The organism is Novosphingobium cyanobacteriorum, from assembly GCF_029436685.1.
GTDB classification, from domain to species: domain Bacteria; phylum Pseudomonadota; class Alphaproteobacteria; order Sphingomonadales; family Sphingomonadaceae; genus Novosphingobium; species Novosphingobium cyanobacteriorum.
The window spans coordinates 171,116-286,458 of sequence record NZ_JAROCY010000003.1 but is presented as its reverse complement, the minus strand read 5'-3'; the positions used below and the strand labels follow the sequence as shown (position 1 = coordinate 286,458).

The window sequence follows — 115,343 nt, the reverse complement described above, 5'->3', positions numbered from 1 at the left end:
AGATGGTGGGCAAGGACGTGGTGCGCTTCACCATGCTGACCCGCAAGCCCGATGCGCAGATGGACTTCGACTTCGACAAGGTGGTCGAAGCATCGAAGGACAATCCGGTGTTCTATGTGCAGTATTGCCATGCGCGGGTGTGCTCCACGCTGCGCAAGGCAGCGGCGGAGGGCTTTGCGCCGTCGGATGCCGACCTTGGCCTGCTGGGCGCGGAAGAGCTGGACCTCATCCGCTTGGCCGCGCAGTTCCCCCGCGTGGTGGAAGGCGCGGCGGTGGCGCGCGAGCCACACCGCATCGCGTTTTTCCTCCACGATCTGGCGGCCGCCTTCCACGCATACTGGAACGTGGGGAATGACCGGCCGGACAAGCGCTTCATTGTGGCACAAGACTCCGCTTTGACCGCAGCCCGGCTTTTCCTTGCCGCGCAAATCGGGCAAGTGGTGCGTAACGGCCTCGCGCTCCTGGGCGTCGAGGCGGCCGAAGAACTCTAAGGGGTCGGGACAAGAGGCATGATCAACGGGGGCGAGCGCAACGAGTGGGATGACCAGCCCGAGGGCGAGGGCGCACCGGCCGAAACGCCGGGCCTTGCGCTGGGCGAGGAAGAGCGCCTGCCGTGGCTGGAAAGCGCCGACGATGTCGATCTGGACGAGCCTGCGGGCGAGGGCGGGCGGCTGATCGGGTTCGCGATCGTGGCTCTGCTTGCGCTGGTTGCCATTGTGGGCGGCATCTACTGGGTTTCCCATCGCACGAGCGCCCCGGCAGCGGCGGACGGCAGCCTGATCGAGGCGAGCAAGGAGCCCTACAAGATCGCGCCCAAGGATCCGGGGGGCAAGACCTTTCAGGGGACGGGCGATTCCAGCTTCAAGGTGAGCGAGGGCGAACACCCGCAGGCGCAGATCGCCGGAGGCACCAGCACCAGCACGAGCGCACCCGCTGCGACCCCTTCGGCAAAGCCGAGCGCTGCCGCCTCTGCCGCGGCCGCACCGGCATCAGGTGGCGTGGGCGTGCAGATCGGTGCGTTTTCCAGCAATGCCGCGGCCGAAACGGCATGGAGCAAGCTTTCCGGCGCGCATGAGGCTCTGAAGGGCCTTTCGCACCGCGTGGTGGAAGGCAAGGCGGACATCGGCACCGTCTATCGCCTGCAGGCCGTGGCGGCCGATGCCTCTGCCGCCAGTGCCCTCTGTTCCACCCTGCAGGCTGCCGGCCTGAAGTGCCAGGTGAAGCGCTGAACCTTATCGCGCGGGTGTCGCCGCCGGTGGCACCCCGTGGAAGGCCCGCAGCAGGGGGAAGACGTCCTCCAGCGGCTTTTCATCGGGCAGGACATAGACATAGCCGCCCTTTTTCGCGAAGCGCGGGACCACGCCGGTCTGATAGAAGGCCTTGGGCACGTTGATGCAGCCATAGGTGACGCGGTTGTCGTCGATCTCGGGCGAGAGCATGCGCTTGCGCCGATCGGCCATGGTGGCGGGCGGGATGGTGTGGAGCGCGACGGACGTGGCATAGTCCACCCACAGCACCTTGACCCTGCCGGCAGCCTTGCCGAAGCGCGCATAGTAGCGGCCCGCAGGCGTGGTCTTTTCGGCCGGGCCGATCTTTTCCAGTGACTTTGCACCGATGCCGGGGGTGGCTTCGTCACCCAGGGCGAGGCCGACCAGCGCGGGGCCATCGGCAATGCGCGCGCCAGTGCCATCAAACAGGAAGACGGCGGCGGAGGGCTTGTCCACGATCACGTAGGCCAGGCCGCGATTGTCGCCGGTGGCATTAACCCATGCGGATACACGCGCGGCGGCGGCGGAGAGATCTCGCGGCGGCTCTGGCGTGGCCTTGGCCAGGGCTGCGGGCTTTCGTGCGGACTTGGTCGCAGGCGCCTTTGCCGGAGTGGCGGCGTGGGCCGCCGGGGGCATGGTGAGCAAGGCAAGAGCGGGCAGGATGCGGATCATCTGGCGGTTGTGCCCCTGAGCAAATGAATGGCGGCTAAATACGTGCGGATGGCAGCGCGGCAGCCCATCGTTGTCCATATGCCGCATCGCAAGGACTCGCGGGACGAGTCGTTGAATCACACGTGAAGGGGCCGGCGCCGTAGCGTCGACCCCCCGCGCGCAGCGCATGCTGCGGCAATCAGTTGCGGGCGCGCTTGGTCTGCGCTGCCGTCATCTGCTGCTGCATCGTATCGACGCGGCCATTCAGCTGGTCGATGCGCTGGCCGTTCTGCTGCGCCTGTCCGGCGGCAGCCTGCGCCGCCTGAGCCGCCTGCTGGGCGGTGGCGTCGGTGGTCTGCAGCCGCGATTCGAGGCCATCGATGCGCTGGTTAACCGTGGCGATCTGTTCGCGCACGAAACCCTTGGTGGCGCAGCCGCCAAGGCCGAGCGAACCGACGAGCACGATCAGGGCAGGGGCAATTTTGGTCATGGACGGCGACATGCATTTTTCTCCGTTATGGTTGGCAACGCGCGAAACCCCTGTCGCCGCGCGCCGTTCCACACAGGCAGATGCAATTGCAGTTCTTTGTGACCAGCCGTTGCCGTGGCGGGATGGCCGGATGGTTAACGCCGGGTCGGATGGCGCCGGCTTCGCAACGTTATAGCCAGCGAGCGATCAAGGGATCGCGGGTCGTGGCTCCTTGCGGAAGGCACTGGGCGCGGTCCTGCCGTGGTGTTTCATCACAGTTCCACCACGTGCCTTCGGCGCCACTCTTGCTGTCATGCACATAGACGAAGGCGAGGGTCGCAGCTTCGGGATCATGCTTGCCCAAAACCACGCAACGCGGCTTGTCCTTGCACAGGGCGAAGGCGCGGACGGCATAGGAGCCGGGCATGGCCTTTGGATCGAGCGCGAGATCGAACCTGTCAGTCGATTGTGGCGCATTGGCATTGCCTGAGCCAGCATTCGAGCTGGCGGGGTAATGCGAAACGAGCTGCTGAACCTGCGGGTCAGCGGCTGCGGGGGCACCGGCAAGATCGATATCGCCATCGAGACCATTGGTATCGAATGCGAGCAGGGCGTTGCCATGTGCGGGCGAGATGGCGGCCATGAGCGGAACGAACGGTTCCGGCCCGCCCGAGGGAATGCGTGCCATCACGCCCGGCCCGCCCCAGTACCCCGGCCATGAATAGAAGATGTGGGCACCAACCTGAGCCAGCTTCACGAGGGAATCGCGCCAATAGGGCACCACGTAATCCGCGTGGTAGTGCGTGGCGAGGCCGACCGAGGGATCGACCGATCCCGCCAGCGCGGCCAAGGCGATGGAACGGGCGCGCGTCCATGCCACGGTGGACGGCTTGCGCAGCACCATCGCGCCATCGCAGGTGAAAGTGAACTGGCACCCGGTCTTGCGTTCCGAGCCCTGGAACACGACCCCGCAGACCGTGCCGGGGAAAGCCGGATGACGCGCGCGGTTGAGCACGACCTGCGCCACGGCGCGCTGCCCCACTGGATCATCGCCGGCTTCATACCATTGCGCAGCGGCAAGGCAGTCCGCCGCGCGCTGACGCTCTTCAAGCGAGCCGGCGAAACGGAACGGCTTGGCCGCGATGGCGGGCGCCTCGATAGGGACAGCCGCGTTCGAGACGCGGGCGCTTTCCGGCGCGATGGGCAGCAGCGAGAAAGGATCGGGCAGCAGCGGCGGGATGATGACGCGCGCCTGCGGGGCTGGGGGTGCAGGCGCAAAGTGGGTCAGAACACCGACCAGGGCAGCGAGAAATCCGACCGCCATCACCGTGCGCAGCAGCAGATCGCGCCAATGCGGCGCGAGCCACGGCCGTGCCGGCGTGGTGGCCTGCGACGCCATCAGAGCCGCCAGGTCAATCCCACGGTCACGCGGTTGAGATCGAATTCGCGTGCGGAGGACAGCGGATTGTTGTTGCGGCCAAGGCCGTGTTCCACGCTGCCATTCACTTCCCAATGCGTTCCAAGCAGCCAGGCTGCTTCGAATTTCGCATAGAGGAAGTTGTTGCGCTGCGCGCTGCCGCGGAAGGTATCCTGTTCCCACTGGACGCGCGGGCGCAGGATCAGGTTGCGCAGCAGTTCGTGCTCTGCGGAGAGCGTAACAACCTGTTGCTGCACGCCAGCGATGTTGGCGATTGGCGCGCGCTGGAACGACTTGGACGCCGAAAGCCGGATCTCCGTGAGCTGCGACGGCGACCACGACAGGTTTGCGTAGTAGTTCACGCCCGAGATATCGGGGAAGATGGGGTCCTTGAAGTTCTGCTTCAGGTAACCCGCACCGAGTTCACCACGCAGCAGGCGGTTGTTGCCGAACAGCAGCCCGGCGATGGCGCTGTAACCCGTGGAATCACGGTTCAGGTTGTTGACGCGCACCGGATAGCGCGAGCGTGAAACAACGCCGTCGACATAGACTGCGATGCCCGGGGTGACTGCCTGGGCAACGCGAAGCCCGCCCGAAACAGTCTCGAAGTTGCGGAAGCCGAGATCGATGACCGCGCCATCAAGCTTTCGATCTTCATAGGTCAGGCGCTGGTACGCACCGTTGACGGTGATCTTCGTCTGACCGAATCCCTGATTGACCGAAACGCCGGACTCCAACGCCCGATAGGCCACCGGCTTTGCGCCGAAGAGAGTATCACCTGTGGTGCCGCGCGCCTCGATCCGGCGGGCATACCCCACGCTGGCCGAAACCTGCGTATCGCGTGCCAGGTCCAGCCGTCCGCTGGTGGAAACGGAATACCGCTCGGTGCTTTCGCTGGACCGATCGGCATAGCGCGTGGCGCTGGCATTGGCGGCAAAGCTGAGGGCGTGAACGCCCCAGTTGGATTGAAGGCTGACGCCGCCACCGACAACGGCCGCCACATCGCCGACCTTCACATCGCTGCGGGCGTAAAGGTTGTCCGTTGCCAGAGCCGAGACCGACACCGAAGGCTGCAGCTTGAAGCTGCCGAAGGCGATGCCGATCGCCTCAAAACCGGGGCGCGAGCGGGCAGAGGGCGTATCGCGCTCCATCCGCGGGTCGACAACCTGCTGGGCGACGGATTCTTCCGTCTGCAGGATCGCACAGGCGAGGGTTCCGATCCCCGCGGCCGTGCGCAGCGTGGTGCGCAACCCCCTCATCACAAAAGAAGCCTCTTGAAATTGTCCGACGGAAGCGCCCCGCTATCACCGTTACGCACGGTTGTGGGCATAATTAGGCCCGTATCCGAGATTTTACTGAGGGAACGCCGAATATGGGTACCTGCATGTTAACCAATGCGCGCAAGTGTTCCTTGAAACCATAGGGCGCATTGCGGATGCATGAGCAAAGTTCTTGCCCGCATCACCCCCGGCCAGATTGTCCGAATCGCCAAAGTCCTGGCGATGGGAACGGCCATGATCATGACTGGCGCCTATGTGAACGACGCGCTGACGCCAGCCACGGCTGGAATCGCGGCCTTCGTTTTGGCGGTGACACTGCTGCTCGCCGTTCCGGACCAGCGTGGATCGGAATTGCTGGGCGCAGCGGCAGTCTGGATGACGACGGCGGAGTTCATGTCCGCCGCGCAGAGCCATCACTTCGACATGTGGCGCTGGGCTGTATCCGTGGCCACGCTGGCGCTGGTGATCGTGCCGTTGAAGGTGCAGTATGTGCGAGGGCTGGCGCGCAGCAACCCGTATCGCCCGCTGGGCGAGCTGGACAAGCGCAGCTGGTCAGCAGGCGCGATGCCCAGATCGCAGGGTGCCGCCGCAGCGGCCCATCACGCCCCGACAGTGGTGACCGTGGAAGCGCGCGAAGTGGAGACCGTGCCGGTCGAGCCCGAGGCCGTTCCTGCCTGAACCTGGTGGCTGCCGCCGTGAATGCGTGCGGCATAGTGATCCAGCAGGCGATCGATCCACGCATCTGGTGAAAGCGCCAGCGCATGGGTGCGGGTAAAGGCCGCCTCGCTCATGGCGCGGACCAGCGCATCGTCGCCCGCCATGCGGGAGAGCGCATCGGCGAAAGCAGCAGTGTCGCGCGGATCGACGGCGAGACCTGCGCCCGCCTTTTCGATGTCAGCAGCGAGCAGGGCGGTGTGCGGCAGGATCACCGGCAGACCGCTGCGCAGCGCTTCGGTCGCGACGAGTCCGAAGGGTTCCGGGTAGCGGCTGGGCATGACCAGCAGGCGCGCCTTGGCCGCGTGGGCGGCGATTTCCGAAGGTGCCAGGCGGCCCGTGAAGGTGGCCTGGGGATAGCGGGCGCGAAGCTGATCATTCAGCGCGCCATCGCCGACAACGGTGATCGGCATTCCCGCGCGACTGGCGGCTTCCAGCGCAAGATCGGGGCCCTTGGTGGCCTCAAGCCGGCCAACGAACAGGGCTGCGCGGTTGCTTTCGGCAGGGATGCGGGTGGCGCTGAATGGCTCGACCGGGTTTGGCAGGGCATGAATCGCCGCATCGGGGATGCCCGCCAGGCGCAGGAAGGGACGCATGCCATCGTGGATGGCAAGGACCGGCGGCATTGCCTGGGGATTGAGCGCCAGCCGTTGAAGACCAGTGCGGGCAACGCGCCAGAGCTTGTGCACGCGGTTGCGCCGATCACAGGGCGCGGCGATGCATGAGAGCGAAAGAGGGGTGCGGTGGCAGGTTGCGCCGGTGCGCAGATCGGCAAAGGCGCCGTTCGGGCAGGCGAGGAAGAAATCGTGTGCCGAGATCACCAGCCGGCCGCGGACCGGCGCGAGAGCCGACAGGATCGATGGTGACAGGATCTGCGACCAGCCGTGCAGATGATAGACCGTTTCCGGTGTATCGTGCCGTTCGATCCATTCCCGCACCATTCGTGCGGCGGCGCGGTTCCAAAGACCCTCTGCCAAGGCAGCGAGTTTGCCCTTGGCGAGGAGTCGGCCCTGGCCCAGCGTAACGGTCTCGATCCCTTCAAGCGGTTCGCCATCGTCACCCGCAAGGAACGTGACCGGGTAGCCGCGCGCGGCGAAGGCCCGGGCAGAGGCGACGGCAAGCGCGCTGGCACCGCCCATCGGGCGCGACAGGTCATTGATCACGACTATGCGGTCGATCGGGTGTGGAGGCTTCATGCGGGCAAAGGCTCCGGCAAGGATGTGCGGGGTGGGCTGGCGGCGGCCGCAGCTGCCATCAGACGACGGCCCATGGTGCTGACATCGGCGCGGGTGGAGGCGATCAGCCTTTCCAGCGCGGCGAGGTCAACGCCTTCATCACCAGCCCGGCGGATCAGCTCGCGGAGGCGCGGTTCCGGAAGGTCTGCGGTGGCGGCGATGAAATCGGCACGGCCGGCCAGCTCGAAGAAGCTGTCCAGCTTGATGTCCCAGGCCAGTCCGATGGTGGGGATGGCGAAGCTGTGCGCGGCGATGCAGGCGTGCATGCGGTGCGCCACGATCATTGCACAGCCCGAGATGAACGCGGTCAGCTCAGCCGGATTGGCGAAGGGGTTGGTGATGGTGACGGGACCCTTTGCCGCGCGGATCCACTGCGGGCCCAGGCGGGCGAGATAGGCGCGGTCTTCGGGGCTGCCGTTGGTGAAGAGGGCGACGGCATAGCCTTGCTGCACCAGAGTGCGGGCGGCCATGGCGTACCATTCGTCAAGGTCGTCATCGCCGTGGGCGTCGTCGGAGTGGTAACGCAGGGCCATGGGCGCGGTGATGCACAGGCCGGCACGAGGGGCGTCCTCAGGCAAGGGGCCGCGCGCGAAGTGCAGGCTGGCGAGGAGGCCGGGATCGCCGACGAGACCGGCGGGGGGCAAGCCGGCAGGTTCGAGCTGGCTGTCCCACGCAAGGCGCGATCGTTCATCACGAACGGCGGCAGTGGTAAGGCGGACCGACCTGAGCGCGCCGGCGAACAGCCTGCGCCCGGCAGGGGACCAGTTGCGGCTGGCGCCGACGGCGTGGACGGCGAGGGGAATGCCCTTTGCGCGCACTTCGGCAAGGGCGCCAGCGATCTTCATGGGGAAGTTGAGATCGGCATCGGTGAGGAGGTTGCCGCCCCCGAGCACGGCGGCGCTGCAGCCTTCAAGCGCGGAGCGGGCATGGCGACGCAGACGCAGGCGCACGAGTGTGGCAAGGACGAGGCGGGCGAGCCGCTGGCGCAGCCACAGCGGCAGCGCTTCGAGCACGGCGATCGCCTGCCCGCGGCGGCTGGGGCCAAGGCCCGGATAGGCGGTGCGGCCGGCGAGATCGATGGAGAAGACCTTCGCTCCGGGCAGGGCGTGTCCGAGCTCGCGCTCGAGGCATTCGGAAAGCAGCCCGTCGCCGAGATTGGGGCTGTACTTCACGTTGAGCAGGGCAATCTTCATGCTGGCGCTCCCGCAGCAGGTTTGCGGATGAGGAGGCGTGTGGCGAGGCCTGCGATTCTGGCGAGGAGGCCTTGGCCTTCGGGTCGATCGAGCAGGTCGTAGCGCATTTCGTGCCAGAGGTTCCGGGGATCTGCGGAGAAAAGATAATGCGACAGGTTCTTGAGCGTGGTGCCGCCCTCGCGCTCGGTCAGCTCGCGGCCGTCCTCTGCACCGGCAAGGCATTGCCATGACAGATCAACCAGCCGCCGCATCCGCCAATCGCGCGCCATGTCACGTTCCAGCGCAGGGGGCAGCGGGGTGCCGTGGACGCGGTGCGCGAGGACGAGGCCGGGGCCGACCATGCGGGTGAGGCGGCGGCGGCGCGCGGTTTCATAAAGTTCCTGCGCATCGATGCGGCCACAGCGAATCAGCGCGGTTAGGTCAACCAGCCACTTCAGCCGCGCCCAGCCATGTTCGCCGCCATGCGCGCAGAGATAGATCGCCTCTTCAAGCGGGGGCAGGGTGGCCACATCACGCCCAGGCAGGATCTCAACTGGCACGGTCTGCGCCGGCACAGGCAGCAGGCGCGGATTCTGGAACAGGCGCCAGTGGAGCTCCAGCGTGGTGTCCGTGCCGGGATGGTGGAACAGCAGGTCCTTGTGCCCGCGGCGCAGCGCGTCCTGCAGATCGCCTTCAAGAACATATCCTTCGCCCGAAAGCAGGGCGGAAGCGGCGGACACCTGCGATTGCGGAACCAGCAGGTCGATATCGATCGACTGGCGCAGGCCCGGACGACCAAAGGCGCGGGCGGCCGTGGCGGCACCCTTCAGCACGGTGGTGGGGATCAGGTGGCTGCCCAGCAGCGCAACGAGCCGCGCGGTTTCATGCGCCTGGCGCAGCGCGATGCCGAGCAGCGGCATAGCTTCTGCCGCCAGCGATGCCCGGAGCGGCGGCGCTTCGGGAAGGCTGGCCAGCGCATCTGCCACAAGCGCCACAACGTGATGCACCCGCGCCAGCCGCGCCACAAGCTGCCAGTCCGGCTTGCCGGCCGCGATCCGGTTCAGCGTGGCGAGATCCGCGGGCCCACGCGGCCAGGCACAGGCTGCGGCCACGAACGCCATTTCGGGGGTGCGGAACGGCATCATGCCGCGATGGCCCCTTCGGCTCCCTGCCGGCCGGCAGGGAAGGTTGCGAGCACAGCATATTGTCCGGGAGCAGGCGTACCAGTCACATCCAGCCCTTCGGCCCGCACCCACACGTGCGCATCCAGCGCCTTCTGGCCCATCGGCCGCGGAGCGACGCCGAAGAACAGCGTGCCGTCCACTCCGCGCCGCCGCAGCATCCACTGCGCGGCCAGGCCGCGTTCAAAGCACATCGAGCGCAAGGGGCTGCGCTTGGCGGCGCGGTCCACCGCCCATGCCACCAGCCAGGCGATGTCGGTGCGGCGCTGTGCATCGGGAAGCACGTTCACGGAACCGGAGATCAGCGATCCCACGCGGCGGAACGGCACGAAGCGCAGGGTAAGCGCCGCAACAAGCAGGAGCAGCAAGGCTTCGGCCAGCATCAGCCGTTCGCGGTTGCTGCACCTGCGGAACTTGCGCAGGAAATCGGTGCCTGGAACACTCATTGGGGCGGCTCCGCCCAGAACCAGGTGTCCAGCGTATCGTGCCCTCCGCCGATCGTCACCGTGGTCGGCGCATCGAGGGTGAAGGGTTCTATGCCATGGAACTGCACGCCGAACGCGGTGACTGTGTCTCCGCGGGTTTCATAGGATATGCCTTCGCCCAAGTGGAAGCGCAGCCACTGCACCACGCCGTGGACCGTGCCGGGGTGCGCAGCAACAGGCTTGCGCGCCTGCTGCTCAACCAAGTGCCGCGCGGTGCAATCGACATCGAACAGGGTCGCCGGATCGCTGGCCAAGGTGTATTCGCCCTCGCGGATCAACCGCCCGGTCTGGCGCAGGTGGTTGAAGGGGGTCAGGTCAAACCCTGCCGCCTGGGTCATTAAGCGCTTGGCCGGTTTGTGGTCTGTGGCCAGCGCGGCGATGATCTCAACACGCGACGGCAAGACAGCGGCGTCCGGTGCCAGCAACCGTTGCTGCGCATCGCGCAGCGTCGCCGCACAGCCAGCGCCCCAAAGGTTGTTCCCCAGGTTGTCCCACAGCAGCACGTCGGCCAGAGCAGGCAGGTGATCGGGCGAAAGCGCCTGCGATGCGATCGGCAGGATCGTCACCCTGTCGGAAAGGCCATTGGCCGCAACCACGGCGGTTGCAGCTTCCGCCACCACGGGATCGCGCTCACAGGCGATCACCTTTGCTGCGCCGGCGCGCGCCGCCATCATCGCGAAAAGTCCGGTGCCAGCTCCTATATCCAGCACCACGCTGTCCGGCCTGACGACCCGTGCAAGTGCTGCTTCATACAGGGCATGGCGATCATGATCCTGGACCATGGTGAAATACCATGATCCCACGTCCCGTGCCAGCACGCTGCCCGCGAGCGCGGCCACTTCAGGATCGTTGGGCGCCAAGGCCATCGCTTCATGCACCAGCGCCCGGGCCTCTGCTGCCTGGCCGCGTGGCAGCAGCAGCGTGCGGGCCAGGCGTATCATCGCCTGCGGTCGCCCGCGCACCTGCGCGACAAGCGCATCAAGCGCGGATGGAACGGAACCGTGCATTGTCAGTGGTTGCTCCCGGCAACAAGGCGCATGTGGCGTGTGGCGGAAACGCAGCGCAGCACCGCGTAGCGATAATCGATCTCCAGGCCAGGATCGGCCCAGGCCGGAGAGTCGGGTTCGGGCATCGTTTCCACCAGATGGTTGAGCCGTTCGATATCGACCATCCGGGCAGCCGGCTCGTACTCGGCAAGCCGATTGATCTCCGCCTTGAGCATGTCGCGCTCGTCATGCAGCGCCCGAGTCCAGTCAGCCGCCTGGTACCCGCGCTTGCGAGTGTGGAGAACTGCCTCGGGTGCCTGACCAGAGAGGATCGCCCGCAAGATGGCGCGCGGCTCTCCGTTCCAGCAGAGCCGCTCCACAGGTATGCGGAGCGCCAGCCGGACCAAAGCCGGGTCCGCAGTGGGATCGCGAATATCAAGCCCGAAATGCGCGAGATCGGCCTTCTTCAGGATGCCTGAATCTTCGGACAGGATGGCGATCCGGTTTGCCACGCTGGTGAACGCACCCGGTCCGATGTCAGGGAAGGCGGGCCCGGCGGCATAGGCGTCGTCGCGCAGGGGGCTGAAGCGGCGGAGCGGCAGCGTGCCCCGTCCGGTCAGCCTCTGACCGGCATCGTATACCTTGCGCGGCAGCATCGGGGCGATTGAATTCCAGACGATGCCGCTCCAGCGCATCCACCCATTGCGGACGAAGCCACGGGCAAGGCGCCACCACGTGGGCAGGCGCCCGGCGCGGAGCAATTCGGGCAGGGCTTCCACCCCGGATTCGCTGATCGTGGCGTTGCCCATCGCCGCCTGCAACAGCACGGTGAGCCGACGGCGCTTCGCCTCTTCGGCGATGGCGTCCACCCAAGGCAGGTTGCAGATGTTGAGGACCGGCATCCCATAGCGCAGCAGCGCCCGCTCCATGCCTTCGATCGGACCGGTAGTGGCGGTGACGCGGACATGATCGACATTGGCATGCATGGCCGCAGTCTGTGCCGCCAGATCACCTTCATCACCGATGTATCGGGAAGGAAGCGGAGCTTTCGGTCCCGGCCGGGGCACGGCGGTAAAAGCGCAGACCCGCCCGCCCGAAGGCGCAAGCAGCCGAGCGGCGGTGACGACCACCGCCGTGGAATCGAACCCCGCGCTCAAATGGGCCGCCACTTCGCTGCCCGCACCCCGCAGCGAGGCGGCAACGGCGGCATCGAGAGCCGCAGACAGGGCTGCTTCATATTCGGCCTGATTGGCCAGGCGCAGAGGGGTGGTGTCAGGCTCCCAGTGCCGGACCTGCGTGACCTTATCGGATTGCGGCTGCCACGTGGCGACATGGCCGGGCAGCACGCGTTCCAGCCCGGCATAGGGTGTATGCGTGCCCTCGAACTCGATGGCACGCAGGAAGCTTTCGTATCCCTGTTCATTGGCCGCGCGGGGCAGGTGAGGAAGTGCGTTGAGCCCTTCGGGCATGGAGGCTGCCCAGAGTCCATTTTGCGAAACGTGGAACAGCAGCGGTCGGTCGCCGGTGAAATCGCGGGCGAGCAAGACGCGTCCTGTGGCAACCTCGATGGCTATGATCGCAAAGGGGCCGTCGATGTGCTGCGGCGCGTCGGTGCCCCAGCGTTCGAAGGCGTGAGCGACCAGCATCGCGTCTGATAGCTGCGCAGCTGCCGCCTCGGGCAGGTCCAGCGCGGTGGCCAGACCTGCGCGATCCGTCAGTCGTACGTCCGCAGCGACGGTCCATCGTGGATTTGGCAGCGCTGTGCGTGCGAGGGGCGACAACGGGTCGGGATAACGATCTTCATCGAGCAGCGGCATCAACCGTTTGCCGATCACCGCAGACGCGCCATCAGGCAAGGTCGATTGGGTGAGCTGTGTCGGCACCTCGCCAAAGCGGGCAAGGGCTGCGGCCATCCGGTCCGCTTCGGCGCGGACGGTTGTGTCGTGGCCATCGCAACGCACTGCGGCGAAGATGGCGGTCATAGTGCTGTTCCCCGGACCTCTTGCCCGATCAGGCCCGCTCGGCCAGGCCGATTTCGACCAGCTCACGCAACAGATCGGCAGTTTGCGTCGCACATGTCTGCGCAGGAACGTCGTAGACCTGCAGGAGCGACTGTGTGACTTCGCGCGCGCTGGCAGGGGTTTCGATCAGCTGCCAGATGCGCGATGCCACCCGGTTCAGGCCGAAACACGTGCCGGTGTTCAGATCGAGCGCCACGACCTGTCCGTCAATTTCCGCAGTCGTTGCGTTGGCGGAGCGGCGCACTGCCAGATCGAAATCGGCCTGCAGGCGGGCGTCGGCGGGAAGGGCGGCGGTTTCCATCGTGGTGGTTTCCCGATTGGCGGTGCTGAACCTGGTTGTGCGGAAACGGATTTACCCGCCGTGCGATGGTATGGCGCGGCCGGATTCTTGAATGAAGATCGATTTTTACGGCGTTGCCGCAAATGGCCGGCGCGGTGGCACGAAGGCCACCGCGCCGGAGGCGTCCTATCAGGAAGCCATACCCATGTTGCTATTGCCTTCGCCGGTGGGGGCGTTGGCGTTTTCGGCATCAGCAGCGGCCATACGAATGATCGCCGGCTGTTCCCACGTTTCCGTGGTCTTGGTGGTCTGTTCGGTCATTGCTGCCTCACGTTGATTGAGCGTTTGCTCCGCTACCGGATCGGGCAGGCTGAACAGCCAAACTTTTCCGGCGATTTTACGCTAAGTAAAAGCCATTAATGCAACAAGCCTTTCCGGCTCGTGTTGCACCCGTATCGGGCGTATTCCATCAGTCTGACACCATTATCGACCAATGATATAAGTGATTATACTTATATTGTGGGTCAAGGGGCTGGCAGGTTAACCATACTTTCTTTCGCAGTGCACAATTCGGCGATGCCGCGTGCATGCTCTTCCACGGCGCGCGATTCCGATTCGAATCGGTCCAGACCCCAGTTCCGGCGGAACGAGAACACCGGAACCTGGCCGATCAACCCCATCGCACTTGCGAGATATCCTGCCGTGCGACCCATGTGATCGGCAAAGCGCCTGCGGTAGATATTGGCGGTGGCGACCTCTGCGGCGGCCAGACCTTTGACCTGCTGGATGGAGGGTCGCGGATCGGGCTCGTTAACCTTGTTCTGCGTCAGAAGATGGTAAATGCCGCCGATGGGCATCGCATCAATCTGGGGGGCGCTGACCATTACGGCCTCGAACTTGTCGTCTTCCCAAGGCAATGTCAGCAGGCCTTCAACCGGGCGGCCGAGCAGTTCGAGCGACTGACGCCACAGGCGCATGCGCGGCATGCCGGGCAAGGCCAGCGGCGGCTGACCGGGCCTGACCTGCACGGCACAGAGATCGTCGGTCAGCAAGGGGTGGCCGCGGCGTTCGAACCAGGCGGCAAGGGTGGACTTTCCCGCGCCGGAATCCCCGCAGAACAGGAAGGCGCGGCCGCCGATGGCCACCGCATTGCAGTGTATCGGCAGCAGCGCGCGCTGGTGCAGCAGGATGCCAAGCGCGGAGCCGGTGAGATAGATGTCCACTTCCCGATCGGTGGCGCCGGGCCAGCGATCGACGGTGATGCGATTGCCGTTCTCGATCAGGTAGGTGCCCGCTTCCTCGATGTGCATGCACATGCCCTGAGGCAGGGGGGCAAGCTGGGCGAAGTCCTCAACCACATACTGCGCCGGCATGGTGACGGGCGCTTCGATGATGGTGACGTCCGGGTCAGCCGGAACAGCCACGGCACAGCCTTCGAGGCCGGCAATCGGGCGCATGCCCGCAAAGACAAGGCCATAAAGCCGCCAGGCGTGGGTGAACATCATGATGTTCGGGTTCAGCTGCGCGCAATCGGGCGCAGGCGGTCAAACTCTTCAACCAGCACGCCCAGTTCAGGCAGGGCGAAATGGTGGGCCCACCTTGCGGGTTTGACCAGATCGCGCGAGCCGGCGGGACGGTAGTGCAGAAACAGCAGCGTGCAGGCCGGCTTGCCGCGGGCCGGCGTAGTGCCGCCGCGGGGGTTGGCGATTGGGCGTGGCGCGCGGTAATGCCACTGCGCGCTGCCGGAAAAGAGTGTCGCGTCGCCAGGCGCCATCACCAGCGGTGTGAAGCCAAGTGCGGGATCAGCCATGATGCGATCGGGTTCGAACATGCGGAAATCGGAAGCGCGCGGCCAGTCGATGGTGCGGCTGACGTGCAGCGGCCACGGCTCGTCCTGATCGATGCAGATGTCCAGAGTCCACTTGGCCTCCGGCTCGTCAAGATGGAGACCGCAGCGGCCGTCGTCACCATAAAGGCTCAGGAAGTTGTAGGCCGGCTCTACCGGCTCACCGGCAATGTCCGAAACCAGTGGGGCCATGCGCACGGCAAGGTCAGTGAAAGGAAGGTGATCGTGCACCACGATCCGCCCGAACATGGCGCGTTCGTGAAGCTCGGGACGCTGCAGGGCGACCGTGCGGGCCTCTTGCCGCAGCCAGCCGAGCAGGGCGGGGTCGATCAGGCCCCGCTCCACCCGCGCGGAGAAATCGCGCTGGGTGCGCAGCGCGGCGATGCCCTGCTCAAACCGCTCCACGGCATCTGGACGGACAAGCTGCAGAAAATGGCGCGCGGCTTCAAACCGGGCAAGGAAGCCGCTGTCGTACCAGCGGGTCTTGGGCAGCATGGTGATGACCATCTGCGCCACCGCACGCAGCCGCGCCCAATCCAGCGCTGGCGCGGGATGCGCTTGCTGCGGGAGGGGGCGCTTGGCCTCGGTTGATGAATGGCTGGGGGTGACTGAGGGCATATACGTATTTTCGCCTGGGGTGCTCTCCGGGGCAAGCGCGGTTGAATCCGTATCACACCCGCTTTGGAGGTTATGCCGCACGCGCTGCCGCAGGATGACGCGCAACTTCAACGACAAGTCGGGATAAACAATTGATATTGCCGCGTTCCTCTTCTTGCCAAGAAGGGGGACCCCGACATGGCGGATATCGATAGCCACCCTCGGGACGCGGGGCTCATCGCCGTGAAGGCGGCGCTTAAGGACGGTCAGACCGTCGCCCGGACCCGGCAGTCCGGGCTGGAAATCGAATTACGGCGACAAGGTGTGGACCTGTCGACAGTACTGCGCAGAAAAGGCGCGGGCGGCCTTGCGCTGCGGCTGCCGCTGTTTGACGCCGATGCCGCCTGCGAGGTGAACGACACTGGGGATCGGCTGGAGCAGACTGTGGATGGGATCGCTGCTCGGGTAAGGATGGTGCTTGAGCGGGACGACTTCGGGCCTGAGCAGTTTCGTCTGACCTTGCGCGCCGAACCGCACCAGCCGCTGGTGCTGAAAGAGCTGGGGCGGCGCTGGTCTATTGCACCCGTGCGTACAAGCGCTTTCGAGATGCACCGTTCGTGATGTTCTCGGACCACTGCGTGCGTGCGGACCAGCTCTTCGACGACAATACAGCCAGCTTCAGGCTCGATGGGCTGGGCGGTTGCAGGGCGCGGCTTATGCTGCGCTTCAACGGCGAACTGCCGGCAGCGGAAGCGATAGGCCTGCGTTCGCTGGACGGGTGCGATTTCACCTGGAAGCGAGAGGGAGGCCGCCTTTGCACCGAAGTGCCGGCCAATGGCAGCTTCCTGCTGCGCTGGGCAGCGTCGTGAAGGCGGGAAAGGCCTGCTTGCCTTAAGGTGTCAGCCCACCGCCCAGAACGCGGTAGAGTGTGACCATGTTGGTCGCCCGCTGCAGCCGGGCGGCCACCAGCGCCTGCCGCGCGGCATAGGCTGTGCGCTGCGCATCAAGCGGCTCAAGATAGCTGGCGATGCCAGCGGTGAAACGCGACTGGGAAATGCGCGAGGCCTTCACGGCGTTGTCGACCAGCGATTGCTGCGCGGCCAGCTTGGCATCGATGGTGCCACGCCGGGCGAGGGCGTCGGCGACATCGCGGAAGGCGGCCTGGATGGCGCCTTCATAGTTGGCAACTGCGGCATCGCGCGCCGCTTTTGCTCCCTTCAGCGTGTTGGCCCGTGCGCCACCGTCGAAAAGGGTCTGTGTCGCGGCGCCAGTAGCGCTCCAGCGGAAGCTGCCGCCATCAAACAGGTTGGACAGACCGGTGCTGGCCAGGCCGAGCAGGCCTGTGAGCGAGATCGTGGGAAACATCGCCGCCCGGGCCGCGCCCACGTTGGCATTGGCTGAGAGCAGCTGGTGTTCTGCCTGCAACACATCGGGCCGGCGCAGCAGCACGGCGGAATCCAGTCCGACGGGCAACTGCAGCCGCAACTGGTCGCCTGCGCCCAGCGTGGTGGGCAGGAGCTCTACCGGCACCGGCGCCCCCGCCAGCAGATCCAGCGCGTTCTTCGCCTGAGCCAGCGAGGTGGTGAAGTCCGCCACGTCGGCGCGTGCGCTGTCCACCTGGGTCTGCGCCTGTGCGACTTCCAGGCCGGTGCCGATCCCTTCGCGTTCGCGCTTCAGGCTGATCGAGAGCGTGGCCTGCCGGCTCTTGAGGGTGTCCTGCGCCACGGCCAGCGCATCTGCCGTGGCCGCATGGGTCAACCAGGCGGTGGCGACTTCTCCCACCAGCGCGATCTGCGTCGCCTTGCGGCCTTCGTCGGTGGCGAGATAGCTCTCGAACGCGGCACGGCTCAGCGCGGCGCGGCGGCCGAACAGGTCTATCTCGAACGCGGCGAGATTGCCGGTGATGCTGTATTGTTCAAAGTTGCCGGCGCCATTGCCGCCACCACCAATGCCGCCGTTGCCGCCGCCGCCCACAAGGCCGCCATTGTTGACCGCGCTGTGCGAAACGGTCGCTCCGGCGCCGCCGGTGATCGTTGGGAACTGCCCGGCGCGTTGCACGCGGTATTGCGCGCGGGCCTGTTCCACGTTGGCCAAGGTAACGCGCAGGTCACGATTCTGGGCGATGGCGAGGCCGATCACCTGCTGCAGGCGGGGATCGGTGAAAAAGTCTTTCCAGCCCAGCGCATCGACCTGCTTGTCGCCCGCCCCCAGCGCAGGATAGGCCGCGCCTTGGGGCAGCGCGGGCGGCACCGGCGCATCAGGCCGCACATACTTGGGCATCATGCTGCAGGCTGCCAAGCCGGCCAGCGGCACGACCAACATGGAACGCATGGCTTTCATGCGGATGCCTCCGCCTGGGGCGCAGGCTTGCTTCCGCGCTGTATGGCGCGCTTCACCAGCACGAAGAACAGCGGCACGAAGAAGATGGCAAGGATGGTGGCGGTGAACATGCCGCCCATCACCGCCGTGCCAATGGCGCGACGCCCGTTTCCGCCCGCGCCGCTGGCAAAGACCAGCGGGATGACGCCCGCGATGAAGGCCACGCTGGTCATCACGATCGGGCGGAAGCGCAGGCGCGCGGCTTCTAACGCGGCGTCGCGCGCGCTGGCGCCGCGTTGCAGCGCGGCTTCGGCAAACTCCACGATCAGGATCGCATTCTTGGCAGAGAGGCCGATGGTGGTGAGCAGGGCGACCTGGAAGAAGATGTCGTTGTCAAATCCGCGCAGGGTAACTGCCAGCACCGCGCCGACCACGCCGAGCGGGATCACCAGCAGCACCGCAACGGGAACGGACCAGCTTTCATAAAGGGCGGCAAGGCACAGGAAGATGAAGAAGATCGACGCGCCGAACAGCAGGCCGGTCTGGCTCGATGTGGCGCGTTCCTGATACGAAAGACCGGACCATGCCACGGTGAAGCCTCCATCGAGCTTGTCGGCCAGCGCCTCGATCGCATTCATCGCCGTGCCCGAGCTGACACCGGGTGCTCCCGTTCCCTGCAACTGTTGCGCCGGGATGCCATTGAAGCGGCGCAGCAGCGGGGAGCCGACCGTCCAGTGCGCAGTGGCGAACGCCGAAAGCGGGGCCATTTCTCCATTGCGACCGCGCACGAACCACTGGCCGATGTCTGACGGAGCCGAACGGTAAGGCGCATCGCCTTGCACATAGACGCGCTTCACGCGGCCGCGATCGACGAAATCGTTGACATAGGCACCGCCCCACGCGGCGGAAATGGTGGAGTTTATGTCAGCCGGCGACACCTGCAGCGCCGTTGCGGCTGCATCGTTGATGTCAAGCTTCAGCTGCGATGTGTCCTCGATGCCGCCGTAGCGGACCTGCGCCAGTTGCGGATCGCCGCCGGCCAATTCCACCAGCTGCTTGCGCGCGGCGGTCAGCGCGTCCTTGCCCAGTCCGGTGGCATCCTGCAGCCACATTTCGAAGCCGGCTGACTGGCCGAGCCCACGGATCGCGGGTGGGGCAAGTACCAGCACTTGCCCGGCGATCTCTGTCTTCGCGAAATGCTGGTTCAGCCGCTTGGTGATGGCGGCGGCGGTGTTGGCCGGTCCGGAGCGTTCGTCCCAGTCCTTCAGCATGATCCAGCCCTGGCCGATGTTCTGGCCATTACCCTGGATCTGGCTGCGGCCAGTGGCCATGAACACATGGGTGACGTTCGCGCTTTCGGCCTTCAGGACATAGTCCGCGATCTTGCGCTGGTAATCGCGTGTCTTGTCCAGCGTGGTGCCCGGCGGCATCGTAACTGAAACGGTCATGTTGCCCTGGTCTTCCTCGGGCAGGAAGCTGGTGGGCAGGCGCGCCTCGAGCAGCGCCACCACGCCGCATATCGCGAAGAAGCCCAGCACCCATGGCAGCGGACGCCGGATGACGCCGACCAGGCGCTTCTGGTATCCGTGCTGGAGGTTCGAGTAGCGTTTGTTGAAGCCTGCGAAGAAGCGGCCCTGCGGCTTGTCGGTATGCTTCAGCAAGGTGGCGCATAGCGCTGGCGTGAGCACGAGGGCGACCGCGACCGACAGCGCCATGGCCGAAACGATGGTGACCGAGAACTGGCGATAGATCACGCCCGTGGAACCGCCGAAGAACGCCATCGGGATGAACACGGCGGACAGGACCAGTGAAATGCCGATCAGCGCCGAGGTGATCTCATCCATCGACTTCACCGTCGCCTCCAACGGTGGAAGATGCTCCTCCGCCATCACGCGCTCGACGTTCTCCACCACCACGATGGCGTCGTCGACCAGCAGGCCGATGGCGAGCACGACGCCGAACATGGTCAGGGTGTTGATGGTGTAGCCGACGGCGGAAAGGATGCCGAAGGTTCCCAGCAGCACCACCGGCACGGCGATCGCGGGGATGAGTGTAGCGCGCCAGTTCTGCAGGAACAGGAACATCACCACCACGACGAGCGCGATGGCCTCGAGCAGGGTCTTGACCACTTCATCGATGGAAATCTTGACGAAGGTGCTTGTGTCGCGCGGATAGGCTATGGCGTATTGCGACGGCATGTCCTTCGCGATTTCATCCACCTTGGCCTTCACGGCGAGGGCTGTACTCATCGCGTTGGCGCCCGAGGCCAGGTTCACGAAAAGGCCGGTGGCGGGATAGCCATCGAGCTTGGAGACGGAGGAGTAGTTCTCCATCCCCATTTCGATGCGGGCAACATCCCGGAGGCGAACGGCCGAACCATCGACCTGCGTCTTGACGATGACGTTCTTGAAATCGTCAACCGTTTGCAGGCGCGAACGCGCGGTGACTGTGGCGTTGAGCGCCTGTCCTTCGGGCGCGGGCTGGGCGCCCACCTCGCCAGCGGAGACCTGCGTGTTCTGCGCCTGCAGCGCCGCCGTGACATCGGCCAGCATCAGCTTGTTGGCAGCAAGGCGCACCGGATCGAGCCAGATGCGCATGGCATATTGCGAGCCGAACACGTCGGCATTGCCCACGCCCTGCACGCGGCTGATCGGATCGAGGAAATGGACCGCGAGGTAATCTGCAATGTCCGCGTTGTCGGCTTTGCCGCTCTTGTCATAGAGCGCCATCATCAGCAGGAAATCCGACTGTGCCTTGTTGACCGAAAGACCTTGCTGCTGGACCTGCTGCGGCAGGCGGGTAAGCGCCCGCTGCAGCACGTTCTGCACCTGCACTTGCGCGGTATCGGGATCGACACTCTTGTCGAATGTGGCGGTGATCTGCGCCTGGCCGTTGTTGCTGGTGGAGGTGAAATAGAGCATCCCGTCGATGCCCTTGAGCTGCTGCTCAAGCACCTGGGTAACGCTGTTCTCGATGGTTTGTGCGTCGGCGCCGGGATAGTTGGCGCTGACCGAGATCGTTGGCGGGGCGATATCGGGATACTGTTCCACCCCCATGGTCGATACGGCAAGCGCACCCGCTGCCATGACCACGATGGCGAGCACCCAGGCAAAGATCGGCCGGTGGGCGAAGAAACGACTGATCATTGCGGCAGCCTTACTGCTCGCCCGCGCGGGCGAGCGCCGGGACCACCTTCACGGTCGCACCGGGCTTGGCCTTCATCTGCCCCTCCACCACGATGCGCTCGCCTGGCTTCAGGCCGGAGGTGACAAGCCAGTCTGACCCCACCGGGTTTTCGGCCACCACGGTGCGCTGTTCCACCACGTTCTTTTCATTGACGACGAGAACCAGCGCGTGGCCCTTCGGGTCGCGGGTCACCGCGCCCTGCGGCACGCGGATGCCGTTGGGGACGAGCCCCTGCGTCAGCCGCGCCTTGACGAACAGGCCGGGCAGCAGATCGCCAGAAGGATTGGGCACGGTTGCGCGCAGGGTGACGGTGCCGGTCTCCTCGTTCACGTCGATGTCGGCAAAGTCGAGCTTGCCCTTCACGGGGTATTCGGTGCCGTCCGCCAGTACGATGGTGACCGGGGCGGCATTGTCGGCAGCCAGCTGCCCGTTCTTCAGCGCGCGGCGCAAGGCCATGAAATCGGCACTGGATTGCTGGATGTCCACCCAGATCGGATCGAGCCGCTGCACCTTGGCCAGCGGATCGGCCTGGCTGGCGGTGACGAGCGCGCCCTTGGTGACGCTGGACCGGCCGATGCGGCCACTGATCGGCGAAGAAACGCGGGTGAAGCCGAGGTTGACGCTGGCACTGGCCAGCGCGGCGCGGGCCTGTGCCACCGCGGCCCGGCTCTGGTTGTAGGCGGCAAGGGCATCGGCTGCATCCTGCTTGCTCACCCCGCCTTCTGCCGAAAGCGTGCGGAAGCGTTCGGCCTTCAGGCGGTTTGCCTCGACAGTCGCCTCGGCGCTGGCGAGCGCGGCGCGCGCCTGCTGATTTGAGGCCGCGTAAAGGCGGGAATCGATCTGGTAGAGCGGCTGGCCGGCGCGGACCCAGCTGCCTTCGGCAAAGAGGCGGTCGGTGACGATGCCGGAAACCTGCGGACGTACTTCCGCGACGAGCGAGGCTGCGGTGCGTCCAGAAAGCTCGGTCTCGAGCGGAACCGCCTCGGCCTTGGCAGTGATCACGCCGACGACGATCGGAGGCTTGGGCTTCTGGGCATCCGCGCCGCATCCGGAAAGGGGAGCGGCGATCAACAGGATAGGAAGGAGATGACGCAAGAGACCAGACTCGCCCGGCAAAATCAGAACGGGCGCTCCGGTAGCACAGCAAGCATGTTGCGAAAGCAACAACTTAACCATCGATGCGCCCTGCGACACTTTGGTGCAATTGCGCGCCTTGTCACCTTCTTTCTAGGACAGCTGTCAAATTTCCTTCCGGTCAGCGTGCGGCGTAGATCAGCCTGCCAGGGCCGAGCCGTTCGAGCACCTTGGAAATCTCCGATTGCGACACCGCAAAGCACCCTTGGCTACGGCCGATCCGGCCGAGGTCTGCCGCCATGCCCGCATCGACATACGAGGCCGCGTGGATGACGATGCCACGATCGAGCGCCATGCTGTTTTCCGCGTCCAAGCCCAGCAGCTTGCGCGAGCGGCCATGCTTGCCGACATAGGTTTGCCCGGTGAGGAAGCTGCCGCTGCACGAAGCTTCTGAGCCCGGACGGTTGGACAGGTGCTCCACCCAGCCACTGTTTGCGGGGTCCGATCCCTTCCCGTGGGCGACAAGATGCGTTGACGCCACCTTGCCCGCTTCGAGATCGACCAGAAAGAAACGCGGTGTGCGCGATGGCGCGGAAAAATCGACGATGCCGATCATGTCGCGCGCGGCAATCCGGCCGCCATGGGCATCGAGCGCGGCCAGTGCGCGCGGCAGCAAGGCCGGCGCATTCGCAATCGCAGGCTGCTCAATCGTGGAATGCGGCAGCACGCCATTGCCCAGCGGCCCCCAGCGATCATGCGCAGGAACAACGGCATTGGCCGCAGAACGCGGATAGAGAAGGGTGGCTGCAGTTCCGGCAAAAGCGCCGAGAAACTGGCGCCTGCCAAGATTCATCGTGCGAGACCCCGATTTTTGTTCTCGATCATACAATGGGTTGCAAACCTTACTAAATCCAAGGGGAAGGAGCAGGACATGCGGCGAACCGTGCTTGGGATGGCATTGACCGTTATCGCGGCGGGAACCATTCCCGCGCCCTGCCACGCCCAGCCGCAGGCCGCGCCCGCCTTGGCGCAGTCGGCCGATCCTGCTGCGGTTGCCGGGCGCTGGACCGCCCCCTTGCTCGATTCGCTGCAAAGATGGCTGGCCCGTTCGGACGATTTCGGCCTGCCGCTGCTCGATCTCGGCCCGCTGGCAGAAGCGCGCAGGCGGGGCGATGCCGCCACGCTCGACAGGGTCGCAAATGCGCTGGCGCTGCAACTGGCCCGGCAGCACGCACTGGGCTGGATGAACGATAGGGCACGCGGCGGCTGGCACATACCCGACAGCGATCGTGCCGCTGACCTTCAGGGGCAACTCGGCCGCGCCGTCGCGACTGGATCGCTCGACAGGTTCCTTGACGACCTTCAGCCGCTACACCCTGATTTCTCCGCCCTGCGTGAATCTCTTTGGCAAGAGGCCGACCCGGCCCGTCGCGCCACCATCGCACGCAATATGGAACGGTGGCGCTGGCTGCCGCGCGGCCTTGGCGACGAATACCTGCTGGTGAACACGGCCGCGTTCACCGTCGAACTTTGGCGCGGTGGCCGCAGGGTGGATCGCTGGCGGGTGATCGTCGGCAAGCCTTCCAGTCCCACTCCCGTGTTTGCCGCGATGGTAACGGGCGTGACGCTCAACCCGTGGTGGGACATTCCCCCCAGCATCGTGCGCGAAAGCGTAGGCGGGCTGGTCCGGCGCAACCCGAAGCTGGCAGCGCGGCGCGGCTATGTGTGGGGCGGCGGGCGCTATCGCCAGCGGCCCGGCGCGGGCAACGCCTTGGGGACAATGAAGTTGGCAATGGCGAATCCGTTCAATGTCTATCTCCACGATACGCCGACGAAGGCGTTGTTTGATCAGGAAGTGCGCGCCTTCAGCCACGGCTGCGTGCGCGTTGACCGTCCGCTTGACCTTGCCGCTGCACTGCTGGGCGCTGCATCAGACCGTGTGAGCATTGATCGGGCAGTCGCGAGTGGTCGTACGGTCACCTTGCCGCTGGCCCACGCAATTCCCGTCTACATCGCCTATTTCACGGCGGAACCTGCTGCCGACGGCGCCATCCAGTTCCTGCCTGACATTTATGGCCGCGACTCGATCATGGGTGATGCAAAGGACCGGCGGACGCCATCCCCGGCTTGAGTGCAGCCTTTGAAGTCAGTTTTCAGTCAAGAATATGTAACTAAAATGTAATAATTCTATCGAGGCATTCGTTCAGAAGGCAAATAAAGCTGGATTTAGCCAGATTTTGGTCAACCTACTGCAAACTTCCGCGAAGTCGACGTGGTTGTTAAAATGATTCCGTCACAAAAGTGTTTTTTTTCGAGCCTAGAGGCGCCTCGTCAGGGGACACAAACGTCCCTGCCAGATGAGGGAATTTATGCAGATCGATCTCCTTGTTCGTGCCAGCCTGCTGGCGAGCGTGGGCGCGGTTGCGCTCGCTGCCGCCCCGGCCTTTGCCGCCGAGCAGGATGCCCCCGCAGCAGCCGACGCGCCCGCCGCGGAAGGAACCGGCAACAGCGGCCTGACCGAAATCGTCGTGACCGCCACCAAGCGCGAAACCAACCTGCAGAAGACGCCGATCTCGATCTCGGTCATGGGTGCCGAAACGATCAAGGAGCGCAAGGTCCAGAGCCTGCTCGACCTTGCCGACGGCGGCGTTCCCTCGCTGCGCGTGGCCACGTTCGAAGCACGCCAGTCGGCGCTGACCATCGGCATCCGTGGCATCGTGCCGCTCGACGCCAACCAGCCGGCGCGTGAACAGGGTGTCGGCGTCTACATCGACGGCGTCTACCTCGGCCGCCAGCATGGCCTGAACACCGGCCTGTTCGACATCGAGCGCGTTGAAGTGCTCAAGGGGCCGCAGGGCACCCTCTTCGGGCGCAACACCGAAGGCGGCGCGCTCTCGCTCATCTCCAAGATGCCGACCGGTGAATTCGGCGGCAGCATTGACGGCGGCGTGGGCAACATCGGCTCGCGCAATGCCGCGATCCACCTGAACCTGCCCAAGTTCGCCGGCTTCTCGATCAAGCTTGACGGCGTTTACCAGCATCAGGACGCGATCACGAAGAACCCGCTCGCCGGCCAGGCCGGCTGGGGCTACTTCAATCGCAAGGGCTTCCGCGCCGCCGTGCGCTGGCAGCCGGTTGAAGGCGTGACCAACGATTTCTCCTATGACGTGGCGCGTGACGAGAATACGCCGTTCTACAGCCAGTTGCTCAACTACAATCCGAACAACTGCCTGAGCGGCGGCACCAACGCCGCACCGATCGCGATCCCCGCCGGCAGCACATGCGTCACCCCGGGCACCGCGTTCACCGGCACGCAGGGCACGATCAAGGCGCTCCCGCCGGGCGTCGTCATCAACGGCGACACCCTGATGCGCACGGCCGACATCGGCGTGCCGCAGCAAAACAGCGTCGACAAGACCCACGGCTTCACCAACGTGCTGAAGTGGAAGGTCTCGCCCGAACTGGAACTGCGCTCGATCACCGCCTGGCGCGGCGTCAACGTGGAACAGTATGACAACTCCGGCGGCTATCACCGCGTGCCGGTCGTCAACTATACCAGCGCCTGCGCCGGTGCGAACTGCGCGTTCAGCCGCTACAGCCTTGCCGACCTTCACCAGAACCAGTTCAGCCAGGAACTGCAGGCCGTCGGCACGATCGGTTCGGTCGATTACGTCGCGGGCCTCTACTACTTCAACGAGCATGTCAGCGACGACGCGGCGACCCCGAACTCGATGGGCATCACCTATGTGTCGCCCACCAGCGCGACCTTCGCCCCGATCCCGTTCTGCGCCGCCACCAATCCCTCCACGGCCGACGATTTCGTCGGGAATGCGGTCCGTGGCTGCAACATTGACCGAGCTTCGGAAGTGCGGTCAAAGAGCTACGCTGCCTATGGACAGCTGACCTGGAATGCATCCGAGCAGCTGCACATCACGGTGGGCGGTCGCTACACCCGTGACGAGAAGCAGGGCGCTCTCCTGGTCTCGCGCAACATCGACTATCGCAATCCGGCCAACGCCGCGATCCTGCAGAGGAACGGCTACACGCCGCTCGACAAGGTATGGACGCGCTTCAACCCGATGGCGACCGTTGCCTACGACTTCAACAACGACGTGCACGGCTACGTAAAGTATTCGACCGGCTACCGCGCCGGTGGCGCCAGCTCGCGTACCTCCGACTACCGCGCGTTCAATCCTGAAGACGTGAAGAACTACGAGGTCGGCCTGAAGGCGGACCTCTTCAACCGGCACGCCCGCATCAACATCGCGGCCTACATGATGGACCGCAAGGGCAGCCAGGTCGACTTGTCGACCATCCAGCCGACCGCGACGGGCAACTTCAACAACCTCGTCACCTTCAACGCCCCCGGCACCACCAAGATCCGCGGCGTCGAGGCGGACCTGACGGTCAAGCCGACCGAAGGCCTGAAGATCGATCTGTCCTATGCCTACACCTACACCGACATCCCCGCGGTGCCGGTGACGTACAGCGAGTTCACCTCTGCAGGCGTTGCGACCGGCAACAGCACCACGGTGCTGCAGAAGTTCTACATCGTGTACACCCCGCGCAATGCCGCGAGCGCCGCGATCGACTACGAGTTCCCCGAGATCTTCGGTGGCGCCCGTCCGAAGTTCCACATCGATGCGAACTATTCGCAGGCGACCCAGAGCTTCGACCAGTTCGCGACGAAGGCCGATGAAAGCTTCATCGTCAATGCGCGCCTCTCGCTGCTGGACATCGGTCTGGGTGGCGGCAGCAACAAGCTGAACGTGGGTCTGTGGAGCCGCAACCTGTTCAACAACCAGCTGGTCTATCGCCGCGACCCGTCGAACAGCCTGCCCTCCGTCCAGTCGACCCAGGCCTCCGGCGTGCCGAACGTGGTGGTGATCGGCAACAACAGCAACATCCTGGGTGACTACGGCAACTTCAACATGCCGCGCACCTTCGGCATCGACGCTTCGCTCAAGTTCTGATGTACTGCCCCGGTCGGCTCACCGGTCGGCCGGGACCATCGGGTTCCACCCTGAAACTGGCGGCGGCAGGAGCAATCCTGCTGCCGCTTTTTCGTCGCGGAGGGGCCAAGTTGACAAGGTTGACACGCTTGAGGGGTAGTATGTCAACTCCGCAGCCCAGTGTCCTGGGCAATATAAGTTATTGATATAATCAAATTAAATTAGAAAATCGGCCTTTTACCCGCGTGAATCGGCGAGACCGCCCTGATCAGGCGGCAAGCGGGCGGCGGCCTTCGGTGACGATGCGTTCGTAGCTGGCGAAGAGCTCGCGGAAGTGATCGTCCATCGTGCGCGGGGCAGGGATGTCGGCGCGGGGGCCGATGGTGCCGGCCTCGCGGCCAAAGCAGTATTCCACTACCGCTTCGGCACAGGCGGCGGGATTGGCGGATTCATAGATGATGCCATCGTTGGCGCGCGCCTGGTCGGCGGCGCCGCCTTCATCGGGCGCGATGAGCGGCAGGCCGCTGGCGGTCGCCTCGGCCGCGACCATGCAGAATGTCTCGGCCTCGCAACCGTGGATCAGCGCATCGGCGCTGGCCATCACGCGGGCGAGTTCGCCACGGTCGGTGATCGGCGCGAGGATGCGTACGTGCGGATTGCCGCCGATGCGCCGCTCGATCGACTTGCGATCACGCCCCTGGCCAGCCAGCACCAGCCCCACCGGCTTGCGATGACCAGCGGCGGTGACGGCATCGACCAGCATGGGCCAGCGCTTTTCCGGCGCGAAACGGCCGACGCCAAGCAGCAGCGTGGCTTCCTCTGGCAGCTCGCACATTTCCAGCAGGCCCTTGCGCAGCCGCGCGTCGCGCAGGGCAGGGCTGAACACGCCGGGGTCAACACCCATCGGGTTGGTGACCACGCGGGTCAGCCCGCCGGCGGTCAGCCGCGCGGTTAGCCCGGCGCTGGCACTGACGATCATGTCGTAGGATTCATCGAGCGCGCGCAGGTGGCGCCAGTAACGGTCGAACAGTCCGTCGATGGTGTCGCGCTTGGCAACCGGATCCAGCCAGCGATAGGCATAGGCGGACAGCGGATCGGCATGCATGATCAGCGCGCGCGGCGCCTTGCCCGGCCAGTCGGCAATGATGCTGGCGCTGCGCCAAGGGGACGAGGCCTCGACGAAATCGGGCTTCTCGATGTCGAGCGTGGCATAGAGCGCATCGACATCGGAGAAGTACCGGTAGTTGAAGTCGAGCGGGAAGAGCGTGGATTTCAGCCACACGATGCGGGCGTTGGGGCCGCGCTCTTCAACGCGGGTGCGCTCACCCGGCGCGATGACGACCACTTCGTGGCCCATCGCCGCGCCGGCCTTCAGCTTGCGATCGATATAGGTGCGCACGCCGCCACCCTTGGGCGCGTAGAAGGCGCAGACGTCTACCAGTTTCATCGACCCAGCAGCTCCTGCCGCGGTGCGTTACCGCGCCGCCTTGACCGGTCCCACGGACATCAGGCCGTTACGGTAATTCATCACGATCCGCAACGGCGTAAGACCCGCACCGGCGTTGACCGCCACGCCAGCGGCCTTGGGCTTGGACCAGCCGAGCTTGGGATTGTTCGAAAAGCCGATGCCGTCGTGCGTCCAGTTGAACTTGCGGTTGGAATCGGTGTCATGCAGCACGGTCACCGCATAGCGGCCGGGGCCGGGCAGGCGCAGGCAGAACCGCGCATCGCCGCTGGCCGGTGCGGCCGCCTCGGCGCGGCGAAAGGTCTTGCCGGCCATGATCAGCACGTTGTCGTCTGCCAGGAAGTCCTGGTCGTTGGCGGGGTACACTTCAACCTTGATCCGCCCGGTGCGGTTCTTGAGGCCGGTCACGTCGACCATGAACGCGGGGCCGGTCTCGTTTGCACGGCATTGCGCCTCGGCCTTGCCCAGATCGGGGGTCGAGGGAAGGTAGGCCGCCGTCAGGAAGGGGGCCGCGGCCCCCAGCAACAGCAGTCGTTTCATGCATTCTTCTCCTTCTGCGCCAGGTCGAGAATCATCAGCGAGATGAAGATCACGACGTGGGTTGCCACGATCAGCATGGAAATCATGGCGATCATGACTCCGGTCTGAACCTCCTTGCCCGCAAGCATGGTGGACAGGCCGGCGAAGGCGAGATCCTTGTTGGGAATGAGCGGCAGGCGCGACAGCAGCAGGCGCACCGTGGACAGCAACAGCCAGGAATCGATGGAGACTTCCGGCAGGATCAGGTGCCAGGCGAGCGCTGAAAGCCCGGTGTTGGCGAGCAGGCGCAGGCAGTGGACACCGAACACGAACCACAGGTCACGCCGTGGCAGGCTGAACAGTCCGTTGCGGAAGAACATGATAACGACCGACGTCAACAGGATGAAGACGATCGAGATCGCCAGCACGTTGACGCCGAGCTTCAGCGAAATGCCGAAGGGCAGTTCCATCACCTCGCCAAACTGCAGTTCCCTGATCACCGGCCAGGTGACGATGAGCATGACCACGGTCATGATATTGCCTGCCAGCGCCGACAGGATCGCCACGTCCTTCACCGCGCCGAAGGGGCTGCCTTCCATCTTCACATGGCGGCGGGCCCAGTCATAGAAATAGACTTCACCGACATAGCCAAGCAGCAGTTCGTTGCCGATCAGCTTCTTCAGCAGCGGGAAGATGCCCGAAGCGGGAATGCCCCACAGGCGGCGGAAAATCACCCAGTCCGAGAACGGTCCGGCCATGTAGCTGAAGAACAGCACGGTCCAGATCAGCGGCGAGGTGGGGATGATCGACCACACCAGCACCCAGTTCAGCTTGCGCAGTTCCAGCACCACCGCCACGAGGATGGCGACGGAAATCGCCGGGCCGATATAGGTGCTCCACTTGCGCAGTGCGCCGCCAGGCTCTGGGGCCGGTAAGGGGATAATCGTCTCGGTCATCAGGCTTCCACTATGCGGCACGGCGTTACCTTGACCGTTGTGCCGTGGCCACAGAAAATGCGGGCGCGGCTCACCTGCGGACGGACGCCCGCATCGCGGCCAGATAGTCGCGCGATGCTATCTCTACGGTGAACCGATTGGCATGCGCGCGGGCTGCCGCCGCATTGTAGGCGAACGTCGGGATATCCTCCATCGCGGTAGCCAGCGCGGCGGCGTCGCCAGTCGGCACGAGTATGCCGAAACGGCCATGGTCGAGCATATCGTCCATCGAAACGCTGCACCGCGTGCTCACCACCGGCAGTCCTGCGGCGAGTGCTTCCACGACGACGGCAGGCACGCCTTCATAATCGGAAGACAGCACCAGCGCGTCAGCCTGCGCCAGTTCCCCGTGCAGCGGGTTGATGTGGCCGGGCATGGTCACCCGGCCCGTGATCCCCAGCCGAGCGGCCAGGGCTTCGAGCGCCTTGCGCTGGCCACCTTCGCCGATGATCGCAAGCCGATCGTCCTTTCCGGCCATTCGGGCAAAGGCTTCGAGCAACAGCCCGAAGTTCTTCTGAGCGGCGAGCCGCCCGATCGCGAGATAGCGCCGTCCCTTGCGCGCGGCGCGCTCTGCCGTCGCCACATCACGAGCGGCGGCAAGAGTGGGAATGTCAGCAGCATCGAGCGAAGGATCGTCGACGATGGCGATGCGATCATCCGATACCGCCATCAGCACGCGCAGTTCGTCGCGCATGGGCGGGGCCATGCCCACCACGCGGTCAATATGCCGGCCCTGTATCCGCAACCAGCGATAGTAGAACCAGCGGGCCGGGGCAGGCAGGTCCGATCTGACCAGGTCATTGCTGATCTTGGCGACGATCGGCGGGCACTTGCGACCGAGAAGCAGCTTCATCGCCACCGAGACCACGGTGTAGGAATTGCCGGCGCAGAACAGCACGTCGGGCCTGTGCCGCAGGATCGCCCCAGGCAGGCGCAGGATCATCCACAGCGTTTCCCATGCAGCGGTGGGTATGCCGTGGCTGTCAAGCACATCGGGCTGAAGTCCGGGCCATTCGCGGCGCATCGCACCATCCAGCCGCCCCATGACCAGCCGCGAGTCTACACCCTGTGCCATCCACGCCGCATGAAGCCGCAGGGCGACCCGCTCCACCCCGCCAGGTTCGAAGCTGTGCAGGAAGGTGAGGATGCGCAAGGTCAGGCAGCGCCCGGCAGCAGCGCGGCATAGCGCGAAACGGCGTGGCTGGCGGCAAAGCGGGCAAGGGTGCGGTCAATGCTTTCGAGCAGCGCGGGCACGGTGGTGTCGCCGGGATGCACAGCCACGCGCACGGTTGGCATCGGGCCAAGTGCCGTGCGGGCGAGCGCGGAGAAGAACAGCGAAGAGCGGATGCGCGCCTTGCTGCGGCTGGCCCAGGTGATCACCGGCCCCCTGGCCAGCACCTCGCCAGTGGCGGGGCGCCAAACCTTCATGTGGTCCTCGGCCAGGTCGAAGCCCACGTCGGCCAGAGCCTTCAGCGCGCCTTCACCATAAAGCCAGGCCGGGGCGATGAAGCCGGCCAGCGGCCTTCCGAGAATGTCTTCCAGCATGGCCTTGCCCTCGGCCATGCGATCGCGCGCGGTTTGATAGGGCAGGTTCAGGAATTCACCTTCACCGGCGGTCATGTGCTTGCCCTTGAACCCGGCAAGGCCTTCGGTCGCGGGCGTTTCATCACGGTGGCACCAGCCATGCAGGAACATTTCGACCCCGGCATCGGCCCACCCCCGCAGGCGTGAATGGAACGCTGCGTTGCCAGCAATTGGAGCCTCGCGCCAGTGATCCGGGATCACCAGCATGGCGAACCGCGCATCGCCCACGCGGCGCGAAAGCGCCTCGGCAAGCTGGTCCACCTGCCGTTCGGAACGCGGCGAAACGTCATGGATCGACACGATCAGGCGCTTGGCGCGATGGGGCGGGGCTGCGTTTGCGGGCATGGCGTTTCCGGCCTTCGCGCCTGCGACAAGCCGCCGCCCGATGCAAGCGCAAACCGGCAAAGCAGGGCTTTGCTCGGGTCAACGAAAAGGCCTCTCGCCTTGGCGCATCGACATTGTCTATCGAACGAGTTGAGTTAATTTGAACCTGTCGGGACGTAATCCGAGTCGACCGGCCGCCCATCCATCAGGAGCATGAACCATGGCCACGCTTTCCGGCCGTTCGACGGCCGCCGACCCCCTGATCCTTACCGTTCCGGGCCTTGCCAACAGCGGCCCCGGCCATTGGCAGACGCGCTGGGAAGAAGCATTGCCCGATTGCCACCGCGTTGAACTGGGCCTGTGGGACGATCCCCACCGCAATACCTGGGTGAACAAGCTGAACCTGGCGATCCAGCGCGCAGACCGGCCGGTGATCCTGGCGGCCCATTCGCTCGGATGCCTGGCCGTGGCGTGGTGGGCGGAATATGAACAGCCGGCCCGGCCCGAAGCAGGTGGCAAGGTGATCGGGGCCCTGCTGGTCGCCCCGCCAGATGTGGAGGACAGGCCGCTCGACCGTCGCCTCACCCGCTTTGCGCCGGTGCCGCCCAGCGAATTGCCATTTCCTTCGATCCTCGTGGCCAGCCGCGACGACCCCTACATGCCGATCGGCAAGGCCCACCGGCTGGCGCGGCAATGGGGAGCCCGCTTCGCCGATGCTGGCGCGGTAGGCCACATCAACGCGCAATCCGACCTCGGCGACTGGGCTTTTGGACGGCTGCTGCTCAACCGTCTGCTGCCGCGTCCACTCAGCCTCGACGAGCGCGCTAAGTACAAACACGTAAACCGTCCGTTCATCGATCCGGCGCTACGCAGGCTGGGAGCCTGAGGCGCTGCCTTCAGGTTTCAGGGGTTCTCCAGAGGCCCCGCGTACAGGCCGGCGCGGTCGACGGCGAAGGCCGCCGGCCGCGACGGTTGGCTCTCCATCCATCTGAAACCGGTGGTTGCGGGGTTTTCCCAGCGCCACGCATCCATGGCTTTGCCATCCATTGCCTGCCACAGGCCGTCTTCCGGAAACTGCCGGTTCGCCGCGCCACGCTGCCTGCGCCAGCGTGACAGCATGGCCACGTGGTCTTCCAGCGCCATGTCGCGCGCGGTCCAGTCGATCCAGGTAATGGCGTTGTCCTGCGCATAGGCGTTGTTGTTGCCGCGCTGGCTGCGGCCGAATTCATCGCCTGCCGTCAGCATCACCGTGCCGGTGGAAGCGAACAGAGTGCCGAGCATGGCGCGGGCGAATGCGCTGCGGCGGGTGAGCACGGCGGGATCGTCGCTTGCTCCTTCGGCACCGTTGTTCCAGCTGAAGTTCTCACCGTGCCCGTCGCGGTTGCCTTCGCCATTGGCATGGTTGTGGCGGTGTTCGAAGGCGAGCGTGTCGGCCAGCGTGAACCCGTCATGCGCGGCGAGGAAATTGACCGAACGGCTGGGCCCCTTGCCGAACAGGTCGGCCGATCCCGCCATGCGCGTGGCCAAGGTGCCCACGCCGCAATCACCTCGCCAGAACCGGCGCACGTCGTCGCGATAGCGGTCGTTCCATTCCAGCCAGTTGGCCGGAAAGCGCCCAACCTGGTAGCCACCGGGGCCGATGTCCCACGGCTCGGCAATCAGCACGCGGTCGGCCAGCCATGGATCGGCGGCGATCTCGGCAAAGATCGGGGCCTGCGCATCGAAGCCGGGGCTGCGCGCCATCACCGTGGCGAGGTCGAAGCGGAAGCCGTCAATTCCGCAATGGCGCACGAAGTGGCGCAGTGCCTCCAACACCAGTTCCCGCACCGCCGCATTGCCGAAATCCAGCGTGTTGCCGCACCCGGTATCATTGATCAGCTGGCCATCGGGGGCCGCGGCATAGACTTCGTTGTCCAGCCCGCGAAAGGAAAGCACCGGCCCCAGTACATCGCTTTCGCCCGTGTGGTTGAACACCAGGTCAAGCAGCACGGCGATGCCCGCCGCGTGCAGCGCCGCCACCGCCTCGCGCAGTTCCGCCACCCCGCCCGGGCACAGCCGGTGATCAAGCGCCATGAGCGTTACAGGGTTGTAGCCCCAGGCGTTGCGCAGGCCGAGAGAAGGAAGGTGGCGTTCATCGATCCACGCGACAATCGGCATCAATTCAATGGCATCGACACCGATCTTGCGAAAGTGCGCCAGCATGGCGGGATGCGCCAGCGCTGCCACCGTGCCGCGCAGCGTCTCCGGGATTTCGGGGTGCAGCATCGTCAGCCCGCGCACGTTGACTTCGTAGATCAGGCCGCCGGGGGTAAACAGCGGAGCCCTTAAGGGTACCTCGGACAGTAGGCCGGGGGTGACGACCTTCGGGACAATGCCTGCTGTATCAATACCAAATGCGGACAAGCGGGGATCAAATGTGAAGGGTTGGTCCAGTTCCACCGCGCGCGGATCGACCAGCAGCTTTGCCGGATCGAACCATAGACCGCATTCGGGCGCCCATTCCCCTTCGGCGCGCAGGCCATAGCGGGCGCCGGGCGGTGGCATCTGCGCCAGCCAGTCATCACCATCGCGTGCCATGGGCAGGCGGATTTCGGTATCACCATCGAACAGGCACAACCACAGCGCCTGTGCGCGGGGGCTGCGGACGCGCAACTGCGTCACGTCACCACGTCGGGCGCCGTCCGCCCGGTGTGGCGCTCGATGCCGGCAATCGCCTCTGCCGCCACGATCAGGTCGGCCAGCGCGTGCGGTGTTTCCTGCTCCAGGTTGCCCGAAGCCATCTCGTAGCGCTCAAGGTAGACGCGCAGCGTCGCGCCTTCGGTGCCGGTGCCGGATAGGCGGAAGACGATGCGCGATCCGCCTTCGAACAGCACGCGCAGGCCCTGGTTGGCGCTGGTCGAACCATCCACGGGATCAAGGTAAGAGAAGCTGTCCGCCTCTGCCACGGTCAGGTGGCCGAACGCCTTGCCGGGCAGGTTGGGCAGGGCGGCCTTCAACTCGGCCATCAGCGCATCGGCCTTGTCTGTCGGCAGTGCTTCGTAGTCATGACGCGCGTAATAGTTGCGGCCATAGGTGTCCCAATGCTCACGGGCGAGATCATCCACGCTGATCTTGCGCACCGCCAGGATGTTGAGCCAAAGCAGCACCGCCCACAGCCCGTCCTTCTCGCGCACGTGGTCGCTGCCGGTGCCGGCGCTTTCCTCACCGCAGATTGTCGCCATGCCGGCGTCGAGCAGGTTGCCGAAGAACTTCCACCCCGTGGGCGTTTCGAAGCAGGGTATGCCGAGCGAGGCCGCCACCCGGTCCGCCGCCGCACTCGTCGGCATCGATCGCGCGATGCCTTTCAAGCCGCCGCGATAGCCGGGCGCAAGGTGCGCGTTCGCCGCCAGCATGGCCAGGCTGTCAGACGGGGTGACGAACCTTCCGCGCCCGACGATCAGGTTGCGGTCCCCGTCGCCGTCCGACGCCGCACCGAAATCGGGCGCATCGGGGCCGAACATCGTCTCGAACAGTTCGTGCGCGTGGACCATGTTGGGATCGGGGTGGTGCCCGCCGAAGTCCTCCAGCGGCACGCCGTTGCGCACCGTGCCCGCCGGAAATCCCAGCCGCTTTTCCAGAATCTCGTGCGCATAGGGCCCGGTCACGGCATGCATCGCGTCGAACGCCATGCGGAAGCCGCCTTTCACAGCGCTGCGGATTGTGCCGAAATCGAAAAGCGTCTCCATCAGGTCGGCATAGTCGGCCACCGGATCGATCACCGAAACCGTCATGTCGCCACAGCGGGTCGAGCCGCAGGCGTCGAGGTCAACATCCGCGCTTTCCACGGTCAACCAGCGGTCGATGGTCTGCGTTCGGAGATAGACCGCCTCGGTCACCGCCTCGGGCGCGGGGCCGCCATTGGCGGTGTTGTACTTGATGCCGAAGTCTTCGTCCGGCCCGCCGGGGTTGTGGCTGGCCGAAAGGATCAGGCCGCCGCTCGCGCCATATTTGCGGATCACGTGGCTGGCTGCCGGGGTGGAGAGTATGCCGCCGCGCCCCACCAGCACCTGGCCATAGCCATTGGCAGCCGCGATGCGGATCGCCGCCTGGATCACAGTGCGGTTGTGGTATCGCCCATCACCACCGATCACCAGCGTCGCGCCTGGTTGCGGCTTCACCACGTCGAAGACCGCCTGGACGAAGTTCTCGGCATAGTTGGGCTGCGCGAAGACCTTTACCTTCTTGCGCAGGCCGGATGTGCCCGGTTTCTGCCCGGCATAGGGGGGGGAGGGGACGGTGATCACGGTCATGCGGTCTCCTCTAGGCTGCGATAGAGGTCGGCATAGGCCTTGCCGCTGCGACCCCATGAAAAGTCGGTCTTCATCCCCGCGCGCTGGATCGCCTTCCATGTGTCTGGCTGGTGGAACAGCGCCACGGTGCGGCTGATCGCATCGGCCAGCGCGGCATAGTTGACCGCATTGCACTGCACGCCGGTGGCTGCACCCGCAGCAATGGCCGCCAGGTTGGCGTCCACCACCGTATCGGCAAGGCCCCCGGTGCGGCTCACCACCGGCACGCAGCCATAGGCGAGTCCATAGAGCTGGGTCAGCCCGCAAGGTTCGAAGCGGCTGGGCACGAGGATCGCATCACCGCCTGCCTGCATGCGATGCGACAGCGCCTCGTCATAGCCGATGCGCACGCCCACCTTGCCGGGGTGGCGCGCGGCGGCGGCATGAAACCCTGCCTCCAGCGCGGGATCGCCAGATCCCAGCAGCGCCAGCCGACCGCCGAGCCCGACCATGTGGTCGATCACCTCCAGCAGCACGTCCATACCCTTCTGCCAGGTCAGCCGGGTGATCACCACGAACAGCGGCCCGTCGCCCGCGTCCAGCCCGAACTCGGCGGCCAGCGCCTTGCGGTTCGCCGCGCGCTTGCCCAGTGAGCGCCATGAATAGCGCGCGGGGAGGGCGGGATCGCTCTCCGGGTTCCAGTCCGCCGGGTCGATCCCGTTGACGATGCCGTGGACGCGGTCACCCCGGCTGCGGATCAGGCCTTCCAGCCCCATGCCGAACTCGCGTTCGCGGATCTCGCGCGCATAGGTCGGGCTCACCGTGGTGATCGCGGTCGCCGCTTCCAGTCCCGCCTTCAGGAAGCCGACGCCGCCGTGATATTCCACCCCGTGCATCGACCAGGCTTCTGGCGGCAGGCCCAGCTGCGGAAACACATCTGCGCCGTAATGCCCCTGGAACGCCATGTTGTGGATGGTCATCACCGAAGGCACCGTGCGGACGGCCGGGCCGAAGCGCAGGTAGGCCGGCACCATCCCCGCCTGCCAGTCATGCGCGTGGGCTAGGTCGAACTGCAGGCCCTTCACCGCACCCGAAGCCACATCGGCGGCGGCACGGGCGAAGGCGGCAAAGCGCTGCCAATTGTCGCCCCAGTCCTTGCCGAAGCCATCCACGTAAGGCCCGCCATCGCGCGCAAACAGGCCCGGGCAATCAAGCACCAGCAGCGGCTGATCGCCGATCTTTGCTGCCAGCAGTCGCGCCGGGTCACCCAGCAGCGAAGGCCAGGCGTGGACCGCCTTGGCCTTGCCGATCGCCTTGAGGACCTGCGGGTATCCGGGGATCATCGTGGTCATCGCCACGCCATGCGGCGCGACGGCGGCGGGCAGGGCACCTGCCACGTCGGCCAGCCCGCCGGTCTTTACCAGCGGCACTGCCTCGGACGCGATGGAAAGGACCTTCAGCGTCATTTCAACCGTTCGATCATCGCCTTGGTGATCAGGCACACGCCGTTCTCCGTCCGGCGGAAACGCTGGGCGTCGAGCACCGGATCTTCGCCCACGATCAGGCCTTCCGGAATGCGCACCCCGGAATCGAGGATCACTTTGCTCAACCGCGCGCCGCGACCGATGTTGCAGTAAGGCAGGATCACGCCCTCGGTCACGCTGGACCACGATCCCATCTTCACGCCGGTGAACAGCAGCGATTTCTTCGCCACTGCGCCCGAAACGATGCAGTCCTGCGAGATCAGGGAGGAGATCGCCATGCCCCGGCGGCCATCCTCGTCATGCACGAACTTGGCCGGAGCGGCCACGACCTGGTCGGTCCAGATCGGCCAGTCGCGGTCATACATGTTGAGTTTGGGCACCGTGTCGGTCAGATCGAGGTTCGCCTCGAAATAGGCGTCGAGCGTGCCCACGTCGCGCCAGTATTCCTCGATCTCCTCGGCCGCACGAATGCAGCTGTCGGTGAAGCGGTGGGCCACTGCCTTGCCGTGCTTCACGATGTAGGGGATGATGTCCCCACCGAAATCACGCTTGGAATCCGGATCGGCGGCATCGCGGCGCAGCTGTTCGAACAGGAACTTCGTTTCGAACACATAGATGCCCATCGAAGCCAGCGAATGCGCCGGATCGCCGGGGATGGTTGGCGGATCAGACGGCTTTTCCACGAAGTCGGTGATCACGCTCTGGCCGTCTACCGCCATCACGCCGAACCCGGTGGCGTCCTTCTTCGGCACCACCAGGCAGCCCACGGTCACGTCAGCCCCCGAATTGACGTGCTGCTGCAGCATCAATTCATAGTCCATCTTGTAGATGTGGTCGCCCGCCAGGATGACCATGTACTTGGGCGCGTGGCCCTCGATGATGTCGATGTTCTGGTACACGGCATCGGCAGTGCCTTCGTACCACTGATGCTCCGAAACACGCTGCGATGCCGGCAGGATGTCGAAGCTTTCGTTGCGCTCCGGGCGCATGAAGTTCCACGCACGGTTCATGTGCCGGATCAGCGAATGCGCCTTGTACTGGGTGGCCACGCCGATGCGGCGGATGCCCGAATTGATCGCGTTTGAAAGCGCGAAGTCGATGATCCGGCTCATCCCGCCGAAATAGACCGCCGGCTTTGCACGGTTGTCGGTCAGCTCCTTCAACCGGCTGCCGCGTCCGCCTGCGAGCACATAGGCCATGGCGTCGCGCGCCAGCGGTTGACCCTGCGTCCTGTCCCTCATCGTCCTTCTCCGTCCCCCGGTCTCAATTGCCCACGTACTGGAACATCACTGTGGAAAGCGGTGGCAGCACCACGAAGGCCGCGCCATCGCGCGCCTCGACGCCGCCCATGTTGCCCTGGCCCGATCCGCCATAGATCGCCGCGTCGCTGTTCAGCACTTCGGTCCAGCGGCCATCGTGCGGCAGCGGCAGGCGATAGTGATCGTGCACCTGCGGCGTCATGTTGGATACGACCGCCACCGGCGCTTCGCCCGGCGCCATGCGCAGCCACGCAAATACGCTGGCCTGCGCGTCTTCAACCACCAGCCATTCGAATCCCTCGACCTCGCAATCGCGGGCGTGCAGCGCCTTGTGCGCCTTGTAGGCAGCGTTCAGGTCCCTGACCCATCGCTGCATCCCTGCATGCGGTTCGTATTGCAGCAGGTCCCAATCGAGCGAGCGCGCTTCGCTCCATTCGCGCCGCTGGGCGAACTCCTGCCCCATGAACAGCAGCTTCTTGCCCGGATAGCCCCACATCAGCCCGTAATAGGCGCGCAGGGAGGCAAACTTCTGCCAATCGTCCGCGCCGCTCATCTTGTTGAGCAGGCTGCCCTTGCCGTGAACCACTTCGTCATGGCTCAGCGGCAGCACGAAGTTCTCGGTAAAGGCGTACATCAGCCCGAAGGTGATCTCGTCGTGGTGATAGCGGCGATGGACGGCATCGCGCGCCATGTACTTCAGCGTATCGTGCATGAAGCCCATGTTCCACTTGAAGCCGAAGCCCAATCCACCTTCTTTGGGCCCCTTTTCGTGCGTGGGCATGGTCACGCCGGGCCAGGCGGTGCTTTCCTCGGCGATGGTCGCCACGCCGGGATGCTGGCCATAGACCGCGCGGTTCATCGCCTGCAGGAAATGCACCGCTTCCCAGTTCTCGCGCCCGCCCTCGGCATTGGGGATCCATTCGCCCGCGTTGCGCGAATAATCGCGATACAGCATCGAGGCGACGGCATCCACGCGCAGGCCGTCGATGTGGTATTTCTCCGCCCAGAACAGCGCGTTGTTGACGAGGAAGGCCTCCACCTCGCGGCGCCCGAAGTTGTAGATCGCGGTGTTCCAGTCCGGGTGGAAGCCCAGCCGCGGGTCCTCGTGCTCATACAACGCGGTGCCGTCGAAGCGGGCGAGGCCGTGCGCATCGGTGGGGAAGTGCGCCGGGACCCAGTCGATCAGCACCGACAGCCCGGCGCGATGCGCGCCATCGACGAAGCGCGCGAACCCGTCAGGCCCGCCGAACCGGGCCGATGGCGCATAGAGCCCGGTCGTCTGGTATCCCCATGACGGATCATAGGGATGCTCGCTCACCGGCATGAACTCGATATGGGTGAAGCCCATGTCGGCACAGTAGGGGATCAGCTGATCAGCGAGTTCGTCCCAGCTCAGGAACTCGCGGCCATCCGGCTTTCGCCACGATCCGGGGTGGACTTCATAGATCGCCATCGGTTCGCGCCGAGGGTCGGCTTTCGACCAATGCGCGCGGTGCGCATCGTCCGACCATTCATCGCCCTTGCCCGCTTGCGCCACGATCGACGCAGTCGCCGGGCGCAATTCGGAAAAAAACGCGTAAGGGTCGGCCTTCAGTGGCTGAACTGCGCCATCGGGGCCAACGATGCGGTACTTGTAGGCGCGCCCGGTGCCGATGTCGGGCACGAACAGTTCCCATACCCCGATGTCCGCGCGGCGGCGCATCGGGTGGCGGCGGTGGTCCCAATCGTTGAAATCACCAACCACGCTGACGAGCTGCGCATTGGGCGCCCACACCGCAAAGTGCACGCCGCTGGCACCTTCGTGATCGATCACATGCGCGCCCAGCTTGTCGAACAGGCGCAGGTGGGTCCCTTCGGCAATCAGGAAATCATCCATCGGCCCAAGGACCGGGCCGAAGCTGTAGGCATCGGTCACCCACCAGTGGTGCGGCCCATGCGCACAGCGATACTTCACCGGCTGGCGCGGCCCTTTCACCACGCCTTCAAACAGGCCGCGCGCATCCACCCGCTCCACCGGGCCCAGCAGGGTGCCATCAAGCGAGAACGCCTCCGCCGTCAGCGCGCCGGGCAGGATCGCCCGCGCAAACGGCCCCACCGGCCCGTCATGGATGCCAAGAAGTGCAAACGGGTCCGCGTGCGTCCCGCTCAGCAGGGCTTCGATGGCTTCTGCCGATGGCTTCATGTGTTGGCGTCAAACCCCCCAGATATCACGGGCATATTCGCCAATGGTGCGGTCGGATGAAAACCAGCCGACGTTCGCGATGTTCCGGATCGCGCTGGCGCGCCAGCCAGGCTGGTCTTCCCAGCGCCGATCCACTCCACGCTGCGCTGCGTGATAGGAATCGAAGTCCGCCGCCACCAGGAACCAGTCGCTGTCATAGATTCCGCCCATCAGGGCGGCGTAGCGGTTCGGGTCGTCGGGACTGAACACGCCGCTGGCGATGGCGTTGATCGCCTGCTGCAATTCCTTGCTGCCTTCGATCACCTTGCGCGGGTTGTATCCGGTGGTGCGCTGTTCCAGCACTTCGTCGGCGGTCAGGCCGAAGATCACGATGTTGTCGTCGCCCACCCGGTCCTTGATCTCGATGTTTGCGCCATCAAGCGTGCCGATGGTCAGCGCGCCGTTGAGGGCGAACTTCATGTTGCCGGTTCCGCTCGCCTCCATGCCGGCGGTGCTGATCTGTTCCGATAGATCGGCTGCCGGAATGATGCGCTCAGCCAGCGTCACGTTGTAGTTGGGCACGAACACGACTTTCAGCAGCCCGCCTACCGATGGATCGGAATTGACGCGCCGCGCGATGTCGTTGGCCAGTTTGATGATCAGCTTGGCGTTGTGATAGCTCGGCGCCGCCTTGCCGCCGAATATCTTCACGCGTGGCACCCAGTCGCGCTCCGGATGGCTGCGGATCTGGTCATACAGCGCGACCGTTTCGATCAGATTCAGCAACTGGCGCTTGTATTCGTGAATGCGCTTGATCTGCACGTCGAACAGCGCATCGGGATCAATCCGTACACCGGTCAGCTCTTTCAGGTGCCGCGCCAGCGCCACCTTGTTGGCGCGCTTCACCTCGGCGATGCGCTCGCCCAGCGCAGCGTCATCGGCCAGCGCATTCAGTTCGACCAGCTTTTCCGCATCGTCAAGGAACGCGGGCCCGATCGCGTCCTTCAGCACGCCGACAAGGCCGGGGTTGCACTGCTGCAACCAGCGGCGCGGGGTGACGCCGTTGGTCTTGTTGTTGATCTTGTGCGGATAGAGCGCGTGGAGATCGGAAAAGACCGTGGTCTTCATCAACTCGGTATGCAGCGCGGCCACGCCGTTCACCGAATGCGCGCCGCAGAAGGCCAGGTTGGCCATGCGCACGCGGCGCTCGCCGTGCTCATCGATCAGGCTGATCGCAGCGATGGCGCGGTCGTCCATCCCGGTCTTGCGCGCCTCGCGCAGCACGCGGCTGTTGATGGCGTAGACGATCTGCATGTGCCGGGGCAGCAGCCGCTCGAACAGGGGCAGCGGCCAGCTCTCTAGCGCTTCGGGCAGCAGGGTGTGGTTGGTGTAGGCCACGGTGCGCCGCGTCACGTCCCACGCCTCGTTGAACTCCAGTCCGTGCACGTCCACCAGCAGGCGCATGATCTCGGCCACGGCCACAGCCGGGTGCGTGTCGTTCAGCTGGATCGCCGCCTTGTCTGGCAGGGTGCGCACGTCGCAGTGATACTGCACGTGGCGGCGGATGATGTCCTGGATCGAGGCGGAGGTGAAGAAATACTCCTGCCGCAGCCGCAGCTCCTGCCCCGCGGGGGTGCTGTCCGCGGGATAGAGCACGCGCACCAGCGCATCTGCGCGCGCTTCTTCCACCAGTGCGCCCACGTGGTCGCCCGCGTTGAAAGCATCGAGCCGGATGGGATCGAGCGCCGCCGCGGTCCACAGCCGCAGCGTGTTCACCCGCTTGCCGCGCCAGCCGACCACCGGGGTATCGACTGCATAAGCCTCCACCTGCTCGGCCGGCACCCATTCCACGCCGTCGCCACGATCCACGACTTCGCCGCCGAAGCCGATGCGGTAGGCGCTTTCGCGACGGTCGAATTCCCAAGGATTGCCGTGGCTCAGCCAGGTTTCGGGCAGTTCAACCTGCCAGCCGTCATCGATGCGCTGGCGGAACATCCCGTTCTTGTAGCGGATGCCATAGCCGTATGCGGGGATGTCCAGGCTGGCGAGGCTTTCCATGAAACACGCCGCCAGCCGCCCGAGGCCGCCGTTGCCCAGCGCCGCATCGGGCTCCAGATCTTCCAGCGTGGTCAGGTCAAAGCCATGCGCGGCCAGCGCCTTCTCCATCTCGCGCGTCAGGCCCATGTTCGACAGCGCATCGCGCAGCAGGCGGCCGATCAGGAATTCCAGCGACAGGTAATAGACCCGCTTGCCGCCCTCATCATAGGTCTTGCGCGTGGATTCCATCCAGCGGTCGATCACTGCGTCGCGCAGCGCCAGAACCGTGGCGGTGAACCAGTCGTGCGGCTTGGCGGCGCGTTCGTCCTTGCCCACGCGGTGGCGCAGCACGTCGATGATGTGGGCGTCGATTTCTGCGGCGCGGGAGCCGGAGGTAAGGGCGGGGTCGAGGCTCATGGACGAAAGCTCCCTGTCATCGAAGGCACCCGGGCCACGGTCTGCAGCGCGTGGCCAAGGTTCCGGTGTATTGCGCCGGCCTTCCAGCTTGTCCGGGCCGTCATCTTTCCCAACATGTGTCGACGGCTCTCGTCCTGTTCTCCCGTCCAGAGTGCTAGGGCATGGGCCGCCGCTTCGACAAGCGGGCAATTTGCTGCAACGCAAAATAATCCCCGTCGCAGCGCAAGGCTGGGGCGGGGATCAGGCCTTTGGATCAAAGTCTTGTGCGATGTGCGCTGCAATGCGCACACCTTTGCAAATAAGTATGCGCAAGCGCTTAGAGCATGCGCCGCAGCGTGGGATCCTTCAGTGCGAAGTGGTGGTACAGCGCGGCCCCAACGTGCAGCACCACCAGTGCGGCAAAGGCATAGCCGAGTATCTCGTGCGTCTCGTGCGCGGCGCCCACGATCGGCATGTCTTTGGTCAGTGCCAGCTTTGGCCAGTCGAACAGGCCATAGAACGACAGGGGATACTTGCCGGCCGAGGTGAAGATCCATCCGGTGACCGGCAGGATCAGCATCAGCAGGTAGAACGTGCCATGCGTGGCGGCGGCGAACTTGCGGAACCCCGGATTGAAATCCACCGGATAGTCCGGAGTGGTCCAGCGCAGCCGCCAGCCAAAGCGGACCAGCGACAGCAAGAGGATCAGCAGGCCGGTCGCCTTGTGGACCGGCATCGATTCCCACATCTTTTCAAGCCCTTCGCCAAATATGCCGGTAAACAGGTTGAACAGGATCAGCACCCCGATCGACCAGTGCAGGGCACGGGCAACGGAATTGTAGCGGACATAGTCGGCAGTGGTGGCCATGATCGTGGCGGACCTTCTTTTCAGCGCAGGTTTACGCGAATGCCGGCCCACAGGGTGCGGGGCGTGCCAATATCCATAGTGCCGCCGGAATTGCGCGTCACCACTGTTTCATCGGTCAGGTTCTCCCCGCGCAATACGAGAATGAATGGCCCGGTCAGTGGCACCTGCGCGAAAGCGTCGAGCGTGGTCGCCGCAGGCAGGGCTGCCGTCTGCAGATCGTCCTCATACTGGAGTCCGATATGCCGCAGGGTCAACGCCAGCGCCCAGCGATCACTGGGGCGCCACGCCGCCGTGGCGCTGGCCGCCCACTTTGGCGTCTGCGAAGGTCGCAGCCCGTCATAACGCTGGCCCGGCGCCCGCACGCTGGCGTCGGTATAGCTGACCGATCCGGTTAGGTTCACCGTGCCAAGAGCAAGGCTGGCCGATCCTTCCACCCCCTTCGACTGCACCTTGTCCACGTTCTGCCGCTGGCGGGTGGTAGCGTCGATGGTAACATTGGCGATGGCATGGCGTACTTCGTTGTCAAACGCGGTGGCCGACAGCGTCAGCCCGGGCAGGGGGCGCCAGTCAAACCCGCCTTCGAAGCCCACCAGCCGCTCGTTGGTCAGCGCAGGGTTTGCCTGCGTGGTGATCGGGAACAGGGTGAAGCTGCGATAGAGCTCGTTGAGCGTCGGCTGGCGCAAGTTCGAATAGGCCGCAGCGCGCAGGTCCAGCCGAGTGGTCGCGTGCACGAGGGCACCCCCGCGGAAAGATCCCGCCCAGCCGGACAACGCAGGGTAGCGCAGATCGCTCGTCGCCACGCCGGCAAGGTTGGTTGCCTGGAACATGCCACGACGCTGGGACCAGCGGTCCGCCCGCGCGCCAGCGGTCAGAACCACCGGCCCGATCGTCCAGTCGTCCTCGGCATAGAAGCCAACAGTGCTGTTTACCCCACCCGCACGGCGGTGGCCCGAAATCACGCCAAAGCGATAGGTGTCCTCTATCGTGCGGCCTTCGGCGGATCGCCAGTCGACGCCCAGACGAAGCACATGCGCCGTGCCCACCGGCGGGCGCACTTCGATCTTGGCGCCCGCGCCGGTTGAAGGCGTGGCGCGCTGGTCCACTGTCGGCAGGAACGTTGTCGCGCTGATCACCGTGTTATGGAAATCGCGCGATTGCAGGTAAGCCAGCGCGTCGAACTGCCAGCGGCCCCGGCCAACCAGCCGCAGGCTGGCGTCCTGCCCGCTCATCCCGGTGTCTGCGCCCTTGAAACGCAGCGTGCGGTTGTCCTCGAATGCCGCCACGCGCGCCTGCAACTCGATGTCAGCCGTCAATGCCGCCACCCCGCGCAAACCCGCGCTCCACGAATCATAACGCGCCCGCACCGAAGCGGGGCCACGCTGTTCCGCCGGCGTTGTCCAGAAACCCTTGCCACGATCCCACCGCCCGGAAACGACGGCAAATCCCTGGCCCAGCTTTGGCGCCAGCGTGCCCGAAAGCTCAGTCTCGCCGCGGTCATCCACCAGTGCGCTGGCGTTAAGCAGGCCCAATTCATCCGCGTCGGCGCTGGTCAGCTCGATCGTGCCTGCCACTGCGCCAGACGAGAACGCGCCCGATCCGCCCCCGCGCGTCACCCGTGCCGAAGCCAGCCGTTCGGGCGCCAGCGCGGACAGCGGAATGTAGCCGAAAAACGGATCCGCCATCGGTACGCCATCGAGCAGCACCAAGGCGCGGCTGGTGGCGTTGCCGCCCAGCGATCGCAGCGTCACGCCCTGCGCCGAAGGGTTGGAGGCGCGGCTGTCGGACCGGCGGAACTGCTGGAACCCCGCCACGGCCGACAGTGCATCCTCGATACGGCCCGATGCCGCCACCTGCAGCCGGTCCCGGTCCACGATCTGCGTGCCATAGGCGGGCAGGGCAGGCGGTGCCTCCAGCCCCTTGCCGGTGACCACGATCTGCTGCGGGTCCGGATTGGGAGCGGCTTCGGCGGCCAACACCGGCAGCGGAAAAGAAGCTGCCATAAACAGGGCGGAAGCGAGTCGGCGCATGGATAACCTCGGGAAACGGTGTTTCGCCGGCGCCTTAGACGGCGCACCAGCCTGCGTCACCCACCCGTTGGGCCGAAACGCCACCTTATACGTCCATGCGATCACAGTGGCATATGGGGCAAATGGCGTATGTATCATGATGCGCTGCGGCATAATCTGGCATCACAACGCCAGATTCATGAGGGACCATGCGCGTTCAGAAACTTACCCAGCTCGAACCCGAACTCGTCGCCAAGATGCGCACGATGATCCCCTGTCAGAAGCCCGAAGTGATCCAGAGCCGGTTCGGCATCGGCCTGAATACCTGGGTCAAGCTGCGCGAAGGCAAGGCAATCCGCCATTCCGTGGCAGTTCGCCTGCTGCAGCGGCTGCAGCGTGACCAGATGATCTGATCGGTTCGCCGGCGTGCTGGCATCAACTGGGCACGCCGGACCTGCCGCATCGACCGAACTACTGCCGTGTGGGACTTGTATCCCGTTTCGATGCAGTGCAATATGGTTGCAGCACTAACTAACGCAGTGGCAACAAGGGTCGATCGTCGGGAAAATGTCCAGCCTGCAGGGTGGGGGCGCGGCCGTTTGGTTTGCAGGCCTCTGCGCATGGGGAAATGGATCCCCCGCCATTGAGATGGCGGTCATCGCATGAACGCGCCATCGTTCACGCGGCGTTTGCCGCGCCTCGGTCTCTTGGCCGTCGCCTGCATGGTCGCGGGCACCGTTGTTCTCGCTGTATATCCGCTTCCCGGGCTTCCGTTTCTCCCACATATCCTGATTACAGTTGTCGTGCTTGGTGTCCTCGCTCCTGGTCTATGGCGGCTGGCGCTTGCGGGTGAAGAGGCAACGAAGCCTGCGGGTCTGATCGCGTCACTGCGGCGCGAGCGCGATGCAGCCATCGCCGCCAGCGCAGCCAAGAGCCGTTACCTCGCCAACGTCAGCCACGAGATCCGCTCGCCGCTCAATGCCATCTATGGCTATGCCCAGCTGCTGGAGCGCGGCGCGGGCGTCGATCCGCAGGAAGCGGCGCGCGTGATCAAGCGCAGCGCCGAACACTTGACCGACCTTGTCGAAGGCCTGCTCGACATCTCGCTGATAGAGAACGGCGTCATGCGCATTGCGCAGGATACGGTGCGTCTGCAGCCTTTCATCGAACAGGTCGAACGCATGTTCCGGCCTTCGGCCGCATCGAAGGGCCTCAGCTTCCGCTGCGAGATCACAGGTCGCTTGCCGGACGCCGTCCGCACCGATCAGAAGCGCCTGCGCCAGATCCTCATCAACCTGCTGACCAATGCCATCAAGTATACCGATCGGGGCGAAGTGGTGCTCTCGGTACGCTATGCCGGCCAGGTTGCAGTGTTCGAAGTGCGCGATACCGGCCCCGGCATCGCGCCCGAACGTCAGGAATCCATCTTTGCACCGTTCGATCGTGGCGAGGAAACGGGCACCGGCGGTTTTGGCCTCGGTCTGCCGATCACCCGCGCGCTGGTGCAGATCCTTGGCGGAGAGATCGAACTGGTCAGTACGCCGGGTCAGGGCTCGTGCTTCCGTGTCCGCGTGATGCTCGGCCAGGTGGCTGGCGCGCGCGAGGCGTCGGCCGGGCCTGCCCGCGTCATCGGCTATGAAGGCCGCCGTCGCCACGTGTTGGTGATGGATGATGATCCGGCGCAGCTCTCCTTCGTACGCCGTGCGATGGAAGACCTTGGCTTCAGCGTTGCGACCGCGCCCGATGGCGCCACCGCGGTGGCGCTGTGCCACGCCGGTGAATTCGACCTGGCACTGCTCGATATCGCCATGCCGGGGCCATCTGGGTGGGAAACAGCCTCTCACCTGCGCGCCACGCATGGCAAGGACCTCGCCATCGTGATGCTCTCGGCCAATGCACACGAACGGCATGGGCCCGAGCACATCGATCCCCCCCATGACCTGTTTCTCGACAAGCCGGTGGAAGTCGATGCGCTGGTCGATGCCATCGGCAACCTGCTCGGTCTTGTCTGGCTGCGTGAAGGCAGGGCTGCGCTGGCGGTTGATACGTCTGATACACCCTCGGAGTATGCACTGCCCGAAGCCGCGCGCCGGCATGTGGCGGCTTTGCGACAGCTGCTGAAGATTGGTCACGTCCGCGGCATCGAAGCCGAAATCCGCGCCATCGAAAAGGCCGCGCCCGATGCGCGTGCGCTCGTCATCTCGCTTTACCAGTGCCTTGATCGTTTCGATCTTGCCGCGCTGGGCCGAATGGTTGAAGGGCTCTGACCATGGCCGCGCTGCCTCCCCATCGTGACACCGTGCTGGTTGTTGACGACCGGCCCGATGCGCTGCGCCTGATTACCGACACGCTTGAGGTTGTCGGCGTCACTGTCTTGGTCGCCACATCGGGCGATGCCGCGCTTGATCTGCTTGGCCACGTGGTGCCAGATCTGGTGCTGATGGATGCGGTCATGCCCGGAATCGGGGGGTTCGAGACCACGCGGCAGATCAAGGCCAATCCGGCAACCGCGCACGTACCAGTAATCTTCATGACCGGCCTGACCGATCCCGAACACGTGGTGCAGGGCTTTGCCGCCGGCGCGGTCGATTATGTGCGCAAGCCGGTCGACGTGGATGAACTGATCGCCCGCGTGCGGCTCCACATGGGGCAGGCGCGCGCGGTGCATGCCAGCGCCACCGGGCTCGACGCCACCGGGCGGATGATGATGGCGACCGACGCCTCCGGTCGCCTGCTGTGGTGCACGCCCATGGCCGAACTCGCCATCGCGGGATTTGCGCCCGGCTGGCGCAAGGGGGACAGCGGATTGCCCGCGCCGGTGCAGTCCGCGCTCGATCGCCTGTTGGCGCGGCGCGACGTGCAGGGCGCCAGTGTCCGCCTGGAACAGGATGACGGCTCGCTCGAACTTGGCGTGATCGCGCAATATCGGGAAAACGAGGTATTGATCCGCCTGAGCGCGATGAACCCCCGCGTCGATGCTGCCCGCCTGCAGGAACGCCTTGGCCTGACCGAGCGTGAAGCCGAAGTGCTGCTGTGGATCAGCTATGGCAAGTCAAACGCCGATATCAGCGAGGTGCTGACGATCAGCCCGCGCACCGTGCAGAAGCACCTCGAACGCATCTATGAAAAGCTGGGTGTGGAGACCCGCGCGGCAGCGGCAGCGATCGCCATCCGGTCTGCCGGGCAATAGCCGGAGGCGCGGTGGCCTCCGGCTGCTGTGATCACTTTTTCTTGGCGGCGATCGCCTCGATCTCGATCAGGAAGTAGGGACCGGCCAGCGCTGCCACCTGGAAGGTGGAACGTGCCACCGTATTGGGGTTTTCGGCAGTCTTGAAGAACTCCTTGAAGCCTGCGTTGGCCCCGGCAAAGTCCATGTGGCCCAGCTTCGGGTCAGCCGCCACGAACAGCGTCAGCTTGATGATGTCGCTCATTGCATAGCCGCGTCCGGCCAGGATTTCCTTGATCCGGTTCAGCGTGCTGATCGTCTGGGTCTTGGTGTCGCCCAGGTCCTCGATCGATTTCACGTCGGCAAAGGTCTTGGTCGGGTCGATGGGCGAGGCAAGCTGGCCTGACAGATAGAACAGGTCAGTCCCGGCCTTCACGTCCGCGCCGTCGAGGATCAGGGAATCGGGGTTCTTCTGCACCCGTGTGACCTGTGCCTGTGCGGGTACGCTCAGGGCCAGGGCGGCGGTTGCCGCTGCGATGGCAGGGAATGCCTTCAAGGGAAATGTGCGGCGCATCGTGGCTTGTCCTTCTTCTGCTTCAGGCCGTGCGAATATGCCGCGTTTCCACTCATCAGCATATGAAAACTGACAATACGACAGCCGTGGAAACGCGCCTTAGGCAGGCACCCTAGAACGCGTTCGCAAGTGCGAGATACGCCGAACGGCGTATGTCCAACCGGGCGTGTTTGGAGTGCAACGCTGCGATCGCAGTGCGGCATCCCTTTGCCGTCAGTCGATGGACCAGATCGCACCTACGCCCGAAGACCGGACAACCGGCAGCAAACGGGCAGCTTCCTGGGAGGGAACGCCGCGACAAACACAATTGGGGGTCTACACATGTCGCTATTTTCCAAGACAGCCACCGTCGCCCTGCTTGCCAGCACGGCTATTTCCACCGCCGCTTTCGCGCAGGAAGCGCCTGCGCCTGGCGATGCCGGTGAGGCCATCATCGTCACCGGCACCCGCACCACCGGCATGCGCGCAGCTGACAGCGCTGCCCCGCTGCAGGTGGTCGGAACGCAAGCGATGCAGGCGGTTGGCCAGCAGGATCTCAGCCAAGTTCTGGCGCAGAGCCTGCCCTCGCTGAACTTCCAGGCCTTCGGTGGCGATACCGCCAACCTCACGCTCAGCGTCGCGCTGCGCGGGCTGAGCCCGAATGACACGCTGGTGCTGGTCAACGGCAAGCGCCGCCACACCACCGCCAACCTCGCGGTGCTCGGCGGCTCGCCTTATTCGGGCGGTGCCACCACCGATCTCAGCTTCGTGCCCACCAACGCCATCGGCCAGATCGAAATCCTGCAGGACGGTGCCGCCGCGCAGTATGGTTCCGACGCGATTGCGGGCGTGGTCAACATCATCCTCAAGGACAAGTCCGAAGGCGGCCTGTTCACCGTTACCGGCGGCAAGAATTATGAAGGCGATGGCGAAACCATTTCCAGCGCGCTCAATATTGGCTTCAAGTTGGGCGATCGCGGCTTCGTGAACGTGACCGGCGAATACAAGTTCCATGATTACACGCAGCGCGGCAACTGCGACCGCCGCTACTTCACGCCCACCTGCTCCATCCGCACCGACATCGATCCCATCGACGCTGCGGGCGTGCAGCTCAACCCGTTCTTCCCGAACGTGAACCCAATCCTGGGCGATGCGAAGTACACCATCTACAACGTGATGGTGAATGCAGGCTACGAGCTGAGCGACAACGTTTCGGCCTATGCCTTCGGCAGCTATGGCAACCGCATCGCCAAGTCCTACCAGAACTACCGCCGCGCCACGCGCGTGGTCGGCACCACCAGCACGGGCGCAACGGTCTATCCGTTCCCGGCGGGCTTCAACCCGCAGGAAAGCCTGCGCGAGGAAGACTTCTCGGTTACCGGCGGCTTCAAGGGTGATCTGTCCGGCTGGAACTGGGATCTCTCGCTCACATATGGGCGTGACTCGGTGGCGATCTACACGCTGAACTCGGTCAACCCCGCGCTCTATGCCGATCTGCAACTGCAGAACCCGACGCTGATCGCTCCGCAGCGCAATTTCTACGACGGCACGCTGATCAACTCGGAATGGGCGGTCGAAGGCGGCGTCACCAAGGAATTCGAAGCGGGCCTGGCCAAGCCAATCACGCTGGCGTTCGGCGGCAACTACCGCAAGGACAACTACACCATTGTCGCGGGCGAGCCGGCCTCATACTACAAGGGCGGCGCGCAAGCCTATCCTGGCTTCGCTCCTTCAGACTCCGGCTCCAACGGTCGTGAGGCTTATGCCGGCTACATCGATCTCGCGGTCGATCCGGTAACCGGCATGCACATCGACCTAGCCGGGCGCTACGAGCACTACTCTGACTTCGGCAACGTTTGGACCGGCAAGGCCACTGCGCGCTATGATTTCAGCGAAGCCTTTGCGCTCCGCGGCACCGTGTCCAACGGTTTCCGCGCCCCGACTCTGGCCGAAGCCTACTATTCGTCGGTCAACGTCGGCCCCGGCACCATCTTCGGCCAGTTCCCGCCGAACTCGCCTGCTTCTACCGCGCTCGGCTTTGGCCCGCTGCAGCCTGAGAAGTCCACCAACTTCTCGGCGGGCCTCGTCGCCCACCCGATCCCGGGCATGCAGCTCACGATCGATGCCTACCAGATCAAGCTGAAGAAGCGCATCGTGCCTTCGGCCGCGATCTTCGGCTCGTTCGGCACTGAAGTGGTCTCGCAGGCGATCCTCGACGCGCTGGTCGCACGCGGCATCTCGCTGGTTGATGCCACCTCGTATTCGGGCATCAACATCTTCACCAACGGCGCGGATACCCGCACCCGCGGCATCGAAGCCACGCTCGATTACACCACTGACTTCGACGATGCCGGCAAGGTCGCTTGGACGGTGGGCTTCAACTACAACACCACCAAGCTGCTCAAGGTCTATCCGCTGCCTGCGCAGGTTGCCAATCCGGCCTATGGCCAGACCGACCTGCTCGACCGCAACTCGCGCGATGCGCTGACCCGCTCGACCCCGCGGGTGAAGACAATCGTCAACGCGCTGTGGACGTTGGGCAAATTCTCGGTGAACCTGCGCGAAACGATTTATGGCAGCTCGGCCCAGTGGACCAGCTACAGCGGCAGCGGCAACCCCGGCGCTGACGGCGTGACCGAACTCAAGATCGGCACAACCGCGATCACCGACCTGAACGTCGGTTACAAGCTGACCGGCGGCTTCCGACTGGATGTCGGCGCGAACAATCTGTTCGACAAGAAGGCACCGACGATCCCCACCGTTGGCGGCCGTCCCGCCAGCGGCGGCAACGTGTATAACGCGCCGCTCGCCTTCACCCCGTGGGGCATCAACGGCGGGTATTACTACGCCCGCGCCACCTTCACGTTCTGATGACGGGTTGACGATGGTCCCGGTCGCCGATCTCCCACGGCGACCGGGACAACCTCCCTGAAGTGTTGTACAGATAACAAGAACGCGGTTTTGAAAAGCAGATGCCGATCGTGACGCAGGACCCGCTCGAACAGGCCGCCGCCGCCTTGGCGAAGGACCCTGCAAGTGCCGAGCGGATCGCCCGGGGTATCGTCGCCCGCGCGCCGTCCGACCCCCGGCCACGCCTGATCCTCGCTTCCGCGCTGCGCCGCCTCGGCCGCCCGTCGGACGCGCTCCCCATCCTCAACGATCTCGCCCGCGCCTATCCCAATGCGGCTCGCACCCGCTTCGAACTAGGGCTCTGCCTGTGCGCCATCGGCCGCGGCGGGGAAGGGGACCGCCAGCTAGATGAAGCGGTGCGGCTCGATCCCAACCATGCCGAATCCTGGCGCGCCATTGAAGACCGCGCCTTCGTTGCCGGAGATGCACCGCGTGAGCTGCGCGCGCAGGCCGCACTGGCGCGCATCGACGCGGGCCATCCCGATCTCGGCCGCGCCGCCGAACTCGTCGTGCTGGGCCGCCATACCGAAGCAGAGCCCATGCTGCAGCGCTTCTGCACCGCCAATCCGCGCCATGCCGAAGGCTTTCGCCTGATGGCCGCGTGCCACGTTGCCCGCCGTTCCACCGCTTCGGCGGAAACCCTGCTGCGCCACGCGCTGACGCTGGCGCCGGACAGCACGCGCATCCGCTTCGATCTTGCCCACGCGCTCTACGCCGGGCGACAGGCGGGCAAGGCGATAGCGGAATTGCAGCCGCTGCTTGCCGCCGATCCCGCCAACTTCGCCTGGCGCAACCTGCAGGCCGCCTGCCTGGGCCTGCTGGGCGATGACGCGGGGGCAGAGGCGATCCATGCCGAACTGGCCGAGGCCTTTCCCGCCAATGCCCGCGTCGCGGTCAACCACGGCCATGCCGCGCGCACCGCGGGCAAGCGCGATATCGCCATTGCCGCCTATCGCCGCGCCACCGCGCTCAGCCCGCAGGCGGGCGAGCCGTGGTGGGGCCTCGCCAATCTCAAGATCGGCGTGCTCACCGATGCCGACGAGGCCGAGATGCGTCGCCTGCTGGACGGTCGCCTGCCTGACGATGACCGCATGCGCCTGTCCTATGCGCTTGCCCGTCGGCTCGAAGACGCCGGCAATGTGCAAGAGGCCTTTACCCACTATGCCACCGGCGCGGCACTGGCCCGCCGCCACTTTGGCGGGGAAGGGCGCGACTTTGCGGCTGAGGCTACGCGCACACTCGATCTTTACACGCCCGAATTCCTCGCCGCGCGGCAGGGCAGTGGTGTTGACAGCGATGCACCGATCTTCGTCGTCGGCCTGCCGCGCTCGGGCTCAACGCTTGTCGAACAGATCCTTGCCAGCCATCCGCAGATCGAAGGCACAATGGAACTGCCATATATCGCCTCGATCGCCTCGCGGATCGAGCTGGAAGGCGGAGCGGAGCGGCTGGCGGCGGCAACCCCAGCGGAACTACGCGGCTGGGGCGAGGAATATCTCGCGCTGGCGCAGGTCCACCGCCGCCTCGGCCGCGCGAAATTCATCGACAAGATGCCCAACAATTTTCGCTACATCGGCCTTATTCGCATGATCCTGCCGAACGCGCGGATCGTGGATGTGCGGCGGCATCCGATGGCGGCGTGCTTCTCGGGCTTCAAGCAGCTCTTCGCCGAAGGGCAGGAATTCTCCTACAGCCTCGATGACCTTGCCGCCTATTACCGGCACTATCTGGCTATCGTCCGTCACTTCCACGCCACGCAGCCCGGCGCGGTGCACACGCTGGTCTATGAAGACCTTGTCGAAAGCACCGAGGCGCAGGTGCGCGCGCTGCTTGATGCGGTTGGCGTGCCGTTCGATCCCGCCACGCTGCGTTTCTTCGAGAATGATCGCGCCGTGCGCACGGTCAGCTCCGAACAGGTGCGCCAGCCGATCTACCGCTCCGGCCTCGATCACTGGCGCCAGTTCGAACCGTTCCTCCAGCCGCTCGCGCAAGGGCTGGGGCCGGATCTGTCCGGCTGGCGCGATTGAAGGCCTCAAACCGACGAGTACGATATGAACAAGGCAATTCGGGTAGCAACACTGGCGGTTTCCGCGCTCTCGCTCGCAGGTGCGGCCATGTTTGCCGTTCCGGGCTTTGCACAGGACCGCCCCGGTCCCGGCGGCGTCGTCGCCCCGGCTGACGAGGGCAAGGAGCTTTACGAGCAGATCTGCCAAGCCTGCCACATGGCCGACGCCAAGGGCGGTGGTGAGGACGGCGCGCGCATTCCCGCGCTCGCCGGCAACACCAACCTTGCCAACAAGGACTATGCGATCATCATCCTGCTGAAGGGGCGCGGCGGGATGCCGTGGTTTACCGACATGCTCACCAAGCAGCAGATCGCGTCGGTCATCACCTACGTCCGCGGCCACTTCAACGATTACCACGATCCGGTGACCGTGGCTGACATCGAACGCATTGGCACCGCAAATCCGCCGGTGCCCGAATGCAACACCTGCGGCCATTGACGGGCCACTGATTACGCGCGTTCCTTTCTTCCCGACCCGACCACGAGGGGGTTTCCATGTTCGACAATTTCACGCCGCCCACCCGCCGCGATCTCCTGACCATGATCGGCAAGGCGGGCGGCGCTGCCGCCCTCTATCAGGCGATGACCGTGCTGGGCCACGCAAAGGACAGCCAGTTCATGGGACCGCCCAAGCTTTCGGGCGCAAAGCCGGGCGCCACCGTGCTGGTGCTGGGCGCAGGGCTGGCCGGCATGCTCGCCGCCTATGAACTGACCAAGGCGGGCTACAAGGTGCAGATCCTGGAATTCCAGGGTCGCGCCGGTGGTCGCAACTACACCGTGCGCGGTGGCGATACGATCACGGAACTCGGCTCCACCCAGAAAGTCACGTTCGCTCCGGGCAACTATCTCAATCCGGGGCCGTGGCGCATCCCCTACCACCACCGCACCGTGCTGCATTACTGCAAGGAACTGGGCGTCACGCTCGAACCGTTCCTGCAGATCAACCACAATGCGCTGGTCCATCACAAGAAGGCCTTCGGCGGCAAGCCGCAGCCCTATCGCGACCTGATGGTCGACTGGAAGGGCCATGTTTCCGAGCTTCTCGCCAAGTCGCTCAACACCGGCGCGCTCGACACCAGCGTGACTGCGGAGGACAAGGCCCGCCTGCTCGAAGCGATGCGCGACTGGGGCGTGCTCGACAAGGACATGAAGTATACCAAGAGCGACAAGCTTGGCGAACAGCGTGGCTGGGAACGTCCGCCGGGCGGCGGCGTCAACGGCGCGCCAATCGCCAACGATCCCTTCAGCCTCAGCGAAACGCTCGATTCCGGCATCTGGCAGACGCTCGGCTTCTATGCCGAACACGTGATGCAGACCACGATGTTCCAGCCCAAGGGCGGCATGGATCACATCGGCAAGGCCTTCCAGGCCCGCGTCGGCAAGATGATCCGCTTCAACACCCGCGTGACGAAGATCGCGCAGGACGACAAGGGCGTCACCGCCGCGTGGACCGACACCAAGACTGGCGCCACTGGTGAGACCAAGGCCGACTGGATGGTCTGCACCATTCCCGCGCCGGTGCTCAACCAGATCGATTTCCAGGTTTCCGACAAGAAGAAGGCCGCCGTGCGCGCGCTGCCCTATGGCAACTCGGTCAAGATCGGGCTCGAAATGAAGCGCCGCTTCTGGGAGACCGACCATGCCATCTATGGCGGCATCTCGTTCACCGACCAGGCGATCTCGCTGATCTCCTATCCCAGCGCGGGCTGCTTCTCCGATGGTCCTGCGGTCCTGCTCGGCGCCTATCCCTTCGGCGTCGGGGCCTACATGCTCGCGGGCATGACGCCCGAAAAGCGCATCCAGGCCGCGCTTGAGCAAGGCTCGGTGTTCCACCCGGCCGAATACAAGGCGGAGTTCCTCTCGGGCGCCTCGGTGGCGTGGAACCGCATGCCGTGGATCCTCGGCTGCTGCGCCACCTGGACCGAGGAGAGCCGCGCTGCGCACTATCAGGACCTCGTCGCCATGGAGGGCCGTATCGTCCTCGCCGGCGAACACTGCTCCTACTACGGCTGCTGGCAGGAAGGCGCGCTGCTTTCCTCGATCGACGCGATCACCCGCCTGCACCAGCGCGCCTCGGCCGCCTGATCCCTATCGGCGCGAAGCAGCGCCGGACCCTGCCATTGGGAAACGACGTGGCAAAGGTCCGGCGCTGCAGCGCCCGCGGGAATGCCGCTCTCCAGGGTGGGGCGGCAGCCGCGTGGTGACGGCCTTGCACAGGTGCAGGCCGCACCTGAAAATACACCCGCAAGCCGTTCAGCCGCAAGGGTTCTGTAACGTCGGACATGCCGCTGTGCGCGCCTTGGCGGGCGGGCATCCACATGATCTGTTGATCGCGGCGGAAGTCGCACTGCCTACGCTGCGCCGCACCTTCCCCGCACCGCGCGCAAACCTCGTCTGAGCAGGCCAAAAAAAAAGGGCCGCACGTTGCCGTGCGGCCTTTGAAAGTTTGGGAGAGGATGCCTGAAAGGCCTGCTCCACATGGCCCGCCAACCGATTCCCTGCAAGTGCGAAAGAGGAAATCACGGTTGCAGTTTTCGCAAGTCTCTGGTGATCATATTTGTGATCGGCTTGCATGTCGGCCTCGGGAGTAAAAGGCTTTCGTCAGTTTTTACATCAGCTTGGCCGCAATGGCGGCAGATTCGAACGATGGTTCCTCTTGCGGGGCTTGCAACTTCGAGCCGGATCGGCCTGCGCGATCCGGGCTGCGAGAGAATGCAGATTGCATCGCCTGCCCTGAATTGCTATAAGCCATAACAGTAAGGGAGAGTCGCATGATCTTCGAACGCATCAATCCGATGACTGGCGCCGTCGCGTCCAGTGCGCCCGCCATGCAGGCGGCCGACATGCCCGCCGTAGCTGCCCGTGCAGCAGCCGCATTCCCCGCCTGGGCCGCGCTGGGGCCAAACGCCCGCCGCGCCGTGCTGATGAAAGCTGCTGCCGCGCTCGAATCCCGCGCCGACGCCTTTGTCGAGGCGATGATGGGTGAGATCGGCGCGACAAAGGGCTGGGCGCTGTTCAACCTTGGCCTCGCCGCCAGCATGGTGCGTGAAGCCGCTGCGCTGACCACGCAGATCTCCGGTGAAGTCATCCCCTCCGACAAGCCAGGCTGCGTTGCCATGGCACTGCGCGAGCCGGTTGGCGTCATCCTCGGGATCGCGCCGTGGAATGCGCCGATCATTCTTGGCGTGCGCGCCATCGCCGTGCCGCTTGCCTGTGGCAACGCGGTTATCCTCAAGGCCAGCGAACAGTGCCCGCGCACCCACGCGCTGATCATCGAAGCCTTTGCCGAGGCCGGCTTCCCCGAAGGCGTGGTCAATGTTGTCACCAACGCTCCCGCCGATGCACCCGAGGTGGTTGGTGCTTTGATCGACGCCCCGCAAGTCAAGCGCATCAATTTCACTGGCTCCACCGCCGTTGGCCGCATCATTGCGGTCCGCGCGGCGCAGAACCTCAAGCCCTGCCTGCTCGAGCTTGGCGGCAAGGCTCCGCTGATCGTGCTTGAAGACGCCGATCTTGATGAGGCGGTGAAGGCAGCCGCCTTTGGCGCCTTCATGAACCAGGGCCAGATCTGCATGAGCACCGAGCGGATCATCGTGGTCGATTCCGTGGCCGATGATTTCGCGACCAGGTTCAAGGCCAAGGTCTCCGCAATGCCGGTGGGCGATCCGCGCGAAGGCAGCACCCCGCTGGGCGCGGTGGTCGATGCCAGGACGGTGGCTCACTGCCAGAGCCTGATCGATGATGCCGTTGCACAGGGTGCCACCCTGCTTACCGGCGGCGATACCACCCATAACGTGCTGATGCCCGCACATGTTGTTGACGGCGTAACGCCGGGGATGAAGCTGTTCCGCGATGAAAGCTTCGGCCCCGTCGTCGCCGTAATCCGCGCGCGCGACGAGGCGCATGCCATCGAACTTGCCAACGACACCGAATACGGTCTGTCCGCTGCCGTCTTCACGCGTGACACCGCCCGCGGCTTGCGTGTGGCTCGCCAGATCAAGTCCGGCATCTGTCACGTCAACGGCCCCACCGTGCATGACGAGGCGCAGATGCCCTTCGGTGGCGTCGGTGCTTCGGGCTACGGACGCTTTGGTGGCAAGGCCGGCATCGAAAGCTTCACCGAACTGCGCTGGATTACGATGGAAACCCAGCCCGGCCACTTCCCGATCTAAGTCACCTACCGATCTGATTTCCCAAGAGGACTCCAACCATGACCGACCAGCAGAAGATTGAACGCGCCGAAGAGGATACCGTCGCCTTCACCGTGGAAAACGGCATCGCCTGGGTGAAGTTCAATCGCCCCGAGAAGCGCAATTGTATGAGCCCCAAGCTTAACCGCCAGATGGGCAAGGTGATTGCCGATCTCGAATTCCGGGACGATGTGAAGGTCCTCGTGCTCACTGGCGAAGGCGATGCCTGGTCGGCCGGCATGGATCTCAAGGAATACTTCCGTGAAACCGAGGCGCAGGGCCTTGGCATGATCCGCAAGTCGCAGCGTGAAGCCTACAGCTGGTGGGAACGCCTGCGTTGGTATGAAAAGCCGACCATCGCCATGGTCAATGGCTGGTGCTTCGGCGGCGGTTATGGCCCGCTGTTCGCCTGCGACATCGCCATCGCGGCGGACGACGCGCAGTTCGGCCTGTCCGAGATCAACTGGGGCATCCTCCCCGGCGGCGGCGCGTCCAAGGTGGTGGCTGACCTGATGCCGCTGCGCAAGGCGATGTACCACGCCATGATGGGCGAAAACCTCACCGGCAAGCAGGCCGAGGAGCAGGGCCTGGTGACCGAGGCCGTGCCCGCCGACAGGCTCAAGGCCCGCGTGCTCGAAATCGCCGAGGCGCTGGCCAAGAAGGACGGCCATGCCCTGCGCGCCACCAAGTGGGCCGTGCGCCGCATGACCGAGATGACCTATGACAACGCCGAGGATTACCTGATCCGCGCGCAGGAAGCCCTGCACAACTTCGGTGGCGTGGAAGCCCGCAAGGAAGCCACTCGCCAGTTCCTTGACGAAAAGAGCTTCAAGCCTGGTCTCGGCACGTTCGACACCAGCAAGATCAAGCGCTGAACGAAGGTCCGCTCCGTCGTTCCCGAAAGGCCCCGGCTGCACCCCGCAGCCGGGGCCTTTCCCATTGTGACAAAAGCTGTTGCGCACCCTTTCCGGCCCCGCCACCTTGCGGCCGCAAAGGGAGTCGCAATCCACCATGACCCGTTCGATCCGTTTTGCCGCACCGTTCGCGCTCGCCGCCACGCTGCTCGGCCCGTCGGCAACTGCCGCCCCTGTAAAGGGCGCCTCGGCCGAGGCCGAAAAACAGGTGCTGGACCTGTCGATCAAGTCCATCGCCATCCGCTCGGTTCGGGGCGAGGGCAACCGCACGATCGATGTCGCCAACCTCTATCGCGATGCGCTGCTCGCCGGCGGGTGGAAGGCTTCGGATATCGAAATCGTGCCGGTTGACGATACCGCCTATTTCATCGCCACTTGGCCCGGAAGCGATCCCTCGCTCAAGCCGCTGGTCCTGTCCGGCCACATGGACGTGGTCGAGGCCAAGCGCGCCGACTGGCAGCGCGATCCCTTCGGCCCGGTGGTGGAAGACGGCGTGCTCTTTGGCCGTGGCGCCACCGACATGAAGCTGTCGGGCGCCATCGCGCTCGCCTCGCTGGTCGAATTGCGCAAGCAGGGGTTCAAGCCGCGGCGCACCATCGTACTCGAGTATTCGGGTGACGAGGAAACCACGATGAAGACCAGCGGCATCGTCGCCGAACGGCTCAAGAACGCCGAACTGGTGATCAACGAGGATGGCGGCGGCGGCATGTTCGATGGCGCCACCAACAAGCCGGTTGCCTGGAGCTGGAGCGGTGCCGAAAAAACCTATGCCGATTTCAAGCTGGAGGTGACCAATCCCGGCGGCCACAGCTCCGCCCCGCGCCCATCAAACGCCATCGTTCAACTCGCTACCGCACTGGAAAAGGTCGGCGCCTATCGCTTCGCGCCGGAACAGAGTGCTCTGACCAAGGCCTTCTTCCAGCAGGCCGCCGCCTTCGCGCCCGATGCCGCCACCGCCACTGCCATGCGCGCCTTCGCCACAAATCCCAACGATGCTGCGGCTCTCGCCGTCCTGCGCGCCAACCCCAGCTATGTCGGCGCAGTCGGCACTACCTGCGTGCCCACCATGGTCAACGCTGGCCACGCGCTCAACGCCCTGCCGCAGCGCGCCACCGCCAACATCAACTGTCGCATCTTCCCGGGGCACAAGCGGGCCGAGATCATGGCCGAGCTGGAAAAGGTCATCGGCCAGCCCGAAGTGAAGATGACTGATGTGTCCGAAGGCTCGCTTGAAACCGGCGCCTCGCCGATGCGGCCCGATTTCGTCGCCGCCTCGACCAAGGCGATCCGCGCCGCATGGGGCAAGGATGTCGTGGTCATTCCCGGCCAGTCCTCGGGCGCGTCGGACTCCATGTATTTCCGCGCGCTCGGCGTGCCCAGCTATGGTGCCAGCCCCGTCTTCACCCGTGATGACGAGGAATTCAGCCACGGCCTCAATGAACGCGTGCGCCTGTCGAACATCCGCCCCGGCCTGACCTATTATCTCAGCCTGGTGCCCGATCTGGCGAAATGACTCCGTCAAGGTGGCGGCGGGCCATCGCGCCCGCTTCCGCCACGGTGAAGCATCCGGGTGACAGGCACAGTTCCAGCCACAGGCCGTCAACCAGCGCGGTCGTGGAGATCGCCGCCAGCCGCAGTGCATCGGCCGCCACCCCGCAATCGGCCAGCAGTGCCTCCAGCCGCGCGCGATAGCCGGCATATTGCTCATCGTGCTGGCGCGCAATGTCGCCCCGCGCGGTCACCAGGCTCCAGAACGCGATCCAGGTGGCCAGCAGCGCGCGGGTGCCGATCGGCGGGGCAAAGCTCGCAGTAACGAAGGCCTCCAGCCGCGCGCACGGATCGCCGCCCGCTGCCGCTACCGCCGCATCCAGCGCCGCACTCACCTGCGCATCCACGTGGGCATAGGTTTCGGTCACCAAGGCATCCACCCCGCCGAAGTAATGCCCGATCAATCCCGGCGAAACGCCCGCTTCCTGCGCGATCGCACGCACACTCGCCCCGGCCGCGCCCGCCTTGGCCAGCACCCGTGCGCAGGCCTCGATCAGGCTCAGCCTTCGCGCATCGGGTTCTGCGCGGCGAAAGGAAGGGCCAAGGGTAGGGGGCAGGGTGCTCACTTGCATATCCTGCCAGCTGTTGTACGATCGTTCAACAAGCAATCGCGCAGTCCGGATTCGCCATGGCAGACCTCTCCAACGCCTTCGAACAGATCGCCGCCTACGAGGCTGCGGACGAGCACGATCCCGATGCGGACTGGAGCCTGCCTGGCTGGCTCTACACCGATCCTGAATACTACGCGCGCGAGGTCGAGGAGATCATCCGCCCCTCATGGCAGATCGTCTGTCATGAAAGCGATGTGCCCAATCCGGGCGACTGGCGCACGCTCGATTACATCGGCGAGAGCGTCATCGTCGTGCGCGGCGATGATCGGCAGGTGCGCGCCTTCGCCAACGTCTGCCGCCACCGCGCCATGCGGCTGGTCGAAGGGCCGTCGGGCTGCTCGAAAAAGCTGATCTGCCCCTATCACGCCTGGGCTTTCGAAACCGATGGCCGCCTTTCCGGCGTGCCGATGAAGAGCGACTATCCCGCCCTCCGGCTCGAGGACAACGGCCTCGCCAAGGTCGATATCGAGATCTGGCGCGGCTTCGTCTTCGTCCGGCTGGTGGACAAGGGCTTCCCCTCGGTCGCCGAGATGATGGCCCCGTTCGAGGAGGAGGTCGCCCCCTATCGCTTCGAGGACATGCGCCGCATTTCCGACGTGCGCCTGCGCAACCGCGCGGTGAACTGGAAGAACGTGGGTGACAACTATTCCGACAACCTCCACATTCCCGTTTCGCACGATGGTCTCACCCGCATCTTTGCGAAGAGCTACGAGATCTCGGCCCACGGCTGGGCAGACCGGATGAAGGGTGATCTCGTCGAAGGCCCCACCGCGAACTTCTGGGAAAGCTTCTATATCAAGCACCTGCCGCAGGTTCCGTACCTCTCGCCCACGGCGCAGCGGCGCTGGCTCTATTACAAGCTCTGGCCCAACATGGCCTTCGACATCTACGCCGACCAGATCGATTTCATGCAGTGGCTGCCCACCGGCCCCACCACCTGCGTGCTGCGGGAAATGGGCCATGCCTTGCCCGATGAGCGCCGCGAGATGAAACTCGCCCGCTATGCCAACTGGCGCATCAACCGCGTGGTCAACAAGGAAGACACCTGGCTGATCGAGCGTGTGCAGCAGGGCATGGCCAGCGGCACCTATGGCGCCGGCCCCATCGGCCGCAGCGAAGTCTGCCTGCGCAGCTTCGCCCGCAAGATCCGCGCGATCACCCCCGAAGCCCGTCTGCACAAGGCGCCGCCGCCGGGCTGGTCGAAGAAGTAGGAATTGCCCACCCCCAATCCCTCCCGCAAGCGGGAGGGGGGCAGGAAAGGCGCAACGCAATCTCCCCTCCCGCTTGCGGGAGGGGTCGGGGGTGGGCCTCACCACCTTCTGGATAAAAAGGGAAGAAGTCGAATGACCAACCGCTACGACGCGATCATCATCGGCGGCGGCCACAATGGCCTGACCTGCGCCTTCTATCTCGCCCGCGCCGGGATGAAGGTTCGCGTGCTGGAACGGCGGCACATCGTCGGCGGCGCGGCGGTGACCGAGGAGTTCCACCCCGGCTTCCGCAATTCCACCGCCAGCTACACGGTCAGCCTGCTGCGGCCCAAGGTCATCGCCGACATGAAGCTGCACGATCACGGCTACCGCGTGATCGAACGCACCATCAGCAACTTCTTCCCGTTCCCCGATACCTACCTCAAGCTCGGCGGCGGGGCAGGGCGCACCGAAGCGGAATTCGCCCGCTTCTCCAAAAAGGACGCAGAAGCCTATCCGAAGTACGACGCCGCGCTTGAAAAGGTCGCCAACGTGCTGCGTGACATTGCGCTGCAGACCCCGCCCAACGTCGGCGGCGGCCTTTCCGCGCTCAGGAACGCCGCCATGCAGGGCTGGCCGCTGGCGAAGATGGACCTCGCCACGCAGCGTGACCTGCTCGATATCTTCACCAAGTCCGCGCGCGATTTCCTCGATGGCTGGTTCGAGGACGATCACGTCAAGTCCGCCTTCGCCTTCGACGCCGTCGTCGGCAACTACGCCGGCGTCTCCACTCCCGGCAGCGCCTATGTCCTGCTTCACCACGTCTTCGGTGAAGTGAACGGCAAGCTGGGCGCATGGGGCCACTCGGTCGGCGGCATGGGCGCGATCACCCAGGCCATGGCGAAGGCCTGCGCCAGCGTCGGTGTGGAAATCAGCCTCGAAGCCCCCGTCGCCAAAGTGCTGGTGAACAACGGCAAGGCACAGGGCGTGAAGCTCGAAGGTGGCGAGGAGCTCTATGCCCCGATCATCGCCGCCAACGTCGGCCCCGCGCTGCTCTATCGCCAACTCGTCGATTCCAGCGATCTGGACGAGGACTTCAACCGCCGGATGAAGACCTACAAGACCGGCTCGGGCACCTTCCGCATGAACGTCGCCCTGTCCGAACTACCGGATTTCACCGTGCTGCCGGGCAAGGAACAGGCAGAGCACCACACCGCCGGCATCATCATCGCGCCCGGCATGGGCTACATGGACCAGGCCTTCATCGATGCCCAGCAGAAGGGCTGGTCGAAGAAGCCGATTGTCGAGATCAAGATCCCCTCCACGGTGGATGACAGCCTCGCCCCTCCGGGGCAGCACGTCGCCAGCCTGTTCTGCCAGCAGTTCGATCCCAAGGTCGATTGGGACAAGCACCGCGAGAAGGTGGCCGACCTGATCATCGACACGGTCAATGACCACGCGCCCAACTTCAAGGCCAGCGTCATCGCCCGCCAGATCCACTCCCCGCTCGATCTCGAACGCAAGTTCGGCCTGATCGGCGGCGATATCTTCCACGGTACCATGGGGCTTGACCAGCTCTGGGCCGCGCGCCCGGTGCTGGGTCACGGCGATTACCGCGCCCCGATCAAGGGCCTCTACATGTGCGGCAGCGGCACCCACCCCGGCGGCGGCGTCACCGGCGCCCCCGGCCACAACGCCGCCCACGAAATCCTGCGCGACCGCTCGATCCTGTGGAAGGCGCTGCACCGCAAGCGGTGACCCAGCTTCCCCTCCCCTTCAGGGGAGGGGATCGAGGGGTGGGGGCTCCTCCGCCCAGGCAGCATTTGCCGGCAAAAGCCAGTCAAACCAGCGAAACCACCGCCGAAAACACGAACTCCACCATCAGTGGCAACAGCTGGATTCCCACCTGCACCAGCACCCACAGCACTGACAGCGTGATCGACGCCGCAATGATCCAGTGCTGGCGGCAATAGAACAGATACCGCAGCCACAGCCGCTTCCACCAACGCTGGGTCATAATCAGAACGACACGCCTGAAGGCCTGAAGCTGTCAGGTTTTGCTGACCAGCCATCCTTGGTCCTTGCGAAATCGATAACGTACTGCTCGCCGCAGATGGGGCCGCAAAGGTGGTTAAGGTACAATTCCGCTGAAACTCCGCGCCTACCTTGGTCATCAATTTCGACCATTTCTGGCTGCAAGAATTCTATCGTCCGCGAGCATCCGAACAGTTCGAGCGTGACTTTCTTCCTTGCTATTATAGTTTCTGGAATGGCTTTCGGCGCCTCAAAGCGAAGTAGGCGATATCGCAAGGTTCCGTCTTCTTGCCATTTGATCTCTTCCTTATCCTCGCCTGGAATCGGAGGGAAACGCCTGCCAATCGCTGTGACGATGCATGTATCAGGGCCGAGCTTGGCCGAAGCGGTCTCGATGCCAATTCGCAAGATGGCGGATATGTCGTCTGAGCCAATGTGCGGCGTAGGATCGCAACTTGCCAAAAGAGGAATGAGGAAAAGGCCTTTCCACCTCATGCCTTCTCCCCGCCATTCTTCCCCCGCCGCACCGCCCAGTAAACCGGCACCCCCGCCACCACGAAAAGCGCGCCATAGCCCAGCGCCTTCGCGCCGAGGCCCCACGCCGCCCACACGATGAACGCCGCGCCGACCAGCGCCACCGCCGCGCCGATCCGTTCGCCCGGCAGCAGCTTCAGCGCCGCCAGCATCACCATCAGGTAGCTCAGCATCCCCGCCGCCAGGCTGACCGAGGCGATGAACTGGAACAGGTCGCCCATCCCGCGTGAATAGTTCATCACCGCCACGCAGGTCAGCAGGATCGACGAGACCACGTGCGCCCGCCCCGGCGTGCCGCGCGTCGTCTCCTTGGCGAACCAGGCCGGGAACACGCCGCCCTTCGCCATTGCCCAAGGCACTTCGCCCTGCAGCAGGATGAAGCCGTTCAGCGTGCCGAACGCGCTGATCGCGGCGAACACCGCCACCACGCTGGCCACTCCGGCGCCGAAGTGCTGGCCCAGGAAATCCGCCACCGGCGCGGGCGATGCCGCCGCCCGCCCGGTGGGCATATAGGCGAAGAAGGCCAAGCTGATCCCCACATAGATCACGCCCGTCAGCACCGTGCCGATCAGCGTGGCGCGCGGCACCACGGCGCGGGCGTTCTCCACCTTGTCCGCCGGGACGGTCGCGGATTCGAGGCCGAGGAAGCCCCAGAACGTCAGTCCCGCCGCGCTGGCGATCGCGCCTGCGGCAATCGGCACCGGCGGCTGCGCCACGTGCGGCGCACCGCTCAGCAGCAGCCAGATCGCCAGCCCTATCAGCAGCACCAGCGGCATCAGCTTCAGTGCGCTCGTCACCAGCGAAACCTCGCCCGCCGTGCGCACGCCGCGGATGTTCACCGCGGTCAGCAGCCATACGCAGGCCACCGCCAGCAGGGCAGGGGCCCCCGCCGTGCTGCCGATGCGGGGCATTATCAGGCTCAAGTTGCTCACCACTGCCACCGCGATCGCACCGTTGCCGGCCCAGATCATCGTCCAGTAACTCCACGCCGTGGCGAACCCCGCCAGCGGCCCGAACGCCGCGTTGGCATAGGCATAGGGCCCGCCCGCCAGCGGCAGCTTCGCCCCCAGCCGCGCGAACACCACCGCCAGGCACAGCGCCCCGCCGATCGTCACCAGCCACCCGATCAGCTGGTTCGCCCCCAGCGGTGCCAGCGTGGCCGGCAGCAGGTAGATCCCCGATCCGATCAGGTTTCCCACCACCAGCGCCAGCGTCATCCAGAAGCCGAGGCCGCGGGCCGGTCGGATATCTGTCTCGCTCACCGCCAAAGCCCCCCGCTTCACCCCCATCCGTTCGTGTCGAGCGAAGTCGAGACACTTGGCGCGAGTGTCTCGACTTCGTTCGACACGAACGGAGGTGGTGTCCATCCATGTCGCCCACGCAGACTAACGCTTGATCGCGCGCCGTCACCGTGTTTCTTGCGACGGTGATGGCCACAGTCACCACCACCGTACCGCACTACGATCCCCGCCTCGTCCGCGCCGCGCTGGCGATGAACGAGGGCGAGTTGCACGTTGCCGAACCGCTGTTGCGCGCGTTGTTGAAGGACGATCCCTTCGATGTCCGCGCCATCCGCCTTTTCGCTGAACTTGCCGGTCGCATCGGGCGCTATCACGATGCGGAAAACCTGCTGCGCCGCGCCATCGAACTCGCCCCGCAGTTCACCGCCGCACGGGCCAACCTCGCGCTCGTGCTCTACCGGACCAATCGCGCCGCCGAAGCGCTTGAGGAACTCGCCCGCGTCACGCTCGACGATCCCGACAACGTCGGCGTGGCCAACCTCCAGGCCGCCGCCTATGGCCGCATCGGCGAATTTGACGAGGCGCTGGCCCTCTATGCGCAGGTGCTCAAGGAAATTCCCCACCAGCCCAAGGTGTGGATGAGTTACGGCCACATGCTCAAGACCGTGGGCCGCCTGGATGACGGCATCGCCGCCTATCGCCGCGCGCTGGAAATCCAGCCGGGCCTCGGCGAAGTCTGGTGGAGCCTCGCCAACCTCAAGACGGTGACCTTCTCCGACGAAGACATCGCAGCCATGCAGAACGCGCTCGCTGCACCCGATGCTGCGGCGGAAGACCGCTGGCACCTCGAATTCGCGCTGGGCAAGGCGTTTGAGGATCGCAGGCAAGCGCCCGCCGCCTTCGCCCACTATGCCGCCGGCAACGCCCTGCGCAACAAGCGGCTGCCCTATCGCGCGCAGGATACGTCGCTGCAGGTGGACCGCACCATCGCCGCCGCCACGCCCGCGCTCTTCGCCGCGTTCGAAGGGGCAGGGTGCCCCGCGCCCGACCCCATCTTCGTCCTCGGTATGCCGCGCGCCGGGTCCACGCTGGTCGAACAGATCCTGTCGAGCCACAGCCAGGTCGAAGGCACCAGCGAACTCGCCGATATCACCCAGCTCGCCCGCAGCATTGAAGGCTATCCCGAGGCTTTGGCAGATCTCTCGCCTGAAACCGTGCTTGATCTCGGCGAGAAATACCTCGCCCGCACCCGCATCCAGCGCCACACCGCGCGGCCCCTGTTCATCGACAAGATGCCCAACAACTGGCTGCACGTGCCGTTTATCCGGCTGATCCTGCCCAATGCAAAGATCGTCGACGCGCGCCGCCACCCGCTCTCGTGCTGCTTCTCCAATTTCAAGCAACACTTTGCGCGCGGGCAGGGCTTCGCCTATTCGCTGTCTGACCTTGGGGCCTATTATCGTGACTACGTGCGGCTGATGGCCCATGTCGATGCGGCGCAGCCGGGCCTCGTTCATCGCGTGATCTACGAACGCATGGTGGAGGACACCGAGGCCGAAGTGCGCGCAATTCTCGCCCATTGCGGCCTGCCGTTCGAGGATGCCTGCCTCGCCTTCTGGCAGAACGACCGCGCGGTGCGCACCCCCAGTTCCGAACAGGTTCGCCGCCCGATCTTCCGGGAAGGGACCGAGGCTTTCAAGCCATTCGAACCCTTCCTTGATCCGCTGAAGGCCGCGCTGGGTGCAGACCTGCTCGCTGCCTGGCCAGATGCACCGGTTTTCCCGCCATCCGAAGCATAGCCTGCGGTAAACTTGCGGAAACGAAGCTTTTTTCGCTCATGTCTGAAAATTCGCGGATTCCGTAGCGGAAAAGGCGGGCTGATCCGCTCAAATGTTGCTCGATTGTGTACCTTACATCGTTGTAAATCGGCAACGCTTTGATCGCAGAACGAAATCCGGGGCGCGATCCATCTTGACCGTTGCTGTGATCACGGAGCACCCTTCGCCCATAAAAGACTGCAAGCGGGGGTAGGGACATGATGAAGAACAAGGGGCTCAACCGTCTTTCGCGGCTCGCCTTCCTTGCAACAACCGCGCTGGCAGCACCGTCCGTGGCGCTCGCGCAGGAAGCGCCCCAGGATGCGGCGCAGGCCGCCCCGGCCGAAGATCCCAACGTCATCATCGTCACCGCACAGAAGCGCAGCGAGAACCTGCAGAACGTGCCGATCTCGATCCAGGCGTTCGGGACGCAGAAGCTTGAACAACTCGGCATCTCGAACTTCAACAACTACACGCAGCAATTGCCGTCCGTGGTTGCGCAGTCATCGGGCACGCCTGGAACCAACGTGATCTACATGCGCGGCGTCGCTTCGGGCGGTGACGGCAATCACTCTGGCTCGCTGCCCTCGGTGGGCGTGTATCTCGACGAACAGCCCGTCACCACCATCGGCGGCAATCTCGACGTGCATGTCTATGACATCGCCCGCATCGAAAGCCTCGCCGGCCCGCAGGGTACGCTTTACGGCGCTTCGTCAGAAGCCGGCACGATCCGCATCATCACCAACAAGCCCAGCACCAAGGGCTTCGAGGCCAGCGTGGATGCCGAGGTGAACACTGTCGAACATGGCGGCCAGGGCGGCAAGCTTGAGGCCATGGTCAACGCTCCATTGTCATCGATGGCGGCGCTGCGGGTCGTCGGCTTTTACCAGAAGGACGCAGGCTTCATCGATAACGTCGCGGGCACGCGGTGCTTCCTGCCAAAGCCCGGCGGCATCTGTGTCAATAATGCGCCCTTCGTGGAGAAGGACTATAATGATACCGAGATATGGGGCGGCCGCGCTGCGTTGAAGGTCGATCTCGACGCAAACTGGACCGTCACCCCAACGCTCATGTACCAGGATACGCGCAGCCACGGGTCCTATGGCTATGATCCGAAGGTTGGGGATCTCCAGGTCGAACACTTCTTCCCGGAATTCCGCCGCGACAAGTTCGTGCAGGCGGCGCTCACTATCGAAGGCAAGGTCGGCAACTGGGATGTGACCTATGCTGGCGCCTATCTCGACCGCAAGACGTTCTCGTCCAGCGACTATACCGACTATGCCGAAGCCTATGACTCCCTCTATGCCTCGGTCGGCGGCAATGCGGGCTACTTCTACTTCCAGGATGCGGCGGGCAACACCATCGATCCGCGGCAGAAGGTGATCGGCAGCGATCACTTCAAGAAGTTCAGCCAGGAACTGCGCATCGCCTCGCCGTCTGACCAACCTCTGCGGCTCGTGGCGGGGGCGTTCTATCAGTACCAGTCGAACGACATTCATCAGGATTACCGAGTTGCCGGTCTTGCCCCGCTGCTGTCGGTCAACGGCCTGCCCGGCACGCTCTGGCTCACCCAGCAGCATCGCATTGACAAGGACTACGCCGCGTTTGGCGAGGTCAGCTACGATGTCACCCCCACCGTCACGATCACCGGCGGCGGGCGCCTTTTCAAGTATGACAACTCCCTCATCGGCTTCTTCGGCTTCGGGCGTGATCCCGCGTTCATCCAAGGGGCTGACAATGCCGGCCCGCCGAACGCGGTCTATTCCACCCGCACCGGCGTCGCAGGGTGCTTCACCACCGCCGGCACCCGCTTGCGCGCCGCCCAGCTGGCCGGGCAGGCCGATACCACGCTGCTTCCGGCCGCAGTGGACGGCAGCCCATGCACCAACCTCGCGGTGTTCGAAAATGGCGCGCTCAAGCCTGTGCGTGCCAAGGGCGATGGCGGCACCTGGCGCCTCAATGCCACTTGGAAGCCCAACCGTGATGTGATGCTCTATGCCACATGGTCGCGCGGCTTCCGTCCCGGCGGCATCAACCGGCGGGCCGATGTGCCGCCTTACCAGCCGGATTACCTGACCAACTACGAACTCGGCTTCAAGACCACGCTGTTCGATGGGCTCGTCCGCTTAAACGGCGCGATCTATCAGCAGGACTGGAAGAATTTTCAGTTCAGCTACCTGGGCGCCAACAGCTTCACCGAAATCCACAACGGTCCCAACGCCCGCATTCGTGGCATCGATGTGGACGCCAGCATCGGCCGCGGGCCGCTCACCGTGAACCTTGCGGCGGCCTATACCGACGCCAAAACCCGGCAGAACCTGTGCGCCTATGACGATCCCACCTTCTCCTGTACCGCGCCGGGCGTCGACGGGCAGATCAACTACATTTCCGCTGTAAAGGGCACGCGCTTGCCCATAACCCCGCGCTTCAAGGCCAGCGGCACCGCGCGCTATACTGTCCCGATGGGCGCGGCGAAGGTCTATGGACAGGTCAACGCCACGTTCCAGAGCTCGGCCTTCAGTGACCTGCGCCACCGCGTGTTCAGTTCCGCCCTCGCCGACGCGACCTCGCCAGCCGACGTCGCCGATCCCGCCCGCAACTACAGCCCGGCAGAAGCGCTGGGCCGCCTTGCCGGGTTCGCGCAGGTCAATCTGGCCCTGGGGTCTGACTGGGAGCGTTATTCGGTGGAGTTCTTCGTGCAAAACCTGTTCGATGCGCGTGGCCAGCTGTCTCGTTTCGCCCAATGCGGCCAATGCAACCAACGTCCCTACATCGTCCCCACGCAGCCCCGCACCTTCGGTCTGCGCCTCGGCGGCAAGTTCTGACGCGATAGCCGGAACCCCCACCCCAACTCCTCCCCAGCGGGGAGGGGCGCGAGACTTGCGCTGCCGTAGGCGGCGTTGGTCGCAGCGGGGAGGGGGCTCCACCTATCCGACCTCACCCCAACCCCGATCATGCCGAGCTTGTCGAGGCATCCGGCTCACTTCCCTCAGGGCCGGTCCATCACATACCCCAGCGACCGGACGGTCCGCAGCGGATAGCCTGCGCCCACTTCGCGCAGCGCGCGGCGCAGGCGGCTGACCCAGGCGTCCACGGTGCGCTCGTCGATCGGCTGCTCCTGCTTGCCCAGCGCGGCGATCAGCTGCGCGCGCGAAAACACATGCCCCGGCTTTTCCATCAGGTAGCGCAGAAGGCGGAATTCGTTGGGCATCAGCGTGATCGGCTGGTCCTTCCATCGCGCCTGCAGCGCTGCAAGGTCCAGCACAAGTTCGCCCAGCTTCAGCGTACGCCCCGGCGCCTCGCGCTCGGGCAACTGCACCGAAAGCACACGGTCCAGCACCTTGGCGCGGTCCACCGGGCCGATGATGTAATCGTCCGCCCCGGCGCGCAGAGCCCGGCGCTTGGCCTCGGCTTCGTCCTCTTCCAGCACCATCGTCACGTGCGCTGCCTCGGTCTGCGGGTCGCAGCGCAAGCGGCGGCACAGCTCAAGGCCTGAAAGCTCGGGCAGCACCCAGTCGATGAAGGCCCAGGGCTTGCCGTCCAGCAGCGGCAGCGGCCCGCCCGCGTCCCACCCGTGAAAAACCACGCGCAGGTCATCATGGATGAAGCTGTCATGCCCGCCCGGCAATGTGCCGGTTACCAGGATGTCGATCTGCTGCATGAAAATCCCGCCGTTGCCAACGCGACGGGTTCTGTCGCGGATTTATGACGGGCCTATGACGATGTTACAGCCCTTTCGGGTGAAACGTCGATCTCCCCCCCTGAAGGCATGCACTTGATTGGATGGGCGATCACCTTCCAAAAAAAAGCCCCCCTCCCGCAGGCGGGAGGGGGGCAGGGTGGAAATGGTTGGCCAGATCGGCCGGTGGGCCGGTCCTAAACCGGCAGTCCCACATAATTCTCCGCAATGGTCGTCTGCGCCGCGGTGCTGCTGGCGATATAGTCCAGCTCCGCCACCTGCATCGCGCGTTCGAACGGCCCGTCGTCGGGGAAGCGGTGCATCAGCTTGGTCAAGGACCAGCTGAACCGCTCGCTCTTCCACACCCGGGCCAATGCCTTGGCCGAATAGCCCGCCACCGCATCGTTGTCGCTGCGCTGGAAGAACGCCGTCAGCGCCTCGGCCGCATAGTGCACGTCGCTTGCCGCAAGGTTCAGCCCCTTCGCACCGGTCGGCGGCACGATATGCGCGGCATCGCCGCACAGCAGCAGGCTGCCATGGCGCATCGGCTCGAACACATAGCTGCGCAAGGGGGCGATGCTCTTCTCGATCGAAGGCCCACGCGTGATGTTCGCCGCCGCTTCGGGTCCCAGTCGCACCGAAAGCTCGTCCCAGATGCGCTCATCGCTCCAGTCCTCCACCTTCTCGGTCAGCGGCACGTCCACATAGTAGCGGCTGCGCGTGTGGCTGCGCATGCTCGCCAGGGCAAAGCCGCGCTCGTGGTTGGCATAGATCAGCTCGTGGTTGCAGGGCGGCACATCGGCCAGAATGCCCAGCCAGCCAAAGGGATAGACCCGCTCGAACTCGCGCGACACGCTGGCCGGAATGGCCTTGCGGCTCGGCCCGTGGAACCCGTCGCACCCGGCGATGAAGCGCGCGTCGATGCGCTGCTCCACCCCATCCTGTGTAAAGGTGACATAGGGCGCTTCGCTCTCGATATCGTGCAGCGCCACATCGTCCGCGCCATAGATCACCTGAAGTCCGCGCCCAGGCGCGGCGTCCATCAGGTCGCGCGTGATCTCGGTCTGGCCATAGACCACCACCGTCTTGCCGGTCAGGTTCGCCACGTCGATGCGGATAAGGCGTTCGCCATCGGCCAGGTTGAAGCCTTCTTCCACCAGTCCCTCGGCCTTCAGTCGCGCATCCAGCCCCAGCCGGCCCATCAGGCCCACGGTAATCTGCTCAAGCACCCCGGCGCGGATACGGCCCAGCACATAATCGGGCGTCTGCCGCTCCACCACCACGCAGTCGATGCCCTCGGCCTTCAGCAGGTGGCCCAGCAGCAGCCCGGCAGGCCCCGCACCGATAATGGCGACTTGTGCGCGCATGTCATGTCTCCCCGGGCCGCGCCTGTCTGGTGCGCGTGCCTCTCGATATTCCTCGTCTTGACAGGGCGGGCCGGGCAGGGGAATGCATCCCCCTGACATTCTCTGGCACTATCGGGACACGCCCCATGAATGCTCCCGCCATTCCCTTCTATGCGCTCTATGGTGAACAGGCGGCGTCGCAATCCTCCGGTTTCGCGCATATAGAAACCATCGCCAGCCGCAGCGCGCTGCATGACTGGGAGATAAAGCCGCACCGACATGCTGATTTCGTGCAGGTGCTGCTGGTGCGCGCGGGACACGCCATGATCGCCTTCGATGGCGTCGAACACGCGCATGAAGGGCCTTGCGGCGTGATCGTGCCCGCCGGTACCGTTCACGGCTTCCGCTTCCGCCAGGGCACCCACGGCTGGGTCCTCACCCTCTCGGCAGACTTCGCCCAGCGCGCAGCCGCTCCCCATGATCCACTCGCTGCCGCGCTTGCCACGGGCGGCCCGCTCCCGCTCGATGCCACTGCCGCCCGCCGCGTGGCATGGCTTGCGACCGAGATGCTCGCGCTTCAGGGCGAATGGCGCAGTGCCGACCCGCTGTTCCTGTCGCTTGCCGAAACCCTGGTCCGCGTCGTGGCGCAGCATGCCGTGCCTGCCGCATCTGCCCCGGTTGCCGACCAGCGCCTCGAACGCTTCCGCCAGTTGGTTGAGGTGCATTACCGCCAGCACCGCGATCTCGATTTCTATGCAGAGGCGCTCGGCCTCACCCGCCGCACCCTCTCGCGCCTCACCGCCGCACGGCTGGGCTGCACCCCGCTTGACGTGGTCCACAGCCGCCTCGTTCTCGAAGCGCGCCGCCTCCTGCGCTACACCGGCGCCAGCGCCCAACAGGTCGCCGCCGAACTCGGCTTCGAAGACCCCTCCTACTTCTCCCGCTTCTACCAGCGCCAGACCGGCCACCGCCCCTCAGCCGAACGCGCCTAGTTCCTCCCCGGCACGGGGAGGGGGACCATCCGCGGGATGGTGGAGGGGCACCCACCGGCCAAACCCGTTCCTCTCCCGCTCATCCTGAGCCCGTCGAAGGATAGGGGAGGGGATCGAGGGGTGGGGGCCCTCCGCCAACACAATGCAATATGTTTCGCGCAGAGCCCGCAGAGAACGCCGAGCAAGGGAAGAAATGCGCGCAGAGAAGAGAAGAGAAGAGCTTCGCGAAAAGACGCAAAGACGCGAAGTCCCCATTCCCAAATCCTCCCCCGAAAGGGGAGGAGGACCGCTTGAAGGGCGGTGGAGGGGGAACCCCAACAACCGCCCCTCCGGTCAAATCACCATCCAACCTGACCGCTGATCCCGAACCCGTCGAAAAACAGGAGCCAGCCAAGCCCCCAGCACAACCCCTTCACGCCTTCGCGTCTCGGCGCGAAACCAAATCCTTCTCTTGAATCTCCGCGCCTCCGCGTCTCTGCGCGAACCAATCTGGTCCCGCTAAATCCGGTCGCGAAACCCGCTCACTTCCGCCCGGCGCCAGCATCCTCGTGCCGCGCCTCTTCCAGCGCATGGGCAAAGTCCCCGGCAAAGTGCTCGGCAAAATGGTCCCGCGCCGTCAACGGCACCGCCACCGGCTCCCGCCGCGCCACCACGCAGTCCGGCCCCACGCAGAAAACACTCGGCTCCCGCGCCTCCACCTTCACCGCATCATCACGCACCAACACCACCAGACCTGCTCCAACAAGCGGGAATCACTACCATTCGTTTACCACAACCACGGATGCAAATCTTGTACGCAACCGACATCCTTTTGCGGCTCCAGGTCAAAGCACGAAGTCCACCACTGACATCCCGATCTCGCCATCGATGCGGATGGTCAGGTCTGCCAGCCCGTCGCCATTGCTGTCGCCCTCAACAAACGTGTTTCCCCCAGCAAATGTCGCGCGCAATTGCCCGGCCACCTTGCCGAACGCGGCTGTGCCGATGAAGCTGAAGGCCTGGTTGCCCGTCTGTCCGGTGTCGGCATCGATCGCTGAAAGATCGATGATATCGCGGTCCGTCGGCCTGAAATCGGCAATGCGGTCTGCCCCTGCGCGATCGAACGATGTGTCTCCGGTTCCAAAAACAAACCGGTCGGTGCCTGCGCCGCCCCACATCGTGTCCCGCCCGGCGTTGCCGTGGATGACATCGTCACCTTCCCGGCCATAAAGCTTGTCGTTTCCGCCCCGTCCCTTGATGACGTTCGTCCGGCCATCGCCTGACAGAACGTCCCCGTGTTGCGAACCGGAAAGATACTGGATGTCGGCATACTTGTCGTTGGCGCTTGACGGTCCGGCACCGTTGCTTCCCGCCACGGCATAGGAGCCCGCCTTCTCGGCCAGGTCCGCCGTAACGGATCCGGGCGCATTTCTGTAATCTACCTCGTTGCCTGCGCCGCGCCCGCCGACATAGTAGTTCGTGCCGTCCGACGACAGGAACACGTCGCTTTTCGGGGTGCCGGCAAATATCTCGTCTGCTGCCGTACCGCGGAACACGCCATCTGCTCCTGGCGTGTCGATGATCCCCTGCTTGTCGATTGTCCCGAATGTGGCGAGATAGAACTCCGTCGCAATCTCTTTCACTTCGCTCGAAAGGTACCGGTTGTACAGGATGGTTGAGCCAATTCCTCCAACGGCCAACCCTACGATCGTGCCAGGGCCTGGCAAAACGGAACCGGCAAGCGCACCGGCCAAGGCGCCGCCTTCAAGTATGGCCGCTCCAGCCAGATAATCGACGATCTCGACAAAGTATGCCAGCTTCGGGTTGGGCGAGGCCAGGATTTCAGCTGACCTCTGGACGATGTCGATGATCTTGCCGTAACGGCTGAAAACCTTGGCAAATTGTCTGAGATCCTGGTCAAGATAAAGAAGGCCCTTGTTTTCCAGATTGCTGCCAAACTTCGCCAGAACCTTCTCAAGATCGCTTAGGCTATTCAGAGCGAAGAATGATTGAATCAAGTCTCCATAGATTGGGCTGATGTTTTCAGCCCTCGTGAATGAGGGCAGGTCGGGCAATTCCGGCCGGGTTGGGGTCCACTGCTTGGCAACTATCCTGTACCCACTGCCCTCGCGGAAGCTGTCGAAGCTGAGTTCCCCGGACGAGACTAGCTTGGCGGTGTAGCGCTCCACCAGCTTGCCACCTTCATCCACGAAACCGCTGACAGTATAGGCGAAATCTCCGCCAGGGCCGGCCTGGCGGTCTACCTTCACCACCTTCAGGTCCCCGGCATTGCGCATGATGATCGGCTCACCCACTTCAAGGTCAAGCACCTCGTCACCGTTGCCGATGAAGAAACGGTCGGCGCCTGCACCGCCGAACAGCAGGTCCTTCAGTCCGTCGTCGCCCCGGAAGCTGCCATAAAGGTCATCGTTGCCAGCCCCGCCATCCAGCGTGCTTTCTGCGTTCCCGCCACGCAGGATATCGCGATCCTCGTTGCCATAGACGGTGCCTGGAAACGCACCGAGCGTGATGACATCTTCGCCACTGCCGGCAGAAAACACGCCATTGATGCCCCACGCCAGCGCCTTGCCCCCGGAATCCGGCAGTACCACGGTGTCGTTGCCCGCCATGGCATTCAACGCGCTGCCCGAAAACCTCGCCGGGTCCAGCGTGTTCAGATTGCGCGAATTGGCGACATCGTCGAACAGGGCAGGCCGGCTCGCCCGCCGTTTGTCAAACTCGCCATTGTCGTCGTAGCCGTTGCCGTCAGCGTCGGTGATGGAAACAGGGCCATAGAGCCACTCGCTTGCGACATGTGAAATCGTGCTGGTTACATAACCGTCACCCGGATTCAGATTGCTTGATTCCGTGGCGCTTATCGTTCCGGTGGTATTGGTCGGGGTGAAGCCCTCAACTGTCACGACATCGACTACCTTGGCAGTCATCAGGACATATACTGTCGAAGTTTCTATGATCCGTGGATACGTTGAGCCCTCAACCCATTCGCCTTTTCTATACACTCCGGCAAAAGGCCAGTATCCATCGTTGTAAAAATCCTCTTCGCCAAACTTCGACGAACTATGGAAATTTCCTCGGGACGTGATCAGCTTTTCGCCAACATCATGAAAGCCTGGCACTCCAGCATTCTGGGAGTTGAAGGCGGAAACGTAGGAAACGATCCGTCCGTCAATCGGGTTCTGATCCCTCGGACCGGCGTACTCGACCTTGGAGAACGTGTAGGCAACCTTGTACCAGCCCTGCATGTCTGTCCGCTCTCGGAAAGTTTCATGGAAGCATGGTTGCCAGCAGGCCATTCTGCAAGCGCCAACTAAGGGATTTTGCCTAATATCTTGCCCGGTTCAATCGTGGGGCAGGTGACGACCAATACTTGCCATACTTGGTGTCGAGGCCTGAACGGCTTCTTGATCGAGCCCTACGAACCCACCCCTTGCCCCACCCGCCACCTTGCCATCCCGCCCCCGCGCCCCCACCTCTGCGGCGCGTCCTCGGGGCGTCTCCCTATCCCTGTCCGGCAATCTTGCCAGAATCGAACAAATCTGGAACACGCCACGCATGTCGCTTTCCCAAATCTCCGTCCGTGGCGCTCGTGAACACAACCTCAAGGGGATCGATGTCGATCTCCCGCGTGACAGCCTGATCGTCATCACCGGCCTGTCCGGCTCGGGCAAATCCAGCCTCGCTTTCGATACGATCTATGCCGAAGGGCAGCGGCGCTACGTGGAATCCTTGAGCGCCTATGCGCGCCAGTTCCTCGAGATGATGCAGAAGCCCGATGTCGAGCATATCGACGGCCTCAGCCCCGCCATCTCGATCGAACAGAAGACCACCAGCCGCAATCCGCGCTCCACCGTCGCCACGGTGACCGAGATCTATGACTACATGCGCCTGCTGTGGGCGCGGGTCGGCGTGCCCTATTCGCCCGCCACGGGTGAGCCGATCGCGGCGCAGACGGTCAGCCAAATGGTCGATCGCGTCATGGCCCTGCCCGAAGGCACGCGTGCCTACCTGCTCGCCCCGGTGGTGCGCGGGCGCAAGGGTGAATACCGGCGCGAACTGGCCGAATGGCAGAAGGCCGGCTACACCCGCGTGCGCATCAATGGCGAGTTGATGGCTATCGAGGACGCCCCCGCGCTCGACAAGAAGCTGAAGCACGACATCGAGGTCGTCGTTGACCGCATCGCGGTGAAAGACGGCATCCAGACGCGCCTTGCCGACAGCTTCGAACAGGCGCTCAAGCTGGCCGAAGGGCTGGCCTATATCGACCTGGCCGACACCACGCTCGAGGCGCTCGCCCAGTCCCCCTCCCGCCTGCGGGAGGGGTTAGGGGAGGGCATGTTGAACGAAGCGGGCGGCAACACACCCTCCCCCGACCCCTCCCGCAAGCGGGAGGGGAGCAAGTCCGGCATGAAGAAGACCGGCCTGCCGCCTAACCGCATCGTCTTTTCCGAAAAGTTCGCCTGTCCCGTGAGCGGCTTCACCATCGATGCGCTCGAACCGCGCCTGTTCTCGTTCAACGCGCCGCAGGGCGCCTGCCCGGCGTGCGACGGGCTGGGGGAAAAGCTGCTGTTCGATCCGCAACTGGTGGTGCCCAACGAACACCTCAGCCTGAAGCAGGGGGCCATCGTGCCCTGGGCCAAGAGCAATCCGCCGTCGCCCTATTACATGCAGGTGCTCTCCAGCCTGGCCGGGCATTTCGGTTTCAGCCTGGAAACGCCGTGGGATGCGCTGCCGGCAGAGGTCAAGGTCGTCATCCTCTATGGCACCGCGGGCAAGGCGGTGCCGCTCACCTTCGTCGACGGGCGCAAGTCCTACACCGTCAGCAAGGCGTTCGAGGGCGTGATCGGCAACCTCAACCGCCGCATGCTGCAGACCGAATCTGCCTGGATGCGCGAGGAGCTGGGCAAGTACCAGACCGCGCAGCCCTGCGAGACCTGCCACGGCGCGCGGCTCAAGCCCGAGGCGCTGAGCGTCAAGGTCGCCGGCAACGACATCTCCAGCGTCACCCGCCTCTCCGTGGCCGCCGCGGTGGATTGGTTCCTCGGCCTCGATCAACAGCTTACCGCGCAGCAAAGCCAGATCGCCAAGGCCATCCTGAAGGAGATCAACGAGCGCCTCGGCTTCCTCAACAACGTCGGGCTCGATTACCTCAATCTCGATCGCACCTCGGGCACGCTCTCGGGCGGGGAGAGCCAGCGCATCCGCCTCGCCAGCCAGATCGGCTCCGGCCTTTCCGGCGTGCTCTATGTGCTCGATGAACCTTCGATCGGCCTGCACCAGCGTGACAACGATCGCCTGCTCGAAACCCTGAAAAGGCTGCGCGATCTTGGCAACACCGTGATCGTGGTCGAGCATGACGAGGACGCCATCCGCACTGCCGACCATGTGGTCGATCTCGGCCCCGGCGCGGGCGTCCACGGTGGCGAGATCGTCGCACAGGGCAAGCTGCAGGATATTCTCGACAATCCGGACAGCCTTACCGGCCAATACCTCACCGGCGCACGCAGGATCGAGGTGCCGAAGATGCGCCGCAAGGGCAACGGCCTCATGCTCACGGTGGAAGGCGCGCGGGCCAACAACCTGAAGAACGTCACCGCGTCGATCCCGCTCGGCACCTTCACCTGCGTCACCGGCGTGTCCGGTTCGGGCAAGTCGTCCTTCACCATCGATACGCTCCACGCCGGCGCCGCGCGCACGCTCAATGGCGCGCGCGTCATCGCCGGGCCGCACGATCGCATCACCGGGCTGGAACACTGCGACAAGGTGATCGAGATCGACCAGTCGCCCATCGGCCGCACCCCGCGATCGAACCCGGCCACCTACACCGGCGCCTTCACCCTGATCCGTGACTGGTTCGCCGGGCTCCCGGAATCCGAAGCGCGCGGCTACAAGGCCGGCCGCTTCAGCTTCAACGTGAAGGGCGGCCGCTGCGAAAAGTGCCAGGGCGATGGCCTGATCAAGATCGAGATGCACTTCCTGCCCGACGTCTACGTCACCTGCGAGGAATGCAACGGCAAGCGCTACAACCGCGAAACGCTGGAGGTGAAGTTCAAGGGCCTCTCCATTGCCGACGTGCTCGACATGACGATCGAGGACGCCGAGGAGTTCTTCAAGGCCGTCCCGCCGATCCGTGACCGGATGCACATGCTCAACGAAGTCGGCCTCGGCTACGTCAAGGTCGGCCAGCAGGCCACCACGCTGTCGGGGGGTGAGGCGCAGCGCGTGAAGCTCGCCAAGGAACTCAGCCGCCGCTCCACCGGGCAGACGCTGTATATCCTCGATGAACCCACCACCGGCCTCCACTTCGAAGACGTGCGCAAACTGCTCGAAGTCCTCCACCGCCTGGTGGACCAGGGCAACTCCGTGGTGGTGATCGAACACAACCTCGACGTGATCAAGACCGCCGACTGGCTGCTCGACATGGGCCCCGAAGGCGGCGTCCGCGGCGGCGAACTCGTGGCCGAAGGCACGCCCGAGCAGGTCGCCAGGAACCCCCGCAGCTTTACGGGGCATTACCTGAAGCCGTTGCTGAAGCGTTGAACGCTGATCCCGCCTTGATAGAGAGTTAGAGATTGCTGACAGCGACTGACGAAGGATCCGTGGTGGAATGATCAACGGGCGTGGCCACAGGGCTTGCGCATGAACTCTCTGCAATCCGGCCTTCGTGGTAATGCAGAGGCGGGGGGGCTTCCAGCAGGGCTGGTTTGAATTGGCGACTGCTGTCTCGGCGATTTGCCAGTGCAGTCCTTCCTCCCACGGCCTGTCTCAAGCTGTGCCTGGCGGTTCCATCCTGCGGAGACGTTGGAGGGCTTTGGCTGCGAAGGAGCAGCTGGCGGCCCAGATGGCGCCAAATGTCCAGCCGGCCAGGACGTCGCTGGGCCAGTGGACGCCGAGGTAGACCCGACTGATGCCAACGATGGCCGTCAGAGCGATGGCGGCGGAAATGAGGTAAAGGCGTACTCTGGTTTCCTCCTGCGATCGCGCGAGGAGCGCGGCGAGAGTGAGGTAGACCATGGCCGAATTCATCGCGTGGCTGCTGGGGAAGCTGGTCGAGCTGACCTGGACGAGGTGGGGCACGATCTCGGGCCGCTGGCGGACGAACAGGTCTTTCAGGATGGTGCTGAGGACCGCGCCACTTGCAATGGCGAGGGCGACGAACAGCGCCGTTCCCGGCTTCCGGCTGGCGAGCAGGAAGCCGACGACAAGGGAGGTGAGCAGCGTCAGCACGGTGAAGCCGCCGAGCGCTGTAATGTCGGTAAGCGATTGCAGCAGCCAGTGGGGGCCGATTGGCATTGCATCGTCATGCGCGGTGCGGAGCGTGCGCAGGATGGCCTTGTCGAGTGCGAAGGTATCGCCTTCGAGAACTTCGTAGCCCAACCAGAACAGGCCGAGAAGGCCCGCCGCCATGCACAGGAAGCCGACCAGCAGCTTGCTGTCCATGTGATGCAGTTTCCACGGTTCGGTTTGGTCGCCCTTCAGGCTGGGGCCTGCTTCGGGTTGCCGTGGTTCTGCAGGCGACAAGACCGGGCTCCTTTCTGGTCGATCCGGTCGGAGACGGTTTTCGGGGGTGTGTCGTTCCCGAAGTGGCCGATCGGGCCGCTTCGGGTTTTCCACCTCTCCGTCAGTCGCCTGCCGCGACCGCAATCTCTGCGTTCGGGCTGCACGATACCGCCGAGCTACTCTCAGGCAATTCATTCTGGCCCACGGCTTTGGCGACCATCTCGCGGAGCGGCAAGCCGGTCTTCATCCTGATGGCGAGAAGGGCGGTGCCGCTGACCTTGCGCTGGACAAAGAGGGTATCAGCGGGCGGGAGGTGCCAACTGGCGCGGTCTTCGGCCACGGGCGTGGCGAGGGACCGGATCCGTTCGACGAAGGAGCGGTCAGCGAAGTCGAACAGTCCGGGGCGGCCCAGATGGCCAATAAGGACGTCTATCATCGCATCGAAACGGGGGCCGTGGCGCTGCAGTTGCTGCGGGGAGACGAAACCGACTTCAACGAGCGCGGCACGCAGGGCCATGCGGTCTTCGGCAAGGCCGGCGGCCATCAGGCGGCGATAGGCGGCCTGGGTGGCAGCGGGCACCGGGCGGGCAGCGCCGAAATCGAGCAGGACGAGCCGGTCGCTTTCGGGCTGCCAGCGATAATTGGCGAAGTTGGGATCGGTCTGCATATAGCCGAACACGAAGAGTTCGCGCAGCACGAGATCAAGCAGTGCGCCGGTCACGCGGTCCCGCCGGTCCTGCGCCACGTTGGCGAGTTCATCGATCGGGCGGCCGGGGATGAAATCCATGGCAAGCACGCGCGCACGGGTGAGATCGTCCACCGGGCTGGGCGCGAGGAAGCGCGGGTCATCAGCCAGCAGCGTGGCGTAGTGGCGCATCTGCGCCGCTTCGCGAAGGTAATCGGTTTCCTCGGCCAGCTGGCGCTTTGCTTCTGCAAGCAGCGGCGCGACGTCGAGCCCAGCAGGCAACAGGCCGGAGATGCGCAGCAGGGTGGCGACATTGTCGACATCAGCGTCGATCGAGGCGGCGACGCCCGGATACTGCACCTTGATGGCGAGGGTCCGCCCATCGTGCAGCACGGCGCGGTGGACCTGGCCGATGGACGCAGCGGCAATCGGGGTGGCGTCAAAACGAGCGAAGCGCTGGCGCCAGTCTGCCCCCCATTGTTCGGCCAATACGCGGTTCAGCTGGGCCGGGGGCATGAAATGCGCGGCATCGCGCAGGCGGGAGAGGATCTGCGTGAGTTCGGCCGGCAGGACATCGCCCGCGTCCATCGAGATCATCTGCCCCAGCTTCATTGCCGCGCCCCGCAGGCGGGAGAGCTGATCGGTCACGCGCATGACATTGCCGGGGGTGAGCAGAAGGTTGGACAGGTGGGGCCGTTCACCCCGCGCCAGCCGTCTCGCGCCTTCGGCCAGGACACCGCCCGCCACGCCGCCCGCCAGTTGCCCCAACGCGGCGAGGCGAGAAAGGCGGGCGGAGGGAACCTTGCGGTAGCGATCGGTCATCGGGGGTTCCTTGCGCTGCGGGCCCTTGCTGTGAGGCTTTCAAGGGTAAACGCCAAGGTGACAAAACGGGCGGAGAATACCCTTATAACGAAAGTTTTTCTATTAGATTCAATTATTTGCCCTTTGGTGCATAAGGGTATCCCCGGAACTGGTAATATCGGACCGATTCAGTCCGATCCGGGTATCGCCTTGTTGCGAGCTTTTCGCAGCAGAAAGGGGATTGTCATGGCGCGTACCGACGGTCTGCAGGATCGGATCGCATTCTATGAAATGGACCGCAACAAGAGCAGCTTCGGTCGTCTTGGCAAAGTCATCGAACGTTCGGTGGATGCGGGGCTGGCCAAGTTCTACGAGAAACTGGGCCAGACCAAGGCGCTGGCCGGGTTCTTCTCGTCATCCGCGCGCATAAGCCATGCGCGCTCGGCACAGCGTGACCACTGGGTGAAACTGTTCGATGGTGGTCTGAACGACGCCTATTTCGAGCGGGCCAACCACATCGGCATGACGCACGCCCGCATTGGTCTGGCGCCGCAGTGGTATATCGGCGGATATGCGCTGATCCTGGAGCATCTGATCCAGGACATGATGCTGCGCGGCGTGGGCAAGTACAATCCCCGCCAGCGGCAACTGGCAGACGATATCGTGGCGCTGGTGAAGGCTTCGATGATCGACATGGACCTGGCGCTTTCGACCTATTTCGAAAAGGCCGAGCAGAACACGCGCGAGATCGTGCTGGGGCAGATGGGCACCGCGCTGAAAGGGCTGGCCAAGGGTGACCTGACCACGCGGATGAATGGCCTGCCCGAAGCCTATCGCCAGGCGGAGGACGATTTCAACGCCGCGGTCGATCAACTGGCGCATACGCTGGGCATCGTTGCCGACAGCAGCACCAGCATCGCCACCGGCACGAGCGAGATCCGCGCGGCATCGGAAAACCTCGCCACCCGTACCGAACGGCAGGCCGACAGCGTGCAGCAGTGCGCCACGGCCATGGATTCGCTGACCCGGGCGCTGGCCGATACATCCAAATCGATGACCGGGCTGCGGACTTCGGCACAGGAGACCCAGAACGAGGCACAGCATGGGCGCACCGTGGTGGGCGAGGCGATCGGTGCGATGGAGGATGCGCAACAGAGCGCGCAGGAGATCGTGCAGATTGCCGAGATCATCGACGGCATCGCTTTCCAGACCAACCTGCTTGCGCTGAATGCCGGGGTGGAAGCGGCGCGCGTGGGCGAGATGGGACGCGGCTTTGCCGTTGTGGCCAACGAAGTGCGCGCCTTGGCGCAGCGATCGTCGGAAGCGGCGGACGACATCAAGAAGCTGCTGTCCTCAAGCAGGCAGCAAGTGGACAAGGGCGCCGAGCTGGTGAAGAGCGCTGGCAGTGTGCTGCACGCCATCATCGGCAAGGTGTCAGACATCAGTGCAGCGGTGATGCAGGCGGCAACCCTGACCGAGGAGCAGGCGCAGAATGCGGCGCAGGTGAACGGCGCGGTTTCTGAAATGGACCGCATCTCCCAGCAGAACGCCGCGATGGTGGAAGAAAGCGCCGCGGCCACGCGCAGCATGGCCGACACCTCGCGCAAGCTGGCAGAGGCGGTGAGCCAGTTCCGGCTGGGCGACGATGGCATAAGCCCAACGGGAGGATTGCGTCGCGCCGCCTGATCCATAACGGCAGGATGATTGCCAAACCGGATCAAATTTTTGGACATCTCCATCTGCGGGACAGTTGACGCCCGTTAACAGATCGAGGGGCGCTTTTCGGCCAGCACGGCGCGAAGGGCGCCCTTCATGATTCTGCGGCAAAGCTGAAGATCGTGCTGGAACAATCATTTGCCGATGCAATCCAGTATCCACTTTACCGGATCAGGGGATCGGTCCGGTTTGCAATACTTTTACGGCGATTACGGCTGTTTACGGATAGGGCGCAAACCCCTCGATTATCCATGACGCGTAGAGAGAAATCCACATCGCGCCATTTTGGCGGGATTGGGACGAACATCAGAATCAGGGGTCGGGAAGAACCATGTCCAACGCCAGTGCCGCGGCACGCCTGAAGCGCTTCTTTGGCGCAGGCGATGAAGACGCCGGAGAAGGGGAAGTAGCCATCAGCGTGCGTCCGTCACACCTGCGTGTGGCTGCGGATTCGAGCGCCGAGCGACTGATGGAGGAAATCTCCTCGTTCCTGCTCGGCAACCGGCTTGCGGTGACGGCGCGCAACCTGCTGGTGGCGCACTCGGCGTTTTCGGGCGAGGACCTGAAGCTGGCGCGCAGGATCATTGATCGCATCGCCAGCGGCGAGGGCGTGACGCAGGATTGGCTGGACGGCGAGACGCCGATCGAGGATCCGGCAGGCAGTGCAAAGCGGCTGGCCGAGCAGTTGCAGACCTCGATCGATGGCTTCACCGCCACGACCCGCAGCGCGCGCGACACGGCGGCGAGCTACAACACCGAACTGGCGGCGCACGTGAACGAGGCGAGCGCGGCGGCCGAGGGGGCCGACGTGACCCGTATCGTCACCCTGGCGCAGGCCATGCTGGAGCGTACCCGCACGCTTGAGGCGGAGATGGAAGCACGCCAGGCCGAGGCCGAGGAGCTGAAGGAGCGGCTGGCCCGCGCCCAGCGCGACGCCGACATCGACCACCTTACGGGCCTGCCCAACCGTCGCGCATTCGAGGCACTGTTCGAGAAGAACCTGCGCGAGGCGCAGCAGCAGATCGACCAGCTGTGTGTGGCGATCTGCGACATCGATCACTTCAAGCGGGTGAACGACACCCACGGCCACGACACCGGTGACCGCGTGATCCGCGCCGTGGCTGAAACGCTGGCCCGCATCACCGACGACAAGTGCCATGTGGCGCGCCATGGGGGCGAGGAGTTCGTGATGCTGTTCCGGGGGCTGAGCAAGACCCAGGCGCGCGAGAAGCTGGACGCGGTACGCGAGAACTTCTCGCAGCGCCGCTTCGTCAACCGCGTGACCGATACGCCGATCGGCCAGATCACCTTTTCCGGCGGTGTGGCCGACGTCTTCGCCTATGCCAACCCGCGCGATGCGCTGAAAGCCGCGGACGAGGCTCTCTATGTGGCCAAGGAACAAGGCCGCAACTGCATACTCAGTGCCGGCTGAACACTGAGCAGAAGCGCCCCCGGCAGCGAGGCCGGGGTGACGCAGCAAAAACCAGTTCCCTCGGGGTGGGAAGGCGACGGCGGTTGGCCGCCGACAGCAAGAACGGGTCGCAAGCCTTCCGTCAGAAGACGGGTTCGTAGCCCGGCGGCAGATCGCCGTCGCCAGTATCCTTTGCCCCGGGAACGTGGATGCCGCATTCGGTCTTGTCCCAGCCCTTCCAGCGGCCCGAGCGCGGGTCTTCACCCGGGGCGACCTTGCTGGTGCAGGGGGCGCAGCCGATCGAGGGGTAACCCTGCGAAACCAGCGGATGGCGGGGCAGGCCGTGTTCGACCATGTAGGCCTCGATTGTGTCCTTGTCCCAGCTGGCCAGCGGGTTGATCTTCAGGCGGCCCTGCGTATCGGTGCGGTCGATCTCGAAGCGGGGCAGGCCGGCGCGGGTGGCCGACTGGAAGCCCTTCCGCCCGGTGAGCGAGGCATCGAAGTGGCTCAGCGCGCGCGCCAGCGGCTGCACCTTGCGGATTTCGCAGCAGCCGTCCGGGTCCCACGACCAGCGCAGGCCGTTCTCGTCCTTCTTCGCCAGTTCTTCCGCATCGGGCTCGATGATCTGCAGCCCGGTCATGCCCAGATGCGTGATCAGCTCGTCGCGATAGGCGACGGTTTCGGCAAAGTGCTTGTGCGTTTCCAAGAACAGCACCGGCACCGACGGATCAACCTGCGCCACGAGGTGGAGCAGCACGGCCGATTCAGCGCCGAAGCTGGAAACGACGGCAAGGTCACCCGCGAGCCCGTCACGGATCACCGAGCGCAGCATGTCGAGCGTTTCGGTGCCGCGGAACAGGTTGTTGAGCCTGATCGCGTCGGTTTCGGTAAACCGCGGCGTGGTGTCGATCAGGTCAATCTTGCGATGCACCTTGCCGGTCGCCTCAGCCATGACGCCTGGCCCAGATGGCGGGCCGACCGTCAACCGTCTTCTGGTAGACTTCGGGCCATGTGGCGAAGGCCTTTTCGGCGGCCTCGGCGCTGATCGGCTGGTTGGGGGCGAAGCTGTCAAACCCGCAGCGTCGCATGTGGCTGAGCTGATCGAGCAGGACATCGCCCACGGCGCGCAGTTCCCCGGCATAGCCGTGTTCGCGCAGGATGCGCGCCGCCGAATAGCCGCGCCCGTCGGTATAGGCGGGGAAGTTCACCTCGACGAGCGCGATGCGGTCCAGATGCGGCAGCAGGGCGCGGGCATCGTCGCCCGGCTCGATCCGCACGGCCGTGGCGTTAGACTGGTCCGCGAAGGCGTCGACGGTGACGGCCGGATCGCCGACGGGCTCATCGGTGCGGTAACGCAGGTTCTGTTCAACCATTGGCAGGTTCCTTGGCATAGATGGCCTCCTTGAACGGGGCCATGCCGATGCGGCGATAGGTATCGAGGAAGCGTTCGCCTTCGCTGCGCTGGGCGAGATAGACGTCGGTCGCCTTTTCGATGGCATCGACGATGCCATCCTCGTTGAAGCCTGGACCGGTGATCGTGCCGAGCGACGTATCGGCGCCTTCGCTGCCGCCGAGCAGGAGCTGGTAGTTCTCCACGCCCTTGCGGTCCACGCCGAGGATGCCGATGTGGCCGGCGTGGTGATGACCGCAGGCGTTGATGCAGCCCGAAATCTTCAGCTTCAGCTCACCCAGTTCCTTCTGCCGGCCAAGATCGGCGAAGCGTTCGGAAATCTTCTGCGCCACCGGGATCGAGCGCGCATTGGCGAGGCTGCAATAATCGAGGCCAGGGCAGGCGATGATGTCGCTGATCAGGTCAAGGTTCGCGTTGGCGAGCCCGGCTTCGTCCAGCTTCTGCCACACGGTGTAAAGGTCAACCTTGCGCACGTGAGGCAGCACGATGTTCTGTGCGTGGGTGACGCGCAGTTCGTCGAAGCTGTAGTCACGGGCAAGATCGGCCATCAGGCGGATCTGGTCGGCGCTGGCGTCACCAGGGATGCCGCCCACGGGCTTCAGCGCGATGGTGGCGATGGCATAGCCGGGCTGCTTGTGGGCGTGGACGTTCTGATCCACCCACAGCGCGAAATCGGGATCGGACAGGTCCAGATCGTCGGAAGCGGCGCTGTCAAAGCCGGGCTGTTCGAAGAAGCCCTTGATCCGCTCCAGCTCTGCCGCAGGCGGTTCCAGCCCTAGCGTGAGGATGTGGGCAAATTCCTCTTCCACCTGGCGGCGATATTCGTCCGCACCGATTTCGTGGACGAGGATCTTGATGCGCGCCTTGTACTTGTTGTCGCGGCGGCCATAGCGGTTGTAGACGCGCAGGCAGGCCTCGGCATAAGACACCATCTGCAGGGGCGAGATGAAGTCGCCGATCACCGGCGCGATCATCGGCGTGCGGCCCATGCCGCCACCGACGTAGAACCGGCAGCCGATCTCGCCCGCGTCGTTCTTCACCAGCTGGATGCCGATGTCGTGCAGCTTCATCGCCGCGCGGTCGGTCTCGCTGCCGATGATCGCGATCTTGAACTTGCGCGGCAGGTAATCGAACTCCGGATGGAAGGTCGACCACTGGCGCAGCAGTTCCGCATAGGGGCGCGGATCGACCAGCTCGTCAGCCGCAGCGCCCGCGAACTGATCAGACGTGGTGTTGCGGATGCAGTTGCCGCTGGTCTGGATCGCATGCATCTCGACAGAGGCGAGATCGGCGAGAATATCCGGAGCATCCTGCAACTTGATCCAGTTGTACTGGATGTTCTGGCGCGTGGTGAAGTGGCCATAGCCGCGGTCATACTTGTCCGCGATATCGCCCAGCATACGCATCTGGCGGCTGCTCAGTGTGCCATAGGGAATGGCCACGCGCAGCATGTAGGCGTGAAGCTGCAGATAAAGGCCGTTCTTCAGGCGCAGCGGCTTGAACTGGTCCTCGGTGATGTCACCGGCAAGGCGGCGCTCCACCTGGTCACGGAATTCGGCGACGCGGGCATCGACCATGGCCTGGTCGTATTGATCATACTGATACATGGTCAGATCACCCAGTTGCCGGCAGCGGGGTCGGCGGGCTTGAGGGAGAGATCGAGGCGCACGGTGGGGCCGAGCGCGCGGATGCGGTCCTTGATGTGCGCGGGGCGCACGCCTTCGGGGGTCTGCGTCGCTTCGATCACCTGCGTGTCAGTGACGATCTGCTTGGCGTTTTCGCGCGCGATGATCGCTTCGGCGTGTTCGCCTGCATCCACCGCATCGTTGACGTGGCGCGACCAGCCTTCGCCGGTCCACCAGATGACATCGCCGGTACGCAGGTCGCTTCCCGTGATCACTTTCATCGGGCCATCTCCAGAACTTGCTTCAATTCCATCATGTCTCCCCGGCCCGTCACCTCACCGATCACGATGAGAGCGGGACTCCTGACCTTGTTTTCTGCCACCAGCGGGCCAAGCCCGGCGAGGCTGCCGCGCAGCACGCGCATTTCCGGCCGCGCGGCGTTTTCCACCACGGCCACCGGCATGTCGGGCGCGAGCCCGTCCGCCATCAGCTTTTCCGCAATCGCCTCTGCCGTGGCGACGCCCATGTAGATCACCAGCGTGCGGCCCTTGCCGGCAAGCCCCGCCCAGTTCTGGTCGGTCAGGCCCTTGCACTGGCCGGCGACGAAGCTGACGATGCTGGCGCTGTCACGGTGGGTGAGCGGGATCATGGCCGAAGCCGCCGCGCCCATCGCCGCGCTGATGCCGGGCACGACCTGAACGGTAACGCCTGCAGCAAGGCAATCCTCGGCCTCTTCCCCCCCGCGCCCGAAGACGAAGGGATCGCCGCCCTTCAGGCGGATCACGTCGTTGCCCTCCAGCGCCTCACGCACCAGCAAGGCGTTGATATCCTGCTGTTTCATCGTGTGGCGCGAACGGCTCTTGGCCACCGAGATCATCCGCGCGGTGCGCGGCGCCATGGCAAGGATGGCGGGATCGACCAGCCCATCGTGGACCACGACCTTCGCATTCATCAGCAGCCGCGCCGCGCGCAGCGTCAGCAGGTCCGGATCACCCGGCCCTGCGCCGACGAGGTACACCGTACCGACTTTGGGGGCAGCTTTGCTCATGGGGCGCAATTGGGCGTGAGGGGGGCAATTCGCCAGCGAGAATGGTTTGGGGGCGGGTTAGGTTAGCTTTAGGCGGAGGGCCTCACCCGCATCCAGGCTCCGCTATCCTTCTCCCACCGGGGGTGATGGTTCTCGCTGCGTCAGCGCATCGGCGAGGCGGCGCAGGCCTTCGGAATCGCGCAGATGAATGTCGCTTTGCGGGAAGGGGATTTCCACGTTGTGGTTGCGGAACAGGTGCCACGCGGCCTTGAGCACCTGGGACTTCACGTTGCCCACGCCTTCCTCCGGGTCGGCGATCCAGCAGACCACGGTCATGTCGATCGAGCTGGGGCCGAAGGCGGAGAGCAGCACGCCGGGTGCCGGATCGGCCAGCACGCGCGGCACGCTGCGCGCGGCTTCGAGCAAGAGCGCCTCGGCTTGGTCGATATCGCTGCCATAGGCCACGCCGACGGGGATCGAGATGGCCACGTCGCGCGAGGAATAGGACCAGTTCTCCACCTGAGAGGTCATCAGGTTTTCGTTGGGGATCAGGTATTCGCGGTTGTCGCGCGTGGTCACCGAGACGGCGCGGACGCCGATCTTCTTGACCTCGCCAAAAGTGTTGCCCCTGCCATCATTGACCGCGATCACATCGCCCGGCTTGATCGAGCGGTCCATCAGCAGGATGATCCCGGCGATCATGTTGCCGAAGGTCTTCTGCAGGCCGAAGCCGATGGCGAGGCCGAATGCGCCCGAGAACACGGTGAGCGCGGTGAGGCTGATGCCGAGCGCATCGATCGCGCCGAACACGGCAAGCGCCCAGACCACGATGGTCACCAGCTTTTCGGTGAGCGCGCTCTGCGTGGGATCGAGCCGGCGCACCCGGCGCACCAGCGCGCGGGCGATCCGCGCGCCGATGGAGGCGCATACCAGCGCCGTGACCACGACCACGACCCACCAGATCGCGTTGAGCAGCGAGATATGGTAATGGCCGACGTCGATTGAGATGTCGTCGAGTGCGAGGCGGATATCGCGGATCAGCTTGCTGAGTTCGTGGAGGTTCTTCTTCACAGCGCGGCGCTCCAGGCGGCGAGGCCACGGTCGAGATCGGTAATGAGGTCGGCCGTGTCCTCTAGCCCGATCGACAGGCGCACGCCGAAGCGGTCGGCTGCGTCCATGCCGGGCAGGGGCCAGGCGCTGGCCGTGCGGATCGCGGCGGGATCGACCGGGGTGGCGAGGCTTTCGAACCCGCCCCACGAATACCCGATGCCGAACAGCGACAGCGCATCGATCAGCGCATCGCGCGCCTCAGACGTGCCGCCTTTCAGCACGAACGAAAACAGCCCGCAGCCGCCGGTGAAATCGCGTTGCCACAGGTCATGGCCGGCCGAGCCGGGCAACATCGGGCAAAGCACGCGAGAAACCTCGGTGCGGCCTTCCAGCCATTGCGCAATCGCGAGGGCAGAGGCGGTTTCGGCATCGAGGCGGACCTTCATGGTGCGCAGGCCCCGAAGCATCAGCGCCGCATCATCGGGCGAGACCACATTGCCGAGGCCCTGCGCGCGCAGGCGCAGCTTGCGGTACCACTCCGGCCCGGCGCTGGCGCTGCCCATCATGCAGTCGGAATGGCCGGAGACGTGCTTGGTCAGGCTCATCACCGCGATGTCCGCGCCCATCTGCAGCGCGGGGAAGCCGAGCGGCGAGGCCCAGGTGTTGTCCAGCACCACCACCAGCCCGCGCGCCTTGGCCGTGGCGGCAAGGGCGGGCACGTCCTGCACTTCCATGGTCAGGCTGCCGGGGCTTTCCAGCAGCACGGCGCGGGTGCGCTCACAGATCGCGGCTTCGAAGGCGGCGGGATCGCAGGGATCGAACCAGCGGGTCTCGATGCCGAAGTCCCTCAGCAGGCCTCGCCCCATCACGCGGCTCGGCTCATAGGCGTTGTCGGTCATCAACAGCACATCGCCGGGGCGCAGCACGGTGAGCAGCGCGCCGGCCATGGCGGCAACGCCAGAGGGATAGAGCACCGTGCCCGCCGCACCCGGCTCCAGCGCGGTGAGGGCATCGGCGAGCGCCCACTGCGTGGGGGCGCCGCGGCGTCCGTAATAGAACCGACCATCCTCGTTGGCGGGGTGGGCACGCAGGGCGGCCATGTCCGCGTAGAGATGCGTCGAGGCGCGCCACACCGGAGGGTTGACCACGGCGGCGGGGTGATCGGGCGTGCCGGTCCATTCCGGCCGCCGGCCTGCACCTACGAGGCGGGTATTGGGGCCTTGGGCGGTGTCGTCGTTCTGGGCGCTCATGGGGCGAGGTGAAAGCAGGATTGGCGCGGTTTCACAAGCGTGCGGAGGTCACCGCGCCGGGCCGGTTTCCTTCGGCAGGGCAGGATCGGCGCCCCATTCGGACCAGCTGCCGTCATAGAGTGCGACGTTGTCGTAGCCGAGCAGGTGGGCGGCGAAGATGGGCACGTTGGCGGTCATGCCCGATCCGCACGATGCGACAAGCGGCTTTTCAAGGTCGATCCCGGCGGCATCGAAGGCGGCACGCAGCTCGGCTGGCTTTTTCCACGTGCCGTCGGGCGCGAAGAGCGAGGCATAGGGCAGGTTGCGCGCGCCGGGGATGTGGCCACTGGCAAGGCCCGGCTTCACTTCCGCCACTTCGCCGGTGAAACGGCCCGCGCCGCGCGCGTCGACCACCTGTTCGGCATGGCTGTCGAGATTGGCGAGCATCTGGTCCTTCGAGCGCAGGTTGCGATCATCGCGCCAGACGGTGAAATGGCGGCTGCGCAGCGTTTCGCGGCCCTGCGCACAGGGGCGTCCTTCCGCCTTCCACTTGGCGATGCCGCCATCGAGCAGGGCCACGTTCTGCGCGCCGAACATGGTCAGCATGAACCATGCGCGGGTGGCGGTCTTTACCGGGCTGTCATCATAGATGACGATGCGGCTGCCATCGCCGAGGCCAAGGCTCTGCATGCGGCTGGCGAACTTTTCCGCGCTGGGCAGGGTGTTGGCGACCGGCGCGGTCTCGTCGACGAGGTGGGCGAGGTCCATGAAAACCGCACCGGGAATGTGGCAGGCCTCATATTCCAGCAGCGCATCGCGCTTGTGTTCCGGAAGAAAGGCCGTCGCGTCGACCACCCGAAGGTCGTTCGCGCCCATTTCGTCCGCGAGCCATTGGGTCGAGACCAGCGAATCCATCGTTTGCTCCTGCCTGCGCCGCGGCGCGTCTTTGCGCGCTCACGGTGACGAAGCATGATTAACCTTCGCACATGCGAAAGGACAACCGAAAATGTTGCTCACGTAACCGGAACAGGAAGCGCCTTCTGTCCGACAGGCGACCAGACTCGGGGGCCGAGGTCGATGCGGAACGGCTGCAATCGGTCACCGGCGTCGCCTTCCTGTCCGATCAGGAACACGCTGCGGGTGTGGACGGCACCGCCGCCGGTGGCGCTGGCCCAGCCATCAAAGCGCGCCAGCGGCACGAAGAGCTGCGCCTCGCCATGGCGAATCGGCAAGATGGCCGAGAGCGGCAGGCGGATCTCTCCGCCAAGCGTGATGGATTCGCCGGGGGCGAGTGAATCAATGGAATGCAGCGGGGGCAGTTCCGGGCCGGTCAAGGCGAACAGCTCGTCCGTGGGGCGCGAGGCGTGGGCCGAAGTCATGTCGCCGGATATGGCGATGTCCGACAGCGGCGCTGCGCCATGGTTGCTGGCGACAAGGCGATAGGCGAGCGTGGCTGCCACCAGCGTGGCCGAAAGTCGCGTGGCTTCGAGGGTGAAGACAAGCGGATCTGTCGGCGCAGGCCGGAATGCGGGCGCGGGCAGCGGCTGGGGTGCAGGTTGCGGCGCAGGTGGCGGTGCTGTGGGCTCGGGCGCACGTTGCGCAGCGGGTTCGGGTTTCTCGCGTGGAACGGCCGGCACCACCGGAATGGGCGCGGGTTCGGGCAGGTCGCGGGCCTCCCTGCGGCGGCGGAGCCAGGCCCAGATGCCGAAAACGATGAGCGCCAGCACCGCGCCAATGGCCGCATAGGGCAGCCAGTTCGTGTCCGTTGGCGGTGCAAGCGGCGTTGCGGCCGGGGGCGGCGTTTCGGCGGATGGCGCTGCAACGGGTTCGGGGGGCACCGAAGGGGCAGCCAGGGTTGGCGCGGCAGCCGGAAGGGTTGGCGAAGGTGTTGCGGCTGGCGTTGCGGAAGGCGGCGTCGGCACAGGCGCAGGTGCGCGCGTGGCGCGGGGACGCGGACTGGCGCTGGGCGCGACGGTTGGGGTCGGGATGACGATGGTGGGCGTGGGGCTGGCCGTGGCGACCGGCGCTGGCGCGCCATCGTCCACCGGGCCAGCGGCGCGCGGAGTTGGAGTGGGGGAGGCGGGGGGTAGCTGATAGGTGCTGGCCGACTGCGCCGGGGCAATTGCGGGCGCAGCCAATGCCGCCGCGATTGCTGCAACCCATCCGGCCAGAATACCGCCCCGCACGCTTACCACTGCTGACTCCAGTCCATGTCTTTCCCCTGCCGGGCGCGCTTGAATAGCGACTGAACGCCTTGGGTCCAAACCCAATCAGGGCACGTTCGAGCGGCCCAGATGGTGAACATGTCGGGTGAAGCGGACCGCAGCGAAGGATGGTTGCCTTTGCAAGTGCCGGTTCACCCGAGCTGGAAGCCATTTGGGCGTCCCGCAGGGAACGTGCCCTGATTGGGTTTGGAGCCAGAGTGCAAACGGGCAGCTTGCCGTGCTCGCGCGCCCGGTGCATGGGCGCGGCAACGAAAGGATTTCCGATGGCCGACGACCCTCTTCATCCCGGGCCGCTCCACCTTGGCAAGACGAGCAGCCTGCCTGCCTCTCCTGAAGAGGCGGTGCTGGATTATGTGCCCAATCCGCGCCCCAACGCGCTGTACCTAGCACGCTTTGCCGCGCCTGAGTTCACCTCGCTGTGCCCGGTGACCGGCCAACCCGATTTTGCGCACCTGGTGATTGACTATGCACCGGCCGAAACCATCGTGGAATCAAAGAGCCTGAAGCTGTTCCTCGGATCGTTTCGCAATCACGCCGGGTTCCACGAGGATGTGACCGTGGGCATCGGGCAGCGCCTGTTTGACGAGATGCGCCCCCGCTGGCTGCGCATCGGCGGGTACTGGTACCCGCGCGGCGGCATTCCGATCGACGTGTTCTGGCAATCGGGCGCGGTGCCCGAAGGGCTGTGGGTGCCGGATCAGGGCGTCAGTTCCTATCGCGGGCGCGGCTGATGCAGGGACGGCCCCCGCACCGTGGTGCAGGGGCCGTTCCGGATCGTTGTGACTTCAGGGCTTACCAGCCGCGGCCATAGTTGCCGCGATAGCCGCCGTTGTTCCAGCCGTATCCCCTGCGGCTCGACAGGTCGTCGATCCGGGCGCGGATCTGGATGTAGCGCTTGCCGATGTCACGGGCTTCGCGGTAGTCCCGCTCGCGGCATTCATGCCGTTCCTTGTCCTGCAGGCGATCGATGGAATACTGGATGCGCTGGGCGTCGCTGCGGCTGATGTCGCCTTCGCGGTATTCGCGCCAAAGGCGGGCTTCAAGCGCCTGTCCGCGCTGGCCTGAGCAAGTGGATTCAACAAGGTAGCGGTCAATCTGGCGCTGGTCCTGCCAGCTGCGGTCATAGCCGCGCCCGTAATCGCGGTCATAGCCCCAGCTCTGCGCGTTGGCTGCGCCAGCAGTGGCGACCGTGCCGGCGAGAACCAATGCGGTGGTGATGGTCTTGAACATGACGGTCTCCTTCCAGTGATCCGATGGAAGGAGATTGCGCGATTCGCCGTGGCCCTTTGCTGAATGTGCCTGTTGGCTTTCGTTCAGGTTTCTTTGTGGAAACCTGAACGAACCTTTCAGACCTTGGCGTCCTGCAGGATCAGTTCCGCCGCACGCTCTGCAACCGCCATCGCCGGGCCATTGGTGTTGCCGGAAACGGGGGTGGGCATGATCGAGCAATCAACCACGCGCAGGTTTCCAACACCGTGGACGCGGGCGCGCGCGTCGGTGACTGAGGTGGCCTCGTCGGTGCCCATGGCGCACGTGCCTGTGCCGTGCAGGCCGACTTCGACCATCTTTGCGAGTTCTGCAACGATCGCGCCCTCGTCCTGCACATCAGGCCCGGGCATGCGCTCGGTGCCGATGTAGGTCTTGAGTGGTTCAGACCCGGCGATGGCGCGGAACAGGCGGAACAATTCGAGGCTCTTGGCCTTGTCAAACGGATCGGACCAGATCGCCGCATCGGCCACCGGCGCGTCGCGGAAGTTTGGCGAGGTGAGGCGGATCGAGCCGCGGCTCTTCGGCCGCAGGTGATAGCCCGAGAAAGTGAGGCCGGGGTTCGGGGTCAGGGGGCTGCCGGGGCGGGCGGCCATCTCGTTGACGGTTCGCATGGCGAAGGGCGCGGCGCCAACCTGCAGGTCGGGCCAGTCCTCGGGCGTGCCTTCGCTGGCGCAAAGGCCGGTGATCGGCATGCCGACGCGGGCAAGGTGGCCGGTGCCGGTGAGGAAATACTGCAGCGCGTTGCGATAGAGCCGCCACCCGAAGAATTCACGGTTGGTGCCGGGGTGGTTGGTCAGGTCGAACGAAACGCCGAACTTGGTGTGATCGGCCAGCTGCTGACCCACCATCGGCAGGTCCTTCAACACGGGAATGCCCAGTCCCTGCAGCACCGCGCCGGGGCCCACGCCTGAAAGCTGAAGCAATTGCGGTGAGCCATATACACCGGCGCAAAGGATCACGTCACGCTTTGCGGTGAAGGTGCGTTCCTGACCGTGCGCCTCGGTAACGACGCCGGTGGCGCGGCCGTTTTCGATCACCACGCGGCTTACGGCCGTGTGCTGCGCGATCGTCAGGTTGTGTCGGCCAAGGATCGGCATGACGAAGGCCTTGTACGAGCTTTCGCGAACGCCCTTGCGATCAACCGTATACTGGCTGCGACCGACACCCTGCTTTCCTGGTGTGGTGATGTCCGGGAGCCAGGGCATGCCTTGCGTTCCAAACCCAGCGACCAGCGCTTCGAGCACGGGCGACTGATAGGTGGAAGGCGTGACCTGCAGTTCGCCGCCCTGGCCTCTGCCCGGGTGCGCGCCGGGATCGCGATAGTCCTCGAACTTGGCGTAGCACCGCGCGATGTCGTTCCAGCCCCAACCGGAAAGGCCTCTGTCGGTCCAGCTGTCGAAGTCCTTGGGCATGCCGGTGAGGTACCAGGTGCCATTGATGGCGGATGACCCACCCATGCCACGGCCATAGGTGTGGATACCGGCGCGCATGCCTTCGCGAGGGGCCGTCTGGTAGACGCGGAAATAGTCGGGATTGCCCATCATCTTGATGAAGCCGCCGGCCATCTTGATGAAGGGGTGCTGGTTGTCGCCGCCGTCCTCGATCAACAGGACGGTGGTCCGCGGATCGGCGCTCAGCCGGTTGGCCAGCACGCAGCCGGCCGAACCTGCACCCACGATGATGTAATCGAACCCGGTCATTCGCGCCCCGTCCCTTGCAATGCTCCCTGCAAACTGGAATTGCAGGGTAATAGAACTTTTGTTCGCTTTTTCTCAGCACGGCGCTTGACCGGGTGTCAAGCCTTAATTAGAAATGGGGTTCTAATTGAGGGAAAGGGAGAGTCCATGCTACCCGTTGAGCGCGTAATCGGTGAAGAAGGCCTGACGGCCATTGATGGCGGCCTGAAGCTGGCGATGCGCCTGCCGTGGTATCGTTCTCTGCCGTTTTCGGTGGTCGAAGTCGGCAGCCTGTCGATTGATGGGCAGGACGTAGATCTGGCCGATGCCCTCATCGAATACGATGGCGAACGCTGGCCGCTGGCCAGCAATGGCGAGCGCGTGGACACCTTCTGGTTCATTCGCGACAGCGCGTTCCTGATCCTGCCGAACCGCGCGCTGGACGTGGGGAGCGAGCATGAAGTGGCTCTGAACCTGTTCGTCAGCCCGCCCTACATCCCCGGCATGAAGCGCACCAACCCGCAGACCGACACGCTGCGCGTCGCGGCCTGAGAGAGGACAATTTCGATGACCACCAACACTGGGCCGCAGGTCGGCGTCACCCTCTATTCCTTCACTAACGAATGGCTGACCCGCCAGTTCGAACTCGATACCCTGCTGGCCGAAGTGGCCAAGCGCCGGCTGGGGCCGAACATCGAGATCATCGGGTTCCAGAACTTCAAGGAATTCCCCGATGTTTCCGATGCATATGCGGAAAAGTTCAAGGAAATGATCGCCGAGACGGGCCTCAACCCCGTGTCGTGCGCGATCAATTCGGACCGCTTTCTCAAGCCCGGTCAGCAGCCGATCGAGGATGCCGCGCTGGTGGAATACCACAAGCGCCAGCTGCGTTCGGCCAAGAAGATGGGCTTCAGCCTCGTGCGTTATCAGTTCGCGCTGCCGGTGCACCTGCTGCCCGAAATCGCTCCTTATGCCGAGGAACTGGACATCCGCATGGGCGTGGAAGTGCACGCGCCGATGTGGGCGGGCCACCCGGCGGTGCAGGCCTATGCCGAGATGTATGACAAGCTGAACACCCCGGTGCTCGGCTGGATTCCCGACTTCGGCGGCACCGCCAGCCGCATTCCGGAATCGATGCTCAACGCCGCGCGGGCCAAGGGCGCTTCGGAAGACCTGCTCGACAAGCTCAAGGAAGTCTGGCTCGAAGGCGGCATGAGCCACGAGAAGGCCGGTCGCCTGCGCGAATGGGGCCTGGCGCACGGTCATGCGCCGCTGCACATCCAGGCGGCGTGCCTTGCCTTCTTCATCCTTTCGAACAACGATCCCAAGAGCTGGGCGGCGCTGGTCGACCGCACGATCCACATCCATGGCAAGTTCTATGGCGTGGATGACGATGGCGTTGAGGAAGCGATCGACTACGAGACGATCCTGCCACTGTTCAAGGACGGCGGCTTCACCGGCACGATGGTGTCTGAATGGGAAGGTCACGCCTATGACGCGCGCGATGCGTTCGAGCAGGTGCGCCGCCATCAGGCGATGGCCCGCCGCATCTGGGGCACCGACGTAAATTGAGAAGGGGTCTAGACCGACTGACAGGGGGTCTAGATCGACTGAGAGCGACAGAAACGGACTGAGAGAGGGTTGGGCATGCGCCGTTTGCGGATGGGAATGATCGGTGGCGGACCGGGGGCGTTCATCGGCCCGGTCCACCGCATCGCGGCCGAGATGGATCGCGAGATCGAGCTGGTGGCGGGCGTCTTTTCCAGCGACGCCGGCCGCAGCAGGGCTGCGGGCGAAAGCTATCGCATCGATCCGGCGCGCGCCTATCCCGATCTCGACACGATGTTCGCCGCCGAAAAGGCGCGCGAAGACGGGATCGACTTCGTTTCGATCGTCAGCCCCAACCACCACCACCTGCCGGCGGCGCGTGCGGCGCTGGCGGCAGGGCTGCCGGTGATCAGCGACAAGCCTGCGACCACCACCTTTGCCGAGGCGAAGGAACTGGCGGGGCACGTGGCGGCCGCCGGGTTGCCCTATGGCCTGACCCACACCTATTCCGGGTATCCCCTGGTGCGCGAGGCGCGGGCGCGGGTGGCGGCGGGCCAGATCGGCACGGTGCGCAAGGTCGTGGTGGAATATCCCCAAGGCTGGCTGGCCGGTGAGGCGGTGGGCAAGCAGGCGGAATGGCGCGTCGATCCCGCCAGATCCGGGCCGGGCGGCTGCATCGGCGACATCGGCACCCACGCGTTCCAGCTGACCGAGTTTATCAGTGGCCAGGAAGTGACCGAAATCCTTGCCGATCTTGGCGCGGTGGTGCCGGGGCGACAGGTGGACGACGATTGCACCGTGCTGCTGCGCTTTTCGAACGGCGCACGCGGTGTCCTGCTCGCCAGCCAGATCGAGGTGGGCGAGATGAACGGCCTGCGCATTCGCCTGTACGGTGACAAGGGCGGCATGGTGTGGAAGCAGGAAGTGCCCAACACGCTGACCCTGCACACGCTGGACGGGCGGACCGAGATCATCCACGCCGCCGGCACGCAGATCGGCCCCGATGCGGCCAGCCGCACGCGCACGCCGACCGGGCATCCCGAGGGCTACCTGGAAGCCTTCGCCAACATCTATCGCGATTTCGCGGCGGTGCTGCGTGGTGAGGAAGCGCCACTGCTGCCGGGAATTGATACCGCGCTGCGCGGCATGGCGTTCATCGCCACGGCGGTGGAAGCCAGCAACAATCGCGCCGGCTGGGTGCCGCTGACAGTCTGAGAAACGGGAGAGGATTGATGAAGACGATCAAGGGACCGGCCATTTTCCTTGCCCAGTTTGCGGGGGACAGCGCGCCGTACAACAGCCTGGAATCCATTGCAGACTGGGTGGCGGGCCTGGGCTACAAGGGCATCCAGATCCCCAGCTGGGACAAGCGCCTGTTCGACCTGGACAAGGCGGCTGAAAGCCAGACCTATTGCGACGAGGTGAAGGGCATGCTGGCCGACAAGGGGCTGGCGATCACCGAGCTTTCCACCCACCTGCAGGGTCAGCTGGTGGCGGTTCACCCGGCATTCGACGCACAGTTTGACGGCTTTGCCCCGCCCGAAGTGCACAACAACCCCAAGGCACGGCAGGAATGGGCGGTGAAGCAGGTGTGCAACGCCGCCGTCGCCAGCCGCCGGCTGGGCCTGACGGCACATGCCACGTTCTCTGGCGCGCTGGCGTGGCCCTATTTCTATCCTTGGCCGGCGCGCCCCGCCGGGCTGGTGGAAGACGCCTTCGACGAACTCGCCCGCCGGTGGACGCCGATCCTGAACGTGTTCGACGAGAACGGCGTGGATGCGGCCTATGAAATCCATCCGGGCGAGGACCTGCACGATGGCGTGACCTTCGAGATGTTCCTGGAGCGGACGGGCAACCACCCGCGCGCCAATATCCTTTATGATCCCAGCCACTTCGTGCTGCAGCAGCTTGATTACCTGAGCTACATCGACATCTACCACGAGCGCATCAAGTGCTTCCACGTGAAGGATGCCGAGTTCCGCCCCAACGGCCGCAGCGGCGTGTATGGCGGATACCAATCTTGGGCGGATCGTCCCGGCCGGTTCCGTTCACTGGGTGACGGACAGGTGGATTTCCCCGCAATCTTCAGCAAGATGGCGACCAACGACTTCGACGGCTGGGCCGTGCTGGAGTGGGAGTGCGCAATCAAGCATCCCGAACAGGGCGCAGCCGAAGGGGCGCCGTTCATCGCCAAGCATATCATCCGCGTGACCGAGCACGCGTTTGACGACTTTGCCGCGGGTGGCGCGGACCGGGCGCTTAACCGCAGGCTGATGGGCATCGACTGAGGCAGCACGGGCTTGGCTTGCGACGAGCCGGAGCCGTTCGTCGCAAGCCGCCTTGCCGCTGGGCATGCGCTTGATATCCCGAAGCAAATAGCGATGGGACAAGAACATGAGGGTCAGCTTTATCGCATGTGCCGCGCTGGCGGCGATGGTTCCTGCCGTGGCGCAGGCAGACGATCCCTATGATCCGGCCATGCGCACCCATGCCGCGCGTGAGCGCGATCGCGCGATCATCCGGCAATTGAACATGGATGAGGCGGCGCGTGTGCAGGAACGCGATGCGCGCTATGCCGAAGGCTGGCGCGCCTGGCGCGAGCAGGGCGGTGGCCATCACGGCGATCAGGAACGTTATCGCGCGGACCAGCAGGACTATGCCCGCCGGCAGGCGCAGTATCAGCGCGACATGGCCGACTGGCGGCGCCGCGTGGCCGCCTGCCGCAATGGCGATTATGACGCCTGCGACTGATTTTTCCGGCAGTTGAGACTCTTCCCGGTGCGCCGCACACCGGCCGGGCAAAGGGCCGCACGTGCCCGTGACATGGAGAGAGACGATGCGGTTTGCCGACAAGGTGGTGATCGTGACCGGGGCCGGTTCAGGCCTGGGGCTGGCGACGGTGCAGCGGCTGGCGGCCGAAGGCGCGACGCTGGTGCTGGTGGACCTGCGGCAGGACTGGCTGGAGGCCGCGCGCGTCACCCTGCCGGAAGGCACCAGGGTGACGCTGGTGCAGGCGGACTGTTCCAAGGCGGCGGACGTGCAGAAGTATGTCGACGCCGCCATGGCCGCCTATGGCCGGATCGACGGCTTCTTCAACAACGCCGGGATCGAGGGGCGGCAGAACCTGACCGAGAACTTTGGCGAGGAAGAATTCCACCGCGTGCTGGGCGTGAACCTGGACGGCGTTTTCTTTGGCATGGCGGCGGTGCTGAAGGTTATGCGCGAGCAAGGCGGCGGCGCGATCGTGAACACGGCCTCGGTCGGCGGCATTCGCGGGATCGGCAACCAGAGCGGCTATGCCGCCAGCAAGCACGGGGTGGTGGGCCTGACCCGCAACAGCGCCGTGGAATACGGCATCCACAACATCCAGATCAACGCCATTGCCCCGGGTGCGATCATGACTGCGATGGTCGAGGGATCGCTGCGCCAGATCGGCGGGGACGATTGGGAAGAGGTGGGCCGCCAGTTCGTTTCGGTGAACCCGATGAAGCGCTTTGGCCGGCCCGAGGAAGTGGCAGCGCTGGTGGCCTTCCTGCTTTCGGGCGAGGCGTCGTTCATCAACGGGACGACCATCCCGATCGATGGCGGGCAGTCCTACAAGTATTGAGGTTGGCGGCTGATCTTGCGCCAGCATCCTTCGACAGGCTCAGGATGAGCGGGTTGGTTTGGTTTCCTGCGTTCCAGGATCGCTGATGGTGAGCTTGTCGAATCAACTCGGTGCGGCAGGGTGCCGGATCAGGGAAGCTCGGTGAACGTGCCGCCGCCGATGGTGTAGCGCTTCACGAATGACGGGTTCCCCACCCTGCCCGCGGGCAGGTGGAGAACCGAGCCCTGCCCGACGCCGGTTACGTTTACCGGGCCGGCAACGAGTGGACCGGGCGTGACAGGCAGGCGCAGTGCCGAGCCATCCACCAGCCACGCGCCGCCATCAGCTGCGGTGGCGAAAATGCGGGCGCTGCCGTCGGGCTCCACGGCCAGTGAGGCGTTTTCGTCTATGCCGAGGCCGAGCATGGCGGGGGCATCGGAAGGGCGGCCCATTTGCGCCTTGGCAAGAAAGGCGAAGAGCCGGCCAAGGCGCTGGCGTTCCTTGAAGTGGCTGTCGGTCACCACGCCTTTCAGACGTGCGAGGTGGAGGAAATCGCCTTCGATCGTCACGCCCTTGCCGAAGGGATCAGCCAGAGCCTTGGGCGATGTGATCGAATTGCCGTCCATCGCGCCATAGAGCTTCTCTCCAAGCACGGCGAGGCCCGCACTGGTGCCACCGAGCGGCTTGCCTGCGGCAACATGCGCATCGATGATCCGGGTGATCTCCGTGCCGCCCCAGCGGCGGACGTAGCGCGCCTGATCGCCGCCCGACAGGAAGATGCCGTCGGCCCGGCGCAGCGCGGCCAGCAGGCGCGAGTTCGATGCGGCCCGGCGGGTGAAGATCACGAAGGTTTCGGCAGACGCAATGCCGCCCACTCCGCGGTAGAATTCCTCGCCGATCTCTCCTTTCAGCGATGCCCGCAGGATCACGATGTGGCCGTGCCCAGCCTTGGCGAAGAACCAGCGCATGGCTTCGGTGTTGCGGTCCCCTCCGCCCATCAGCAGCAGGCCGCCCGACACGGGGCCGGGGGTGGGGGTGGTGAGATCACCCTCGACATAGTGGCGCAGGCCATCCGCGCGTGCGGCAGGTGACAGCAGAAGGAGAAGGGCGGCGAGGAGCGAGGCGATTGCGCGCACGATGTCGGGTCCCGGAAAGAGCCGACCGACGTTTGCATGTGTGGCCCTGTGCAACAAGCACGCGCCGCGAAAAGGGTTGATCAGGGGGAGGCCAGAGCCTGCCGCGCCCAGCCGACGATCTGGCCCACGGGCATCGCGCCAGATTGGCGCGCGATCTCGCGCCCCTTGGAGAGCAGGATCATCGTGGGGATGGAACGGATGGCATAACGCGCGGCGATGCCCTGTTCCGCTTCGGTATCAAGCTTGCCGAGGCGCACATGCGGTTCAAGCTGTCCGGCGGCGGCTTCGAATGCCGGGGCCATCGTGCGGCAGGGGCCGCACCAGCTGGCCCAGAAATCGACCAGCAGGGGCAGGTCGCTCTTGCCCGCATGTGCATCGAAGTTGGCGGCGGTCAGGGTAATCGGGTGCGCGGTGAACAGCGCTTTGCCGCAACGGCCGCAAGTGCCGTGCGCACCAAGGCGGGCGGCCGGCACGCGGTTTGACGTGGTGCAGTGCGGGCAGACGACGATTAGCGGATCGGGCAGCATGGGCCCGATATGGCCGTTGCCATTCAGCTTTCAACCGCAGCAGCGGCGACCGATGACCCGAGATGCGCGTTGATGTGGAGTGCGAGGATCTCGATCTGGCGCTCGGCGGTCCACCGCTCTGGATCATAGACGGCTTGCGCGGCAATGCCGGATGCGGCGCTGAGAAGGGCCTGGGCGACGTTGAAGGAATGCGCGCCTTCCTCCATTGCACCAGTGGCAAGGATAGCGCGATGAAACAGGTCAACCGCTTCGCGGCTGCGCCGGCGCTGTTCTTGCAGGAACGTTGCATCAGTGGTCGCAAGGCCCCAGAAAGCCAGCCAGATGCGCCAGTTCTCGTTCCCGCGCGTATCCAATGGCAGCACGGCCGCAAGTGTATCGAGCAGACGTTCTCCCCTGCGCGTGGCGGTGTCGATACGGACAACGGTTTGTTCCATCCGCTGGCGATAGGCGGACAGCAGCAGGTCATGCTTGCTGGAAAAGTAGTGCGAGACGACCGATGTGCTGCACCCGGCGATGCGCGCAATGTCCCGGACCTTGGTGCCTTCGATGCCAACCGAGGCGATCAGGCGCGCTGCGATCTCCGCAACGTCCTGGCGTCGGGCTTCATGGTTGACAATTTTTGGCATCCCCAGTCCTTTCGCCGGCAGCATTCCGCCAAACGCCGGGAATTGCACTATGGTGAAAGTGATAGCCTGTCCGTAGGGGATGCAACGGATTTGGCAGGTAAAACGTATGCATTGCCATCGTGTGCAGATGGTGCCGGCTACAGGATTCGAACCCGTGGCCCCCTGATTACAAATCAGGTGCTCTACCAACTGAGCTAAGCCGGCGCGCGCGTGGCGTGGCGCGTCCATAGCCTCAGCAGGCGCCGAAGGTCCAGCCCTCGGTTTGCGCTATTTCGTCGGTCATGCCTGCGGGATGCCACAGAGCGGGGTCGGGCGCGGCGCGGCGCAGCCAGGCGGCAGTGAGAATGGCGTCGCTGCGGTGATCGTCGATGGGGCCGTGGTGCAGTGCGGGCTGGCTGCGGAGCGCATGGAGCGCGGCATCGAGGTCTGCCCCGTGACGGATCTTGCTGCGCCCGGCAGGTCGACCTGCGGCCATGGCGGCGATGGTGGTGTAGATTTCGCAGATCACCGGGCCGTGCGGGGGCAGGAGATCGACGGGCCAGACGGGTATGCGGCCCTGCAGGCCATGGAGCAGGCGCATGCCGGAAAGGCTGGACTTGCCGACCTGCGCCGCACCGACGAGGTTGAAGTTGGAGTAAGGCTTGCAGCCCATGCGCTCCTGCGCGCGCTCGGTCACGCGGAAGCGCCCGCGTCCTCCGCCAAAGGCAGCGCCCTCGCGCCCGCCGTGGCGGCGGAAATGCGGCGAGGCCTGCGGGTGATCCACGAAGCTGGAAACCGCAAGGTGACCATCTTCGTGGCACAGCCGGTCAATCAGCGCCCACAGCGATCGGGCATCGGGCGGGCTTTCGGCCCAGCCGGGGAGGAAGGCGCCCCTGTCAACAAAGGGGAGCGAGATGCCGAGGTCCATGCCGACCAATGTATCGGGCGGCAGGTGGTGGAGCAGCCAGTCTAGCACTTCCGGCCGGGACCAGCGATGGGCGGGACGGACCAGTTCGGGCGCGGCATCGCCCGTGGCGCAGATGGCCATGGCAATGCCCGCGTGGCGCTCACCCGCCGCGCCGGACCAGTCGATGGCGGCGAAATGGCGGAAGCGGTCTGGCCGGATCAAGGCTGTTCTGCGCGCTCGCGGCGCTTCCTGTCCCACCATTCGAGGCGCTTGGTCACCTCGCGCTCGAAGCCGCGTTCGACCGGGCGGTAATAGGTCTGCGGCGCCATGCCTTCGGGCCAGTAGTTCGCGCCGGAGAAGCCGTCCTCTGCGTCATGATCGTAGGCATAGTCCTTGCCATATCCGATGTCCTTCATCAGCTTGGTCGGCGCGTTGAGGATGTTCGATGGCGGGGCGAGCGAGCCGGTGTCGCGCGCGGATTTCCACGCCGCCTTCTGCGCGGCATAGGCCGCGTTCGATTTGGGTGCGGTGGCGAGGTAGAGGCAGGCCTGGACGATGGCCAGTTCGCCTTCCGGGCTGCCGAGAAAATCATAGGCGTCCTTGGCGGCGAGGCATTGCACCAGCGCCTGCGGATCGGCCAGGCCGACATCCTCGCTGGCGAAACGGACGAGGCGGCGCAGCACGTAGAGCGGCTCCTCCCCGGCCACGAGCATCCGGGCGAGATAATAGAGCGCAGCCTGCGGATCGGACCCGCGCAGCGATTTGTGCAGGGCGGAGATCAGGTTGTAGTGCCCGTCGCGATCCTTGTCGTACACGGCGACGCGGCGCATCAGGAACTTGCCGAGCGCTTCTGGATCGAGCGGTGCGTCAAGCGACACGTCGAACAGGGTTTCGGCCTGGTTGAGCAGGAAGCGGCCATCGCCATCGGCCGAGGCGATCAGCGCCTCGCGCGCCGGCGGGGTGAGCGGCAGACGTTGGCCGGTGATGTCCTCTGCGCGGCGCAGCAGCTCGCCCAGCGCCTCTGCATCAAGGCGATGGAGGATCAGCACCTGCGCGCGGCTGAGCAGCGCGGCATTGAGCGCGAAGCTGGGGTTCTCGGTCGTCGCGCCCACGAGGGTGACGGTGCCCTTTTCCACGAAGGGCAGGAAGCCATCCTGCTGGGCGCGGTTGAAGCGGTGGATCTCGTCCACGAACAGCAGCGTCTTGCGCCCGGTCAGGGCCATGGCCTCCGCCTCGGCAAAGGCCTTCTTGAGATCGGCGACGCCGGAAAAAACCGCGCTGATCGACACGAAGCGCATGCCCACGGCATCGGCCAGAAGGCGAGCGGTACTGGTCTTGCCGGTGCCGGGCGGGCCCCACAGGATCATGCTGGAAAGCTTGCCCGCGGCCACCATTCGCCCGATCGCGCCATCGGGTCCGGTCAGGTGGTCCTGCCCGATCACTTCGGACAGATCGTGCGGCCGCAGGCGATCGGCCAGCGGCGCGTCTTCCGCCGCGGCGTGGCGGGGGCTTTCCTGCGGGGGCGGGGCAAAGAGATCAGCCATGGTCTGCATGCGAGATAGGGCCTGCGCAGGAAATTTGCATCTCCTCTTGTAAAGAGCGTAGTACGATATATCTTAGAGCCATCGAATCGAGAGGAGATATATGCGAATCGATCATGGTATGCGCGGCATTGGCCGCGGCCACGGCCCCGGTAACGGGGGCCACAAGATGAAGATGATGATGGGCGAAGGCCTTCGTCGCGGGATGCGTGCCGGTTTTGGTGGCGGTTTCGGTGGCGGCTTTGGCGACGACGAAGAGGCCGGCATGCGCGGCGGCTTCGGTCGTGGCGGGCGCGGAGGCGGTGGTGGCCGGGGCGGTCGAGGGCGGATGTTCGCCAGCGGTGAACTGCGGCTGACGCTTCTGCACCTTGTAAGCCAACAGGATCGCCACGGCTATGAACTGATCAAGGCGATCGAGGACCTGACCGGCGGGCATTATGCGCCCAGCCCCGGCGTGGTCTATCCCACGCTGTCGCTGCTGGTGGACGAAGGCCTGATCGCCGAGGTGCCGGGCGAAGGCGCGCGAAAGGCCTTCACCGCCACCGATGCAGGCCGCAAGGAAGCAGCCCTGCATGCCGCGGCGATCGCCGCGGTGATTGCCCGGCTGAAGGCACTGGCCGAGGCGCGTGGGCGCGAGGCGAGCCCGCCGGTGATGCGGGCCATGACCAACCTGAAGATGGCGCTGCGCAACCGCGTGGGGGCCGATGGGTTTGACAAGGACACCGCGCACGCCATTGCGGAAATCCTGGACGAAGCAGCACGGAAGATCGAACGGCTATGAGCACGCAAAGTACCGCCCGCATTCCCACCACCAGCGCCAGCAGATACCTGCAACAGGTGTGCAAGCACTGGGAACACAACCTTGAAGTCAGCTTCGACGCCACGCAGGGGCGCATCGTGTTCCCCCGCGATGCGCGCGGCGCAACCTGGGCTGGTGACGCCATGGTGACCTTTACCGCCGAGCCCGAGGCGCTGGTCTGCACGATCACGGCTAGTGAACCGGCACAGCTGGAAGGGCTAAAGGGCGCAGTGGCACGCCACGTGGATCGCTTCGCCTTCCGCGAAGCCCCGCTCAGCTACCCCTGGGTGGACGCGTGATCGGCGGCGGTTGCGGGTAAAGCCGGATAGGCGTAGTCTCCCCCGGCCCACATCCGGGCGATCGCAAGGGGGAGATTGCGATGGAACTCGGTGAAACCGCACCCACTGCACCCGTAGCAAGCCCGGCGCCTTGGCACCTGTGGGTCATCGGCACGGTCGGCCTGCTGTGGAATGCCTTCGGCTGCTATGACTACGTGATGTCGAAGACTTCGCCGGAAACCTACCTCGCCCAGATGGGAATGGGGCAGGAGACGGTCGACTACATGGCGTCTTTCCCGGCCTGGCTTACGGCGTTCTGGGCCTTGGGCGTATGGGGTTCACTTGCCGGGTCGGTGCTGCTGCTGGCGCGGTCCCGCCATGCGGTAACGGCCTTTGCTGCTTCGTTGTTCGGGCTGGCGGTTAGCCAGGGCTATGAGACTCTGTTTCTCAAGCCGCCCTTTCCGCCGCCGCTGGCCGTGGTGGGCACGATCTGGATCGCGCTGATCCTGCAACTGGTTTATGCCAGCCGCATGAAGCGGGCCAGCGTTCTGGCGTGAATCCGGCACGTCTCCGCCCTGATTGACCAGTCAGGGATGGATTACGTAGTTTTACTATGCATGCTTTTCCTAGGCGACTAGCCGGCTGTCGCTTCGGCGCGGGCGGCAGCGCCTTTTTGCGCTCCCGGGTCGCAGCGCGGGGGAGAGTAAAATGGCAGGAACGGTTGCATTAGGCTACACGATCGATCGCGTGTCGGGCCAATTCGACGTGTCGGCAGACTATTACATTCCGCCCTACACTGATCCTGAAACCTTTGAATACTTTGCCGCAACGCAATGGAGTTTCAGCTATTACGATCAGGTCGCCAGCCAGGTTGGAACATCCGGGGATGGATGGGATAGCGGTTTTGGCCTGATCTATATCGGCTTTGCGCCAGGCGAGACTGTCTCTGACGGAACGCTCGACTTCACCGCGTTCAACAGCTTCAGTGGCGAATCTGCCAGTGTGCGGTGGCACGTGCTGAATGCCGGGCTGGCTGGTGAGGCGAAGATTCTGGCAGGCGGGGATGGCGTGGATATCGTGATCGGCGGGGCCGGAGACGATGAGCTTTCAGGCGGCGCGGACAACGACGTATTGGATGGCGGCGATGGTGCCGACGCGATGGATGGAGGCGAAGGGGCCGACCGCCTGACGGGTGGCGCCGGCGATGACACGATGCGCGGCGGTGCAGGGGACGATCTCTATGACGTCGATGCGGCGGGGGATCGCATCGAGGAGCTGGCAGGAGGTGGCTACGAGCTCGTATTCGCAACGGTAAGCTATAGCCTGCCCGATGAAGTAGAAGACCTGAGCCTGGTCATTGCAACGGCGCTGGATGGCACGGGCAACGGGCAGCATAATCGCATCGACGGCAACGGTTCGGACAACCTGCTTTCTGGACAGGGCGGAAACGACAGGCTCTTTGGCTATCAGGGCGCAGACCAGCTGGTGGGCGGCGAGGGTGCAGACCTGCTCGACGGCGGCTCTGGCGCGGATCGCATGGCAGGCGGCAGTGGCGACGATTCCTTCGTGGTGGATAGCCTGGGTGACGTCATTGTCGAACTTGCGGGTGAAGGCGTGGACGAGGCGCGTGCATTCGGGCTGCACCGCTATGCTATCCAGCAAAATGTCGAGGATCTGACTAACCTCGACGCCGAGGGCGTTTTCATTGGCTACGGCAACGCCATTGGCAACGTAATCTCTGGGGCAGCGGGCGTTGACCGCCTCTTCGGTCTCGGTGGGCAGGACACCCTGCGCGGCGCAGACGGCGCCGATCTGCTGGAAGGCGGCGCAGACGGTGATCGAATAGAAGGCGGCGTTGGCAAGGATACTGCCTCCTATGCCCGATCGCTTTCCGGGGTGCAGGTGAACCTTGCCACGGGTGCGGCGTCGGGCGGAGACGCCGAGGGCGATACGCTGCTGTCCATCGAAGGGCTGCGAGGCAGCGCGCATGACGACGTGCTCACCGGAGATGGCCGGGCGAACACGCTTGCCGGGGGCGCCGGTGCGGATCAGCTTGACGGCGGATTGGGCAATGACGTGCTGCTGGGGGGAGCCGGGGCGGATGTTCTTGTCGGCGGTGGCGGGCAGGACTCCGCCAGCTATGCAGGATCGGCGCTGGCGGTAACGGTCGATCTGGCCACGGGCACCGCGCAGGGCGGCGATGCAGAGGGTGACACGCTGGACGGTATTGGCGGCGTGATCGGAAGCGCTCTGGATGACACGCTTGGTGGTAGTGAAGGGGCGAACCGGCTGGCCGGCGGTGACGGCGCAGATCACCTTGACGGTCGCGAGGGCGCTGACATCCTTATCGGCGGTGCCGGCGGAGACGTTCTCGCCGGCGGCGATGGCAGCGACATCCTCGATTATGGCGGATCGTCCGAGGCGGTGGTGGTGGATCTTGCCGCCGGCACGGCCTCTGGCGGGGATGCTGCGGGTGACAGCTGGACTTCGATCGAGAACCTCGCCGGATCTGCCCATGCGGATGTCCTGACCGGCGACGGCCTGCGCAACCTGCTGCGCGGCATGGCCAATGACGACATGCTTGCGGGCGGCGAGGGCGACGACGTGATCGTCGGCGGCGCGGGCGCAGACACGATGGATGGCGGAGCGGGGCGCGATACGCTGAGCTATGCTGGCCATGGACAGTCCATCTCGGTCAGCCTTGCCGACGGACGGGGTCTGCTGGGCGATGCGCAGGGGGACACGTTCACCGGCTTCGAGAACCTGCGCGGAGGCGAGGCCAGCGACGCGCTCTATGGCGACGGGGCGGTGAACCGCATCGATGGCGGCGGAAACGGCGATTACATCGACGGCGCAGGTGGCAACGATGTTCTCATCGGGCGCACCGGCGATGACGGGTTCTATATCGGGGCCGGCTCCGGCAGCGACCGCATTCTCGATTTCACCGCCGGTGGTATCGAGGATCGCATCCTGGTGAACCTGTCCGGCTATACCACGCTGGTGCAGGTCATGGCCGTGGCGCGGCAGGATGGCAGCACGGTGGTGCTCGATTTCGCGCCTGATCTGCAACTGCGGCTGGAAAACGTGTTGCTGGCGGATCTGACCGCGCAGGACTTCGTGTTTTCGCTGTAGCGCCGGTCAGCGCTTGGCCCGCTGGCGGATCAGGCGCTGATAGGTATCGGCCACGGCCTGGTTGATGCGGTCCCAGCTGAAATCCAGGCTGCGGCGCTCGCCCGCCGCGCCATGCCTGGCGCGCAGGTCCGCATCCTCGATATAGCCGCGCAGCGCCTCGGCAAAGGCGTGGATCGCGCCGGGGCGGACGAGGCGGCCATTGATGCCCTGTTCGACCAGGCTTTCGCTGCCCGTGGCTTCTGCCGCGACGACCGGGATGGCACAGGCCATGGCTTCCAGCGTCACATTGCCGAAGGTTTCGGTGATTGAAGGGTTGAACAGCACGTCCATGCTTGCCACGGCGCGGCCAAGGTCTGACCCTGCCTGGAAGCCGGCGAACACGGCATTGGGCAGGCGCGCTTCAAACCACGCGCGGGCCGGGCCCTGGCCGATCACCAGCACTTTGTGCGCAATGCCGCGCGAGACCAGCTCGTCGACCGCATCGGCAAAGACATCCAGCCCCTTTTCCATCACCAGCCGGCCGAGGAAGCCGACGGCGATCTCGTCATCGGCGATGCCCAGCCCCCGCCGCCAGGCGAGATCACGCCGGCCGGGATTGAAGATTTCGCGATCCACGCCGCGCGACCACAGCGAGATGTCATAGTTCATCCGCTCTTCGCGCAGCACTTGCGCCATCGATTCCGAAGGCGCGACCAGCGCGTCGCAGCGGCGATAGAACCGGCGAAGCATCGCCGTGAGCGCCGGTTCGATCCACGCCATGTTGTAGTAACGGGGATAGGTGTCGAAGCGGGTGTGGACGCTGGAAAGCACCGGGATGCCGCGCCGGCGCGCCCAGGTGACCGCGCGATGGGCGGTCACATCGGGCGAGGCGACGTGGACGACGTTGGGCGCAAAGGCAGCGAGATCGCGGCGCACGCGGGGCGATAGCGCCACCGGAATGCGGTATTCTGCCCGACCGGGCACGGGAATGGCGGGCACGGCGACAAGATCGCCGGTGGGTTCGAACGCGGGCTTTTCCACCACGGGCGCATAGACGCGCACGGCCGCGCCCTGGCGCAGCAGATAGCCGACAAGGCGGTTCAGCGCCTGGTTGGCGCCATCGCGCACGTAGTTGTAGTTTCCGCTGAACAGCGCCACCCGCAGGCCCGCGAGCGGGGCTCCCGACAGGGCAAGGGGGGCAGCTTCGGGGGCAGCGGCTTCAGGGAGATCGTTTCCGGCCATCGCCGCGCCCATAGCCGCCCCCGCCGCGCTTGGCGAGGGGGCGGCGGAATGAATTACCAGCCGTAGCGACCGCGATAGAGGTCATGGTGGCGGCGCTCCCAGCGTTCATGCTGCCGCCATTCGCGATAACGCCAGTCGTCGTTGCGGTAATAGCCGCGCGGATAGGCCGGGTAGCTGCGATAGTAGTAGCCACCGCGATAGCGGGGGTAGTATCCACGGTCGTAATAGTAGTCGCGGTCGCGATTGTCCGAAGCGATGGCTGCGCCGATGGCAAGGCCGACAATGCCGGCGCCAATGGCGATCGCCGCATCGTTTCCGCCACCACGGCGTCCCCATCCATCGTGCGCCTGTGCCGGCGCTGCGGTGGCGAGCGTGGCCGCCGCCATCGCGGTGCCGAGAATGCCCTTTCCGATCAGGTTCATGGCTTGTCTCCGATCATGCCCACCAATGCTGCTTGGCGCAGATCCGGGGGGTATGTGGAAGGTGTAGCATGATCGGCTGAACCGGTGCTGAAACCCATGTTAATCTCGCTGCATCCGGACGCAGGGATGCGGCGGTCCGGCTGATAGGGCGACTGTGGGCGGAACAGTGGGGCGGGGCCATCCGCTCTGCCGGTGGAGCAAACCCACCGGAGAACACTCATGTCATTTCTTGATCGCATTGCCGCCGCAATCACGCCGCCTGAAAGCGAGGAGGACCGCGCCACCGCGCGTCGCAGCGCGGAGACGCTCGCCAAGGATGGCGACTGGCTTTCCCTCGCGCTGGACCATCACCGCCGCATCGAATCATGCTTCGGCCTGGCTGCCAATGCAGCAACGGCTGCGGAAAAGCTTTCGGCGTTCAGGCAGCTTGCCATGGTGCTCAACGCGCATGCCGCCGCAGAGGAGGTCATTCTCTATCCGGCGCTGACCGAACATGGCGAAAAGAGCCACGCCACGATGGCCTATGAAGAGCAGTCCCTGACCAAGGTGCAGATGGCGCACCTGGAAAAGCTGGACCCGATGAGCGACGAATGGCGCGAGAAGCTGGAGCATATCAAGGGCGCGGTGCTGCACCACATGTATGAAGAGGAAGGCACCTGGTTTCCCGAGCTGCGCCGCTCGATCCCGACAGGTGAGGATGCCATGCTGACGCGCCGGTTTGGCGAAGAGT

98 protein-coding genes and 1 tRNA gene (2 of these 99 running past the window's edge) are annotated in these 115,343 nt (G+C 64.9%); 38 read left to right on the top strand and 61 right to left on the bottom strand.

Annotation, left to right across the window (positions count from 1 at the left end):
• Both argS and POM99_RS04575 read left to right on the top strand, forming a co-directional pair.
• Window positions 1-491, top strand: partial view of an arginine--tRNA ligase gene (gene argS / locus POM99_RS04580; RefSeq protein ID WP_277275640.1) — the 3' end only. Its footprint begins 1,258 nt before the window's first position; 491 of the gene's 1,749 nt are visible here — the last part of the coding sequence; its start codon lies beyond the left edge, outside the window; it ends in the stop codon at window positions 489-491.
• Between the two features lie 18 nt (window positions 492-509).
• Window positions 510-1,229 (top strand): SPOR domain-containing protein, encoded by a 720-nt coding sequence (locus tag POM99_RS04575; protein WP_277275639.1) that lies wholly within the window; start codon window positions 510-512, stop codon window positions 1,227-1,229.
• Window positions 1,230-1,232: 3 nt separating this feature from the next.
• On the opposite strand, the gene POM99_RS04570 is transcribed toward POM99_RS04575, so the two are convergent.
• The 4 genes from POM99_RS04570 to POM99_RS04555 all read right to left on the bottom strand — a co-directional run bounded on the left by POM99_RS04570 (window position 1,233) and on the right by POM99_RS04555 (window position 5,064).
• Window positions 1,233-1,940 carry a hypothetical protein gene (locus tag POM99_RS04570; protein WP_277275637.1) on the bottom strand — a complete coding sequence of 236 codons (708 nt, stop codon included), beginning with the start codon at window positions 1,938-1,940 and terminating at the stop codon, window positions 1,233-1,235.
• Between the two features lie 178 nt (window positions 1,941-2,118).
• Entirely contained in the window at window positions 2,119-2,409 is a 291-nt protein-coding gene (locus POM99_RS04565; protein ID WP_438822986.1) for a hypothetical protein, read from the bottom strand.
• Between the two features lie 169 nt (window positions 2,410-2,578).
• Window positions 2,579-3,787 (bottom strand): cell wall hydrolase, encoded by a 1,209-nt coding sequence (locus POM99_RS04560; RefSeq protein ID WP_277275634.1) that lies wholly within the window; start codon window positions 3,785-3,787, stop codon window positions 2,579-2,581.
• Complete coding sequence (locus tag POM99_RS04555) at window positions 3,787-5,064, bottom strand: outer membrane beta-barrel protein (RefSeq protein WP_277275631.1); 1,278 nt, start codon at window positions 5,062-5,064, stop codon at window positions 3,787-3,789. The genes POM99_RS04560 and POM99_RS04555 overlap by 1 nt, the downstream gene beginning before the upstream one ends.
• Before the next feature lie 180 nt (window positions 5,065-5,244).
• On the opposite strand from POM99_RS04555, the gene POM99_RS04550 reads away from it, so the two are divergent.
• Window positions 5,245-5,763: a hypothetical protein gene (locus POM99_RS04550; RefSeq protein WP_277275629.1), complete on the top strand. Its 519-nt coding sequence runs from the start codon at window positions 5,245-5,247 to the stop codon at window positions 5,761-5,763.
• On the opposite strand, the gene POM99_RS04545 is transcribed toward POM99_RS04550, so the two are convergent.
• From POM99_RS04545 to POM99_RS04500, 10 genes are all read right to left on the bottom strand, one after another.
• Window positions 5,685-6,995 carry a glycosyltransferase family 4 protein gene (locus POM99_RS04545; protein ID WP_277275627.1) on the bottom strand — a complete coding sequence of 437 codons (1,311 nt, stop codon included), beginning with the start codon at window positions 6,993-6,995 and terminating at the stop codon, window positions 5,685-5,687. The two genes, POM99_RS04550 and POM99_RS04545, sit on opposite strands and share 79 nt — an antisense overlap.
• Window positions 6,992-8,227, bottom strand: a complete 1,236-nt coding sequence (locus tag POM99_RS04540) for a polysaccharide pyruvyl transferase family protein (RefSeq protein WP_277275625.1) — start codon at window positions 8,225-8,227, stop codon at window positions 6,992-6,994. Before POM99_RS04540 ends, POM99_RS04545 begins: the two co-directional genes overlap by 4 nt.
• Entirely contained in the window at window positions 8,224-9,351 is a 1,128-nt protein-coding gene (locus POM99_RS04535) for a nucleotidyltransferase domain-containing protein (protein WP_277275623.1), read from the bottom strand. The genes POM99_RS04540 and POM99_RS04535 overlap by 4 nt, the downstream gene beginning before the upstream one ends.
• Window positions 9,348-9,833 carry a lasso peptide biosynthesis B2 protein gene (locus POM99_RS04530; RefSeq protein WP_277275622.1) on the bottom strand — a complete coding sequence of 162 codons (486 nt, stop codon included), beginning with the start codon at window positions 9,831-9,833 and terminating at the stop codon, window positions 9,348-9,350. Before POM99_RS04530 ends, POM99_RS04535 begins: the two co-directional genes overlap by 4 nt.
• A complete protein-coding gene (locus POM99_RS04525; protein ID WP_277275620.1) occupies window positions 9,830-10,879 on the bottom strand; it encodes a 50S ribosomal protein L11 methyltransferase in 1,050 nt (349 codons plus the stop codon). Before POM99_RS04525 ends, POM99_RS04530 begins: the two co-directional genes overlap by 4 nt.
• 2 nt (window positions 10,880-10,881) lie before the next feature.
• Window positions 10,882-12,840 carry an asparagine synthase-related protein gene (locus POM99_RS04520; RefSeq protein WP_277275618.1) on the bottom strand — a complete coding sequence of 653 codons (1,959 nt, stop codon included), beginning with the start codon at window positions 12,838-12,840 and terminating at the stop codon, window positions 10,882-10,884.
• A 28-nt stretch (window positions 12,841-12,868) separates the two neighbouring features.
• Complete coding sequence (locus POM99_RS04515) at window positions 12,869-13,180, bottom strand: PqqD family protein (RefSeq protein WP_277275616.1); 312 nt, start codon at window positions 13,178-13,180, stop codon at window positions 12,869-12,871.
• A 168-nt stretch (window positions 13,181-13,348) separates the two neighbouring features.
• Window positions 13,349-13,480, bottom strand: a complete 132-nt coding sequence (locus tag POM99_RS04510) for a hypothetical protein (protein ID WP_277275615.1) — start codon at window positions 13,478-13,480, stop codon at window positions 13,349-13,351.
• 203 nt (window positions 13,481-13,683) lie between these two features.
• Window positions 13,684-14,664 carry a phosphoenolpyruvate carboxykinase (ATP) gene (locus POM99_RS04505; protein ID WP_277275614.1) on the bottom strand — a complete coding sequence of 327 codons (981 nt, stop codon included), beginning with the start codon at window positions 14,662-14,664 and terminating at the stop codon, window positions 13,684-13,686.
• 11 nt (window positions 14,665-14,675) lie between these two features.
• Window positions 14,676-15,623, bottom strand: coding sequence for a hypothetical protein (locus tag POM99_RS04500; protein WP_277275613.1), 948 nt, complete (start codon window positions 15,621-15,623; stop codon window positions 14,676-14,678).
• Window positions 15,624-15,800: 177 nt separating this feature from the next.
• Here POM99_RS04500 and POM99_RS04495 point away from each other — a divergent pair, with 177 nt between their 5' ends.
• The gene (locus POM99_RS04495) at window positions 15,801-16,223 is read left to right on the top strand and encodes a hypothetical protein (protein WP_277275612.1); all 423 of its coding nucleotides are present in this window, start codon (window positions 15,801-15,803) and stop codon (window positions 16,221-16,223) included.
• Complete coding sequence (locus POM99_RS04490) at window positions 16,223-16,471, top strand: hypothetical protein (protein WP_277275611.1); 249 nt, start codon at window positions 16,223-16,225, stop codon at window positions 16,469-16,471. The genes POM99_RS04495 and POM99_RS04490 overlap by 1 nt, the downstream gene beginning before the upstream one ends.
• A gap of 22 nt (window positions 16,472-16,493) precedes the next feature.
• Here POM99_RS04490 and POM99_RS04485 read toward each other — a convergent pair whose 3' ends face one another.
• The 4 genes from POM99_RS04485 to POM99_RS04470 form a co-directional block, all read right to left on the bottom strand.
• Entirely contained in the window at window positions 16,494-17,942 is a 1,449-nt protein-coding gene (locus POM99_RS04485; RefSeq protein ID WP_277275610.1) for an efflux transporter outer membrane subunit, read from the bottom strand.
• Complete coding sequence (locus POM99_RS04480; RefSeq protein ID WP_277275609.1) at window positions 17,939-21,067, bottom strand: efflux RND transporter permease subunit; 3,129 nt, start codon at window positions 21,065-21,067, stop codon at window positions 17,939-17,941. Before POM99_RS04480 ends, POM99_RS04485 begins: the two co-directional genes overlap by 4 nt.
• Window positions 21,068-21,077: 10 nt before the next feature.
• The gene (locus tag POM99_RS04475) at window positions 21,078-22,178 is read right to left on the bottom strand and encodes an efflux RND transporter periplasmic adaptor subunit (RefSeq protein WP_277275607.1); all 1,101 of its coding nucleotides are present in this window, start codon (window positions 22,176-22,178) and stop codon (window positions 21,078-21,080) included.
• A gap of 184 nt (window positions 22,179-22,362) precedes the next feature.
• On the bottom strand, window positions 22,363-23,034 hold the full coding sequence (locus POM99_RS04470) for a murein L,D-transpeptidase catalytic domain family protein (RefSeq protein WP_277275605.1): 672 nt from the start codon (window positions 23,032-23,034) through the stop codon (window positions 22,363-22,365).
• A 99-nt stretch (window positions 23,035-23,133) separates the two neighbouring features.
• On the opposite strand from POM99_RS04470, the gene POM99_RS04465 reads away from it, so the two are divergent.
• Both POM99_RS04465 and POM99_RS04460 read left to right on the top strand, forming a co-directional pair.
• Complete coding sequence (locus POM99_RS04465) at window positions 23,134-24,312, top strand: L,D-transpeptidase family protein (RefSeq protein WP_277275603.1); 1,179 nt, start codon at window positions 23,134-23,136, stop codon at window positions 24,310-24,312.
• Window positions 24,313-24,550: 238 nt separating this feature from the next.
• Complete coding sequence (locus POM99_RS04460) at window positions 24,551-27,154, top strand: TonB-dependent receptor (protein ID WP_277275601.1); 2,604 nt, start codon at window positions 24,551-24,553, stop codon at window positions 27,152-27,154.
• Between the two features lie 247 nt (window positions 27,155-27,401).
• On the opposite strand, the gene POM99_RS04455 is transcribed toward POM99_RS04460, so the two are convergent.
• From POM99_RS04455 to POM99_RS04435, 5 genes are all read right to left on the bottom strand, one after another.
• Complete coding sequence (locus tag POM99_RS04455; protein ID WP_277275600.1) at window positions 27,402-28,580, bottom strand: glycosyltransferase; 1,179 nt, start codon at window positions 28,578-28,580, stop codon at window positions 27,402-27,404.
• A 27-nt stretch (window positions 28,581-28,607) separates the two neighbouring features.
• Window positions 28,608-29,138, bottom strand: a complete 531-nt coding sequence (locus POM99_RS04450; protein ID WP_277275599.1) for a DUF2141 domain-containing protein — start codon at window positions 29,136-29,138, stop codon at window positions 28,608-28,610.
• Window positions 29,135-30,073 (bottom strand): hypothetical protein, encoded by a 939-nt coding sequence (locus tag POM99_RS04445; protein WP_277275598.1) that lies wholly within the window; start codon window positions 30,071-30,073, stop codon window positions 29,135-29,137. Before POM99_RS04445 ends, POM99_RS04450 begins: the two co-directional genes overlap by 4 nt.
• 70 nt (window positions 30,074-30,143) lie before the next feature.
• Window positions 30,144-31,265, bottom strand: coding sequence for a glycosyltransferase (locus POM99_RS04440; RefSeq protein ID WP_277275597.1), 1,122 nt, complete (start codon window positions 31,263-31,265; stop codon window positions 30,144-30,146).
• Window positions 31,266-31,267: 2 nt separating this feature from the next.
• On the bottom strand, window positions 31,268-32,041 hold the full coding sequence (locus tag POM99_RS04435; protein ID WP_277275596.1) for a DUF2334 domain-containing protein: 774 nt from the start codon (window positions 32,039-32,041) through the stop codon (window positions 31,268-31,270).
• A gap of 199 nt (window positions 32,042-32,240) precedes the next feature.
• Between POM99_RS04435 and POM99_RS04430 the strand changes: the two genes are divergently transcribed.
• Window positions 32,241-32,906: an RBBP9/YdeN family alpha/beta hydrolase gene (locus POM99_RS04430; RefSeq protein WP_277275595.1), complete on the top strand. Its 666-nt coding sequence runs from the start codon at window positions 32,241-32,243 to the stop codon at window positions 32,904-32,906.
• Window positions 32,907-32,923: 17 nt separating this feature from the next.
• Here POM99_RS04430 and glgX read toward each other — a convergent pair whose 3' ends face one another.
• The 8 genes from glgX to POM99_RS04390 all read right to left on the bottom strand — a co-directional run bounded on the left by glgX (window position 32,924) and on the right by POM99_RS04390 (window position 46,493).
• Complete coding sequence (glgX, locus tag POM99_RS04425; protein WP_277275594.1) at window positions 32,924-34,681, bottom strand: glycogen debranching protein GlgX; 1,758 nt, start codon at window positions 34,679-34,681, stop codon at window positions 32,924-32,926.
• Complete coding sequence (locus tag POM99_RS04420) at window positions 34,678-36,309, bottom strand: alpha-D-glucose phosphate-specific phosphoglucomutase (protein WP_277275593.1); 1,632 nt, start codon at window positions 36,307-36,309, stop codon at window positions 34,678-34,680. Before POM99_RS04420 ends, glgX begins: the two co-directional genes overlap by 4 nt.
• Window positions 36,306-37,754, bottom strand: a complete 1,449-nt coding sequence (glgA, locus tag POM99_RS04415) for a glycogen synthase GlgA (protein ID WP_277275706.1) — start codon at window positions 37,752-37,754, stop codon at window positions 36,306-36,308. Before glgA ends, POM99_RS04420 begins: the two co-directional genes overlap by 4 nt.
• A complete protein-coding gene (gene glgC / locus POM99_RS04410) occupies window positions 37,751-39,013 on the bottom strand; it encodes a glucose-1-phosphate adenylyltransferase (protein ID WP_277275592.1) in 1,263 nt (420 codons plus the stop codon). The genes glgA and glgC overlap by 4 nt, the downstream gene beginning before the upstream one ends.
• A 22-nt stretch (window positions 39,014-39,035) precedes the next feature.
• Entirely contained in the window at window positions 39,036-41,213 is a 2,178-nt protein-coding gene (gene glgB / locus POM99_RS04405; protein WP_277275591.1) for a 1,4-alpha-glucan branching protein GlgB, read from the bottom strand.
• Window positions 41,214-41,222: 9 nt separating this feature from the next.
• Window positions 41,223-43,646, bottom strand: coding sequence for a glycogen/starch/alpha-glucan phosphorylase (locus tag POM99_RS04400; protein WP_277275590.1), 2,424 nt, complete (start codon window positions 43,644-43,646; stop codon window positions 41,223-41,225).
• A gap of 316 nt (window positions 43,647-43,962) precedes the next feature.
• Window positions 43,963-44,493 (bottom strand): cytochrome b, encoded by a 531-nt coding sequence (locus POM99_RS04395; RefSeq protein WP_277275589.1) that lies wholly within the window; start codon window positions 44,491-44,493, stop codon window positions 43,963-43,965.
• Window positions 44,494-44,513: 20 nt separating this feature from the next.
• Window positions 44,514-46,493 carry a TonB-dependent receptor plug domain-containing protein gene (locus tag POM99_RS04390; RefSeq protein WP_277275588.1) on the bottom strand — a complete coding sequence of 660 codons (1,980 nt, stop codon included), beginning with the start codon at window positions 46,491-46,493 and terminating at the stop codon, window positions 44,514-44,516.
• 215 nt (window positions 46,494-46,708) lie between these two features.
• Between POM99_RS04390 and POM99_RS04385 the strand changes: the two genes are divergently transcribed.
• The 3 genes from POM99_RS04385 to POM99_RS04375 all read left to right on the top strand — a co-directional run bounded on the left by POM99_RS04385 (window position 46,709) and on the right by POM99_RS04375 (window position 49,689).
• Window positions 46,709-46,912, top strand: a complete 204-nt coding sequence (locus POM99_RS04385; RefSeq protein ID WP_277275587.1) for a hypothetical protein — start codon at window positions 46,709-46,711, stop codon at window positions 46,910-46,912.
• A gap of 390 nt (window positions 46,913-47,302) precedes the next feature.
• A complete protein-coding gene (locus POM99_RS04380; protein WP_277275586.1) occupies window positions 47,303-48,766 on the top strand; it encodes an ATP-binding protein in 1,464 nt (487 codons plus the stop codon).
• A 2-nt stretch (window positions 48,767-48,768) separates the two neighbouring features.
• Window positions 48,769-49,689, top strand: a complete 921-nt coding sequence (locus POM99_RS04375; protein ID WP_277275585.1) for a response regulator transcription factor — start codon at window positions 48,769-48,771, stop codon at window positions 49,687-49,689.
• 31 nt (window positions 49,690-49,720) lie between these two features.
• Here POM99_RS04375 and POM99_RS04370 read toward each other — a convergent pair whose 3' ends face one another.
• Window positions 49,721-50,239: a Rid family hydrolase gene (locus POM99_RS04370; RefSeq protein WP_277275584.1), complete on the bottom strand. Its 519-nt coding sequence runs from the start codon at window positions 50,237-50,239 to the stop codon at window positions 49,721-49,723.
• A 321-nt stretch (window positions 50,240-50,560) separates the two neighbouring features.
• Between POM99_RS04370 and POM99_RS04365 the strand changes: the two genes are divergently transcribed.
• The 7 genes from POM99_RS04365 to POM99_RS04335 all read left to right on the top strand — a co-directional run bounded on the left by POM99_RS04365 (window position 50,561) and on the right by POM99_RS04335 (window position 61,810).
• The gene (locus POM99_RS04365; RefSeq protein WP_277275583.1) at window positions 50,561-53,089 is read left to right on the top strand and encodes a TonB-dependent receptor plug domain-containing protein; all 2,529 of its coding nucleotides are present in this window, start codon (window positions 50,561-50,563) and stop codon (window positions 53,087-53,089) included.
• Window positions 53,090-53,190: 101 nt separating this feature from the next.
• Window positions 53,191-55,155 (top strand): tetratricopeptide repeat-containing sulfotransferase family protein, encoded by a 1,965-nt coding sequence (locus POM99_RS04360; protein ID WP_277275582.1) that lies wholly within the window; start codon window positions 53,191-53,193, stop codon window positions 55,153-55,155.
• 24 nt (window positions 55,156-55,179) lie between these two features.
• Window positions 55,180-55,632 (top strand): c-type cytochrome, encoded by a 453-nt coding sequence (locus tag POM99_RS04355; RefSeq protein WP_277275581.1) that lies wholly within the window; start codon window positions 55,180-55,182, stop codon window positions 55,630-55,632.
• A 56-nt stretch (window positions 55,633-55,688) separates the two neighbouring features.
• Window positions 55,689-57,278 carry a flavin monoamine oxidase family protein gene (locus tag POM99_RS04350; RefSeq protein ID WP_277275580.1) on the top strand — a complete coding sequence of 530 codons (1,590 nt, stop codon included), beginning with the start codon at window positions 55,689-55,691 and terminating at the stop codon, window positions 57,276-57,278.
• Between the two features lie 686 nt (window positions 57,279-57,964).
• Window positions 57,965-59,365 (top strand): aldehyde dehydrogenase, encoded by a 1,401-nt coding sequence (locus POM99_RS04345; protein WP_277275579.1) that lies wholly within the window; start codon window positions 57,965-57,967, stop codon window positions 59,363-59,365.
• Between the two features lie 38 nt (window positions 59,366-59,403).
• Window positions 59,404-60,258, top strand: a complete 855-nt coding sequence (locus POM99_RS04340) for a p-hydroxycinnamoyl CoA hydratase/lyase (protein ID WP_277275578.1) — start codon at window positions 59,404-59,406, stop codon at window positions 60,256-60,258.
• A 136-nt stretch (window positions 60,259-60,394) separates the two neighbouring features.
• Window positions 60,395-61,810: a M20/M25/M40 family metallo-hydrolase gene (locus POM99_RS04335; RefSeq protein WP_277275577.1), complete on the top strand. Its 1,416-nt coding sequence runs from the start codon at window positions 60,395-60,397 to the stop codon at window positions 61,808-61,810.
• Here the strand turns inward: POM99_RS04335 and POM99_RS04330 are convergent.
• Window positions 61,782-62,411 (bottom strand): TetR family transcriptional regulator C-terminal domain-containing protein, encoded by a 630-nt coding sequence (locus POM99_RS04330; RefSeq protein WP_277275576.1) that lies wholly within the window; start codon window positions 62,409-62,411, stop codon window positions 61,782-61,784. The two genes, POM99_RS04335 and POM99_RS04330, sit on opposite strands and share 29 nt — an antisense overlap.
• A gap of 62 nt (window positions 62,412-62,473) precedes the next feature.
• Between POM99_RS04330 and POM99_RS04325 the strand changes: the two genes are divergently transcribed.
• On the top strand, window positions 62,474-63,667 hold the full coding sequence (locus tag POM99_RS04325; protein ID WP_277275575.1) for an aromatic ring-hydroxylating oxygenase subunit alpha: 1,194 nt from the start codon (window positions 62,474-62,476) through the stop codon (window positions 63,665-63,667).
• Window positions 63,668-63,799: 132 nt separating this feature from the next.
• On the top strand, window positions 63,800-65,404 hold the full coding sequence (locus POM99_RS04320; RefSeq protein WP_277275574.1) for a phytoene desaturase family protein: 1,605 nt from the start codon (window positions 63,800-63,802) through the stop codon (window positions 65,402-65,404).
• A gap of 82 nt (window positions 65,405-65,486) precedes the next feature.
• Here POM99_RS04320 and POM99_RS04315 read toward each other — a convergent pair whose 3' ends face one another.
• The 3 genes from POM99_RS04315 to POM99_RS04305 are packed head-to-tail and all read right to left on the bottom strand — an operon-like array spanning window position 65,487 to window position 67,476.
• A complete protein-coding gene (locus POM99_RS04315) occupies window positions 65,487-65,663 on the bottom strand; it encodes a hypothetical protein (protein WP_277275573.1) in 177 nt (58 codons plus the stop codon).
• Window positions 65,664-65,665: 2 nt separating this feature from the next.
• Complete coding sequence (locus tag POM99_RS04310; RefSeq protein WP_277275572.1) at window positions 65,666-66,175, bottom strand: hypothetical protein; 510 nt, start codon at window positions 66,173-66,175, stop codon at window positions 65,666-65,668.
• Window positions 66,172-67,476: an amino acid permease gene (locus POM99_RS04305; RefSeq protein ID WP_277275571.1), complete on the bottom strand. Its 1,305-nt coding sequence runs from the start codon at window positions 67,474-67,476 to the stop codon at window positions 66,172-66,174. The genes POM99_RS04310 and POM99_RS04305 overlap by 4 nt, the downstream gene beginning before the upstream one ends.
• Before the next feature lie 167 nt (window positions 67,477-67,643).
• On the opposite strand from POM99_RS04305, the gene POM99_RS04300 reads away from it, so the two are divergent.
• Both POM99_RS04300 and POM99_RS04295 read left to right on the top strand, forming a co-directional pair.
• A complete protein-coding gene (locus tag POM99_RS04300) occupies window positions 67,644-69,254 on the top strand; it encodes a tetratricopeptide repeat-containing sulfotransferase family protein (protein WP_277275570.1) in 1,611 nt (536 codons plus the stop codon).
• A gap of 236 nt (window positions 69,255-69,490) precedes the next feature.
• A complete protein-coding gene (locus tag POM99_RS04295) occupies window positions 69,491-72,097 on the top strand; it encodes a TonB-dependent receptor (RefSeq protein WP_313792110.1) in 2,607 nt (868 codons plus the stop codon).
• A 164-nt stretch (window positions 72,098-72,261) separates the two neighbouring features.
• Here POM99_RS04295 and POM99_RS04290 read toward each other — a convergent pair whose 3' ends face one another.
• Both POM99_RS04290 and pobA read right to left on the bottom strand, forming a co-directional pair.
• Entirely contained in the window at window positions 72,262-72,933 is a 672-nt protein-coding gene (locus tag POM99_RS04290; protein ID WP_277275569.1) for a response regulator transcription factor, read from the bottom strand.
• 215 nt (window positions 72,934-73,148) lie between these two features.
• On the bottom strand, window positions 73,149-74,318 hold the full coding sequence (gene pobA, locus POM99_RS04285; protein ID WP_277275568.1) for a 4-hydroxybenzoate 3-monooxygenase: 1,170 nt from the start codon (window positions 74,316-74,318) through the stop codon (window positions 73,149-73,151).
• Between the two features lie 125 nt (window positions 74,319-74,443).
• On the opposite strand from pobA, the gene POM99_RS04280 reads away from it, so the two are divergent.
• Window positions 74,444-75,289 (top strand): helix-turn-helix domain-containing protein, encoded by an 846-nt coding sequence (locus POM99_RS04280; protein WP_277275567.1) that lies wholly within the window; start codon window positions 74,444-74,446, stop codon window positions 75,287-75,289.
• Between the two features lie 521 nt (window positions 75,290-75,810).
• Here POM99_RS04280 and POM99_RS04275 read toward each other — a convergent pair.
• The gene (locus POM99_RS04275; RefSeq protein ID WP_277275566.1) at window positions 75,811-76,017 is read right to left on the bottom strand and encodes a hypothetical protein; all 207 of its coding nucleotides are present in this window, start codon (window positions 76,015-76,017) and stop codon (window positions 75,811-75,813) included.
• A 96-nt stretch (window positions 76,018-76,113) separates the two neighbouring features.
• Complete coding sequence (locus POM99_RS04270; protein ID WP_277275565.1) at window positions 76,114-78,531, bottom strand: calcium-binding protein; 2,418 nt, start codon at window positions 78,529-78,531, stop codon at window positions 76,114-76,116.
• A gap of 310 nt (window positions 78,532-78,841) precedes the next feature.
• Here POM99_RS04270 and uvrA point away from each other — a divergent pair, with 310 nt between their 5' ends.
• Window positions 78,842-81,826: an excinuclease ABC subunit UvrA gene (gene uvrA, locus POM99_RS04265; protein WP_277275564.1), complete on the top strand. Its 2,985-nt coding sequence runs from the start codon at window positions 78,842-78,844 to the stop codon at window positions 81,824-81,826.
• A gap of 225 nt (window positions 81,827-82,051) precedes the next feature.
• Here the strand turns inward: uvrA and POM99_RS04260 are convergent, their stop codons facing one another.
• Both POM99_RS04260 and POM99_RS04255 read right to left on the bottom strand, forming a co-directional pair.
• A complete protein-coding gene (locus tag POM99_RS04260; RefSeq protein WP_277275563.1) occupies window positions 82,052-82,726 on the bottom strand; it encodes a phosphatase PAP2 family protein in 675 nt (224 codons plus the stop codon).
• A 181-nt stretch (window positions 82,727-82,907) separates the two neighbouring features.
• The gene (locus tag POM99_RS04255; protein ID WP_277275562.1) at window positions 82,908-84,293 is read right to left on the bottom strand and encodes an ABC1 kinase family protein; all 1,386 of its coding nucleotides are present in this window, start codon (window positions 84,291-84,293) and stop codon (window positions 82,908-82,910) included.
• Window positions 84,294-84,518: 225 nt separating this feature from the next.
• On the opposite strand from POM99_RS04255, the gene POM99_RS04250 reads away from it, so the two are divergent.
• Both POM99_RS04250 and POM99_RS04245 read left to right on the top strand, forming a co-directional pair.
• On the top strand, window positions 84,519-85,958 hold the full coding sequence (locus tag POM99_RS04250) for a methyl-accepting chemotaxis protein (protein ID WP_277275561.1): 1,440 nt from the start codon (window positions 84,519-84,521) through the stop codon (window positions 85,956-85,958).
• Between the two features lie 361 nt (window positions 85,959-86,319).
• On the top strand, window positions 86,320-87,420 hold the full coding sequence (locus POM99_RS04245; protein ID WP_277275560.1) for a GGDEF domain-containing protein: 1,101 nt from the start codon (window positions 86,320-86,322) through the stop codon (window positions 87,418-87,420).
• Window positions 87,421-87,541: 121 nt separating this feature from the next.
• On the opposite strand, the gene POM99_RS04240 is transcribed toward POM99_RS04245, so the two are convergent.
• The 9 genes from POM99_RS04240 to POM99_RS04200 form a co-directional block, all read right to left on the bottom strand.
• On the bottom strand, window positions 87,542-88,351 hold the full coding sequence (locus tag POM99_RS04240) for a phosphoadenylyl-sulfate reductase (protein ID WP_277275559.1): 810 nt from the start codon (window positions 88,349-88,351) through the stop codon (window positions 87,542-87,544).
• A complete protein-coding gene (locus POM99_RS04235) occupies window positions 88,344-88,772 on the bottom strand; it encodes a DUF934 domain-containing protein (RefSeq protein WP_277275558.1) in 429 nt (142 codons plus the stop codon). Before POM99_RS04235 ends, POM99_RS04240 begins: the two co-directional genes overlap by 8 nt.
• Window positions 88,765-90,417, bottom strand: a complete 1,653-nt coding sequence (locus POM99_RS04230) for a nitrite/sulfite reductase (RefSeq protein ID WP_277275557.1) — start codon at window positions 90,415-90,417, stop codon at window positions 88,765-88,767. Before POM99_RS04230 ends, POM99_RS04235 begins: the two co-directional genes overlap by 8 nt.
• Before the next feature lie 2 nt (window positions 90,418-90,419).
• Window positions 90,420-90,716, bottom strand: coding sequence for a DUF2849 domain-containing protein (locus tag POM99_RS04225; RefSeq protein WP_277275556.1), 297 nt, complete (start codon window positions 90,714-90,716; stop codon window positions 90,420-90,422).
• Window positions 90,713-91,483 (bottom strand): uroporphyrinogen-III C-methyltransferase, encoded by a 771-nt coding sequence (gene cobA / locus POM99_RS04220; protein WP_277275555.1) that lies wholly within the window; start codon window positions 91,481-91,483, stop codon window positions 90,713-90,715. The genes POM99_RS04225 and cobA overlap by 4 nt, the downstream gene beginning before the upstream one ends.
• Window positions 91,484-91,585: 102 nt before the next feature.
• On the bottom strand, window positions 91,586-92,533 hold the full coding sequence (locus POM99_RS04215; protein WP_277275554.1) for a mechanosensitive ion channel family protein: 948 nt from the start codon (window positions 92,531-92,533) through the stop codon (window positions 91,586-91,588).
• On the bottom strand, window positions 92,530-93,762 hold the full coding sequence (metC, locus tag POM99_RS04210) for a cystathionine beta-lyase (protein WP_277275553.1): 1,233 nt from the start codon (window positions 93,760-93,762) through the stop codon (window positions 92,530-92,532). The genes POM99_RS04215 and metC overlap by 4 nt, the downstream gene beginning before the upstream one ends.
• A gap of 48 nt (window positions 93,763-93,810) precedes the next feature.
• Window positions 93,811-94,656 carry a 3-mercaptopyruvate sulfurtransferase gene (sseA, locus tag POM99_RS04205; RefSeq protein ID WP_277275552.1) on the bottom strand — a complete coding sequence of 282 codons (846 nt, stop codon included), beginning with the start codon at window positions 94,654-94,656 and terminating at the stop codon, window positions 93,811-93,813.
• 98 nt (window positions 94,657-94,754) lie between these two features.
• Entirely contained in the window at window positions 94,755-95,879 is a 1,125-nt protein-coding gene (locus POM99_RS04200; protein ID WP_277275551.1) for a GumC domain-containing protein, read from the bottom strand.
• Window positions 95,880-96,229: 350 nt separating this feature from the next.
• Here POM99_RS04200 and queF point away from each other — a divergent pair, with 350 nt between their 5' ends.
• Window positions 96,230-96,697, top strand: coding sequence for a preQ(1) synthase (gene queF, locus POM99_RS04195; protein WP_277275550.1), 468 nt, complete (start codon window positions 96,230-96,232; stop codon window positions 96,695-96,697).
• A 61-nt stretch (window positions 96,698-96,758) separates the two neighbouring features.
• Here queF and POM99_RS04190 read toward each other — a convergent pair whose 3' ends face one another.
• Both POM99_RS04190 and POM99_RS04185 read right to left on the bottom strand, forming a co-directional pair.
• Complete coding sequence (locus POM99_RS04190; protein ID WP_277275549.1) at window positions 96,759-97,196, bottom strand: hypothetical protein; 438 nt, start codon at window positions 97,194-97,196, stop codon at window positions 96,759-96,761.
• A gap of 116 nt (window positions 97,197-97,312) precedes the next feature.
• Window positions 97,313-98,935 carry a GMC family oxidoreductase gene (locus tag POM99_RS04185; RefSeq protein ID WP_277275548.1) on the bottom strand — a complete coding sequence of 541 codons (1,623 nt, stop codon included), beginning with the start codon at window positions 98,933-98,935 and terminating at the stop codon, window positions 97,313-97,315.
• 144 nt (window positions 98,936-99,079) lie between these two features.
• On the opposite strand from POM99_RS04185, the gene POM99_RS04180 reads away from it, so the two are divergent.
• The 6 genes from POM99_RS04180 to POM99_RS04155 all read left to right on the top strand — a co-directional run bounded on the left by POM99_RS04180 (window position 99,080) and on the right by POM99_RS04155 (window position 104,066).
• Window positions 99,080-99,463 carry a C-glycoside deglycosidase beta subunit domain-containing protein gene (locus POM99_RS04180; protein WP_277275547.1) on the top strand — a complete coding sequence of 128 codons (384 nt, stop codon included), beginning with the start codon at window positions 99,080-99,082 and terminating at the stop codon, window positions 99,461-99,463.
• 15 nt (window positions 99,464-99,478) lie between these two features.
• Window positions 99,479-100,483, top strand: coding sequence for a sugar phosphate isomerase/epimerase family protein (locus POM99_RS04175; RefSeq protein WP_277275546.1), 1,005 nt, complete (start codon window positions 99,479-99,481; stop codon window positions 100,481-100,483).
• Window positions 100,484-100,558: 75 nt separating this feature from the next.
• Window positions 100,559-101,674, top strand: coding sequence for a Gfo/Idh/MocA family protein (locus tag POM99_RS04170; protein WP_277275545.1), 1,116 nt, complete (start codon window positions 100,559-100,561; stop codon window positions 101,672-101,674).
• A 17-nt stretch (window positions 101,675-101,691) separates the two neighbouring features.
• The gene (locus tag POM99_RS04165) at window positions 101,692-102,747 is read left to right on the top strand and encodes a sugar phosphate isomerase/epimerase family protein (protein ID WP_277275544.1); all 1,056 of its coding nucleotides are present in this window, start codon (window positions 101,692-101,694) and stop codon (window positions 102,745-102,747) included.
• Between the two features lie 106 nt (window positions 102,748-102,853).
• Window positions 102,854-103,210 carry a hypothetical protein gene (locus POM99_RS04160; RefSeq protein WP_277275543.1) on the top strand — a complete coding sequence of 119 codons (357 nt, stop codon included), beginning with the start codon at window positions 102,854-102,856 and terminating at the stop codon, window positions 103,208-103,210.
• Between the two features lie 85 nt (window positions 103,211-103,295).
• Entirely contained in the window at window positions 103,296-104,066 is a 771-nt protein-coding gene (locus POM99_RS04155) for a glucose 1-dehydrogenase (RefSeq protein WP_277275542.1), read from the top strand.
• Window positions 104,067-104,194: 128 nt separating this feature from the next.
• Here POM99_RS04155 and POM99_RS04150 read toward each other — a convergent pair whose 3' ends face one another.
• From POM99_RS04150 to POM99_RS04125, 6 genes are all read right to left on the bottom strand, one after another.
• Entirely contained in the window at window positions 104,195-105,181 is a 987-nt protein-coding gene (locus POM99_RS04150) for a cyanophycinase (RefSeq protein WP_277275541.1), read from the bottom strand.
• An 80-nt stretch (window positions 105,182-105,261) separates the two neighbouring features.
• Window positions 105,262-105,708: a thioredoxin TrxC gene (trxC, locus tag POM99_RS04145; protein ID WP_277275540.1), complete on the bottom strand. Its 447-nt coding sequence runs from the start codon at window positions 105,706-105,708 to the stop codon at window positions 105,262-105,264.
• 23 nt (window positions 105,709-105,731) lie between these two features.
• Window positions 105,732-106,334: a TetR/AcrR family transcriptional regulator gene (locus POM99_RS04140; RefSeq protein ID WP_277275539.1), complete on the bottom strand. Its 603-nt coding sequence runs from the start codon at window positions 106,332-106,334 to the stop codon at window positions 105,732-105,734.
• A gap of 128 nt (window positions 106,335-106,462) precedes the next feature.
• Window positions 106,463-106,538 (bottom strand) — tRNA-Thr (locus tag POM99_RS04135).
• Window positions 106,539-106,566: 28 nt separating this feature from the next.
• Window positions 106,567-107,439 carry a hypothetical protein gene (locus POM99_RS04130; RefSeq protein WP_277275704.1) on the bottom strand — a complete coding sequence of 291 codons (873 nt, stop codon included), beginning with the start codon at window positions 107,437-107,439 and terminating at the stop codon, window positions 106,567-106,569.
• A complete protein-coding gene (locus POM99_RS04125; RefSeq protein WP_277275702.1) occupies window positions 107,439-108,764 on the bottom strand; it encodes a replication-associated recombination protein A in 1,326 nt (441 codons plus the stop codon). Before POM99_RS04125 ends, POM99_RS04130 begins: the two co-directional genes overlap by 1 nt.
• Before the next feature lie 100 nt (window positions 108,765-108,864).
• Here POM99_RS04125 and POM99_RS04120 point away from each other — a divergent pair, with 100 nt between their 5' ends.
• The 4 genes from POM99_RS04120 to POM99_RS04105 all read left to right on the top strand — a co-directional run bounded on the left by POM99_RS04120 (window position 108,865) and on the right by POM99_RS04105 (window position 112,970).
• Window positions 108,865-109,542, top strand: coding sequence for a PadR family transcriptional regulator (locus POM99_RS04120; protein WP_277275538.1), 678 nt, complete (start codon window positions 108,865-108,867; stop codon window positions 109,540-109,542).
• Complete coding sequence (locus tag POM99_RS04115) at window positions 109,539-109,859, top strand: DUF2218 domain-containing protein (protein ID WP_277275537.1); 321 nt, start codon at window positions 109,539-109,541, stop codon at window positions 109,857-109,859. The genes POM99_RS04120 and POM99_RS04115 overlap by 4 nt, the downstream gene beginning before the upstream one ends.
• 80 nt (window positions 109,860-109,939) lie before the next feature.
• Entirely contained in the window at window positions 109,940-110,395 is a 456-nt protein-coding gene (locus POM99_RS04110; protein ID WP_277275536.1) for a hypothetical protein, read from the top strand.
• A gap of 151 nt (window positions 110,396-110,546) precedes the next feature.
• Window positions 110,547-112,970 (top strand): calcium-binding protein, encoded by a 2,424-nt coding sequence (locus POM99_RS04105; RefSeq protein WP_277275535.1) that lies wholly within the window; start codon window positions 110,547-110,549, stop codon window positions 112,968-112,970.
• Between the two features lie 6 nt (window positions 112,971-112,976).
• Here the strand turns inward: POM99_RS04105 and POM99_RS04100 are convergent, their stop codons facing one another.
• Window positions 112,977-114,191, bottom strand: coding sequence for a glycosyltransferase family 4 protein (locus POM99_RS04100; protein WP_277275534.1), 1,215 nt, complete (start codon window positions 114,189-114,191; stop codon window positions 112,977-112,979).
• A gap of 53 nt (window positions 114,192-114,244) precedes the next feature.
• A complete protein-coding gene (locus POM99_RS04095; protein ID WP_277275533.1) occupies window positions 114,245-114,613 on the bottom strand; it encodes a hypothetical protein in 369 nt (122 codons plus the stop codon).
• 219 nt (window positions 114,614-114,832) lie between these two features.
• Between POM99_RS04095 and POM99_RS04090 the strand changes: the two genes are divergently transcribed.
• Window positions 114,833-115,343 carry the 5' portion of a hemerythrin domain-containing protein gene (locus tag POM99_RS04090; protein ID WP_277275532.1) on the top strand. Its footprint extends 122 nt past the window's final position, so the window shows 511 of its 633 coding nt (coding positions 1-511); the start codon lies at window positions 114,833-114,835; its stop codon lies beyond the right edge, outside the window.

Bases quoted from the DNA above. Each gene is read 5' to 3' on its own strand.
- POM99_RS04575 (WP_277275639.1), top strand. From the start codon at position 510: ATGATCAACGGGGGCGAGCGCAACGAGTGGGATGACCAGCCCGAGGGC.
- POM99_RS04570 (WP_277275637.1), bottom strand. From the start codon at position 1,940: ATGATCCGCATCCTGCCCGCTCTTGCCTTGCTCACCATGCCCCCGGCG.
- POM99_RS04565 (WP_438822986.1), bottom strand. From the start codon at position 2,409: ATGACCAAAATTGCCCCTGCCCTGATCGTGCTCGTCGGTTCGCTCGGC.
- POM99_RS04560 (WP_277275634.1), bottom strand. From the start codon at position 3,787: ATGGCGTCGCAGGCCACCACGCCGGCACGGCCGTGGCTCGCGCCGCAT.
- POM99_RS04555 (WP_277275631.1), bottom strand. From the start codon at position 5,064: ATGAGGGGGTTGCGCACCACGCTGCGCACGGCCGCGGGGATCGGAACC.
- POM99_RS04550 (WP_277275629.1), top strand. From the start codon at position 5,245: ATGAGCAAAGTTCTTGCCCGCATCACCCCCGGCCAGATTGTCCGAATC.
- POM99_RS04545 (WP_277275627.1), bottom strand. From the start codon at position 6,995: ATGAAGCCTCCACACCCGATCGACCGCATAGTCGTGATCAATGACCTG.
- POM99_RS04540 (WP_277275625.1), bottom strand. From the start codon at position 8,227: ATGAAGATTGCCCTGCTCAACGTGAAGTACAGCCCCAATCTCGGCGAC.
- POM99_RS04535 (WP_277275623.1), bottom strand. From the start codon at position 9,351: ATGATGCCGTTCCGCACCCCCGAAATGGCGTTCGTGGCCGCAGCCTGT.
- POM99_RS04530 (WP_277275622.1), bottom strand. From the start codon at position 9,833: ATGAGTGTTCCAGGCACCGATTTCCTGCGCAAGTTCCGCAGGTGCAGC.
- POM99_RS04525 (WP_277275620.1), bottom strand. From the start codon at position 10,879: ATGCACGGTTCCGTTCCATCCGCGCTTGATGCGCTTGTCGCGCAGGTG.
- POM99_RS04520 (WP_277275618.1), bottom strand. From the start codon at position 12,840: ATGACCGCCATCTTCGCCGCAGTGCGTTGCGATGGCCACGACACAACC.
- POM99_RS04515 (WP_277275616.1), bottom strand. From the start codon at position 13,180: ATGGAAACCGCCGCCCTTCCCGCCGACGCCCGCCTGCAGGCCGATTTC.
- POM99_RS04510 (WP_277275615.1), bottom strand. From the start codon at position 13,480: ATGACCGAACAGACCACCAAGACCACGGAAACGTGGGAACAGCCGGCG.
- POM99_RS04505 (WP_277275614.1), bottom strand. From the start codon at position 14,664: ATGATGTTCACCCACGCCTGGCGGCTTTATGGCCTTGTCTTTGCGGGC.
- POM99_RS04500 (WP_277275613.1), bottom strand. From the start codon at position 15,623: ATGCCCTCAGTCACCCCCAGCCATTCATCAACCGAGGCCAAGCGCCCC.
- POM99_RS04495 (WP_277275612.1), top strand. From the start codon at position 15,801: ATGGCGGATATCGATAGCCACCCTCGGGACGCGGGGCTCATCGCCGTG.
- POM99_RS04490 (WP_277275611.1), top strand. From the start codon at position 16,223: ATGTTCTCGGACCACTGCGTGCGTGCGGACCAGCTCTTCGACGACAAT.
- POM99_RS04485 (WP_277275610.1), bottom strand. From the start codon at position 17,942: ATGAAAGCCATGCGTTCCATGTTGGTCGTGCCGCTGGCCGGCTTGGCA.
- POM99_RS04480 (WP_277275609.1), bottom strand. From the start codon at position 21,067: ATGATCAGTCGTTTCTTCGCCCACCGGCCGATCTTTGCCTGGGTGCTC.
- POM99_RS04470 (WP_277275605.1), bottom strand. From the start codon at position 23,034: ATGAATCTTGGCAGGCGCCAGTTTCTCGGCGCTTTTGCCGGAACTGCA.
- POM99_RS04465 (WP_277275603.1), top strand. From the start codon at position 23,134: ATGGCATTGACCGTTATCGCGGCGGGAACCATTCCCGCGCCCTGCCAC.
- POM99_RS04460 (WP_277275601.1), top strand. From the start codon at position 24,551: ATGCAGATCGATCTCCTTGTTCGTGCCAGCCTGCTGGCGAGCGTGGGC.
- POM99_RS04455 (WP_277275600.1), bottom strand. From the start codon at position 28,580: ATGAAACTGGTAGACGTCTGCGCCTTCTACGCGCCCAAGGGTGGCGGC.
- POM99_RS04450 (WP_277275599.1), bottom strand. From the start codon at position 29,138: ATGAAACGACTGCTGTTGCTGGGGGCCGCGGCCCCCTTCCTGACGGCG.
- POM99_RS04445 (WP_277275598.1), bottom strand. From the start codon at position 30,073: ATGACCGAGACGATTATCCCCTTACCGGCCCCAGAGCCTGGCGGCGCA.
- POM99_RS04435 (WP_277275596.1), bottom strand. From the start codon at position 32,041: ATGCCCGCAAACGCAGCCCCGCCCCATCGCGCCAAGCGCCTGATCGTG.
- POM99_RS04430 (WP_277275595.1), top strand. From the start codon at position 32,241: ATGGCCACGCTTTCCGGCCGTTCGACGGCCGCCGACCCCCTGATCCTT.
- POM99_RS04420 (WP_277275593.1), bottom strand. From the start codon at position 36,309: ATGACCGTGATCACCGTCCCCTCCCCCCCCTATGCCGGGCAGAAACCG.
- glgA (WP_277275706.1), bottom strand. From the start codon at position 37,754: ATGACGCTGAAGGTCCTTTCCATCGCGTCCGAGGCAGTGCCGCTGGTA.
- glgC (WP_277275592.1), bottom strand. From the start codon at position 39,013: ATGAGGGACAGGACGCAGGGTCAACCGCTGGCGCGCGACGCCATGGCC.
- glgB (WP_277275591.1), bottom strand. From the start codon at position 41,213: ATGAAGCCATCGGCAGAAGCCATCGAAGCCCTGCTGAGCGGGACGCAC.
- POM99_RS04400 (WP_277275590.1), bottom strand. From the start codon at position 43,646: ATGAGCCTCGACCCCGCCCTTACCTCCGGCTCCCGCGCCGCAGAAATC.
- POM99_RS04395 (WP_277275589.1), bottom strand. From the start codon at position 44,493: ATGGCCACCACTGCCGACTATGTCCGCTACAATTCCGTTGCCCGTGCC.
- POM99_RS04390 (WP_277275588.1), bottom strand. From the start codon at position 46,493: ATGGCAGCTTCTTTTCCGCTGCCGGTGTTGGCCGCCGAAGCCGCTCCC.
- POM99_RS04385 (WP_277275587.1), top strand. From the start codon at position 46,709: ATGCGCGTTCAGAAACTTACCCAGCTCGAACCCGAACTCGTCGCCAAG.
- POM99_RS04375 (WP_277275585.1), top strand. From the start codon at position 48,769: ATGGCCGCGCTGCCTCCCCATCGTGACACCGTGCTGGTTGTTGACGAC.
- POM99_RS04370 (WP_277275584.1), bottom strand. From the start codon at position 50,239: ATGCGCCGCACATTTCCCTTGAAGGCATTCCCTGCCATCGCAGCGGCA.
- POM99_RS04365 (WP_277275583.1), top strand. From the start codon at position 50,561: ATGTCGCTATTTTCCAAGACAGCCACCGTCGCCCTGCTTGCCAGCACG.
- POM99_RS04360 (WP_277275582.1), top strand. From the start codon at position 53,191: ATGCCGATCGTGACGCAGGACCCGCTCGAACAGGCCGCCGCCGCCTTG.
- POM99_RS04355 (WP_277275581.1), top strand. From the start codon at position 55,180: ATGAACAAGGCAATTCGGGTAGCAACACTGGCGGTTTCCGCGCTCTCG.
- POM99_RS04350 (WP_277275580.1), top strand. From the start codon at position 55,689: ATGTTCGACAATTTCACGCCGCCCACCCGCCGCGATCTCCTGACCATG.
- POM99_RS04345 (WP_277275579.1), top strand. From the start codon at position 57,965: ATGATCTTCGAACGCATCAATCCGATGACTGGCGCCGTCGCGTCCAGT.
- POM99_RS04340 (WP_277275578.1), top strand. From the start codon at position 59,404: ATGACCGACCAGCAGAAGATTGAACGCGCCGAAGAGGATACCGTCGCC.
- POM99_RS04335 (WP_277275577.1), top strand. From the start codon at position 60,395: ATGACCCGTTCGATCCGTTTTGCCGCACCGTTCGCGCTCGCCGCCACG.
- POM99_RS04325 (WP_277275575.1), top strand. From the start codon at position 62,474: ATGGCAGACCTCTCCAACGCCTTCGAACAGATCGCCGCCTACGAGGCT.
- POM99_RS04320 (WP_277275574.1), top strand. From the start codon at position 63,800: ATGACCAACCGCTACGACGCGATCATCATCGGCGGCGGCCACAATGGC.
- POM99_RS04315 (WP_277275573.1), bottom strand. From the start codon at position 65,663: ATGACCCAGCGTTGGTGGAAGCGGCTGTGGCTGCGGTATCTGTTCTAT.
- POM99_RS04310 (WP_277275572.1), bottom strand. From the start codon at position 66,175: ATGAGGTGGAAAGGCCTTTTCCTCATTCCTCTTTTGGCAAGTTGCGAT.
- POM99_RS04300 (WP_277275570.1), top strand. From the start codon at position 67,644: ATGGCCACAGTCACCACCACCGTACCGCACTACGATCCCCGCCTCGTC.
- POM99_RS04295 (WP_313792110.1), top strand. From the start codon at position 69,491: ATGATGAAGAACAAGGGGCTCAACCGTCTTTCGCGGCTCGCCTTCCTT.
- POM99_RS04290 (WP_277275569.1), bottom strand. From the start codon at position 72,933: ATGCAGCAGATCGACATCCTGGTAACCGGCACATTGCCGGGCGGGCAT.
- pobA (WP_277275568.1), bottom strand. From the start codon at position 74,318: ATGCGCGCACAAGTCGCCATTATCGGTGCGGGGCCTGCCGGGCTGCTG.
- POM99_RS04280 (WP_277275567.1), top strand. From the start codon at position 74,444: ATGAATGCTCCCGCCATTCCCTTCTATGCGCTCTATGGTGAACAGGCG.
- POM99_RS04270 (WP_277275565.1), bottom strand. From the start codon at position 78,531: ATGCAGGGCTGGTACAAGGTTGCCTACACGTTCTCCAAGGTCGAGTAC.
- uvrA (WP_277275564.1), top strand. From the start codon at position 78,842: ATGTCGCTTTCCCAAATCTCCGTCCGTGGCGCTCGTGAACACAACCTC.
- POM99_RS04260 (WP_277275563.1), bottom strand. From the start codon at position 82,726: ATGGACAGCAAGCTGCTGGTCGGCTTCCTGTGCATGGCGGCGGGCCTT.
- POM99_RS04255 (WP_277275562.1), bottom strand. From the start codon at position 84,293: ATGACCGATCGCTACCGCAAGGTTCCCTCCGCCCGCCTTTCTCGCCTC.
- POM99_RS04250 (WP_277275561.1), top strand. From the start codon at position 84,519: ATGGCGCGTACCGACGGTCTGCAGGATCGGATCGCATTCTATGAAATG.
- POM99_RS04245 (WP_277275560.1), top strand. From the start codon at position 86,320: ATGTCCAACGCCAGTGCCGCGGCACGCCTGAAGCGCTTCTTTGGCGCA.
- POM99_RS04240 (WP_277275559.1), bottom strand. From the start codon at position 88,351: ATGGCTGAGGCGACCGGCAAGGTGCATCGCAAGATTGACCTGATCGAC.
- POM99_RS04235 (WP_277275558.1), bottom strand. From the start codon at position 88,772: ATGGTTGAACAGAACCTGCGTTACCGCACCGATGAGCCCGTCGGCGAT.
- POM99_RS04230 (WP_277275557.1), bottom strand. From the start codon at position 90,417: ATGTATCAGTATGATCAATACGACCAGGCCATGGTCGATGCCCGCGTC.
- POM99_RS04225 (WP_277275556.1), bottom strand. From the start codon at position 90,716: ATGAAAGTGATCACGGGAAGCGACCTGCGTACCGGCGATGTCATCTGG.
- cobA (WP_277275555.1), bottom strand. From the start codon at position 91,483: ATGAGCAAAGCTGCCCCCAAAGTCGGTACGGTGTACCTCGTCGGCGCA.
- metC (WP_277275553.1), bottom strand. From the start codon at position 93,762: ATGAGCGCCCAGAACGACGACACCGCCCAAGGCCCCAATACCCGCCTC.
- sseA (WP_277275552.1), bottom strand. From the start codon at position 94,656: ATGGATTCGCTGGTCTCGACCCAATGGCTCGCGGACGAAATGGGCGCG.
- queF (WP_277275550.1), top strand. From the start codon at position 96,230: ATGGCCGACGACCCTCTTCATCCCGGGCCGCTCCACCTTGGCAAGACG.
- POM99_RS04190 (WP_277275549.1), bottom strand. From the start codon at position 97,196: ATGTTCAAGACCATCACCACCGCATTGGTTCTCGCCGGCACGGTCGCC.
- POM99_RS04185 (WP_277275548.1), bottom strand. From the start codon at position 98,935: ATGACCGGGTTCGATTACATCATCGTGGGTGCAGGTTCGGCCGGCTGC.
- POM99_RS04180 (WP_277275547.1), top strand. From the start codon at position 99,080: ATGCTACCCGTTGAGCGCGTAATCGGTGAAGAAGGCCTGACGGCCATT.
- POM99_RS04175 (WP_277275546.1), top strand. From the start codon at position 99,479: ATGACCACCAACACTGGGCCGCAGGTCGGCGTCACCCTCTATTCCTTC.
- POM99_RS04170 (WP_277275545.1), top strand. From the start codon at position 100,559: ATGCGCCGTTTGCGGATGGGAATGATCGGTGGCGGACCGGGGGCGTTC.
- POM99_RS04165 (WP_277275544.1), top strand. From the start codon at position 101,692: ATGAAGACGATCAAGGGACCGGCCATTTTCCTTGCCCAGTTTGCGGGG.
- POM99_RS04160 (WP_277275543.1), top strand. From the start codon at position 102,854: ATGAGGGTCAGCTTTATCGCATGTGCCGCGCTGGCGGCGATGGTTCCT.
- POM99_RS04155 (WP_277275542.1), top strand. From the start codon at position 103,296: ATGCGGTTTGCCGACAAGGTGGTGATCGTGACCGGGGCCGGTTCAGGC.
- trxC (WP_277275540.1), bottom strand. From the start codon at position 105,708: ATGCTGCCCGATCCGCTAATCGTCGTCTGCCCGCACTGCACCACGTCA.
- POM99_RS04140 (WP_277275539.1), bottom strand. From the start codon at position 106,334: ATGCCAAAAATTGTCAACCATGAAGCCCGACGCCAGGACGTTGCGGAG.
- POM99_RS04125 (WP_277275702.1), bottom strand. From the start codon at position 108,764: ATGGCTGATCTCTTTGCCCCGCCCCCGCAGGAAAGCCCCCGCCACGCC.
- POM99_RS04120 (WP_277275538.1), top strand. From the start codon at position 108,865: ATGCGAATCGATCATGGTATGCGCGGCATTGGCCGCGGCCACGGCCCC.
- POM99_RS04115 (WP_277275537.1), top strand. From the start codon at position 109,539: ATGAGCACGCAAAGTACCGCCCGCATTCCCACCACCAGCGCCAGCAGA.
- POM99_RS04110 (WP_277275536.1), top strand. From the start codon at position 109,940: ATGGAACTCGGTGAAACCGCACCCACTGCACCCGTAGCAAGCCCGGCG.
- POM99_RS04105 (WP_277275535.1), top strand. From the start codon at position 110,547: ATGGCAGGAACGGTTGCATTAGGCTACACGATCGATCGCGTGTCGGGC.
- POM99_RS04100 (WP_277275534.1), bottom strand. From the start codon at position 114,191: ATGGCCGGAAACGATCTCCCTGAAGCCGCTGCCCCCGAAGCTGCCCCC.
- POM99_RS04095 (WP_277275533.1), bottom strand. From the start codon at position 114,613: ATGAACCTGATCGGAAAGGGCATTCTCGGCACCGCGATGGCGGCGGCC.